The organism is Chitinophaga costaii, from assembly GCF_900094705.1.
GTDB classification, from domain to species: Bacteria; Bacteroidota; Bacteroidia; order Chitinophagales; family Chitinophagaceae; genus Chitinophaga; species Chitinophaga costaii.
On the sequence record NZ_FMAR01000012.1, the window covers coordinates 1 to 115,343 of the forward strand.

The window sequence follows — 115,343 nt, forward strand, 5'->3', positions numbered from 1 at the left end:
TATTAGCTTGTTGCTGTTCCATCGCTTTGATTTTTGGTAAGAAGCTAAAATAATAATCTTACCTAAATTCAGTTTTTAACTTCCCGGAGGGACACATCTATGTAACAATATTTGATAAAACAACGGAACACGAAAGGCTGATTGCTTTGCTTGAGGAATGGGGCTTTCAATATCATGGTATCAAGAAAACTCCAACAGGAGACGAAAAGGTATTTACCAGAGAATTTGACCGAAACGCGACAATAAGTTTAGACCATCCTAAAATAACATACCCCTACCTTTCTAAGGAAAGCGATATTTACATTGTGCCGATTTATCCCAGCTATCACACTGAGTTATTTCCAGATTCAATTTTAAATACTGAATCACCCAAGGAATATATTGAAAATGAACCTCATCGTAACGCATTAAGTAAAGTATATATCTCTCGTTCATCAGAAAGAAACTTAAAAAGCGGCGATATAATTGTATTCTATCGAACTGGTGACACTTACCCCAAAATATATTCCGGTGTAGTTACAACAATTGGTGTTGTAGAATCAATAAATACAGATATAACCGATGAAGAACATTTTGTTGCTTTATGTCGCAAAAGAAGTGTATTCTCTGATGGTTCTCTTAAAGAGCACTGGAACTATAAGCCGAAGAGTAGGCCATTTATCGTTAACTTTCTTTATGTGGCATCTTTTCCTAGAAGGCCAAATTTAAAGTGGTTAAACGAAAATGGTGTAATACCTTCGATTTTGGATATGCCTAGAGGTTTTAGGAAAATAAGCAGGGAAGATTTTTATAACATTACAAAATATGCGTACGGAAAATGAAGGTTCTATTATCGATTAAGCCAGAATATGCTTTCAAAATATTTGACGGTGAGAAAAAATTTGAATTTAGAAAAGCCATTTTCAAGAAAGCAAATATAAAAACGGTTGTTGTATATGCGTCGTCGCCCGTTCAAAGAGTTATAGGTGAATTTGAAATTGATGATATTTTCAGTCTTGAACCTAGAAAATTATGGGAGAAAACTAAGGAATTCTCCGGCATTTCTGAAGAATTTTTCTTTGCGTATTTTGCCGAAAGGAAGGTTGGGTATGCTATAAAGATTAAAAAAACCCGGAAATATAGGACCCCTCTATTATTAAAAGACAGCTTTAATAATGCCGCCCCTCCGCAATCTTACATGTACATTTAGTGCATATACAAAAATGATTGTCGACTATAGGCCCGTTTTTAGGGCGGATAGGCTAAATTACCAATGGTATTGGTGTTATATTTAATGTTTGTATAATTTACCTAGTGCCCTCCCAGTACCCTCCCAAAGTGAGCAAAAGTATTTTAAAGTGGCAAATTTTGATTTCCTGAAAATTCATAACTCAGTGAAAAATAAATTGTTTTAAGGTCTTATATACACAAAATATTGTATGGCATGCAAGTGCTTTATAAAAAATATTTACCCTGGGCAATCATCTCGTCTGCAATACGGCGGCGGGCGGCTTTGGTATTAAATGCATCGGCTTTGGTAAAGCGTTTCAGGCCCAGTAGCATCATACGTTGTGTATCGCCTTCGGCAAAGGCGTTGATGGCATCTTTACCGGCCTTATTAATTTTATCAGCAGCATCATACAGGTAAGTGCGTACTACATCGGCTTGCAGGGCGGTGGCCGCTTCGCCCTGGAGATCCTGTAATTTTTGCAGGCGCAGCAGCGCACTTTCGGCTACATAGGTTTCAATGGCCATGTCGGCTATGTTCATCAGGATTTCCTGCTCGTCCTGCAATTTTTGCATGAGTTGCTGGGCGGCGGCACCGGCTACCAGCAGGATGGCCTTTTTAAAATTGACAATCAGTTTGGTTTCTTTGGCAAACGGGGTATCGTCTTCACTGCCAAAATCTGGGATGCTCACCAGTTCCTTCTGCACGGCAAAGGCAGGGCCCATGAGATCTATTTTCCCTTTCATGGCGCGTTTCAGGGTCATGTCCAGCGTGAGCAAGCGGTTTATTTCATTGGTGCCTTCAAAGATGCGGTTGATGCGGGAATCGCGGTAGGCCTTGGATACCACGTATTCATCGCTGAAACCATTTCCTCCGTGTATCTGTACACCTTCATCCACCACGTAGTCCAGCACTTCGGAGCCATTTACCTTCAGGATGGCGCATTCTACGGCATATTCCTCGGCGGCGCCCAGCAGGGCCTCGGCAAAGGATTTGCCTTCTGCCATCAGTTCTTTTTCCTTCCAATCGATGAGGTGGGCGGTGCGGTACAGGGCAGCCTCGCTGGTCCAGATGCGGATTACCATTTCAGCTAGTTTGTGCTTAATGGCGCCGAAGTTGGCAATGGGTTGTTTAAACTGTTCGCGGGTAACGGCATATTGCACCGTAATGTCCGCCGTTTTACGGGACCCGCCCAGGGCGGCAGCGCAAAGTTTCAGGCGGCCTATGTTCAGGATATTAAAGGCAATGAGGTGGCCTTTTCCAATGTCACCCAGTAAGTTTTCCACGGGCACTTTTACGTCCTGGAAATAGATCTGGCGGGTACTCGAGCCTTTGATGCCCATTTTATGTTCTTCTTCGCCCAGGGTAAATCCGGGGGTACCTTTTTCAAGGATGAAGGCGGTAAACTTATCGCCGTCTATCTTGGCGAACACGGTAAATACATCGGCAAATCCGGAATTGGTAATCCAGGCTTTTTGTCCGTTCAGAATGTAATATTTTCCGTCGTCGCTTAGTTTGGCGGTGGTTTTGGCACTCAGCGCATCCGAGCCGGAACCGGGTTCGGTGAGGGCATACGCGCCTTTCATTTCGCCGGTGGCCAGTTTGGGAATATATTTTTGTTTCTGAGCTTCGGTGCCAAAGTAGAGGATGGGCAGGGAGCCAATGCCGGTGTGGGCGGCCATGGCTACGGAAAAGGAATGTCCAGCCCCCAGTGCTTCATTGATCAGCGTGGCGGTCACGAAATCTTTACCTAAGCCATTGTAAGCTTCCGGGAAGGCGGCACCCAGCAAGCCTTGTGCGCCGGCTTTTTCCAGCAGGGAGGGCATCAGTCCTTCCTCCAGTTTATCGATGCGTTCCAGCAGTGGCGTTACTTCTACGTTAATGAATTGTTCGGCCATTTCCTTGATCATCCGCTGCTCTTCAGAAAATTCTTCGGGGATGAATGTATCGGCGGGAGTAGTGGGTTTTACAAGAAATTCAGCGCCTTTCAGGTGGGACTGTTTATCAACGGTTGCGTCCATAGCGTGGAAATTTTAGTGTACTCCTAATTTACTTAGTTTGGTGCAATTGGCAAAAGTTGTTTAAAATTGCGGGCTTATGCAGCACCAGCACTTTCAGCTTATCTACGGGGTCCATACGTTTCATGGCATCCGCGTGGGCCAAGGGCCTGCGTTGCTGGTATGCCTGCACGGTTTTGGGGAAAGTGCGGAACACTTCTTACCATTGGCCGAAGGCCTGGCCCATCGCTTTACGCTCGTGGCCCTGGATATGCCCCTGCATGGGCGCACCCGGTGGGAAGGGCCGGCTCCTATGACCAAGGAAGATCTGCACCATATCCTGACACTGCTACTACAGCAGGAAGGCCATCAGCGGTGTACGTTGCTGGGGTATAGTATGGGTGGGCGGCTGGCCCTATGTGCTGTGGAGGAGATGGCCGGCATATTAGACGGTCTGGTGCTGCTGGCGGGGGATGGACTATATAAAAACCGCTGGCATGTATTTGTAACGCAGACCTGGCTGGGCAACCGGATATTCCGCTACCAGAGTTATCATCCGGCCTTCTTTTTTAAACTGCTGCTGCTGGCCCGGCGGCTTGGGTGGATTAACGAAAGCATTTACAAATTTGCCTATCATCGGATGGATACGGAGGATAAACGCTTGCAGGTGTACCGGGTATGGACTACTTTGCGCCGCATGATGCCCAACCTGCCGCACGTGGAAGTTCGTATGCAACAATACCAGGTAAAGCTGCTGCAAGTGTTTGGCAAATACGACCGCATTATTCCGCCAGCTTTTGCCCGCCGGTTCCAGCACGCATCCTTCCCGGTAAAAACGATGGTGCTGGAAAAGGGGCATCAATTAATTAACGGATCGCTCGGTTATACGATCGATAATAACTTGTAGACGCTACGCATGTACATATTACTAAGTTTAATGCTGGCCCTGGGCCTGATGTATGGTTTCCTGCTGCTGCGCTACCGCTATGGCTGGATGCGACTGGTGAGCCGGCCCTGCCCGCCGCCGGCAGCCGCCTTTCATACCAGGGTGTCCGTCATTATTCCTGCCCGCAACGAAGCGGAAAATATTCCCCCACTGTTGCAGGCCCTTACCGCCCAGCAATATCCTCCCCACCTGCTGGAAATCATCATCATCGACGATTTTTCTACAGACGATACGGCTGCCCTGGTAAAAGCCTGTGCAGCACCTTATGTGCGCTTGTTGCAGATGTCGGAGCATTTCAGCATAGACCAGCGGCTGAATGCGTATAAAAAGAAAGCCATTGAAATAGCCATTGGTATCTCCACCGGCGACCTCATTATAACCACTGATGCCGATTGTGTAATGGGGCCTGAATGGATCGCTTCTATTGTGCAGTGTTATGAATTTAATAGGCCTAAGTTCATTGCCGCTCCAGTGGCCTTTCACCGGGAGGATACTTTTTTCAAGCAATGGCAGTCGCTGGATTTTATTACCATGCAGGGCATCACCGGGGCCGCCTCCGCCCTGCATTCTGGCAGTATGTGCAACGGGGCTAACCTGGCGTATGAAAAGGCCGTATTTTACGAGGTAGACGGATTTCATGGGATAGATAATATTGCCTCCGGCGACGACATGCTGCTCATGTATAAGATATTTAAAGTGTATCCCAACAGCATTGAATACATTCCACGGGAAGAAGCCATTGTATACACCCTGCCCATCGACAATTGGAAAGGCTTTATGAACCAGCGTATCCGCTGGTCGTCTAAGGCGGATAAGTACGACGACAAAAGCCTGATCCGCGTACTGGTCATTTTTTATTTTTGGAACGTTTGCCTGGTGGTGCTGCCCCTGTGCGCCCTCTTTATGACGGCGCTGTGGTGGTGGTGGGCGGGCCTGTGTGCTTATAAAATACTCCTGGAATTATACTTTCTCTGGCCGGTAACAAAGTTTTTTAAACGCCGCTTCCTGCTCAAAATATTATTGCCCGGACAGCCCCTGCACATCCTGTACGTGATCATGGCTGGCTGGCTGGGTAAGTTTGGTACTTACGAGTGGAAAGGACGGCGGGTGAAATAAACGGTGAAAACCCTTATCTTAAAATCATGATCTCCACGGCTGCCCGCTCACCTGCTTTGCAACGGCTGCTGCGCAATAAAGGTGCGGCGGCGGGCCTGTGCGTGATTGTGCTGGCAGCGTTGCTGAGCATCTTCGCCTACTTCCTGGCCCCCGATCATACCCCCAATGCCAACCGGATGACGCTGGAGATCAATGGCGCCCATCCTGGTTTTACGGTGACCATGCTGGCCATTCCAAAGGTACCCGCCCCGCCCCCAACCGGCTTATGGAAGCGGCTGCTGAATGGTACGGAGGATCCCTACACCTGGGTTCCTATTAAACAATACCAGTACACCAGCGATAGCCTGCTGGTGGAGCGTTATGTAGACGAGACCACCACGGCCCGCGATGCCTATGCCCTGGCCAGCCTTACCCCTGGTAGCCGCCCGGTAGCCAATGCCGGGAAGGGGCCGCTCATCATACGGCGTACATACTGGCTAGGCACCGACCGTTTTGGGCGCGACATCCTGAGCCGCCTGATCGTGGGTACGCGGGTAAGTCTGAGCGTAGGCTGCATAGCCGTGCTGATATCCCTCACCATAGGCGTGTTGCTGGGCGCCCTGGCGGGGTACTTCCGTGGCAAGGTAGATGAAGTGGTGATGTGGGGCATGAACGTGATCTGGGCCATACCTACGTTGCTGTTGGTGTTTGCCATCACCCTGGCGCTGGGTAAAGGTTTCTGGCAGGTATTTATTGCCGTGGGGCTTACCCTGTGGGTGAGCGTGGCCCGCCTCATCCGTGGGCAGGTATTAGTGCTGCGGGAGCTGCCCTTCATAGAAGCCACGCGGGCGCTGGGTTTTGGGCATGCACGTACTATTGGGGTACACATACTGCCCAATATAGCCGGCCCTGTCATGGTGGTAGCCGCTGGCAATTTTGCTACCGCTATCGTGGTAGAGGCGGGTTTGAGTTTCCTGGGCGTAGGCGTACAGCCCCCACAACCTTCCTGGGGACTGATGATCAAAGAAAATTATAATTTTATCATTACCCACAACCCCATGCTGGCCCTGGCACCGGGTTTTGCCATTATGATGCTGGTGCTGGCCTTTAATTTCCTGGGCAATGGACTGCGCGATGCCCTGGATGTGAAATAGTGCGGCGCAGCCTACACTTACCTACCTGCATTTCCTTCTGGTAAATAAAGCGCTGAATGCTTTGTTTGTATTAATAAAATATCTAATTTTATTAGTAAGCAACCTATCGAAAAACCATATCTACCAGTATATAATATTTGTCTCCATGTCCTTTTCATCACTACGCGCAGCGCGTTTCGTTTGTTTCTTTCTCCTGGTGGCAGGCCTGATGGCTTGCAGCAAAAAGCATAAAGGCAATGGTGATGTAAAACCGCAGGAACAGGGCCTGGTGCTGAAGCTGGATGGCGTATCGGAATCTACTCCTACTGCTGCCCCTGGCGAAACCTACCCCTTCTCTGTAGGCGTTACCTCTACCCTGCCCGCAGCAGGCGTAACGGTAACAGTAGTAGTTACCACCGTGAGCGGTACCGACATACCACAACCTCCCATGCCAGCCCAAACTACTGCCCCCATTAGCATTACTTTGGTAAACCTGCCAGACCTCAAAACCTGCAACGTTACCATTACCATCACCTCCGTTTCTAACCCGGAAAATACCGTTACCAAGACATTTCAAATCACCAATAAAGCCTAGTGATCGGATACGCCGCCTTGCAAAGCAACCCAGCAGGTTGCTTTTTTATATACTGTTTTGAAAATTGTGACTTAGGTTTGCATCCATTGAATCTGGATCTATGCGAATGGCAGTTTTAGCGGCAGGACAGTGGACAGACCGTCCTACAGATACCGGCAATGCCGTCCGGGAAATTTTGTTCGGGCTATGTCAGCAGTACCCATCTCACAATTTTTTGTTCATCAGTAAAAAATCGTTCAACCCTGCCGGCCTGCCGGTCAATGCCCAGCCGCTGGTGATTTCGCCGGTACTGAACCATTATTATTGGGAAGAGTGGCAATTGCCCAGGGCATTGAAAAAAGAAAAGGTGGAGCAATTGCTGGTGGTAAATGAGCTGCCGCCCGCCAAGCTGAAAGTTCCGGTGACCCTGTTAGTCACCCATGCCCGCTGGTTATTGGATGCCGATGCGGCCAAAGCTGCCGAGCTATTGCCCAGGGTCCGGCATATCCTCGTTCTGTCTGAAACCCTGCGTAATGCCCTGTTGGCCCTGGCCCCCGCCGCTGCGGCGCAGGTACGCCTGGTGCGCCCCGGCCAGAACGCCCTGTACCGGCCCCTGGAATGGGACGACCGCCAGGCCGTGAAGCAGGAACACGCCGGCGGCACTGAATACTTCCTGGCCACGGGCACCATAGACCCGCGCAACAATTCCTTGCCCTTACTCAAAGCATACTCCATCCTTAAAAAACGGCTGCGCAGCAATGTGAAGCTCATCCTGGCCGGCGAAGTGAGCGCCGCTGGCCAGGAAATTATTGATTCCCTGACTTCCTTCCGTTTTCGCCAGGACGTGATATGGCTGCCGCAGCCCGATGCCGCCACCCTGGCTACTTTAACAGCCGGCGCTTACGGCCTGCTATTCACCAACCGTTTCGACGGCCTGGCCCTGCCAGTCTATAACGCCCTGCACTGCAATGTGCCAGTGATCGCTTACGAAAGCCCGGCAGCCCGCGAAGCTGGCGGCCCTGCCGTGATCTACGCAGACCCTGCCCAGTCAGACGACCTGGCAGAAAAACTGATCCTGCTCTACAAAGATGAAAACCTGCGCGCCCGCCACCTGGCCGTGGTGCCGGATACCGTTCATTTGCCGCCTTGGGATAGCACTGTATTGGAAGTGGGAGCAATGCTGGGGTTGTAAGCCGTAGCGACTATAATTAAAAGTGCAGGAAGAGGTGTTTCCCCCTCACCGCCAAGATGGCCCATGCCCACAGGCCGCCTGGCAAATGCCGGCATGCGTTTATGCCCAATAAGCCCTACCTTTACGACCTTAATTTTAAACGCACATGGCAAAATCTTCTACAATTCAGATTAATGTGGCGCTCGACGAACAGCGTGTGCCGGAGAAAATTGAATGGAGCGCCTCGGACAGCGCCCAGGCAAATAAGAACAAGGCCAAAGCCATGATGATCGCTTTCTGGGATGCCAAGGAAAAAACAGCCCTGCGCATAGACCTCTGGACCAAAGACATGATGGTAGATGAAATGGCCGACTTCTTTTTTCAGACCATGATGACTATGGCAGATACCTACAAACGTGCCACGCCCTATCACGACCAGGCCGAAGACCTGCGCACCTTTGCCCGCGACTTTTTCGAAAAATTCAACGAAAAGCAAAAAGCGGAACAGGCCCAGGAAAAGAAATAACTGCCATCCCTTAATTTAGAAAGGCTACAAAATATATAACGACATGTCATTAGAACTTGATATCAACGGTGCCATAAAAACCGCCATGCTGGCCAGACAAGAGGCCGAACTCCGCGCCCTGCGCGCTATCAAGGCCGCCATACTGCTGGCCAAAACCGCCGAAGGTGCCAGCGCCGAGCTAACCGCTGCCGACGAATTGAAGCTGCTCCAGAAACTGGCTAAGCAGCGCAAAGACTCCCTGGAAATTTTCCGCACCCAAAACCGAGAAGACCTGGCTAAAAAAGAAGAAGAGGAACTGCTTGTAATAGATCGCTACCTGCCCAAACAACTGGACGAAAGCGAAATACGCACCGCCGTTGCCGCCATCATCGCCGAAACCGGTGCCAGCTCGCCAGCAGATATGGGCAAGGTGATGGGCGTGGCCACCAAACAACTGGCTGGAAAAGCAGATGGTAAAATCGTTTCCGGAATAGTAAAGGAATTGTTAGCCAAATAATATAACTTGTCGCACGATTTACATCGGCGGAGACACTGCCTTTGCCTATAACCTGACTGAAACTATGTAACAGGAACGGCCCTACCACCAGGCCATGTTCCATGGCTGTTGATCTTGTTGCTCACTCATACACAAAACCAGCCTACCGCAGCGGGCAATAGAAGGTACTACTCATTACCGGCACGTATCCTTATGACCATTGATATTATTTTTGCGATCATTTTGGTAATTGCCGTTTACAAAGGCTTTTCAAGAGGGCTTATTGTAGCGGTGTTTTCTTTTGTTGCCGTGCTACTAGGTATTGCCGTGGCTTTAAAACTATCTGCCGTAGCGGCTTTGTATGTACAGCAACATTGGAGCATGCAGGCCCGTTGGGTGCCGGTGGCCTGTTATATCGGCCTGTTTATCGGGGTAGTATTACTGGTAAGGCTAGGCGCCACCGCCTTGCAAAAGCTAGTAAAACTGGCCATGCTGGGCTGGGCAGACCGGCTGGGGGGCATCGTCTTATATGTATTGCTTTACACGATCAGTTATAGTGTATTGCTGTGGATCGCTAATCAGTTAAATCTGCTGAGTCCTGCCATGAAAATGCAATCCGTGGTATACCCATGGATAGCCGGCTGGGGCCCCTGGATCATAGATACCCTGGGAAAGCTGATGCCCTTGTTTAAAGACGCTTTTGCCCAACTGGAACATTTTTTTGAACAGGCCGCTCATCACCTGCAGGAACAGCAATTGAGCACTGGCGAAAATGGATAAGCAGGAGTGCAACACCCGGTAATTTTAGACATCGTATTCAATTCAAAGACCATTTGAATTAATAAAAAGAATTATTTTAGCATTAAATTGACTTCAAGATTTGGCAATGGATTACGAAATCAAAACAAAAGGCAAGTTTAATTTCATAGAAGAAGGGGAGGGAGAACCGCTGATATTGCTGCATGGATTGTTCGGAGCGTTAAGCAATTTCAAGGATCTGATAGAACATTTCCGGGTATCCTATAAAGTGGTGGTGCCTTTGTTGCCGTTATTTGATCTGAATATCCTTGATACCACCGTAGGCGGGTTGTCGAAATTCGTTCATAAATTTATCGAGATGCAAGGTTATACCAACGCACACCTGTTGGGTAATTCTCTGGGTGGTCACGTAGCCTTGGTATACCTGCTGAAACATCCGGAAACCTCCATTAAGTCACTTACCCTCACGGGTAGTTCCGGTTTATTTGAGAATGGCATGGGCGAAACTTATCCCAAACGGGGCGATTACGAATACATCCGTAAAAAAACCGAGCTTACTTTCTACGACCCGGCCATGGCCACCAAAGAACTGGTAGACGAGGTGTTTGAGATAGTGGGTAACCGGCTTAAAGTTATCAAGGTAATTGCCCTGGCCAAGTCGGCCATCCGGCATAATCTCGGCGAAGAGCTTAGTACCCTTACCCTGCCCGTATGCCTGATCTGGGGCCAGAACGATACCATTACACCGCCTATGGTGGGGGAAGAATTTCATCGCCTGCTCCCTAATTCAGAATTGCACTTCATTGATAAATGTGGCCATGCTCCTATGATGGAAGTACCTGGAGAGTTTAATAAGGTACTCGAAGATTTTTTACACCGGCTTAAATAGCTTTCTTTTATACAGACCCGTACCTTGGAATGGTGCAGCAACTATCCGTTTATTACACAAACGGTACATCTATATTGCAGGAATGTTCGTTAATTTTAGGAAGAGGGACTGGGGTACATAACGTGGCCCCGTATTTGGAATATCACTTGTTATTATATTAGATATGCTGACCAGGGACCTTATATCAACAGTAGTACCGGTGCTGCATCCAAAGGATACAGGCGCTAGGGCCATGCGATTGATGAATGAATTTCATCTGACGCAATTGCCCCTGGTGGTGGATAATAAATACCAGCAACTGATCGAGGAAGAAGACGTGATGGATTGGGAAGACCCGGACCTGCTGCTGGAAACCATCGAAGACAACAATTTTAAACCTGCCGTAAGTGAAACGGCCCACATTTTTGAGGCCCTTAAACTTTTCGCAGATTTTAAACTCACTTCTTTGCCCGTATTGTCTAAAGAAGGCGATTATATGGGCGTCATTACCCGCGATAGCCTGCTGATGCCCCTGGCCGCTTATAATGCGGTAAAGGAACATGGCGGTATCATTGGCCTGGAAGTAGACCCCCGCGATTACAGCCTTACTGAAATAGCCCGCATTGCCGAGTCTAACGATGTAACGATCCTCAGTGTGAACACCCTTACCATTCCCTCTAATGGTCGCATGGAGGTGATGCTGAAGACCAACCGCCAGGAACTTTCTGCGCTGGTGGCTACCTTCGAGCGGTTTAACTATACCATTCGCTATATCTTCACTGAAGAACAGGAGGAAGACCTGCTTAAGAAAAATTACGACCTGCTCATGAATTATATGAGCATGTAGGTGCATCTTACACGTGTTATTACCCATTCACTCCATTTTCATTTAGTTATTTATACGCCTTCACCGCGGTATAGGTAGGCTTTACCTGGACGAAGCCTCCCTCAGGCTGGGTGCAGTCATGCGTTCCACTTTATTTTTCTTTTGGCGATACGGTGCATTCCTGCTGGCTAAATAAATGTGAATTTGCCGGCAGGGTAGTCTTAGCCTCAATATTTGTCTATATTTGAGCGCCTGCTTACACTGTTTCATGCATGTTTTATTTACGACGTTGCCTTTTCATATTTGGGCTGCTGGCGGGTTTCATAGCCCACGCGCAGACTGCGGGCGTTTCCCCCGCGCCGGTAAAAGATACCGGGTACCTCATTGTGCGCAACATCCTGGTACAGGGTAATAAGAAAACCCGCACCTCCATCCTGCTGCGGGAACTAAGTACCGTGCCAGGCGATACCATTTACCTCAAAGACCTGTCTCAAACGCTGGAAGACCGGCGCAAGCAACTGCTCAATACCTCCCTTTTTCTAAACGTGACTGCCAATATCAAGAACTGGAAGGGCAAGGAAGCAGACCTGGTGTTTGAGGTATGGGAGCGCTGGTATATCATTCCTTTTCCCATCTTTAAACTGGCCGACCGCAATTTTAACCAGTGGTGGGTGGCCGAAGGCCATAGCCTGAACCGGGTGAACCTGGGCCTGCGCGTAACCCATAGCAACCTTACCGGTCGCATGGATCGCCTGGTGGTGGGGGCGCAAATGGGCTATACGCAAAAACTTACTGTGGCTTACACCCTGCCTTACATCGACAAACATTATCATAATGGGTTGGGCATTAACTTTTCGTTGAGCCGTAACCGCGAGATCAATGATAGCACCAGCTTTAATAAACAGCTTTTTTACAAAAGCCGAGATTTCATTCAGCACCAGTATACGGCGGGCCTGGTATACAGCTATCGCAAGGCGATCAATACCCGTCACCAGGTATTCCTGAATTATTATTATGAAGACCTGGCAGACTCCGTAGCCCTGCTACGCCCCAACTACCTGGGTGGGGGACGTAGCAGGGTGCAATACCTGGAGCTCATGTACCTGCTTACCTATATCAATGCTGATAGCTGGAAATACCCGTTGCGCGGCGTACAGTACCAGGCCAGCATTAGCCGCCGTGGCATACCGCCCATAGACGATATAAAAGACTGGCAAGTGAGGGCCAGAGCCGCAAGGTACTGGCAACTGGGTGCCAAAACCTTTGGCGCCCTGGGTGCGCGGGGACAGGCCATGCTGCCGGAAAACCAGCCCTACATTAACCAGAAAGCCCTGGGGTATAACGACGACTTCCTGCGGGGATTGGAATATTTTGTGATAGATGGCACCAGCTTTTTCATGGCACAAAGTACGTTCCGCTACGAGGCCTGGAATTTTAACCTGCACCTGCCGGTGGTGCCGGGCAAGTTTAACCGCATACCCTTTCGCCTGTTCCTCAAAGCCTACGGCGATATGGGCTATGTGTACAACAAGCTACCGGGCAATGGGATGCTGAACAACAAGATGTTATATACCGCCGGCGTAGGATTGGACATTGTATCTTTTTACGATACTTGTTTACGGTTGGAATACAGCATCAACCAGTTAGGTCAAAAAGGGCTATTTTTACACACCAAGATTGATATGTAATCAGCGGGGGCGCGCCGCTGGCGGTATTTACCGTAGCCGGATGCTCCTGCTAAAAGAAGTTCCTCATGCAAATTGCCCTGTACAGCCGTGGATTTATTACTGAAGAAGTAGACAATGTATTACTGCTGCTGGCGGAGCTGGAAAGCCATGGCATTACACCCATCGTGTTTGAACCGTTTTACCAGACGTTAAAGTCCCACCTGCCCTTTGAAAAGGAGCTGGATACCTTTAGCTGTGCCAGCGACCTGGAAGGCAAGATTGAGTTCCTCATAAGCCTGGGCGGCGATGGTACCCTGTTGGATACCCTTTCCTATGTGCGGGATACCAATATTCCCATCCTGGGGATAAACTTTGGCCGGTTGGGATTCCTGGCCAGCATAGGCAAGGATGAAATACCCGCCATGGTACAGGCTTTACTGAACCGTACCTACGAAGTGGATAAACGGAGTTTGCTGCACCTGGATGCCAACATTCCCCTGTTTGGGGATGTGCCCTATGCACTGAACGAATTTACCATCCATAAAAAAGATACTTCGGCCATGGTGAAGATTCATACCTATCTTAATGGCGAATTTCTCAATACTTACTGGGCCGATGGACTGATTGTGAGTACGCCCACCGGCAGCACTGGTTATTCCCTGAGCTGTGGGGGGCCGGTGGTATTTCCCGAAGCGGGTAGTTTTGTGATCACGCCCGTGGCGCCGCATAACTTAAATGTGCGTCCATTGGTAGTACCGGACAATAATATCATTTCCTTTGAGGTGGAAGGCCGTAGCGACCAGTTTATTTGTACCCTGGACAGCCGCATGGAGATCATAGACAGTGCGGTGCAACTGGCTGTGAGGCGGGAAGAATTTACCCTTAGCCTGCTAAGGCTAGAGGATAGCAATTTCCTGCATACCCTGCGCAACAAATTGCTGTGGGGTATTGATGCTCGGAATGCTATTGGTAACCGGTAGTAACCAGGCAGGTAGTGGCCCACAAATGATTGTTTCACACATATGCATTTATTTATACCCTAATACCAAATCTGCATTCCCCGCGTTTTAGTAAATCAAATATGCGTAGATCCAATAATACTCCCCGGCGGTTCCTGATATCTGTGCTACTGTCTGCCACTGTGCTGTGGGGAAGGCCTGTTCATGCACAGCAAGAGCTGTCGTATACAGGAGAACTGGGATTCTCTATCGGGGCGGCCCATTACTTTGGCGACCTGAATCCCGATTTCCACCTGAATGCGCCCAAACCCTCCGTGGGCATCTATTACCGCCGTTATATGAATGATTATATTGGGGTGAGGGCCCAACTGCGCTTTATGCAGCTAGGATATTCCGATGTGAACAACAAACAAAATGAATACGATTACCGGCGTAACCTGAGTTTTAATACCAACATCGAAGAATTTTCGCTCCAGGGTGATTTTAACTTCTTCCGTTTTGAGCCGGGCAGCCTGGCCTACCGCTTTTCTCCGTACCTTACCGGCGGATTGGCGCTTTTTCATTTCGATCCCTACGCCTATCTCGATGGGCGTAAATATTATTTACAACCGCTGCATACGGAAGGCCAGGGTTCTGCCCTATACCCCGATCGTAAGCCTTACGGGCTGATATCGGCTGCTTTCCTGATTGGAGGCGGTTTTAAGTACAATGTATCTAAAAAAGTGAATGTAGGGATGGAATGCCTATACCGCTTTGCCCAGACGGATTATCTCGACGATGTAAGCACCACGTATGCCGCCACTTCGGTGTTCCCTCCCAATAAAGACGGGTCGCCCTCGGTGGCCTACCGCCTGCAGGATCGTTCGTCCGCCCTGGGCAACGCCATTAGTTACCCTGGCCGCCAGCGGGGCAATAGCCGGGATAAGGATCAATACCTTACGCTGGAATTTACCATCAGTATTTTATTTACTTCCTACCATTGCAGGTTCTGAAAACCTGGTCGTTATTTGTCCGCGGTTGATCGGGGTATTTTCCCGGTCCGCCGATTCTAATTGCCCGTCCGTGAAAGCTGCGCTATCATGAAACCCGTTATCAGCGGGCATTTTCCGTTAAAAGTACGTTAAAACAGGGGGCGGGGGTTGGCTAAAAAAGGCATTCAGGTATTTTTGTATCTTTGCACACTTTTAGTAAAATCTTGTATAATACGCTTTATACACACTCATGAGTTTGAAGGAACAATTGGATTTGCAACGGTTACCCCGTCATATAGCCATTATTATGGACGGAAATGGCCGTTGGGCAAAGGAGCGTGGGCAAGATAGGCTTTACGGCCACCACGAGGGGGTGGAAAGTGTGCGCACCATCGTAGAGGGCTGTGCAGAACTGGGGTTGGGTTACCTGACCCTGTACGCTTTTTCTACCGAAAACTGGGACCGCCCTGTATATGAAGTAAATGGTATTATGGAACTGCTGGTGAGTACCATCCGCAAGGAAGTGAGTACCCTCACCAAAAATAATATCCGGCTGCAAGTGATCGGCGACTTGGAAATGTTGCCCCAGCGCTGCATTACGGAACTGAACGAGGCCATAAGCCTCACTGCTCAGAACACTGGACTTACCTTGATCATGGCCTTGAGCTACAGTGCGCGCTGGGAAATCGTAAATGCTGCCAAACGTATGGCCGAGGATGCAAAATCCGGCAAACTAGACCCCGCTACCGTAACGCCAGCTATATGGCAACAATACCTCAGCACCCGGGATTTTCCCGATCCGGAACTTATGATCCGCACCAGCGGGGAATGCCGGATCAGTAATTTCCTCTTATATCAATTGGCCTACGCGGAACTTTATTTCACAAACACCCGTTGGCCCGACTTCCGCAAAGAACATCTTTATCAGGCCATTCTGGATTATCAAACAAGAGAAAGGCGCTTTGGCAAAACCAGTGAACAAATACAGCAGAATGAAGAAATTATTTCGTAGCAGCCACCTTTTGGCTACAGCTTTATGTTGCAGCGTAAGCATAGGTGTGTCTGCACAGCAGAAAGATACCGCGACCACACAGCCGCGTACCGACACCGTTCCTGCTGCCAACAACTTACCTGCTGAAGCTCCCTTTACCTACGCCAGTCCACAAGAATATGAGATCGCAGACATCAGCGTGTCCGGTACACAATACCTGGATAAATCACTGCTCATCTCTATCGCAGGCATTTCCCCCGGCGACAAAGTAGTACTGCCCGGCGATCACTTTGCAAAAACCATCCAGTCGCTGTGGAGTCAGCGCCTGTTTGCCAACGTGGCCATTAACATTACTAAGATCGAAGGCAATAAGATCTGGCTGGAAATAGCCCTCACGGAGCGTCCCCGCCTGTCTGAATTTGTTTTTCACGGCGTGAAAAAAACAGAATCGGACGAGATCACCACTAAGGCTTCCCTTCGTAAAGGCAGTGTGGTAACGGAAAGCCTGAAACAAAATACAGTAGGCGTAGTACGCAAATACTACGCAGAAAAAGGCTACCGCAATATCGGCGTGTCTTTCGAAGAACAGGCAGATCCCCGCCAGACCAACAGTGTAAAACTCATTATCACGATCTCGAAAGGAGAGAAGGTACATATCCAGAACATCAATATCGTGGGAAATGAGGTGCTGAGCGACGCTTCTCTCAGAAAGAAGATGAAAGGCACCAAAGAGCAAACCCACTTTACCTTGCACCCCGATGTGGAACATGTGTATGTAGACTCTTCCGACCTGAAAGATACTTACTGGCAAGACTTTGGCTTCCTGGTACCCTCCCGCACTTTCGAAGAGCTGGATCCTTGGTTCCGTTTTAAATTCTTCAGCTCTTCCAAGTTTAACGACAGTAAGTATGCTGAAGACAAAGACAAGATGCTGGCCCTCTACAACAGTAAAGGCTACCGCGATGCCGCCATTGTGGATGATACTACCTACTTTACCCGCAACGGTAATATGAACGTGGACATCCGCTTCGAAGAAGGCAAGAAATATTACTTCGGTAACATAGCCTGGAAAGGCAATACCCGCTATCCCGATTCCCTGCTGAACGTAATCCTGGGCATCAAGAAAGGCGACGTATACAACATGGAGCTGTTAGAAAAAAGAATTGGTAAACAATTGTCGCCGGAAGGCGGCGCCGATATCAGTTCCCTGTACATGGACAAGGGTTACCTCTTCTTCCATATTGATCCTGTGGAAACAGCCATCCGTAAAGACACCATCGACTTTGAACTGAGAATGGTGGAAGGACCGCAGGCCACCATTAAAGAAGTACGCATAGCGGGGAACGATAAGACCAACGAACACGTAATCCGCCGTGAGCTACGCACCATTCCCGGTGAAAAATTTAGCCGTGCAGATCTGATGCGTTCACAGCGTGAAATTTCCGCCCTGGGCTTCTTCAACCCCGAACACGTAGAAATGAACCCGATCCCCCACCTGGAAGATGGTACCGTGGATATCGATTATAAAGTAGAAGAAAAAGCCAATGACCAGTTAGAACTGTCTGCTGGTTGGGGTGGTTATATAGGTCTTACCGGTACGCTGGGGGTTACTTTCAATAACTTCTCCCTGCGTAATATCTTCAATAAAGATACTTGGGACCCCTTGCCGAGCGGCGATGGCCAGAAACTGTCTGTGCGCGTATCTTCCAATGGTAAAGCGTATCGCTCTTACAACTTCTCCTTCACCGAACCCTGGCTGGGTGGCAAACACCGCAACCAGTTCTCCGTGAACTTCTATAGCAGTTACCAGAACCCGAACGCGTATTCTGCGGCGATCTATGGTAAGGCTATTTCCAACAATGCTTATTTCAAGGTATTGGGTGCTTCCGTTTCTATGGGTAAGTCTTTAAAATGGCCGGATGACTACTTTACCTTTATTTATGCACTGAACTACCAGCAGTATAAGTTGAAGAACTATAATTACTTTAACATCCCTGGTTTCGATAACGGTACGGCCAATAACTTTAGCATCAAGCTTACCCTGGCCCGCAGTTCCGTAAGCCAGCCAATTTTCCCAACTTCCGGTTCCAGCTTTAACCTTACGGCGCAGCTTACACCACCTTACTCCATATTTAACCCGACTAAGGACTACCGGCAGGAATCGCTGAAAGACCAGTTTAGTTTCATCGAATACCAGAAATACCGTTTTAACTTCGACTGGTATGTGCCGTTGAGTAAACCCCGTTCAGACAACAAGACCCTGGTACTGCGCCTGGCCGCTAAATACGGTATCATTAGCCGTTATAATAACCGGACAACATTATCTCCGTTTGGCCGTTTTGAACTGGGTGGAGATGGGTTGAGCAACTTTGCTATCTACGACCGCGACATTATTTCCCAGCGTGGTTACCCGGTATACTACACAAGCGATCCTAAAGTGAATCCGGAAAACGGGCAGCCTACCGGTTATGAAGGCTTCACGGTTTTCAACAAATACATCATGGAGTTACGCTATCCAATAAGCCTTAACCCCAGTTCCACCATCTTTGGGCTGGCCTTCCTGGAAGCGGCTAATGGTTACCGTACCGTAGAGGATTACAACCCCTTCCGCCTGCGTCGTTCTGCGGGGCTGGGTATGCGTTTCTACCTGCCGATGTTTGGATTGCTCGGGTTCGATTATGGTATTGGTTTCGACCGCCTGCAACCAGGTTCCGGCCTGAAGGATGCGGCCAAGTTTACCTTCATGCTGGGCTTCGAACCGGAATAATGACATTGGATTCGACAATAAAATTAATATATTGCAAATCCAATTTCGGGGGCTATCCATTGCCGTGCTGACAAACAACACAATTGGTGGTGGCCGGAATTGGAACATGGCAAACCTGTTAAACCTGATCGTAGCATGAAAAAATTATTATTCACCGCAGCCCTGGTGGTTGTATCCGCCCTGGCGGCAAACGCCCAGCGTTACTGCGTTATAGATACTAAATACATCCTGGAGAATATCCCGGATTATAAAGCTGCCCAAAAACAATTGGACGCTGTGGCAGACCAATGGCAAAAAGAAATCGACGCCAAGTTTGCCGAAGTAGATAAAATGTATAAGTCGTACCAGGCGGAGCAGGTAATGCTGACCGAGGAATTAAAACAAAAACGGCAGGACGACATCGTAGCCCATGAAAAAGAAGCTAAAGCCTTACAGCAAAAGCGTTTTGGCTACCAGGGAGATTTATTTAAAAAACGAGAGGAGTTGGTAAAGCCCATACAAGATAAGATTTACAATGCCGTGCAGAAAATGGCTGCCAGCCACCTGTACGATTTTGTGCTGGACAAATCTGGTGGCGTAACCGTGATCTTCTCCGATCCTAAGTTGGACAAAAGCCAGGATATCCTGACTACACTTGGGGTAAAAGCAGGACAGTAAACCATAAAGTTTTTATCACATAAATATGATTATGAAGAAGTACGTAAGTGTTGCCGTTGTAGCTTTGTCTGGCTTGTTCAGTGCAACTGCCATGGCACAAAGCAAAATCGGCTACATCAATGCCCAGGCGGTAGTGGAAGCTATGCCAGACACCAAAACAGCCCAGGCTTCTCTGCAGTCCTATGCTGAAGACCTGGATAAAGGTGGCAAATCGTTGGTAGATGAATACCAGTCTCAGGCCAAGGCTTTTCAAGACTCTTCCGCCAAATGGAGCGCTAATATGCAGCAAGCCAAGGCAGAACAGGTACAGCAAATCCAGAAGCGTATTGAAGATTACCGCCAGAGCGCAGAACAGAAGATCGATGCCAAGAAATCTGAAGTACTGAAACCCATCTACGACAAGGCCCGCAAGGCCATCGAAGACGTGGCCAAGGAAAAAGGTTATGGTTATGTAATTGACAGTTCTTCCGGTATCCTGCTCTCTATGCCTCCCGGCGACGACCTGATGGCAGCGGTGAAAACGAAATTAGGAATTAAATAGCTTTTGATACCAGGCGTCCTGCTATAACCGGCAGGACGTTTTTATCGTCATGTCGTTTTCGCAGATCCCTTGCCTGAATACCTTTTGCCTGTAAAAAGAACTGTATCTACATTTCAAGCAATTCCCTTAAATACTAACACAATCAAAGACTTTTTTAAACACTGAAAACATCATGAAGAAGTATGCAATGATTGCTGTTGTAGCTGTTGCTGGTCTGACCAGCACCGCTGTAAAAGCACAATCAAAAGTAGGTTACATCAATGCGCAGGCAGTGATAGAAGCAATGCCGGAAGCAAAAAAAGCAACCGATTCGCTGCAATTGTACCAGGAAAGCCTGGAAAAAGACGGCAAATCCCTGGTGGATGAGTATACTGCCAAAACCAAAGACTTTAACGACAAAGCGGCTTCCATGACTGATAACATGAAAGACCTGAAAGCCCGCGAGATACAGGATATTCAGAAACGTATAGAAGACTATCGCCAGAGTGCTGAGCAGAAGATAGATCAGCGCCGTAGCGAACTGTTGAAACCCATCTACGACAAGGCTCGCAAAGCCATCGAAGATGCTTCCAAAGAAAAAGGCTACACCTACGTGATAGATGGTTCTTCAGGCATCCTGCTGGTATCTCCTCCGGGCGATGACCTGATGCCTGCTGTAAAGGTTAAGCTGGGCATTAAATAATAAACTTTTTTGGGATAACAAGCGCCCTGCTGCGTAGCGGGGCGCTTTCCCATTTTCCGGACATGCTGGTCCCGTGCGGCTTTGCCGGCGTGGCTGCCCGGAAAGCAGGCAGGGGCGGGGCCTTCAAAAATTTTATCCGGCCATCCTTTACATTTTAATTTTTTCTCCCTACCTTTGCCTTCCGTTTTAAAACGGGCGATTTGTCCCACGGGGCTTTTTCATCTAGTACAGTACAGGTAAAAACTAAAAAACAAAATGAAACGTACTTTTCAACCGCATAACAGACGCAGAAAGAGCGTTCATGGCTTCAGAAAGAGAATGGAAACTGCTAACGGCCGTAAAGTATTAGCTTCCCGTAGAGCCAAAGGCCGTAAAAAATTGACTGTTTCTGACGAACGTAAACTCAAATAAGAGTTAGCGGATAAATCTATTTGCCATTAAAACTTATTCTTTTACCAGGGAAGAAAGGTTAAAGAGCAAAAAACTCATTGAAACGCTTTTTCGAGAAGGAAAAGCGTTTTCTGTTTTTCCCTACCGCGTCATTTATCTGGTGGGGGGGCTACCCACCCCAGCCTTTCCGGTGCAAGTGGGTTTCACGGCACCCTCCAGGCATTTCCCCCATGCCGTGGACCGCAACCGGATAAAACGCCTGGGCCGGGAGTGCTGGCGCCTGCAAAAAGCCCCGCTATACGCCCATCTCCGCGAACGCCAATTGCAGGTGTCCGTTTTCTTCCTCTACACCGATAAGCAAATCACTGATTACGAAACCCTCTACAAAAAAATGGGACAGGCTATAGCACGCCTGGACAAAGTGCTGCTGGAAGCGTAAGCAGCCCACAGTAAAATGTTAAAATCACCCTTCCAGACATACATCATTCCCCGCTATCCATTAACTTTACTACTCATCATCTACCCTACAAGTAAATGGGCCGCTGGTTAGGATATCCTTTTATTTTTCTCATCAAAATTTACCAGTGGGGCATTTCTCCCCTCCTGGGCAGCAAGTGCCGCTATACGCCCACCTGCTCTGCCTATGGGATCACTGCTATTAAAAAGTACGGCATTTTTAAAGGCGGTTACCTGACCATTAAACGCATATTGTCGTGCCACCCCTGGGGCGGTCATGGCTATGATCCGGTGCCGTAAGCCGGGCCATCTATTTCACCACTCACCTTTAATTTAGTCCTATGCGCAGGTTTCTGCAACGCTCTCAACTTCTGTTTTTCACGGCGGCACTCCTGGTGTTCACCCTGGCAGTATCGTTCAGACGGGAAGATAAATACTTCGAGATTTCTAAGAACCTCGATATTTTCTCCGCCTTTTACCGGGAGCTGAATACGTATTATGTAGATGATCTCTCCGCCCAGCAGCTCATGTACAAAGGTATAAACGCCATGCTGGATGAAACAGATCCCTACACCGACTTCATTCCAGAGGAAAACCTGGATGAATTGAAATTCATGGCCACCGGCAAATACGGCGGTGTAGGCGCTTCTATCAATACCGATAGCAATAAAACTGTCATCAGCGACGTGTACGAAGGTAGCCCCATGTACAAAGCCGGTGTAAAACCAGGCGATATTATCCTCTCCCTGGACGGGCATAACACGCTGGGCTTAAAACAGGATGATGTAAGTAAACTATTGAAAGGCGCTTCGGGCACTACCCTGGCCATGCGCACCAAAAACCCCATTAGCGGGGAGGAGCACGACAGAAAAATTGTGCGCGAAGAGATCAACGTTAAGCCCGTGGCTTTTGCCGGCATGACCCGGGAAGATGTGGGGTATATAAAAATGAGCCAGTTCACCGAAAACGGCGGCAACCAGGTGCAGGACGCTTTTGAAAAACTTAAGGCTGCCCACCCTGGTATGAAAGGCCTTATCTTAGATTTAAGGGGCAACCCCGGCGGTTTGCTGGAAGAAGCCGTGGCAGTATCCAATATCTTCATTGATAAAAACCGCTTGATCGTGCGTACCAAAGGACGGATCAAGAATTGGGACCACGATTATAAAACCGAGCGCCAGGCCATAGACCTTACCTTGCCGCTGGTGGTACTAACCAATCATTCTTCCGCCTCCGCTTCCGAAATCGTGGCCGGCGCTATCCAGGATCTGGATAGGGGCGTGATCATCGGGCAGCGCTCTTTTGGAAAGGGCCTGGTACAAACCACGCGGACATTGCCTTACAACACCAAATTGAAAGTTACGACCGCAAAATATTATACACCCAGTGGCCGCTGTATACAGGCCATCGACTACTCTCACCGCAATGAAGATGGAGAGGCCGATTATGTACCCGACTCGCTGCGCAAAAACTTTACCACCCAGCGTGGCCGCGCCGTGCGTGATGGTGGCGGCATAGAGCCGGATGATAAAGTAGAACCCATATTCTTAAGCCAGGTGGCCGTAACCTTGCTGCGCCGTCAGTATATTTTCGACTATGCTACGATCTACTACTACGCGCACCCCCAGCAGCCGCAGCCCGCCACTTTCTCACTCACAGACGCTGAATTTGATAATTTTGTTCAATTCCTGGACGGCAAGGACTACAGTTATAAAACCCGTAGCGAAGAGGCCCTGGAAACCTTTGCCAGCACGGCCCGCAAAGAAAAATATTTTGATGCCGTAAGCGCAGAATACCAGTCTTTACAGCAAAAAATGAAACATGACAAAAAACAAGACTTACTGAAAAATAAAACAGAGATCAGGCACCTGCTCGAAGAGGAAATCGTGAGCCGCTACTACCTGCAACGCGGCCGTATAGAAAAAGGCCTGGCCTGGGATAACGATGTAAAGGAGGCCGTGGCAGTGCTGCACAATCCAGCACAGTACACCGCGCTGCTGAAAGGCAAGTAATAAATATCCTTTCTGTAAATAGCTCCACTATGAGGCATAGAATCTTTTACTTTACAGCCCTGGCTGTACTAACCGTAACCGTTTTTGCCATGTTTAGAGAGCCTGGTGGGACACGTCCAACACCGGCAAGGGAACAAGCGGCAGACAACCGTCTTACCAGCGGCGAAAAGGCCCAAGGGTGGCAGTTACTTTACAATGGCCATGACTTGCAAGGTTGGCGGCCCTATCAGCATCAACCGGGCGATGCCTGGATCTCAGACAAGGGCAGCATCCATTGCCTGGGAACCCATAACGGGCATCACCGTGTGGACCTGCTGAGTGATAGTGTTTACGAAAATTTTGTATTGGAATTAGACTGGAAAATAGCGCCCCGGGCCAACAGCGGGATTTTATACCTGGTAAATGAAACCCAGGCCGAGCCTTACCAAACCGGCCCGGAATACCAGCTCATAGACGATGCCGGCTACCCGGAGAAGCTGGAAGCCTGGCAGCAAACTGGCGCTAACTATGCCATGGACCCACCGCTTACCCTGGCTGCCCACCCCGCCGGCCAGTGGAACCATACCAGCATTTCTGTACAGCATGGTAAAGTGGAACACTGGCTGAATGGTAAGCTGGTTGCCCAATATGAACTATGGACATCCACTTGGGAACAGCACAAGGCCACCGGCAAATGGAAAGATACACCCAGCTATGGCGCTATTCACAGTGGCCACCTGGATTTTCAAAACCATGGGGATGAAGCCTGGTTTAAGAATGTGAAGCTCAAAAAATTAGGGTAGTTATCATGTGTACTTGTATCGATATACAAAGAGGAAAGGGCAAACCACCGGTTTGCCCTTTCCTCTTTGTATAATGCCTTAGCTTATTTAGCGGCTTCGAAGCGTTTGGTTACTGCTGCCCAGTTTACTACATTCCAGAAAGCGGCCAGGTATTCCGGGCGGCGGTTCTGGTATTTCAGGTAGTAAGCATGTTCCCATACGTCTACGCCCAATATAGGTGTACCTTTTACTTCGGCAACATCCATCAGGGGGTTATCCTGGTTGGGGGTAGAAGTAACTTCCAGTTTGCCATCTTTTACGATCAGCCATGCCCAGCCGGAACCAAAGCGGGTAGCGCCGGCGGCATTGAACTTTTCTTTAAAGGTGTCGAAAGAGCCGAAGGTGCTGGTAATAGCGTCTGCCAGGGCACCGGTAGGCTGGCCGCCAGCATTGGGGCCTATAATCTGCCAGAAAAAGCTGTGGTTCCAGTGACCGCCGCCGTTGTTGCGTACTGCGGGGCTGATCTTGCCGGCGTTAGCCACCAGCTCTTCGATAGATTTATTTTCGTTTTCCGTGCCTGCTATCGCTTTGTTCAGGTTGTCTACATAGGCCTGGTGATGTTTGCCATGATGGATTTCCATGGTGGTTTTATCGATATGGGGCTCCAGTGCGTCTGTAGCATACGGTAAATTCGGAAGTGTAAAAGCCATAACTCTGTTTTTATTATGAATGAATAAAATTACCCGTTATTAAGTGAGGTGCATCAAATTTACTGCCTTATGGAGAAGATGCAAAGAATTGTAAGATAGATTTAACAATTAGAGGCCCCATGGGTAGTTATAAAATGCCCAACTTGCGGGTAATGGATAAAAGGCACAAAAATTGCTCCAATCTGGCCGCTAAAGCGGATTTGAACAATCATTTAATTTGCCGAAAGGCTTGCTCATATTGGTTTTTATTTTATATTTACGTTAAGTGTTACAACGTTTTTATTCGCTAGGGAGGTTTTCGTATAATCTTTACAGTTAGTTTATCTATTGTTTGTGTAAAAAAGTACGTATGCAGAAAGACGCCGATAAGGAGAGGGCTTCTTCCTTTGCAGCATTGCAACAGGAAAATGAAGCGCTAAAGGCAAGGGTTCAATGGCTGGAAAGAGTGGTGGATGAAGTACCTGCAATACTTTATGCTTCCAACAATACAAAGAAAACCGTGTACTGGTGCAACAGTGCGATGAGTGAAGCTACGGGTTACAGCCTCGAGGAGATGACAAGCATGGGCATGGATTTTTTCCGTGAGATAATGCACCCCGAAGATTTTTCCCTGGCTGAAACGGCCCGGCAATCTTTTATTGGGGCTAAGGATGTATTTGGTGGCGTTACCCGCATTAGACGCAAGGGCGCTACCAATTGGTATTGGCTGGTGGGCCTGGCTAAGCCTTTTAATTGGGATGAAGATGGCAACGTAAAAGATGTGATATGCTGTTTCCTGGACCTTACCTTAGCTATGGATACTAATATCCAGCTTAGTGAGGCTATGCGGGAAGTGTTGCGCCGTCAAAATGAAAACCAGCTCAATAAACTTACCCCCCGTGAGAAAGATGTATTTGGCCTAGCCGTACAGGGAAAGAACAACAAAGAAATTGCCGCAGAACTAAACCTGAGCCGGTACACCGTAGAAACACACCGGAAGAATATTCGCCTGAAATTGAAGGTGCGTAACAGCACAGAACTGGTAGCGCTGGCAAAACGTATTGGATTTCAATAGAATTAAATCATTATATTAACCCCCTTTGCCCCTTTAACCCTTTTTAAATTTATTTTAGGTTTTGGCCAAAAATACCCAAGCTTGGGTATTTTCTTGCTTTTATAACTCCACTAATTTAGTGTTCGATTAAAAGATCAAAAATCAATTGCATGCAAAGCCCCCGATTACCATGATAACCGATGATAGCGCTTATGAAATTTTACAAGTGGATAAAACCGCTTCTTCGGAGGAAATACTTGAAAAATACGAACAACTTAAATCAGCCTATAAGAAGGTGCGGGCCGATACAGAAGATCTCCGTACTAAATTGGCCTATCAACTAAAACAAATAGAACTGGATGACGCATACCTATATTTAAAGAAATATCAAAAATTGTAATCATCCTGCTCAAAAGCCTTTTTGTTCTTTGTTATAAACCCCTATTCTCCTCATTCATAGTTTTTATTCCCCAAACATTTTTAGTCAGTGTAGATATGTATGCATGTAGTATTCTACACTTATCCGGCCTCTCTCAATTGTTTGGAACATCCAGTTTTTTATTACCAGCTAAATGGATTAGGATTTTATTACTTTTATAGTGAAATCCTAAATTCCATTTACATTATGCCAGTTTACCTCATCGTTCTGTTAGTTATCGCTGTTTTAGTGATAATGAGTAGTTTTGTTGCCGTTCAGCAAGGAACCATTGCTGTTACGACTGTATTTGGAAAGTACCAGCGGGTATTATCGCCTGGTCTTACTTTCAAGATACCGTTTGTAGAAAAAGTGTATAAACGCATTTCCATCCAGAACCGTTCCGTGGAGCTGGAATTTCAGGCGATTACACTTGACCAGGCCAATGTGTATTTTAAAGCCATGCTGCTGTATTCTGTACTCAACAAAGAAGAAGAAACCATTAAGAACGTGGCCTTCAAATTTGTGGATGAAAGAAGTTTTATGCAGGCCCTGATCCGCACTATTGAAGGGTCTATCCGTGGTTTTGTAGCCACTAAAAGACAGGCGGAAGTACTGAGCCTGCGCCGCGACATCACGGAGCATGTAAAGGAGCAAATAGACCGTGGCTTGGAAGAATGGGGATATCATCTGCAAGACTTGCAGATGAATGATATTACGTTTGATGAAGCGATTATGCGCTCTATGGCGCAGGTAGTGGCGTCGAACAACCTGAAGGCCGCTGCCGAAAATGAAGGCCAGGCCTTGCTGATCACCAAAACCAAATCTGCAGAAGCAGAAGGCAATGCCATCAAAATCGCTGCAGAAGCGGAAAGACAGGCAGCCCAGCTACGTGGTCAGGGTGTGGCCCTCTTCCGCGAAGAGGTGGCAAAAGGTATGAGCGTGGCAGCCAAGGAAATGCAGGCGGCAGATCTTGACACTTCCGTAATACTATTCTCCATGTGGACGGAAGCCATTAAACATTTTTCTGAAAACTCTAAAGGTAATGTGATCTTCCTGGATGGTTCTTCTGAAAGCATGGACCATACTATGAAACAACTCATGGGTATGAACAAGCTCCATGCAGCTAATCAAGGTAAGGCATAACATTATTATAGCATGTAAAGCAGAAAGCCCGGGCTACTACGCCTGGGCTTTCTGCTTTACATGCTACCGTTGCGGCGTTGCAAGAAAAATGTTTTAATGAGTTGCAGGCTTTCCTCCGTACAAGGCCCTGTTTCCAGTTTGGTTTTGGGATGGAAGGGATTGTGACCACCTGTACTGCGGCGATAGCTGTTTTTTTCATCGGCTGCAGCATACACAATGCGGCCTATTTTGCTCCAGTACAGTGCGCCTGCACACATGAGGCAGGGTTCCAGTGTTACGAATAACGTGGCATCCATGAGGTATTTACTACCCAGGTAATTGAACGCGGCGGTAAGCGCAATCATCTCTGCATGGGCAGTACAATCGTTTAGTTTTTCTACCTGGTTGTACCCCCGGCCTATCACCTGGTTATTGGCCACCACCACGGCTCCGATGGGTACTTCTCCATCGTCGAAAGCTTTGCGGGCCTCGCGCATGGCCTGTTGCATAAAAAATTCGTCGGTCATGCAGTATTATTTATGAAGGAGGAGAATAAATTCATCTTCCGTTAAAATGCGAACGGTATTTATTTTTTTTGCTTTTTCCAATTTGCTGCCAGCGTCTTCCCCTACCACCAGGTAATTAAGTTTGCTACTTACATTGCCCAGCAGTTTGCCGCCCTCTGCTTCCACCATGGCTTCTGCATCGGCACGTTTCAGTTTAGCCAGGGTGCCGGTAAATAAAAACGTTTGCCCGTTCAGGTTACCCTCTACCGGCGCGGCGCTTTTGGTATTAACCAGGGAAACGCCCTGCCGTTCCAGCTTTTCCAGCATCTGTACGTTGTCTTCGTTTTGGAAAAACTGCAAGATACTGCCCACTACTTTGGGTCCTATATCTTCCAGGGTAAGTAATTCTGCTTCCGTGCGTCCTTTAAGATCCAGCAGATGTGACACACTGTTGGCCAGTGTTTTGGCAGTGGTTTCGCCCACGTAGCGAATGCCTAATCCGTAGATGAGCCGGTGCAGCGGTTGCGTCTTGGATGTCTCAATAGCTGCCTTCAGATTGGTCAGCGATTTTTTGCCAAATCCTTCCAGCGTGGCTAGCTGTGAAAAGTCTAGTTCATAAATACCCGGAATATCTTTTAGCAGGTGCAGGCTAAAAAATTTGCGTACGTTACTATCGCCCAGGCTGCGGATGTCCATGGCGTCTTTGCTCACAAAGTGGATAATGCGTTCTACCACCTGTGCTTCGCAATTGATATTAATGCAGCGCCATACGCTTTCCCCTTCCGGCTTGAATAGCGGGTCGTGGCATACTGGGCAATGGGTGGGGAATACAATGTCTTTTTCGTTGCCGGTACGAAGATCGGGGAGGGAGGCTACCAGGTAAGGGATCACATCACCCGCTCTTTCTACCAATACCATATCGCCGATCTTCACATCCTTTTCCCGGATCATATCTTCATTATGCAGGGAAATAGAAGCTACTGTTACGCCCCCAATTGCAACCGGGTCTATTTTGGCCACCGGCGTAACGGCGCCGGTACGGCCTACCTGGAATTCTACATGAAGCAGGCGGCTGGTGGCCTGGCGGGCTTTGAACTTATAGGCAATAGCCCAGCGGGGATGGTGGGTGGTCATGCCTAACCGGTCTTGCAGGGCGTAGTCATTTACCTTCACCACCATCCCATCTATTTCATAAGGCAGTTTGTCGCGGTCTTGTTCAAAGGCCAGTACATAATCAATGACGGCCTGTATGCCGGTGAGTACCCGTTTTTCCTTGGCGGGGCTGCGCAGGCCCAGTTGGTTCAGGAGGTCCAGCGTGTTGCTGTGGGTTTGTATTTCCACGGGTTCCGGCAGGCCGGGTTCCATGGTATGATAGCTCATGTGATAGAGGAACACTTCGAGTCCGCGTTTGGCCACTTCGCGGGGATCTACCATGCGGAGCGAGCCGGAGGCGGCATTACGAGGATTGGCCAGTAGGGGCAGGCCTTCGGCTATACGTTGCTCATTAAAGGCCTTGAACGTTTCTTTGTTGATCATGGCCTCGCCCCGCACTTCAATGGTGTGGATACCATACTGCGAAAAAGGTGCGGAGAGTGGCACGGAACGGATCTGTTTAATATTAACCGTAATATCGTCGCCCGCTACGCCATCGCCCCTGGTGGCACCGCGTACCAGCAGATCGTTTTCATAAATCAAGGAAATGCTGGCACCGTCGAACTTGGGTTCCACACAATACTCAATCGCTTCCAGCCCGCTGGCTTCGCGCGCTTTGCGATCCCAGTCCAGCAGGTCGTCTGCGTTATAGGAGTTTTCCAGGCTAAGCATGGGGACCAGGTGCTGAACCGTGGGGAAAGACGCCGTGAGGCCCTGCGCTACGCGCTGGGTGGGTGAGTCGGGGCTTATCTTGTCCGGATGCTCCGATTCCAGTTTTCTAAGCCAAGCATAGAGCTGATCGTATTCATAGTCGCTCAGCACCGGGTCACTTTGAATATAGTAGCGGTAATCGTTATAACGGATCACCCGGCGAAGGCCTTCCAGGGTAACGTCCAGCTCCCCGGTATCCTGCGCGGCCACTTGCACCAGCAGCGACTTGGCGAGAGCAGAGAGTTCGAGTGCGATGTCTTTAGTGTACATATTTGTAAAGGTAAAAAAATGTACCATGTACCGTGTATAATGTACTATGTATAAGCGCTTTGTTTTGTGCAACCTGCGCCAGTGGCTGGGGTAAGGGGCTAGCGGCTATCATTATAGTCAATACATGGATTACAGTTGCAATCGCTATCTTTTCAAATGAAAGCGGGTACATTGTATCTCTTACACGATCTTTTATATCATTTTTTACGTATCTTAAGTTTCATTCCGCGTTATTTAATTCCACGTATATGGTTGCCTACAACCTTTCCGGCCAGCAGGAGCGCCCTCATCAGGATTCCTATTGCAGCCTAACTGTATCTGTCGATTGCGTAATCTTTGGGTCTGAACAAGACCAGTTAAACGTATTACTCATGCCATGCACACTGCCGGGCTGTGAGGGCCGCTGGACCTTGCCGGGCGGGGCCTTACAAATGGAGGAGGAGTTAGATGTAGCTGCCCACCGTGTATTGCAGGAGCATGCGGGAATAGTATTGCCGCATTTGGAACAACTGCAAGCCTTTGGCAGTGTAAAGCGTCATCCAATCGAGCGGGTTATCAGTGTGGCTTATGTAACGCTGGTACACTTGCGGGAAAATAATGTATCGCTACCGGAAGGCAAAGGATTGCGCTGGTTCCCGGTGAAAGCATGCCCGCTCCTGGCTTTTGACCATACAGCTATCCTGGAAGCAGCCCGCACCCGCTTGCAGCATAAATTGCTAGAACAGCCGACAGACCTGCGTTTGTTGCCCCGGCGTTTTTCTTTCCGTGAATTGCAAGACTTGTACGAAGCCGTATTAGACTACAAACTAGACCGGCGCAATTTCCGTAAAAAAGTATTGGCCATGAACTTGCTGGTGGATCTGCATGAGGCAGAACACAATGTATCGCACCGGCCGGCCAAGTTTTATGGAAGGCACACGGAGTAACCTGGTTATAAGTTCCAAAATGCAGCATTAACAGATGGGGCTTCTACCCACAAAAAAAATATTTATGTGATATATTCCTTAACATCAGCTCACCATTTCATGGGAAGGAAGTTGCTTTTCTGAAGACCTTTTGGGTTGGATTCGCTAAAACGGTTTAGTAAACGAAGCGCTGTTAGTAGCAAGGCATGCAGCCACAATCATTGGGTGATCAAATGCTTTGCGCAAGTGGTACAATAAGTGTCAAACCTACGACTAATAAGCATTTGGGAGGATGGGGCCGAAAAATAAAAAGCACTAAAAATTTGTTTTTAACAATTATTTAGGTTAAGATTGTGTAAAATATACGCATCGTATTGTTAAGGAAGTTATATAAAGTGACCATTCGACCTGATAAAAGATATTCCATTCAATTTGATTAAATTTTTTCTCAATCTATAGCTGATTATAATTCCACGTTATGAAATTCCAGATGGGATACTTTTAAGTATGTACTGGTGACCGTTATTTTAGATGATTCCCTTGCGCGGCTCGTGCAAGGGAATTTTTTTGTGCATTGACTCAATGCCAAGCTAAACTATGGCTATCATCTGCGCTGGCACTGGTTTCGGTGCATTTCTTTCCTTACGAATGCTTCGTTGCAATAGCTGCGATACATTGAACTTTTGTACCTTGTGTGGCAGGAACCTCCACGTTATGGTTACCACTTTTAGCTAACTCACCAACAGGCTCATGTCTTATACACCAAAACACCAGGTGCGCCTGGTTACGGCCGCGGCTTTATTCGATGGCCACGATGCCGCCATTAATATTATGCGCCGTATTATGCAAAGCAAGGGCGCCGAAGTTATTCACCTGGGCCATAACCGCGCTGCGGAAGATATTGTAGACTGCGCCATCCAGGAAGACGCGCAGGGCATTGCCGTAACCTCTTACCAAGGAGGCCACGTAGAATTTTTCAAATACATGTACGACCTGCTACAACAAAAAGGTTGCGGCCACATAAAAATTTTCGGCGGTGGCGGCGGCACCATCCTGCCGGACGAAATTGCAGCTTTGCATGCTTATGGCATAACCCGCCTATACTCACCGGATGATGGCCGCCAGATGGGCCTGGATGGCATGATAGAAGACCTGGTGCAACAATGCGATTTTGCCACGGTAGCATCGGTGAACGGCACCGTGAAAACCCTTCCGGGAAAAGAAGCTAAACATATTGCCCAGGCCATTACACTGGCGGAAAATAATCAACTGCTTTCATTGGATAAATACAAAGGAAACAAAACCATTCCCGTGCTAGGCATTACCGGCACTGGTGGGGCGGGCAAGAGTAGTGTAACGGATGAATTGGTGCGCAGGTTTCTTTCCCGTTTTACCAACAAAACTGTTGCCGTAATATCGGTAGACCCATCCAAGAAAAAAACAGGCGGCGCCTTGCTGGGCGACCGCATCCGCATGAACGCCATTCATCACCCCCGTGCCTATATGCGCTCCCTGGCTACACGGGAAAGCGATAAAGCGATCAGCGAGCATATTCAGGAAGCCATCGACATCTGCAAGCTGGCAGCCTTTGATTGCATCATCCTTGAAACATCCGGCATTGGGCAGAGCGATACCGCCATCACCGATTATTGCGATGTGGCCCTGTATGTAATGACACCCGAATATGGTGCGGCTTCCCAATTGGAAAAGATAAACATGCTCGATTATGCCGATGTGATTGCCATTAATAAATTCGACAAAGCCGGCTCCCTCGATGCCCTGCACGACGTGGCTAAACAATACAAACGCAATCACAGTCTATGGACTGCCAAGGAGGAGCAATTGCCCGTGATCGGTACCATAGCCTCCCAATTTAATGACGCGGGGGTGAACCAGCTTTTTGAAAAACTTTTTACGGTGATAACCGAAAAAACAGGTGTACGGTTTGGTGAATTCGCTACTACGGCTGGATCGAAGGCAATTACGCGCTCTCAGATTATTCCGCCGGCAAGGGTACGTTACCTTGCAGAAATTGCGGAAGCGCTGGAACAAGACGCTGCCTGGCTGGAGGAACAATGCGCCCTTGCCACCCAATGGTATCAACTCAGTGGTGTATTGAAATTAACCGAGCATGTAGCGCTGCGCGAGATACAAGCGCAGGTGGAAAAACAACTGCATCCGGATTGCCGGCAACTTATTGTTAATTGGCCCCAACTCGTGGCCCAATACAAAGCAGATCACTACGTATTTAAAGTACGCGACAAGGAAATTAAGCTGCCCCTGTTCGTGGAAAGCCTTTCCGGTACCCGCATCCCGAAGATCAGTCTTCCCGTCTATAAAGATTGGGGCGATCTGCTGCGCTGGCAGTTAAAAGAAAATTTGCCGGGAGAATTTCCATATACTGCCGGCGTGTTTCCACTGAAGCGCGAAGGCGAAGACCCTACCCGCATGTTTGCCGGAGAAGGCGGCCCGGAACGTACCAACAAACGGTTTCATTATGTATCGCTGGACCAGCCGGCCAAGCGCCTGTCTACCGCCTTCGATAGTGTAACGCTGTATGGGGAAGACCCTGCCATCCGTCCGGACATTTATGGGAAAATAGGCAACTCCGGCGTAAGCATTGCCACCGTAGACGATGCCAAGAAACTGTACAGCGGTTTTGATCTCTGTGATCCAAAGACCTCTGTGTCTATGACCATCAACGGGCCGGCACCGGTACTGCTGGCCTTTTTCATGCATGCCGCCATTGACCAGCAATGTGAAAAATACATTCGGGAAAACCACCTCACCGGCCAGGTGCAGGCATTGATAGCGCAGCGTTTTCAAGGGGATTCATTACCCCGCTACAGCGGTGCCCTGCCAACGGGCAATGATGGCCTGGGCCTGGGTTTGCTGGGTATTTCCGGCGATGAAGTGCTGGAGCCGGCGGTATATGCATCCCTCAAAGCCCATGCACTCAGTACCGTGCGGGGTACGGTGCAGGCAGACATTTTAAAGGAAGACCAGGCGCAGAATACCTGCATCTTCTCTACCGAATTTGCCCTGAAGCTGATGGGCGATGTGCAGGAATATTTCATCCGTGAAAAAGTGCGGAACTTTTATTCTGTGAGCATTTCCGGTTACCATATTGCCGAAGCGGGCGCTAACCCGATTACGCAGCTGGCCTTTACACTGTCCAATGGTTTCACCTATGTGGAATATTTCTTGAGCAGGGGCATGCACATTGATGATTTTGCGCCCAACCTTTCTTTTTTCTTCAGCAATGGTATGGATCCTGAATATGCCGTGATAGGCCGCGTGGCGCGCCGCATCTGGGCTAAGGCTATCCGTAATAAATACAAAGGCAACGACCGTTCGCAAAAACTAAAGTACCATATCCAGACCTCCGGTCGTAGTCTGCATGCGCAGGAGATCGACTTCAATGATATCCGCACCACGTTGCAAGCCTTGTACGCGATCTATGACAACTGCAATTCCCTGCACACCAATGCCTACGACGAGGCGATCACCACGCCTACAGAAGAAAGCGTGCGAAGGGCTATGGCCATTCAGCTCATCATCAACCGGGAACTAGGGACTGCCAAAAATGAAAACCCGATACAAGGTGCTTTCTTCATTGAAGAACTGACAGACCTGGTGGAAGAAGCGGTGTTGCTGGAATTTCGCCGCATTACAGAACGGGGTGGTGTGCTGGGTGCTATGGAGCGCATGTACCAGCGCAATAAGATACAGGAAGAAAGCTTGCATTACGAAACGCAGAAACATACCGGTGAATATCCCATTATTGGCGTCAATACTTTCCTCAATAAAAACGGATCGCCCACCATCATTCCGCAAGAGGTAATCCGCTCTACCAGTGAGGAGAAAGATTTTCAAATTCATACGCTGCAAGCCTTCCGTCAGCGACACGCCGCAAAAAGCCAGGACATGCTGCGGCAGTTACAGCAGGTGGCCGTGAACAATGGCAACCTCTTTGAAGCGCTCATGGAAACCGTGAAACATTGTAGTCTTGGAGAGATCACGCATGCGCTCTACGAAGTGGGTGGCCAGTACCGGCGCAATATGTAGGGATTGGATAAGGTATTATGAAAAGGGCTATCCCATATCACTCATGAGATAGCCCCTTTTACTTTAAAGCAGATTCTATACTTATTGTGCATGATCTCCATCGGCATCGGTACTTGTTGCCGGGGTGGAGGGCTTGTTGCCGTTACGTTGTACACGCGGTACTTCGATCACTTTACGTTTGGCCAGGTCATATTTTTGTCCGGCATGTAAGAAGAAGAACGGGCCATTGGCATTGGCATACACTTCCTGGTTGTTGACCACATGCTTGTCGTTGGCACCAATGATGGTATTGTAGTCGTATATGCCTACAAAGGATTCGCCGATCACTTCCAGCGTGTCCCGCTGTACCACCACTGCGGTGGCTTCGTCGAGGCCCAGTCCGATCAGTTTGGGAGATTCCTTGATGAGTTCCACCAGATCAAACTGGCGGTTGCGTCGCAGTAGGTGTTGGTCAATGGCCGAATTTTTAAGGAAGCCAAGTCCCTGCGTGTGATCGCCTATTAATATCTGGGGTCCTTTGGTATCTCCTCTCCAAAGAAAAGAACCTTGAATACTGGCGCCAGCAGAGCTGCCGGCAATTACACCGCCCCGGTCTAACACATCAAAAAATGCTTTATGGGCAAGCGTATTCAGGTAAGCGTCGGCAATACGCCACTGCCTGCCTCCGACAAAATATACGCCTGTAGCGTGTTTCAATGGCTCGATAAATCGCTCGCTGTTTGCCTCGCTCAGTTGCTTGGCATGTAGTAACGTCACGTTGTGGATACCAGTTTGTTTTTTTACTGTTTCTACGTCGCGTTGATCGAAAGCGGCAGAATCGCCTACGGCAGTGGTTATTACCACGATAACGGCTTTATCTTTTCCGCCGGCCAGTTCGGTAAATTTTTCCCAGATGGCTTTATTGTCGCCTACGTTGCCACCGATGATCAGCAAGGAACCTTTTTCGGGACCGTGTTTGGTGGTGGCGGCAGGGTCAATACGGATAGCCGGGTAAACCTTAATGGGGGTCAGTGCCTTTTTCACCTGGGCGGTGTCTTTAGTGCCTGTAGTGGCTTCCTGGGCCCGTGCGCTAGTAAAGGCGGTGAAGAACAGCAGGGATACAATATAATTTTTCATGGATTTGTCGTTTGTGGCTTGATTAAATGAGTGTAGGTTAGTCGTCTGCTGCTGCGGAACCTGCTGCCGCTGCTTTTGCGCTATGCTCCTTACCAATAGCCAGCGGGCGGGTGGTAGCTGTTGGAACAGGCTCAATCACCTGGCGGTTTTTCAGATCATAGCGCTGGCCCTCATGTAGAAAGAAGAAAGGACCGGAGGATGCTGTGAATACTTCCTTATCTTTCACTACATGTTTTACGCCATTGCCAATGATGGTGTTATAGTCATAAATGGCTACATATGATTTACCGATCACTTCCAGCGTATCGCGATGTACCCATATCGCAGTGGCCTGCTCCAGCCCAATGCCGATAAGCTCTGGCGCCTGGCGGATAAAATCGGTGAGATCAAACTGGCGGTTACGGGTCAGCAAATGCTGATCGATCGCGGAGTTTTTTAGGAAGCCTAATCCCTGCGTATGATCACCTATCAGCACTTGCGCCCCTTCGGTGTCGCCGCGCCACAGGAAAGATCCCTGGATGGAGGCGCCTGCCGAGCTTCCGGCAATCACGCCCCCGCGATCCAGTAAATCCAGAAAGGCCTGGTGTGCTTTAGTATTGAGATAAGACTGTGCTGGCCGCCATTGACGGCCGCCATCAAAGAAAACGGCGGTTGCGTGGTTAATAGCGGCTACAAACTGGTCGGAGTTAGCCACCGCAAGATCACCGGTGTGCAGGAGGGTTACATGCTCCACGCCTGTATTTTTCTTGATAGAACGAATGCTGCTCTGGCTAAATTCGGCCGAATCGCCGGTAGCGGTAGTCACTACAACGATATTGGCCTTTTCTTTTCCACCAGCCAGTTCCACAAATTTGGCCCATATAGCAGGCGTAGAACCGCCACCACCGATGATGATCAGCGATCCTTTTTCTGGTCCATGGCGGGTAGTTGATTTTTTGACGGTGACCGGCGATGACTGGGCCCGCGAAATGTGATAGCCGAACATCGCTATCAGGGCATAAAAGACAATTAATTTTTTCATGGCATTTTATTAAAGTTGAATAATATCAAAAGGAGGTTAATAGCCTGGGTTTTGTTTGATATTTGGATTCACGTCTACCTCGTTCTGCGGTATAGGCTGTAATCGCCTAATATCCGTTAGCGATACCTCTGGATAGCCCGGATAGCTGTAAGGCTGCGCAGGGCGATAGATCACCTGGTTAAGCCGGTAAAGATCGAATAGCCGCAGGCCTTCAAAGGCCAGTTCTTTGCGCCGCTCATTCACGATGTCATCCAGCAACTGCTGGCCGGAGGATACATAACCTGTAAAAGAAGGATCGCGTACCGTGGCCAGTTGGTTCAGGTAGTTGCGTGCGCTGGTCTCATCGCCTGTGCGCGCGTAACTTTCTGCCAGCGTGAGCAGCACTTCTGCATAACGGATAATCTTAATCTCATCCTTATCCGGGTTAGAAGCATTGGGATATTTATTGACCAGGAAGGCCGGCTGCCCGTTGCCTTTACGAATGCCGTTTACGATCAGGCCTTTCCGCAAATCAGTGGGCGTGTAGAGGTCATATAGTTCCTTCGTGCACAGCATTTCCCCGTTGCCGGCCTGGGAGAAAAAATCGGCCAGTCCGCTTACCGCACCCGTTGTGTTATTATTAAGCTCAAAAATGGTTTCCACCTTTCCATCTGTGGCGGTAGCACTGGTCCAGAACGATTTAAAGGCGCTGGCGGTTGTGGTAAGGGTATAGCCGCCTTGCGTTACCACCAAGAGCGCCGCTGCCTGGGCATTTGCATAATCGCCCCGGTATAGGAAGGCACGGGCTTCAATGGCCTTCGCCGCATATTTTGAGATGTAATTGGAGTTGGTAGCGTGAATGTTGGCCGCGATGGGGGTGTTGGGAAGGATCAGGAAAGCGCTGTCCAGGTCTGTTATAACCCGGTCGTACACTTCCTTCACGCTGTTGCGCGCGGGCTTGATATAAGGCCCCGTTTCATAAGTAGGTATGGTGATAATGGGTACGCCGTCTGCATCCGGGCTAATGGTGTTTGGCTTTGCAAAATAATTGACGAGCGTAAGATAGGTCAATGCCCTGATAGCATAGGCCTCTCCCTTCAACTGGTCTACCGTGGGGGTCGATGCGATGGGGGCGGCAATGATACGATTGGCCTGCAATATGGTATTGTAGCCTTGCAGCCAAATGCCATTAGCCTCCCCGCTGGTGGCGATAAAAGTATAGTTATTATCGCTGGTTAGTTGCCCGTAATTGGAGCTGCTGATAAATATATTATCCGCCAGCAGGTCGCCGAGGACTGGCACGTTCACTCCAAATAAACTGCTGTTTTTCGATGCCGTGTACATGCCATTCACCGCGTCTGCCAGATCATTCACGGTGTTAATAGCGGTAGAGGCGTTGACAGCAGTGGCCGATTGCTGCCGGAGAAAATCTTTCTTGCATGCTGTTAGTACTATTGCCGGGAGTAGCAAGCTCCAATATATTTTTTTCATGTAAGTCATATTTAAAATCCAACATTGAGACCAACGGTATATGTTTTGAATTGCGGGATGGTTACCGTGCCTGATTCCGGATCGTACGGGAGTTTTTTATCATAGGTCTTGGTCCATAGATTGGTGCCGCGCACGTACACATAAAGTTTGCTGATGGCGGTGGAGTGTTGCAAATAAGGCAGTTTTTTAAGATCATACCCCAGTGTAAAATTCTTTAGCTTAATAAAATCGCCCTTATATAAAAACCGTGAAGAATAAGCTTGGGATTGGTTTTGTCCGCCTGAACCGCCCCCTGCTATATATTTTGGTACATCAGTAACCTGGCCGGGCGTTGTCCAGCGGTTGTTGTAGGTGCGCTGGTATTTGTTAAAGGTGTAATAGTTTCCGTCGTAAAAGCGGGTAGACCATCCGTCAACGATATAGTTGCCGAAATTGTAGTAAAAATCCACGTTCAGGGCAATGCCTTTATAATAGAACGTATTGCTGAAGCCACCGAAATATTTGGGGGTGGCTGATTTATAAGGCACCCTTGCGGCTTTGTTATAATCGTTGATGGTTTTTGTGCGCGTTCCGTCGGTGTACCACAGCGCTTCCCCATTATCCGGATTTACACCCGCGTAAAGCCGCGTGTAATAGGTATAATAATCATACCCCTTCTGGAAATAGTAATTGCCATTTATAACCGAAGTATTGCCGCCAACGTCGGTCACGTGGTTATTATTAAAGGCAATGTTAAAGCTGGCATTCCAGTTAAAGCTTTTTGTTTTTACTGGTATCCCTCTTACGGATAGCTCTACTCCTTTGTTAAGCATAGAGCCGGAGTTGGCGTATGGGATATTAGCAAAGCCGGTGGTCATGGATATGGATACCTGTTGTATCAGCTTATAAATATTATTGTGGTAATAGTCTACATTGAAAATAAGTCGGTCTTCGAACAGGCCTGCATCTACACCGAGATCAAATTTCTTTTGCTGCTCCCATTGCAGGTCTGGATTGCCCACGCCATTGTAATTCTGTCCATTGCCGCCGCCATAATTGGAACCATAACTGGCGAGCGGTTGTGCGGCATAATCGCCTATTCCCTGTGCATTGCCGGTGGTACCAAAAGAGGTGTGGAACTTAGCGGTTGATAATATTGGTTGGTTTTCAAAGAAACGCTCTCCATCAATATTCCAGGCGCCTCCTATAGACCAGAAATTACCATATTGGTTGTCCAGTCCAAATACCGAAGAAGCATCCCGCCGGAAGGTGGCGCTCAGCGAATAACGGTTCTTATAATTGCTGCTGCCTCGGAAGTACACTGAATTAAAGGTGGAACCGGAAGAGCTGCCGGAAGCCAGCGTGGGTGTGGCTGCATTGGCCAGCGCATTCAGGTCGGGCTGGGTCAGCGGAAAACCCGTTCCCGAGGCCCGGAGTTCATAACGAGAATATTTTTGGGCTTCGTAACCAGCGGTAAGATTGAGATAGAAGTCTTGGGCTTTTGAAAAATTAAAGCGGTAGTCTAACTGGTTGCGCAGTAGCCAGTTGAAATACCGGTTATAGGCATTCGAGGCAGATCCATTGGAGCTTTGAGAATTACCCAGTATCGGGTTTTCAAACTGAATTTCCTCCAGCACGTTATAATCAATACTGGCATAGCTGGAAAAGCGGAGCTGGTCCCAAATGTGCCAGTTAACATTCAAATTGCCCAGGGCCCTTGTTTGGGATAGGGTATGCTTATCATAGGCGGCTATCCATAAAGGGTTATAGTGTGCCACGAAGCCGGTATTACTGGAGCTGCTGGAGTTAATGCTGCCATCGTCGTTATATGCTCGCTGGAAAGGGCGCAGGATGGAAGCTGCGAAAACCGGGTTAGCCCAGGAGCCGGTAGTGCCTACCGGCGATAGCTGATTAACGTTCGACACATTTAACCCTGCTGCCACGCTGATGTTTTTGCTGATCCGTTGGTCAACGTTCAGCAGGCCGTTCACCCGTTTCAGGGCCGACCCTATAATCGTGGCCTGCTGGTCGAAGTAACCGAGCGATAGAAAGACCTTTATATTTTCATTGCCTCCCCGCACAGATACATTGTATTGTTGCTGGCGGCCGGTTCTGTGAATAATATCCTGCCAGTTGGTCGTCTTGCCGCTGTTAAAGCCGTAGCTTTCGGCCAGGGCCGCGATCTGATCGGGCGTATAAGTGCCCGCATTACGCAGACCTTCGATAAACAAGGTAGAAAACTGGTCGGCATTCAACGGCTGACCTGCGGCGGGCAGGGGTATGGTGCTGGTATTGCCTGTTTCTGCGTCGAGGTTCACCTGGGCTTTGCCCACCTTTCCCTTTTTGGTAGTGATAATGATCACGCCGTTTGATCCGCGGGAGCCGTAGATCGAAGTGGCGGAAGCATCTTTAAGTACCGTATAGCTTTCAATATCATCTGCATTCAGTCCGGCCAGTGCATTGGAAGAATTGTTAATGCCGGACGTTAGCCGCGACAGGTCGCCGGCGTTTACAATCATACCATCAATTACATACAATGGGTTAGAGCTTAAGGCGGTAGACCCAAGCCCTCTTAAACGTACCTGCACATTGGCACCGGGCTGCCCACTTGTAACAGCCACCCCAAGCCCGGCTACCTGGCCCTGTAAAGCAAGCTGGGGGCTTGATAGCGGCTTGTTCTCCAAAGTGGCTCCTTTTACGATGGCAGCTGAGCCGGTATATGATTTTTTGCTTTGGCTGGAGTAAGTGTCATTTACGACGATCTCCGATAATTCGTTGACATTCTCTGCGAGCCTGACGGTAACAGGGCCGCCATTCACGACCACCTCCTGCTTCTTGTACCCGATATAGCTTACGATCAGGACGTAGGGGAATTTCTGGCCGGTGGCAAATCTGAAATTGCCGGAAGCATCTGTGGATACGGCGTGTGTAGTACTTTTAATAATAACAACGGCGCCGGGAAGTGGGTCTCCTGTACGTTCGTCCACTACCTTCCCTTCCAGCTTGGAATTAATAATGGAAACGGGGGATTGCTGTGCGTATACTAAAGGTCGAATGCACAGCAGGACAGCAAATGCTACCAATAGTTTAAAGGGACGCATGGTCTGCTTACTTGTAAAAACATTCATAATTCAATATTGGTAAGTGAATGATTCATAGGTTCGGGTACCTGCACACGAACCCTGTTGACAGGCGTTCCTATCAACGGTACTACATTGTTTAACAGGAGAGAGGAGACATGACGCGCTAAACGACAGAAGGTGGCATACTGCGCCTATTGAAGCGGGTGCTCCATTTATTCAATTAACGTATAATTTGCTGGTAGCGCAATAAGAATTAAAAGCAACAACACTTGTTATACAACGAAATACAGTATACTTGCTGCCTGCTTTCAGCGGCATTTCTTTGGTTGATAGATGAATGATTCATGGCATCCTTGATGTTAACCGGACACAAACATATAAATTATTACTAAAAGTCTATAGGGTTAGTGGACTATTAATAAAAAGAGTGACTTTGAACAAGTAAAAAACTATTTGAGAGATGGGCCACCAGTAGGGCTCCGCCTCTGTTTTTTAGGTGTTTCCATATTCCGGCAGATTACTATATTTTGTATTTTCACCCCATTATTTAAAAAACGGGTATTGGCCCCATCACTTTCTGCCAGAATGTAACATGCAACCAACCATCATTTATGAACAAAAGATCGGGGAGATTAAAGTAAGGCTAGCCGATGCAGCCACCCGGATGAAATGGCTCTCTTTCATCCGGCTGCTCGCCTTCGCTGCGGCGGTAGCCTGCGTGTACAAGTGTTTTGGGCCAGGCGCCTGGTTGCTGGCGCCTGTAGGCGTGGTGGCGGCGCTTGTAATATTTGCGTATAGCCTTCGCCGTTATCAGCACGCACTACAATATGAAGCCCTGCAAAAAGCCTTGTTGCAACTCAATGAAAAGGAGCTGCACCTGGTTTTGCACCATGAATCGCGTTTCGACGATGGGCAGGCATTCTCCGACGAGCAGCATGCCTTTTCCGGGGATCTTGATCTTTTTGGACCGGCCTCCCTGTACCAGCACCTGAACCGCACGGGCACTTTGTCGGGCAGTGAGCAACTGGCCAGTATGCTAAAAATGCCCTTGCAACAGGCCGCAGCCATTACCGACGTGCAGGATGTTGTAAAAGACCTGGCGCCGAAACTGGATTTCCGGCAGCTGCTGGCGGCGCAGGGCAGCCTCACCGGGGAAAAAGCCGGCGATCACGATCGCCTGAAGGCCTGGCTGGCCATGCCCTTGTACTTTCTGCCCAACAAGGGCCTGAACATACTACGCTTCGTAAGCCTGGTGCTAACCCTAACGGCTATTGCGGTTACCATTGTGTTACACAACTTCTATCCATTGATGGTGATGCTGGGATGTAATACGGTGTTATTGGTGAGCATTGGTAAAAAAGTGATTGTGCAACATCATCAACTGGGCAGCCAGGAAAAAATATTATACCGTTTCGCAGAAATATTATTACTCATCCGGAACGAATCTTTCACCGTGGGCGGCCTGCAAAGCCAGCAGGAGCAAGCCCGGGAGGCTGATGTGGCCTTGCGTAAACTGGCCCGCATCAGCAGTGCGCTGGACCAGCGTAACAATTTGCTGGTACCCTTGTTTTTAGGCACCTTCTTTTTGTATGACCTGCATTGCGCATATGCGCTGGAAAAGTGGAAGGCCCAATATCGCGACCAGGTGCCAGAATGGCTGGCCGTAATTGCCCAGATGGAGGCCTGGAACAGCCTGGCCACCTTTGCATACAACCATCCAACGTATGCTTATCCTGTGTTGAATGAAGCGGAGAAAGGTATTGTGGCTGCGGGACTTTGCCACCCTCTCATAGCGCCGGAAGCCTGTGTAAAGAACGATTGCGTGCTTACCGGAAATACCCAGTTTCTTATCATCACCGGTTCTAACATGAGCGGAAAAAGCACCTTCCTGCGCAGTGTGGGTGCCAACCTGGTGCTGGCCATGTGCGGAGCACCGGTAGGGGCAGACAGCTTCCTATTTGCGCCTATGGAGGTAATGACCTCCATGCGTATTAAAGATTCTATTGCCAAACATACTTCCTACTTTCAGGCCGAGCTGCTGCGGTTGCAGCAAATAGTATTCGCCCTGCAAAAAGGCCAACGCGTGTTTATTATCCTTGATGAAATATTGAAAGGCACCAATTCTGAGGATAAATTATCCGGCTCGCGCAAGCTGGTGGAGCAATTCCTGCAATACAACTGCCTGGGCATGATTGCTACGCACGACCTGGAGTTGGGTCAACTGGAAAGCACCCACCCGCAGCAAGTGAAAAATTATTGCTTTGAAAGCACGATCTCTGATGCGGGTCTGTTTTTCGATTACCGCATCCGTAAAGGAATTGCGCGGAATAAGAACGCTACTTTTTTGATGGAGCAATTGGGCATCATTTAAATAGTAGCCAGTATAATAAAGTAACATAACCGCTCTCACCAGGGCGGTTTTTTTGTTAAAAAATAAACTTGTAGGCACTAAATAAATTAGTACTTTTACTAAAATAATTAGTAATGACCTTGCCGTTTGAAAATGGATCGCCAGAGAACGCCTATTATAAAGGCAGGGGTGCACAACTGAACCCGAAGAACAGGTTTTTAGCAGAAGAGTATGCCCAGGAACATCCCGAGGGTATTGATGAATGGTGGCAGGCCGATGTGCCCACCCAGCTATTGGAGGAACATGCTAAGACCCTGGTCAATAAAGTAGATAGCCCAGACGTGGGCATGTGGTATTCCATGAATCCCTATCAAGGCTGCGAACATGGCTGTATTTATTGTTATGCGCGCAATGCGCACCAGTACTGGGGGCTGAGCGCCGGGCTGGATTTTGAACGCAAGATCATCGTAAAGAAAAATGCGCCGGAATTACTCCGCAAATTTCTCGACAATAAAAACTGGCAGGTGAAACCGCTGAGCCTTTCCGGCAATACCGACTGCTACCAGCCTGTGGAAAGAAAAATGTTTATCACCCGCCAACTGCTGGAGGTGGCGCTGGAATACAAGCAGCCCATTGGCATCATTACCAAAAACTCCCTGGTACTGCGCGATAAGTATTTATTGCAGCAGCTCGCCAAAGATAACCTGGTGGTAGTATATATATCCATTACTACCCTGGACGAAGACCTGCGGCAGAAAATGGAACCGCGTACGGCTACGGCCCTCCAGCGCCTGAAGGTGTTAAAAGAGCTTACGGAGCTGGGTATTCCGGTGGGGGTTATGACAGCCCCTTTAATTCCCGGTATCAATGAACACGAAATGCCTAAACTGCTGGAAGCTGCTGCACATGCAGGTGCCAAATGGGCCGGTTATACCATTGTACGGCTGAACGATGCGGTAAAGATCATCTTCAAGGACTGGTTGTTTAAGAACTTTCCCGACAGGGGGGATAAGGTGTGGCACCTGATCGAAAGCTGCCATGGCGGCACAGTAAACGATAGCGAATTTGGCCGCCGCATGCGTGGAGAGGGCAATGTGGCCGGGATGATCCAACAACAATTTAAGATACATACCAAAAGACTGGGATTGAACATGGAAAAATTTGAGTTCAATACCGAATTATTCCGCCGCCCGCAGGCACAGCTTTCCTTATTTTAGGAAGTAAGGATTTCGGCCTGAATTAAACCCGCATTAAAATTTAGATTCCCAGAAACATGCAATTATTCCTTTTATGGCTTCATAGGCTGGGTAGGTAATGTTCCTGCCTTCTATAACGTATTGATTAAAAATACAAGTCGTAAATGCTTGCAGAAAACCGCAAAAAATCGCAGTCATAAATTTGCAGCTAACCAATGAAATAGGGAAAAAATCTTTAAAAAAACTTTCAGTTCAAATTGAAAATATCGAAAATAGGAGTACATTTGTTTTAGTAAGAAATTCAATGAACACAATACGCAAACACATGATAAATGCACATGCACTTTCCTGTAAAAAGCAGGTCTGTATGGGTTTGCGGGCTGGTGAAACCGGTTGTTAACGAAGGAAAAGTTACAAGCAGTATAAACTAAGGTCCCGCACTAAAAGGTGATGGGACCTTTTGCTTTTTAAGATTTGTAATGAAAATACAAGCAGCACTAAAGCAACAAATGGGCACAAGGTCGTATAATTTAATCCTGGTAAAAAAACAGGTACGAATTATGCAAGGGAAGTCATTTGCCTGTGCGGCAACAATGGGAAGGGTAAGCATACCATAGTAAAGATCATCTTTACCACTGTATCGCTTCCCGGACCAAATAAAGGCCGGGTTTTTTATTGCCCGGAACCAGAAGGGTAGATCCAGTTTTTGGTTGTAGGTACATGTAAAGCCCTTCCAATTAAAATGTAAGTATTAATCCGGCAGAGCGGTTGTAATATAAAAGTTCTTTAAAGTATCCATGGTTTTTAAAGACCCCATCCAGAACAACGAGATGTTAGATTTCCACGGTATATTTTAATATTCATTAACAACAACAGTCGTATTTGTCCTTCATCATGTAATAGCAAGACAATACACCATTTATATATAGCCGAATGCTGTCAAAGCCCTGACAGCAGTGAAGCACAAAACCGATACATCATGAGAAACGTAATTCAGGCAGTCAGAGAGGCATTGCAAACAAATTTTAAAGAGTTAGATCACTGGTTCGACAAGGAAGCCGCGCTGGTTGATTACAAACCGGCAAAGGATCAATGGAGTGTGCGTGAGGTACTGGAACATATCAGTTTAACCAATTACTTTCTCTTGCTTATCATTAACAAGAGTACCCGCCGTGCGCTGGAGCGTAAACGGGCGGGGCAAACCGTAATCATTTCCGCCGATTACGATCATAAGTTCGAGGAGATCGATGCCTTGGGTAAAACCAACGGCGGTTGGATACGTCCGGAGCATATGGAACCTACCGGGCAAAAAAATATGAATGATGTGCGCAACCTGCTTAAACAGCAATATGCGCAATGCATGTATAACCTTTCACTGCTGAAAAATGGGGAAGGTAGATTGGTGTACACACATATGTCTGTAAATAAGCTAGGCAAACTAGATATCTATCAGTATATCTACTTCCTGACCAAGCACATTGAACGGCATATACGCCAGATGAGAAGGCTGGAAAAACAATTAGCTTCTGAACAAGTACTTACCGCAGCTGTGCATTAAGTAGCGGTTTACCCTAATTTTAACAAAAATGCCGGCCATGTGCCGGCATTTTTAATTTACCTCCCGACCCATTTGCCTATTTTATCGACAAATACTCCTTATTAGTCTACAAAAACTATGGAGTATTAGGATAATATTCCTATTATTGCATTGCCATCCACCTGGCTTTACGATTGCTGCCACCGCGATCGTCGTCATCATTTACCTGTTCCTGTAAATTAAATTGTACACTGTGCCGCAACACCTTAATCCGATGGCCTTTGCTATTCCGTTATTCCTCGCGCTGATGGGCGCTGAGTGGTGGTATTCCCGTAAAACCGGCAAACATTATTTTAACTTCCGCAATTCCATTTCCAATCTCAACGTGGGCATTGCGGAAAGATTAATAGATACTTTTACAACCGGCATCTTTTATTTTGTATACCTCTATTTATATAAGCACTTTGCCCTTTTCCATTTTAAGTCCAGCATATTGCAATGGATAGCTCTGCTGATCTGCACAGACTTTATCTGGTATTGGTATCACCGGCTGGCGCATGAAATGAATATTTTCTGGGCGGCTCATGTGGTACATCACCAGAGCGACGATTTTAATTATACGGTATCTGCCCGTATTACTGTGTTCCAAGCCATTATCCGTACCGGTTTTTGGGCGGTATTACCTGTGCTGGGCTTCGCACCGGGTATGATCACCAGCATGCTGCTGGTGCATGGGCTGTATCCATTCTTCATTCATACCCGTACCATCGGCAAATTAGGATTCCTGGAATATTTTCTGGTAACGCCCAGTCACCATCGTGTACACCATGCCAGCGATGAAGATTACCTGGATAAGAATTACGGTGATGTATTTATTATATGGGATAAGCTTTTTGGGACTTTTGTAGCGGAAACGCATGAACCAGTGTATGGCCTTACCAAACCATTGGAAAGCCATAGCTTCCTGTGGCAGCATTTTCATTTTTACCTGGAATTGCTACATGGGGTGCGCCGTACTGAAGGTTTTAAAAACAAAATCAAACTCATATTCGGTAAGCCAGACCTGCTGGACCCCACCATTCGTCCTAAGCTGGAGGAGAAATACCTGTTGCGCAACGATACTGTGCAGGCCACCCGCCGGTTGCATGATTACGTGGTGATACAGATCGCCATAACACTAGCCGGGCTTTTTACCTTTTTGCTGTTGGAATACTACATTCCTGCTTTTGTGCAGGCGCTGATCACACTGTTTATATTGATTACCCTGATCAACTGCGGGGCCATATTGGAGCAGCGACGCTGGGTGTTTTACCTGGAGTATGCGAGGTTCTCCCTGATTTTCATTGCTGCTTACTGCTATTTCCCGTATGCTGCACTGTTGTGGATACCCGCACTGGTATTGCCCATGGCATTGTATTACGATTCCAAACTGAAACAGCAGTATTTGCGACTGGTGTACGGGCGTACGGCGTAAAAATATTTACAGGAATACGAAGGAACAGTGGGGAAGTCTTGAAGGGCTTTCCCATTTGTATTTCTGGGAAGCTGGCTTGGGAAAGCAGGGGTCAGTGCCGGACTAATTGGGTCTTTAGCATACGGCGGGCAAAGTGAATACGGCTTTTGATGGTGCCTAGTGGCTCGGACAGAATGTCGGCGATTTCATAATACTTAAATCCCTCAAAATACAACTGGAACGGTTTTTTGAAAATGACGGGCAATACGTGTACCGCGCCCTGTATGTCCTTTATTCTCATATTGCTTTCCGCACTGTTGCCTATAGCTGTTTGCTGGTAATTAAACAGGAAATCATTGGAGGCGTAATCCATAAACAGCAATTGTTTGGTCTTGCGCCGGTAATTATTGATGAAAATATTCCGCATGATGGTAAACAGCCAGGCCCGGATATTGGTACCTGCCAGGTATTTCTCCTGGTTGGCCAGGGCGCGGTACATCGTTTCCTGAAAAAGATCTTTGGCCTGCTCGGGGTCTTTGGTGAGGGTCACGGCGAAAGGTTTCAGAAAATCAGCATTGCCCAGGAGGAGTACTGTGAAATCAGTCGTAGACATGTTGTTTAACTTTATTCGTTTGTAATTTAAACAAAAATACCTGCTGTATTAAAAAGATACGAAAAAATCTGGGGGTGGCAGCGGTATTGTTGGTTTTATTTTCGGAGAAAGGAGGAATATGGGGGCTGATTGACATGGTAGAGGTTGGTATTTGTGATAATGGAGGGAGGACCTGTTGGGAGAAGAGGTATATTATAGGAATGTTAATTGGGAAGGTTTATCCGCTTTCTGTGCGGATTGTTAAAAACCGGAGATATTTTTGCTAGAAAGGTCCAGATTGCACGAAATATTGCAGATTTAACAGATTGGAATGGGCGCTTTTTGCTTAATTTACCGCCACGTGCAGGGAAAGGAAGCCAACTAAAGCATTAAGTACCAGTCAGTTTAGGCCTGAATAACATTTCTGTGTTATTTTTAATAGCTTTGCGCGTATTTTTTAAATGTTTTGTGGTAAACGCTCACCTACAGAGCGTGGAGCCCTGAAAAGTTCAAGTTCGTTATCCGATAGTCACATGTTGAAAAGACTTTTTTTACTTTCTTTTTTTGCGTTTTTTAGTTTGTGTGCGATTGCACAGGTCCCGTCATCTATTTCGGCCAGCCAGTTACAGCAGACGAATGTGGATAATTTGTCAGATGATCAGATACGGCAGGCCGTACAGCAGATGAAGCAAAGAGGGTTGAGTTTTGGAGACATTGATAGTTATGGACAGCAACAGGGCATCTCACCTGAACAGACCCAAAAATTGAAACAGCGTATCCAACAGTTGAATCTCGATAAGGAATTGGATGGCACCATGGGAAACTCTCCCATTAAAAAGTCTATTTTCAATGAAGATGAGGATGCCGATCGTCAGCTTAGTGACTCTGCAGACTATGTCCGTAAAACGCAACAACAGAACTGGCAGGACAGAATGGAAGAGCGGGAGCGGATCCGACGCATGAAAAAAATATTCGGTTCGGAACTGTTCAATTCCCAAAATCTTACTTTTGAGCCCAACCTGCGTATGCCTACGCCGACCAACTATCGCCTGGCAGCCAATGATGAAATACTGATAGACATTTCGGGTTATTCTGATGATGTACAGAAATTAAAAGTAACCTCGGAGGGTTATATTCGTATTCCGAACTTAGGCCCGGTATATGTAAATGGCCTTACGATGGAAGAGGCGAAGGCTCGTATTATCAAGCAACTCTCCTCTATTTATAGCGGTATCAAAACCGGCCAAACGGTGGTAAATATTTCTCTCGGCGCTATCCGCACCATTCGTGTGTTGCTGATTGGGGAAGTGAACCGTCCCGGTAATTACTCCCTGCCTTCTTTGGCTACTGTGATGAATGCGCTATATGCATCCGGAGGGCCCAGTGAAAATGGCTCATTCCGTAATATTCAGGTGTATCGCAATGGTGCGGTGGCGGCAACTTTTGATCTGTATGCCTTCTTGATGAATGGGGATTTGCGCCAAAGCATTGTGTTGCAGGACCAGGATATTATCAAGGTAAATGCGTACGACATTCATGTAGAATTGCAAGGTGCGGTAAAGCGACCTGCCATCTTTGAAGTAAAGCCAGAAGAAACATTGGCGGACGTACTGCATTTTGCCGGCGGGTTTAATGATATGGCATACAAGGATGTTATAAAGGCATCCCGGATAAATAATCATGAAAAGCAAATTGTGAGTGTAACGCCGCAGGAGGCCGGAACTTTCCATCTGAAAACGGGTGATTTGTTCCTGGTGGATTCTATTGTGAACCGCTACACCAATCGCATTACTATTGCCGGCGCTGTATTTCATCCAGGAGAATATCAACTGGACAGTGCATTGACGCTGGGCGCCCTGATCCGTAAAGCCGATGGTTTAAAGGAGGACGCCAGTTTAACCCGGGGCATCATACGCCGCCTGAAAAGTGATTATATGCCAGCCATGCTGAGTTTCAATGTGGGAGACGTGGTATCCGGCAAAGCAGATATACCGCTGCAGCGTGAGGACAGTGTGGTGATTTATTCCAAGCAGGGCTTGCGGGAAGCCTACCTGGTGCAGATCTCCGGGGAAGTGAATAATGAAGGATATTTCAATTTTGCCGATAGTATGCGCCTGGAAGATCTTATCCTGATGGCCGGTGGCCTGAAAGATGCGGCTTCTGTTCAACATGTGGAAGTGACCCGTCGCATCCGCAAAGAAGGGTACGATCCACAAGATCCTAGTATGGCAATCGTTAAGCAATTTGATCTTAATAAGGAATTATCATCAGCCCAAGGGGATCTAAATTTTGTACTTGAACCATTTGATCAGGTGTACATTCGAAAAGAACCCTCCTACAGTGAACAAGCTACTGTAAATGTAGATGGTGAAGTTGTATATGCAGGCAATTTTACCATCCAAAATCGTAAAGAGCATTTATCAGACCTTGTCGGACGTGCGGGAGGCCTGCGAACAGAAGCTTTCCCCGAAGGAGCGGTGCTTTTGCGCAAGACGTTTACGAATGGAAGTGACAGCGCTTTGCTGGCTAATAAACTGGGCGTGTTTTACAGTAAATTGATGGATAGTTCTACGAATAACAGGGTTCGTGAGAATATTGAGCGTAACTATCAGGTAGTAGACATCAACCTTCAAAAAGTTATGGCTAATCCGCATTCCAAATATGATCTGCTTGTGGAGAACGGCGATATCCTTAAAGTGCCGAAAAAGTTACAAACGGTTCAACTTTTTGGAGAGGTATATTTCCCAAAGAAAGAGCGTTATGATGCCTCCTTATCATTCCGGGAATATATCAGAGGCGCCGGAGGATTTACTTCACAATCCTTACGCCGCAGAAGTTACGTAGTATATGCGAATGGAGAAGTGAAAAACACACGTAAAATATTCTTTTTCAACAGCTATCCGAAATTAAAGCCGGGTGCAGAAATTTATGTGCCGGCAAAAAGTATAAAGCCAGGAGTTAATGCCCAGGAGTTGATTGGTTTCACTACGGGTATAGCTGCATTAGCCGCCATTATTGTTACGTTATTAAAGTAAACCTGCTATCAGGTGAAAAATAAATTTATTTATTCGCAACAAATGGAAGTTGGACAGCATAAAAAGACATTGCATCAAGACGAGGTTTCGGTGAAGGAGTTGGTGCTTAAATTAAGAGACTGGTATCGTTACCTGCTTAGCAAATGGCTTAGTATCCTTATTGTTGTGTTGATTGGGGCCTGCCTCGGATTATTGTATGCCACTTTTAAGAAGGCGGAATATGAAGGGGAACTCACTTTTGTAGTGGAGGAGGGTAAATCGTCTGGCGGGTTGGGCGCTTACGCCGGCATCGCCAGTCAGTTTGGAATTGATATTGGTGGCGGTGGGTCTTCTGGTGTATTTTCCGGAGATAATATTCTTGAATTTCTTAAGTCGAGACTGATAGTGGAAAAAACATTGCTGGAGCCATTGATATCAGGAAAAGATACTTCTTCGCTGGCTGAAATGTATATCGATACCTATGAAATGCGCAAGGCGTGGGTTCATGATCCGAAATTAGTCAACCTACATTTTATCCCAAGAGAGTTGGGCAAGGGAAACACCCGCATACAGGACAGTATTTTAAACGTACTCTTCTCTGCTATTGTGAAAAAGAATCTGGTAGTAACCAAGCCAGATAAAAAATTGAGTTTCATTTCTGTAGCGGTAACCTCTAGGGCTGAAATTTTTTCCAAATGCTTTACAGAAAGGCTAGTACAGGAGGCAATTACTTTTTACGTGGACACCAAGACGAAGCGTTCACAGACCAACGTGAACTTATTGCAGGCAAAGGCAGATTCACTGGAGCAATTGCTCAATAGTAAATCCTATGCCATTGCCCGTTCCAGAGATATGAACATTAATCCTGCCCGTCAGCTGGCTACAGTAGAAACTGAACTGGGTACAAGGGATAAGATGGTCTTGCAGACTATGTACGGCGAGGTGGTGAAAAACCTAGAGTTTAGCCGTATGACCATGGAGCAAGAAACCCCGGTGATCCAGGTCATCGATACACCTATCTTGCCCTTGAACAAGGTGAAATTCGGCAAGCTGAAAGGACTGATCGTGGGTGGTTTCCTGGCAGGTTTCTTTGTTTTGGTAATTCTTATTCTCAGAAAACTATATAAAGAAGCACTCGAATAAGTGTAACAAACCCATTAATTGGGATTAAATATCTTTGAATAATCGCTGTGTCAATATGAATTTATCAGGTAAAAAAGTTTTGGTTACTGGCGCAGATGGCTTTATTGGAAGCCATCTGGTTGAACATTTAATGGCAGAGGGCTGCCGGGTAAAAGCCTTTGTAAATTACAACTCTTTTAACAGTTGGGGATGGTTGGATACTTTTCCCAAGGAAATTCTGTCCAGGCTTGAAATTTTTGCCGGAGATATTCGTGATCCCAATGGCGTAAGGAATGCCATGAAAGGAGCCGAGGTTGTATTTCATCTGGCGGCGCTCATTGCTATTCCTTTCAGTTATCACTCACCCGATTCCTATATTGATACCAACGTCAAAGGCACGCTTAATATAGTACAGGCAGCAAAAGATTTGGCGGTTGAAAGAGTACTGGTTACCTCTACTTCCGAGGTATATGGAACAGCGACTTATATACCGATCGATGAAAAACATCCACGTCAGCCGCAGTCACCTTATTCTGCTTCTAAGATCGGTGCGGACTGTATTGCCGAGTCTTTTTATCGCAGCTTCAATGTGCCCGTTACCATCGTAAGACCCTTCAATACCTATGGCCCCCGGCAGTCTGCCCGAGCTGTAATTCCCACCATCATTACACAATTATTGAATGGGAATGATAGGATTTGCTTGGGGGACATTACCCCTACTCGGGACCTGGTATATGTAAAGGATACCGTAAGAGGATTTTCCTCCATTGCTTGTGCGGATAGTCTCATCGGGCAGGATTGCAATATAGCCACCCAGTCTGAAATCAGTGTGGGAGAATTAGCGGAAAATCTTATACAATTAATAAATCCCGCAGCAAGTGTTGAACAGGATGGAGACCGGTTACGCCCCGGCAAGAGTGAGGTTTTCCGACTATATGGTTCTAACGAGAAAATCAGCCAGCATACGAGCTGGGAGCAGCAATATTCCCTGGGACAGGGGCTGCGTGAAACGATTGAATGGTTTAAGGTGACCGAAAATTTAAAAGCATATAAAGCAGATATCTATAACATTTAGCCGTGTATATGAACCCAGAGCGTATTATAGACTTTATCCGGAAAATGTTCCAGGAAGCTGAAGGTTTTATTCCCCTGCATACGCCTTACTTTGGCGGTAACGAAAAAAAGTACCTGCTGGATACCATTGATTCTACTTTTGTTTCTTCGGTAGGGGCGTATGTTACGCAGTTTGAAAAAATGATGTGCGACATCACAGGAGCCAAATATGCTATTGCGATTGTGAATGGCACGGCTGCTCTTCACCTATCCATGGTGCTGGCTGGCGTGGGTTACGGAGATGAAGTGATTACGCAACCTCTTACATTCGTGGCCACGGCGAATGCAGTGGCCCAGGCGGGAGGTGTCCCTGTATTTGTAGACGTAGATAGAGATACCATGGGACTTTCACCAACCGCACTGGAGGCATTCTTGCAAGCTGAAACGATTATTAATGCCGAAGGGCAATGCATTAATAAAACAACCGGTCGCCACATTGCGGCCTGCGTACCTATGCATACATTCGGTTTCCCAGCGCGGATAGACGAGATCGTGAATATCTGCCACCGATACCACATCACGGTTATCGAAGATGCCGCGGAATCTTTAGGTAGTTATTATAAGGGACGGCATACTGGTACCTTCGGCATGTTAGGTACCTTTAGCTTTAATGGTAATAAAACCGTGACCTGTGGCGGTGGTGGTGCTATCGTGACCAATGACGAAACGGTGGCCCGACATGCCAAACATATTTCTACTACGGCCAAAATTCCACATGCTTATGAGTTCACACATGACGAAGTTGGCTATAATTACCGTATGCCCAATCTGAACGCGGCTTTAGCCTGTGCCCAACTGGAACAGTTGGATGCGTTTGTTGAAAATAAACGGGTACTGGCTAATGCTTACGCGCAATTCTTTGAAGGGTCGGATATACAGTTCGTCGGCGAATTGTCGGATTCAACCGCCAATTATTGGCTAAATACCATCATTCTCCCGGACCACGTGCAGCAGCAGGTGTTTCTGGAAATGAGCAATATGCGGAGGGTGATGACCCGACCTATCTGGAAGTTAATGAATCGTCTGCCTATGTACTGCCACTGTCAGCATGGCCCTATCGGGAATGCTGAATGGTTGGAGGCGCGTGTAGTGAATATTCCCAGCAGTGTTAGACCTAATTTTTTGGAAAAATGATTAGGCAATCCCTTATACTGATCGGCGCCGGGGGGCATTGCAAATCCTGCATTGAGGTGATCGAATCCACCGGCCAATATGAAATTGCAGGTATTTTGGATGTTTCGGATAAAGTGGGGTCACTACTGGCTGGCTATCCGGTGATCGGCACGGACGATGCACTGGAGACCCTGGCAGCAGGTCCACAGTTTCTTATTACAGTCGGTCAGATAAAGAGTGCACTATTACGTCAGCGGCTTTTCACCCGATTGAAGGCTTTGGGTAAACCGCTTGCCACTATAATTGCACCCTCGGCTATTGTGGCAACCCGCGTCACGATTGGAGAAGGTTCCATCGTGATGCACCGGACCGTGATCAATGCGGGTAGTTTTATCGGTGCAAATTGCATTATCAACACAGGCGCCGTCATAGAACATGACAGCATATTAGGGGACCATGTACATCTGTCTACAATGGCGGTGATAAACGGGGATTGTCACGTGGGGGAGGCGGTGTTTGTTGGAAGTGGTGCCGTGGTGGCAAATGGTATCACCATTGCGGCTTCAGCCGTTATTGGGGCTGGTGCAGTGGTGATCAGCGATATTACTGAAGTAGGAACTTACGTGGGTAACCCCTGTCATAAATTGAATATCAAATGAGACATACGATCATTATCGCGGAAGCAGGCGTAAATCATAACGGGAGTCTTGAAAACGCTAAAAAACTAGTGGATGCAGCTGCTGCGGCAGGTGTTGACTATGTAAAGTTTCAGACATTTAACGCAAATAAAATAGCCAGCAAGGCAGCTGCAAAGGCGGCATACCAACAAACGAATACAGGCAATGCAGACAGCCAGGTGGACATGTTGCGCAAGCTGGAGCTTAGTGAACAAGACCATTATGTATTACTGGATTACTGCAAAGAAAAAGGGATCAGATTCCTGTCGACTCCGTTTGACCTGGAAAGTATAGACTTGCTAAAGAAACTAGGGATCACGCTGGGCAAAATCCCTTCTGGCGAATTGACTAATTTGCCATACCTGCGGAAAATGGGACAAAGCTTCCAGGAGATCGTCATGTCCACCGGTATGGCGGATTTGCAGGAAGTGCTGGATGCCATGCAGGTATTGCTAGATGTCGGTGTAAAAAAAGAATGTATAACTATCCTGCATTGTAATACACAATACCCAACCCCGATGCAGGATGTTAATCTGCGCGCTATGGAGGCAATCCGCGAAGCTGCAGGGGTTGCGACCGGTTATTCTGATCATACGTTGGGCATAGAAGTACCCATCGCCGCAGTAGCCATGGGTGCTGTTCTGATAGAGAAACATTTTACCCTTGATAGTAACATGGAGGGGCCGGACCACAGGGCCTCCCTGGAGCCGCGGGATCTGATAGCCATGGTGACCGCTATCCGTAATATTGAGAAAGCGCTAGGTGATGGTGTTAAACAAACGTCTCCTTCTGAAATAGAAAATATGGCTATTGTGCGTAAGAGTATTGTTGCCAGCCGGGTCATTGCAAAAGGGGAGCACTATACAGAAGACAATCTTACTGTAAAACGACCAGGTACCGGTATCAGTGGTATGGAGTGGGATCGGGTGATCGGCCAGGTAGCTCCACGTGATTTCGAAGAAGATGAAATGATCACCTTATGAGCAATAAGAAGATCTGTGTAGTAACCGGTACCCGCGCCGAATATGGCCTGCTGTACTGGCTAATGAAGGTGTTGAAATCCACGTCTGGCTTCACTTTGCAGGTGGTGGCTACTGGTATGCATCTTTCTCCTGAATTTGGTCTCACTTATCGTCAAATAGAGGCAGATGGTTTTGTGATAGATAAAAAGGTAGAAATGCTGCTCTCGTCGGATACCACTATTGGCATCAATAAAAGTTTGGGGTTGGGGGTTATTGGAATGAGTGAAGCATTTGTAGCTCTTGAGCCTGATCTAGTAATACTTTTGGGTGATCGGTTCGAAATTTTTGCTGCCGCTACAGCTGCCATGATAAGCCGCATACCTATTGCCCACTGTCATGGAGGCGAGGCTACTGAAGGGGTAATTGACGAGTCTATCCGCCACTCCATTACCAAAATGTCCCACCTGCATTTTACTTCCAATGAGGTATACAGAAAGAGAGTTATCCAACTGGGAGAAAGTCCAGATAGGGTATTTAATGTAGGAGCACTTGGCATAGAGAATATCAATAGGCTTAAGTTGCTTGATCAAGAACAATTTGAGCATAGCATTGGTTTTGTGCTGGGGCAAAAGAACGTGCTTGTAACTTTCCATCCTGTAACACTGGAGGTGTCATCCGCCGAGTCACAATTTAACGCATTGCTGATGGCATTGGATGCGCTACAGGGAGTAAAGATGATTTTTACAAAAGCGAATGCGGATACTGACGGAAGAATAATTAACCAGCTTATAGACGACTATGTTTCCAGGAACAGAGAGAAGGCAATTGCATTCACATCGCTTGGACAGTTAAGATATTTGTCGGCATTACAATATATGGATGTTATAATTGGAAATTCGTCAAGTGGGATACTGGAAGTGCCTTCATTTAAGAAACCAACTGTAAACATCGGTGATCGTCAGCTGGGAAGAATTAAGGCAATGAGTGTAATAGATTGTGAACCGGACGTAGTTTCTATCAGTAGCGCAATTCGACAAGCTTTTGATACTGGTTTTCGGCAAAGCCTGCAGAATATGGAAAGCCCTTATGGGAAGGGTAATCCATCAGAGCAAATTGTGGAAATCATTCAAAATACTCCATTAAATATATTATTAAAGAAGCGTTTTTATGATTTATAATTTATGAAAGCCTTTTACGGGCAGAGTTCAGCGCGGATTTTGATCTGCCACTGGAATGGTTTTAAGCTGAATTTGGATTGGTGCATATCTTTAAGCAAATAATGATGACATCAGTACCATAACTGGTTTGATAGCATCATGCTAACATAGGATGAATGATAAATCACATAGTTTTTTTCACATACTTGCCGTTGTCTGAAAAGATTGAAACGGACTTCTACCTTCAAGCGTTGCTAAATAATGGCTATAGGGTCACTTACGCCGATATTAGCAACATATCTGGTAAAACGATCAGGCATACTATTGAACGACCTTATATTCTTGAAGTGCTCACTTGGGATGCATTCGATAATTTATTAAAAGATAGCGAGCGGGAGGATACGATCGTGCTGACGAATGTGACATATAATCATGAATCGTATGCATTGTTTCGTTTCATTAGCCGGTATAAAGTTAAACTAGGATTTTTTGCCAGAGGCATGTTGCCGGTACCCTCCCTAATGGAAAACCCACTGAGAAGGTTTTTGGTCAATCCGATGGCCTATCTTAGTGTTTATAAGGCCATACGTTTTCTGAAAAATAAAATGGCTGTACGTGCTAAGATGCTTGGTAAAATAAGGCCTTACGATGTGTTGTTCGTGGCGGGAAAGAACGGAGTTATGACTACAGGAATGGGTTGGCAGGCCGATCTGCGTCACGCGAAGATGGTTCACATTAACTATTTCGATTTCGATCAATACCATGCAATGCAAAATCAGGACCAGCAATTGATATCGGGTAAGTATGCAGTGTTCATCGATCAGTATTTGCCCCATCATCCTGACGTGAAATTGTTTAACCTTGGGGAGGTTCCATCAGAAAGATATTTTCAGAAACTAAATGCCTTCCTTGACAAGGTGGAGGCTACATACGGGTTGAAAGTAGTGATTGCAGCGCATCCCAAATCGGATTATGCTAGCAATCCTTTTAATGGTCGGAGGTTAGTTAAAAACGAAACTGCCTTGTTGATCCGGTACGCTGAACTGGTGCTCACGCATGTTAGCAGTGCAATATCTTTTTGCGCTTTATACTATAAGCCGGTATTCATGTTGTATAATGAAACGATTAGTACTGTCTTTAGTCAGTACCAGGTGAGGTTCATGTGCGATAGCATAGGAGGATACTTTTACGATATGGATCACGAAACTCCTTTGGTCCCAGCAGGGGAGTTGGTGATCGATAAGAAAAAATATGACCGTTACAAATACGATTATCTCACATCGCGTGAGAGTGAGCAGCAGCAGACGGTAGCTTTATTTTTAAATGCTTTAAAAACATTGTGAGCCATTAGCTATGCAACGATCATATACGAAAAACTATTTCAAGATATATTTTTGGCAGTTACTCTCTATACTGTTGAATCTTTTGTCGTTGATGGTCGTGATCCCACAGCTATCCTCTCATCCGGGTATCTACGGAATATACGCTATATGTGTTTCTTCTGTCATTTTCCTGTCTTATGCCGACCTTGGTTTTATGAATGCAGGGTTTAAATTTGCCAGCGAATTTTTTGCAAGAGGAAAGCAGGCCGAGGAGCGGCAGATTATTGGTCTTGTATCATTCATCCTATTAATATTTGTAGGACTTTTCATGATAACGACACTAGTGCTCTCAGTGCACCCGTCCTGGCTTATTAAGGGGCTTAATGATCAGGGTTATGTAAGAATTGCTCGTCAATTGCTTGTAATCCTGGCATTATTCGCTCCCATGGTGGTGTTACAAAGAGCCCTAGCCATTATCTTTGGCATACGGTTACAGGATTTCATTTATCAGCGGGTGCAGATGGTTGTTAATCTTTGCAAAATTGTTTCCGTGTTTTTTTTCTACCGCTCAGGGCACAGTAATATCGTAGGGTATTTTTTATTCGGACAATGCCTCACAGCGGTGGGGCTGCTTACTGGATTCGGCATAGCCGGCAGGCGTTATGGAATAGGATTGAAATGTTTTGCGCGTTCTATTCGATTTTCACGGCCTTTGTTCGATGAGATAAAGCCCTTGGCCCTTAGTACGCTGTTTATCACCATTTCCTGGATATTATATTACGAACTGGATATCTTTTCTATTGCCCGCCTTTCTGGCGCACAAGCAGTGGCATTTTATTCGATAGGGCTTACTTGTCAGTCGTTTTTTCGAACCATTTTGGGTATGCTATTTAATCCTTTTGCCGCACGTTTCAACCACTTTATAGCAATGCACGATACGGAAGGGCTAAAGCGATTTTATCAATCGGTGATATGCTTGATGCTACCGGTGGTTGTGTTCCCGATTTTATCCATTGTTTGTCTAAGCAAACCTTTAGTATATTCCTGGGTAGGTAGTGGATTTCATGAAAGCGTAAGACTGGTGCAGGTGCTTGCAATGTGTAATATTTGGGGTTTCATTTCTTACCCGGCGGGTATGTTGCTGATAGCTCGAAAAGAGATCCGTAAGCTGTATGTTCTGGCAATCGTTCAGCCCGTTATTTTCTGGCTTGGTGTAGCGGTGTTTTTTTCTCATTTTGGTTATGAGGTATTTGCCTGGTTCCAACTTTTCGCCTTCCTGATTAGCGCTTTGGTATATGGGTGGTACTCCAAACAATTTTTGCAAATCGACACATGGAAATTTTTCAAAACTTTTATCCTACCAGGTTTTTTGCCGGCCGTCTTGCTCATATTGGGGCTGTGGAGTCTGGTGGGTTATCTACCAGAGGAAAAGAATAAGATAAATCTGATTTTAGTGGTAGCCATCGGCGGAGTGCTTTCTATGTTAGCAGTAGGAATTTATTATCTTACGACGCCAACGTTCCGGAAGTATATGTACACTGTTCTTCAAAACCTTCGTACAGGGCGAGCGGCCGGCTAAGGTTTATAGGGTTGGTTTAGCGATGATTTTCTAGATTTATCAAGGCCTCGGTAGTAGTGGCAGCTACTTTTAACAACTAATTATTTTTATTATAGTCGAATGTCAAAAGTCCTCATCTATAGTGATTGCTTTGTATTTAGCGGTAGCGAGAATGTGATTGAGAACATGCTCAAAGCAACATCTATAAAGGATCATCACGATTTAAGTTTTTATTACGCAAAGAATGCGATATACGCGGAAGGTGTATCCCGGAAGTTAACTGGTATACCAGGTATTCGTCCGCTACGCATCTTTTCCGCTTATAACCAATGGGGTAATCAGGCTCAGGTGCGGAAAAAATCTGGCCTGCCTGGTGCCCGATATTTGTGGGTGCGGTATCTGCTAAGCTATGGATTTCAATTATTAGGTTTGCATGACTGTTTTAATATCTGGCAACAATATTATGCTTTTAAAAAAGCAGGACCAGATATTTTATATATTAATAATGGTGGTTATCCGGGGGCAAGAAGTTGCCGTGTAGCCGTGGTGGCTGCTCATTTGGCAGGTATTTCACATATTATCCTCAATGTAAATAACTTGGCATTTCCTTCCAAAGGCTGGTTAGACAGGTGCCTGGATAAATTTATAGGCCAGTACGTAACGGTTTTTGTTACTGCGTCACAAGCTGCAGGTAAGCAATTGATGAAACTTCGGGGGTTTGATGTAGCCAAATGGAAATCTATTCCCAACACTCTCAATGCCCAAACAGAGCAACAGATAACATTACTAAAGGGTCGGCTGCGCCAGGAATTTCAAGTGCCTGCAGGGGTGCCCGTAATAGGTGGAGTCGGCCTGCTCACTGCCCGTAAAGGATTTTCGGTATTAATAAACGCTATACATTTACTGAAAACACAATATCCTGACTTGGTTTTGCCCGCCGTTTTTATTTTTGGGGAAGGTGAGGACAGGCGCGTGCTGGAAGAATTGATCCGCTTCTGCGAATTGGAAAAGAACATTTTCCTACCGGGATTTCGGAATGATATCCTGGATTATATAAAGGACATGGACCTGTTTGTTTGCCCTTCCATAGCCAACGAAGACTTTCCCTACGTGGTGCTAGAGGCTATGTGCATGAGCAAACCGGTATTGGGTACCCGCATAGCTGGTATTCCAGAACAAATACGTGATGGCTATAATGGTTTTATAGTACCTCCTTCGGATGCATCAGCTCTTTGTTCGGCGTTGGTAAAATTGTTGCGGGATGAACCTGAAAGGTTGAGAATGGCACAAAGAAGTCGAGAGATTTACTTTAACCGTTTTAATAATACACATGTTATGCGTGCGTATGATCAATTATTCACGGTGGTCAGCACCGATCATACCTTTTAAAAGTGCTTATCTTTCATGCAAGCGAAATTTTCTGTTATCATACCCACTTACAACCGTGCCGGGCAATTGAAAACCTGCCTGGAATCATTGGAGGCTCAAACTTTTCGTGATTTTGAGATACTGGTTTGTGATGATGGATCTTTAGATGATTCCGCTGCTGTAGTGGAGGCTTTCAAAGCTACGACCACCCTGCCGGTTCAATATTTTTTCAATGAAAACTGGGGAGGGCCTGCTTACCCGCGCAATGTAGGTATTGCACATTCCCAGGCTCCCTGGCTTTGTTTTCTGGACTCTGATGATTATTGGTACCCTGAAAAGCTGGCCGAATGTAATGCGTTCACCCAACAATATGATTTTATTTGCCACGAAGTGGATATCATTGGGAGACGACCTCCCCGTAATAGAATTAGAACGTTCGCCTTTGGGACCAAGGTATTCTATAACCTAATGACTAGGGGTAATAGTATTATAACCAGCAGTGTGTGCGTTAAAAAAGAGATCATACTGTCTCTTGGCGGTTTTTCGGAGGACAAGATGATGATTGCGGTGGAGGATTTTGATCTGTGGCTACGTATAGCCCGTGCAGCGTACCAGTTTAAAGTAATTCACCGATCGTTGGGAGCTTACTGGGAAGGAGGAGGTAATATCAGCACGGCCAGTGACAAGCAACTGAAAAGGTTGGAAAATATTTATAATCGCTACCTACCTTACCTGGCGGATACGCCGCGGGCGTTACATCGGGCCACGGCAGTGCTACGCTATCTGCAAGGCTGGATGTACCTCCGATTGGGTGATCGAAAGGCAGCATGGACAGCTTTTCGTGTGGCTGTCCGTTGGGGCGTAACGGATATTAAATTAAAAGGGCTTTACCAAATGATGAAGGCCATTTTAACCTAAAAAGGCACGAAACATGCTCGAAACGATCATTTTATTTTTGATATCAGTATTCATTTTTATTTATCAGCCCTTTGTAGGGGCGCTACTGATACCAACACCCGTGCGTATTGGTATCATGGTGTTACTCTTGGCCTTTTTTATCACGCTTTCCATCCGGAAGCGCAGTATTTTAATTTTCTTGGTAGCTATGGTACCGCTGACGCTATTGTTCGCAGGCAACTGGTACTTGAATTCGCCGGCTTCGCTGCCCGATATTGCTTATGTGATTGCTTTTATCATATTAGCAGTATGTCTTTTAAAGTGCATGGAGCGTATGCCTCAACTAGGCTTTGCGCTAAGTCGATACATGTTGGTATTGGTGCTGCTAATTTCTGTGTGGGCTATTATGTGTTTTGCTGCATTTAACCTGTCGCTGGTCCCTTTCCGACCAGTAAACCTCGGAGGCTTTGCCTATTATGATTATTACTATAATCCATTGCTGGGGTATATAGATCCCCGGCAGTACGAATCGGGTATAGTGGGCCGCGTTGCCGGGTTTATGTTTGAGCCAAGTTTTATGGGCTGGTTCCTTACCACCAACTTTTTCCTGCTGGACAATTATTTTCGAAAAAGGGGTGCTTCCTTCATTATCGCAAAATTCGTCGTATTCGGAGGGGTGGCCAGTACTGTATCCATTGGAGCTCTGGCGGTATTGATACTGATTTCGGGACTTAATCTGGGCTTTATCCTGATGAAAAAAATGGGCTTCAGGGCACGTGTGATCAATATCGTTACCTGGATATTCATCATAGGTCTGCCGCTGGCTTACTTATTGGTGCCTAAAGATGACATAGGGGACAAGATGGGAAAATCTTCGCTGGGCGACCGAGAAGGTCGTATGCAATCCACCTTGCTTATATTGGCTACATCTGGCATCAAGGATATTGTACTGGGGCACTCTCCCGGCTACATAGAAAAAATGGGTTTTGAAAAGGGGGAGTCCAATCAATACATGAAGCTCACCGCTGAAGAAGGCGCAGTTCTGCTTTTTCTGGTGTTTGGCTTTATCGTATATTGTTCCCGTACGAATCGGAATTACTTGCTTTCTAACCTTATATTCCTTAACAGTGTGGTTATTATCTGGACGCCACTGTTTGTCGTAAACCTTGTTGTTTGCAAATGGATGGAAATAAGAAGACGGCAACTGGAACAAAATATCATTGAGGAGGATATTGTATGAGGATAGCCATGTTATTGCCCTCGCTGGCCAATAAGGGGCCCATTATTATGGCCCGCAATTTAGTGAATGAGATCGTAAAAAGTAATAAGGCGACCATTGAAGTATTTTATTTTGATGACATTCAGGAAATAGTTTTTGATTGCCCGGTACATCGAATTGTATCGCTGAAGGAAATAAATATTATGCGTTTCGATATTCTGCATACGCACCTGTTGCGCCCGGATATAAAAGCTGCATTGTACCGCCGGAAAATGCGTGGCATAAAGCTGTTGTCTACAGTACATAGTTATATGAAAGAAGACTTGCGCAACAGCTACGGCCCGGTGATGGCGCACCTCGCAAGGGTGATCTGGTGTTGTATGTTAAGTCGTTTTGATAAGGTAGTATGTCTATCTCAACATATGCAACAATATTATAGCCCACTTGTAAAAAAAGAACTTCTCACATACGCGTACAATGGCCGGCGCATTGACGGAGATACAGCGGCTATGGCGGTCGATACAGCTGACCTGACAGCTATTAATGCATTGAAGGAAAGATATAAAGTTGCCGGAGGAATCGGGAACGTGACCCGAATTAAAGGGTTTGAACAACTGGTGAAGATGTTGACAGTGAATTCCTCATTTGCTTTAGTCATTATTGGTGAAGGGATAGAACGTAAACCGCTTGAGGCATTGGCCGCTAGTCTTGGTGTTGCGGATAGATGCCTGTTTTTGGGGTATCGTGCCAACGCGGCTGCTTATTACCCACTATTCGATGTATATGCTATGACTTCTTACTCAGAGGGCATGCCATTGGTACTGTTGGAGGCGGCTAGTTATGGAATGCCAGTTGTCTGTTCCAACATTGGTATTTTTAAAGAGTTATTTGCATCGGACGAAGTGGTATTTTACCCACTCTATGATATTAAAGGGCTAAGTGATAGTATGGATAAGGCCATCCGAGAACGGCAGCAGTTGTCGGGAAAGGTGAAACGAAAATTTTTAGAAAATTATACTGCCGTTGCCATGTGCAACCGATATCTGGCGCTATACAAATCGTTGTTAAACAAAACATGCAGTGCCAAAAAAATTAATGATTAATGGACTTTGATATCACGGCTTCGATCGTTTTATATAAAACAGACCGGGAAATTGTTAATAAGGCAATTAGCAGTTTCTTAGATACAGGGATGTCTGTGAAATTGTATCTGGTAGATAATTCTCCATCCAATGAACTGAGAAGTTTATCTACTGATTCCCGAGTGGAATATATTTTTAATAACGGTAATATTGGTTTTGGTGCAGCCCATAACATTGCTATTTATCGGGCACTGCGGGAAGCACCTTATCATCTGGTGCTGAATCCAGACGTAACTTTCGATGGAAACATCCTGGAACGGATTTTTGCATTCATGAAGCAGCATCCGGAAGTGGGACAGCTTTTACCCAGGGTTTTGTACAACGATGGCAGTCCCCAACTCCTTTGTAAATTATTGCCATCTCCGTACGACCTGTTTGGACGCCGCTTTTTCAAAAATGCCCGTTGGGCTATCCGTCGTAATGAGCGCTATGAACTGGCTGACTTTGACTATCGACATAATCTTAACGTGCCCAACCTTTCGGGCTGTTTTATGTTTTTAAGGACGGAGGTATTAATTACCGTAGGCGTTTTTGATACCCGGTTTTTTATGTACCTGGAGGATGTGGATCTTACTCGTCGTATACATAAAGTAGCGCAAACCCTTTTTTACCCGGCCGTACATATCTACCATGGTTTTGAAAAGGGCTCTTACACAAATCCCCAGTTACTTAAATATCACATTAGATCAGCATTAAACTATTTCAATAAATGGGGATGGCTTATAGACGGTGAACGCGACGATTTTAACCGGCGTGTTATGAATAGTATACAGGCACTCAACAACCGTAAGCAAGATGTATCCGACTCTGGTAATTAAAAAATGGTTAAAACGCGAACCTTGGCTTAATTATGGTGTATAAATGAAACAGTGGGGCACTTCAATTCCTATTTCCATTTAATAAACTTAATCTCTATGTTACCAAAATTGGGAAATCAAATCAGGATGCTTGGCTTTTGGGCCGTAGGGCTTCTCTCCGTATCTAATGCCCAGGCGCAATGGAAACAAGACCGGTTTATAATTGGGACATTCTATGACCCTCGTATGCCCGGACCAGAAGACGCTCCGAATATGGCGGATACGACGATATATACCAAAAAAATTGCCCTTGTAAAGGCGGCTTATTTTAATCTGATGACTGGTATGGATCATACCTACAATCCACGTTTCGTTGATTATAAACTTCGCGTCATGAGCAGTCTGGGACTGAAAACATTGTTGATGAACGAGGTGTCCTGGGCAAAGGGAAATAATAGCTATAGCAATGCCAAGGCCAATCAATGGTTAAGTACCACAACCACAATGTCAGCGCCAAAGAAACGTGCTTTTGAAGGCTATTTCGTCTATGACGAGCCCTCGGTATCGAGACAAGATGATATCAAAAACTGGATAAATTATATTAAGAGCTCCGATCCCAATAAACTGGCTTACGTGAACTTGCTGAATGTGAACAGCTTTCCTTCTTGCAGTTCATATGAAAGTTATCTGGACGATTATCTTTCTGCTCGTGACTTCAAGCTGGATGTGGCATCGTTCGATTTCTATCCATTTGTGAATAATGGCCAGCTAAGACCCAATTATTTTTATAACCTTCGGATATTACAGGACAAAGCCAAAGGTCGCCCCGTATGGTGTTATGTACTTACGACCAAACATGCTACTTATGATGAGATTAATGAATATAAGATGAATTTTATGATATTTGCTCCGCTGGCGTACGGCGTAAAGGGAATTCTTTATTTTACTTACGCGACAATTCCCGGGGCTACCTGGGGCGAAGCGTTGGTTGACCTCAACGATAAGCCTACAAAGAAATATTACCAGGTACAAAAGGTCAATCGCTTCCTTAGCAAAGTATGGGGGCCTATTGCCATGTCATCTGCTAATTTGGGCGTTTTCCATGTATCTAAACAACCATTCACCAGTCAGGATATCGATGACAGCCAGATACTAGATAAGAAAACACTATTAATAAGTGATATCAGTAACGAGAATATGATGGCAGGCATTTTTAAATCTCAGAATAATGCCGGGGAATACAATCTGATGATCGTAAACAAGCTTGATAATATGGTGAGTAAGGTGAAGATAACCTTAAAGGGAAATTTCCAAAACAAAGTAAGCGCTTCAGTACCATACTCCACTTATAAATCTGGCAATAAAGCTTTCAATCAAGTTACTACCACCTATAATAGTAGCAGTAAAACGACCAGTGTGATACTTGATTTTGATGCTGGAGAAGGAAGAATATTGAAAGTGCGGGGACCAAAATGACCTCCTAACTTTCACCACCGGTGTAAGTTAGGATTTGATTTGGCTATAAATCCAATTAATGTCGAGTCTGGTGATACTGATAACGGATTGCTGGGTTCCTCTGGACACACGACCATCAGAATGAGCAAGGAATACATACTTACCCATGTAATGAATGCTGGTGTATGCATACCATCCATCCGGATTACTTTCAAGCGTGATAATACTTGGCCAGGAATTGCCTTCATCTGTGGAAATAGCAATATTATAGGGTGTCCGGCGATCTTTAATCGTATAGTTGGTACCGTCGTTATTATTCCAGGCAAGCAGCAAATCACCGGTAGTAGGAATACGGGAGATCGAAGCCGGTGCCACGGGAGATTTAATAGGACTTGGTTGTATAGGGCTCCATGTTTGTCCCTGATCGGTTGATCGTGAATAATATTGTACGTTCTGGTCGGTACGGATAAACATTAAGACGTCACCGTTTTTCATAGGTATTACGCCTGGTTCTTGCGTAGTAATTCCGTTGGGGTTAGGGGCGGCATTACCGCATTTCCAGGTAACACCGTCATCATCAGAATAATATGCTAACAATACTCCCCGGAAAGACCACGGGGGGCCATTTAGTAAATAATGTTGAGACACAGGCAAAATCAGCCTACCGTTGGCCAATTGCACCACCCGATTGTTATTTATAGTAAAATAGCCGCGTTTGTCAGTGATTACTGCCTTAGGCTTGCTCCACGTTGAAGCTTCATCGGTCGAAATTTGTATCATGGGAATGCAGTCTTGCATTGATTTTTTACGCAAGTATAGCAGCGCGATATTCCCATTTTGTAAACGCAAAACCGATACACACATAATGCTTGGCGCACCATCGTCTGGCGTGGCCACCAATTCATCTTTTACTGTCCACGTTTTGCCACTGTCGGAAGAAAAACGGCTAGCCAGATATGCAGGGCCATCGTCTTCGGTGGATGTACCAGTAAAATGCGTGTAAACAAACAATAATCCCCCATTTTTTAAAGTGACGAAATCGCCGTCATTGTTACGTGGATTGTTATAGCCGGGATTTAGCGTCAGGACGGTCTGCTTTCCCGAGTCTTCCTGCCGGGTTTCCTTTTTGCAAGATGACAATGTTGAGGTAATAAATACCACGGCAACAAGGCTGGCCCTAAGTAATAACATATTAAAATTAAACTGTATGAGCATTTTAAGGAATCTAACAGAGCGTTAAAGACATCGGAATTTATACTTCTAAATTAGGTCATTGGTAAGGAAAAGGATGATAATCTTTATTATTTAGTTCATACTAAGCTTACCTGCTCCCGCGCCAACTGGATTCTTACTCGGCCAAAAGGTAAGAATATAAATGAATTTCGCGGACTTCCCGTGAACATTTACGTAATTATTTATCCGAATATAGTGGTAAGCCAAGGAAATTGCATGTGAAAACCTAACACATATAAAATATTTTTCTATATCTTCTCAGGGTGGGTGAATAAGCATTTCAGTGGATAAATTCTTAACAGCTATATTTGACGAGCAAATCAGGGGCAGCAGCCCCGTCCATATTTTTGGCTAAAATGCTTTTAATGAAGAAAACTGCCCTCATCACCGGTATCACCGGGCAAGATGGTGCCTACCTTACAGAACTCCTCCTGAAAAAGGGGTATGAGGTTCATGGCATTAAACGAAGAAGTTCTCTCTTCAACACCGACCGCATCGACCATCTTTACCAGGACCCACATGAAGCGCAGGTTAAGCTTACCCTGCACTATGGAGACTTAACGGATGCTACTAATTTAATCCGTATTATACAGCAAGTGCAGCCAGATGAGATCTACAATCTCGGCGCCATGAGCCATGTACAGGTAAGCTTTGAAACACCTGAGTACACCGCCAATGCAGACGGTTTAGGCATGCTACGTATCTTGGAAGCCGTGCGCCTGTTGGGGCTCACCCAAAAAACGAGGGTGTACCAGGCTTCCACATCAGAATTATATGGTTTGGTGCAGGAAGTGCCGCAAAAAGAAACAACTCCTTTTTATCCCCGTTCTCCATATGCGGTGGCCAAATTATATGCTTATTGGATTACGGTGAACTATCGAGAGGCATATGGCATGTATGCCTGTAATGGCATCCTCTTCAATCACGAAAGTCCCCTGCGTGGCGAAACCTTTGTGACACGTAAAATTACCCGTGCTGTAGCCAAAATGCATTTGGGTATGCTGGATAAGTTATTCATGGGGAATTTGGATGCCAAACGTGACTGGGGCCACGCGAAGGATTATGTAGAGGCCATGTGGCGTATTCTGCAACAAGATGCGCCGGAGGACTATGTGATTGCGACTGGTATTACGACTACCGTACGGGAATTTATCCGCATGGCGTTTGCCGAAGTTGGAGTGATCATTGAATTCGAAGGCGAAGGAGTGCAGGAGAAAGGTGTCGTAAAAAATGTCGGTGAAAAGTCCGCATTAAAGCCTGGTCAGGAAGTGGTTTGCATTGATCCCCGCTACTTCCGTCCCACTGAGGTGGAATTGCTGATTGGCGATCCTACCAAAGCTCAAAGCAAATTAGGATGGAAGCCCCAATACGATCTACCTGCTCTGGTAAAAGAAATGGTAGCTGCCGATTTGGAATTATTCCAGCGCGAGAAGTTGCTGAAAGATGCCGGCTACAAAGTACTCAACCAATTTGAATAAAACATGCAACAGGCAGACAAGATATACGTGGCGGGCCACCGTGGAATGGTAGGTTCCGCCATCGTGAGAAGATTGCAGCAGGATGGGTATGAAAACATTATTTATCGTACCTCTTCAGAGTTAGATCTGCGTCAACAAGCGGCTGTTGCAGCATTTTTTGAAACGGAAAGGCCGGAATATGTCTTTCTTGCCGCTGCCAAAGTAGGCGGCATCGTGGCTAATAATACTTACCGCGCTGAATTTTTATACGAAAACCTCATGATCCAGAATAATGTGATTCATGCGGCACACATTAACGGAGTAAAGAAGCTGATGTTCCTCGGCTCTTCTTGCATATATCCTAAACTGGCGGCTCAGCCGCTTAAAGAAGAATATTTGTTAACTGGTCTGCTGGAACCTACCAACGAACCTTACGCCATTGCCAAAATAGCTGGTATTAAAATGGCAGACGCCTACCGGGCGCAATACGGTGCTAACTTTATCTCCGTAATGCCTACCAATTTGTATGGCACGAATGATAACTACGACTTGCAAAATTCACACGTTTTGCCTGCTCTAATAAGGAAATTTCATACAGCCAAAGTAACCGGCGCCCCCGAAGTAGTGATTTGGGGTACCGGTACGCCTCTCCGTGAATTCATGCACGCAGACGATATGGCCGATGCCTGTGTATTCTTGATGCAGCGTTACAATGAACCCGGCCCCATTAATATTGGCATAGGACATGATATTAGTATTGCCGCGCTGGCAAAGCTGGTGCAAAAAATCACGGGTTATAAAGGCCGCTTGGTTTTTGATACTTCCAAACCGGATGGTACACCCCGCAAATTGATGGATGTAAGTAAGCTCCACGCACTGGGCTGGAAGCCCAGTATAGAGTTGGAACCCGGTATCCGTGCCGTATACGAAAGTATAAAAGACCAGCTCACTCTATAGCATTCAAAAAAAATTGTAGCAGCGTGGCCTTACTTTTTAAATATAAAATAATGGCCATTGTAATGATAAAGTGCTGAAAATGCTATCTTTATCGCCGAATATCTCCAACGCAAACCGCTACGACCCATGCAAATGAAGAATGTTGTGACTGTACTGCTAACCATGTGTTGTTGCATGGCTATGGGCAGTCGTATATATGCACAAAACCCCGGCGATCAGTATTCCTTAGGTTTCTATCATGCCACCGGCGATTCCTCAGGTTTCCATTCTTCCCTGCGTGATTATAACGTTCGTCCCGCCTGGAACCTGCCTCCATTGGGCGATTCCACGAAGAAGCGCAGTTGGTGGCACCGTAAATTATTCAGCGAACACCTCCTGGAATACAACCAACCCGACTATGATTTTTACGCAGACTTCCTACCGGATTTTCAATTAGGGCACAGTTCGGTGAATAGTAATACATGGCTTAATACCCGTGGCGTAATAGTAGGGGGCAGGTTGGGTAAAAACTTTCACTTTTATTCTGAATTTTATGAAAACCAGGGAAAATTTCCAGGGTATATTGATGCTTTTGGCCGATCCACTGGAGTTGTACCTGGCCAGGGAGAATGGAAACCCTACTCCGGAAACAAGGCGTTTGACTTTGCTTATGTTTCTGCGTTGCTAGATTACAAACCTGCTAAATTCCTTGACCTGCAGTTGGGATATGGTAAAAACTTTATAGGAGATGGTTACCGTTCTATGTTGTTAAGCGATGTAGCGTTTAACTATCCGTATTTTAAAATAGTGGCTACAGTGGGAAAGATACAGTACACCACCATGTGGGCCCAGTTCATCGATCGTGATTATCCCAAAGCTTCCTACGAAAATGGTTATCGTAAAAAATGGGGGGTGTTCAATTACCTGGATTGGAACGTGAGTAAAAAACTCTCCATCGGTTTATTTGAAACCATTATCTGGCAGGACTCCGATTCTTCCGGCAAGCGCGGTTTCGATATGAGTTACCTGAATCCCATTATGTTTCTGCGGCCAGTCGAATTTTCTGTAGGCTCACCAGACAATGCTTTAATTGGGCTTAACCTAAAATATGCTACCGGTAAAAACTCCAGCCTGTATGGCCAGTTTATACTCGATGAATTCAAATTTAAGGAAGTTACTGCCGGCAATGGTTGGTGGGGCAATAAATTTGGTGGCCAGTTGGGTTTCCGGGCCAATGACGCCTTTAAGGTAAAAGACCTGAACGGGCTTACAGAAATAAATTTTGCACGGCCCTTTACTTTTTCCCAGCGTACTACGCTGAATAACTATAGCCACTACGGACAGCCACTCACCGACCCTCTGGGGGCTAATTTTGTTGAATGGGTAAACGTGGCCGATTATCGCTACCGCCGCTGGTTTGTGCGCGGTGAGATCATGCTGGCCCATTACGGCCTGGATAGCACTGGTACTAACTTCGGCCACGATATTAATAAATCGTATGAGACCCGCACCCTGGAATATGGCAACCATATTGGCCAGGGAGTAGCCACTAACCTGCTCTATGTGCAAGGCACCTTTTCTTACCTGCTCAATCCTAAAAATAATTTGCGCATTGAGCTGGGAGTGGCGGGCAGAAAGGAAAGCAATGACGTGATGGATAAAAAGGAGCTAATCTTTAGCATTGGCTTGCGTGCCTCCTTCCGGCAATTATATTACGATTTTTAAAAGTAATAATTACCCAAAAAAGCCTCCTGCCACACAGGAGGCTTACCATTGTGTACCCGTATAAATTCAAAAGATTGTGGCATAGCTTAATAAAGTTGTCCGTTGCACACTTTACACCTCCCAACGGTACAGTGGGCACTGTACAAGAATATAGGGGGCGGTTATTTATCTATCCAACCCGCTTTTGCCAGTGGAAAAAATTAAGCACTTTTTAACCCCACCAGCAAAACGTAACTTTGCCCCATGCATTATGTTACGGTAGAAGGGCTCACCAAATCCTACGGCGCTGCGCCATTATTCGAAAATATCAGCTTTCACATTGAAGAAGGCGACAAAATAGCCCTGGTGGCCCTGAACGGCACCGGCAAAAGCACCCTGCTGCGCATACTCTGCGGTAAGGAAGTGCCCGACTCCGGAAAATCCTGGATACACAAAGATGTAACAGTGGTAATGCTGGAACAACAGGCCGATTTTAACCCTAACAAGTCGGTGCTGGAGAATATCTTCAATTATAGCCACCCAATTTTGCAGGCCATTAAAAATTATGAGCTGCTCACCGACGACAACCAGGAACCCGACCTGGACAAATTAACAGACGCCATAGCCCGCATGGACGAACTCAACGCCTGGCACTTCGACTCAAAGGTGAAGCAGATCCTCGGCAAACTCAATATTCACCAACTGGACCAGCCTGTGGGCAGCCTTTCGGGGGGGCAGCAGAAAAGGGTAGCCCTGGCCAAAGTGCTGATCGACATTGGTTTTGAGCATACCCATACCCTGCTCATCATGGATGAACCTACCAACCACCTGGACGTGAGTATGATTGAGTGGCTGGAAAATTACCTGGATCAAGAGCGGGTAACCTTACTGTTAGTAACCCATGACCGCTATTTCCTGGATAGTGTGTGCAACGAGATCATGGAAATAGACCGGCAGCAGCTCTTCATTTACAAAGGCAACTACGAAAACTACCTGGAAAAAAAGGCCGCCCGGGAAGAAATGGATAAGAGCAGCACGGAGAAAGCGCGTAACCAATACCGCAAGGAACTGGAATGGATGCGCAAACAGCCCAAGGCCCGTACCACCAAAAGCAAGTCCCGCATCGACGCTTTTTACGACGTAGAAAAGCGCGCCAGTCAGCGCCTGGAGCAGCAACAACTGGAGCTGAATGTGAAGATGACCCGGCTGGGTGGTAAAATCCTGGAATTAAAAAAAGTCTATAAATCTTTCGGGGATCTCCACATTCTGAAGGGGTTTGACTATACCTTCAAAAAAGGTGAACGGATAGGAGTAGTGGGTAAAAATGGGGTGGGTAAATCTACCTTCCTGAACATGCTCATGGGCCTGGAACCTGCGGATTCCGGTAAGATCAATGTGGGAGAAACCGTAGTTTTCGGCAACTACAGCCAGCAAGGCCTGATCGTGAAAGAAGACATGCGGGTGATTGAATTTGTGAAAAATATTGCAGAACACTTTCCGCTGGCCGATGGTACCAAGGTAAGCGCCGCCCAATTCCTGCAATTATTCTTATTTACACCAGAAAAACAATACACTTTTATATCCAAGCTCAGTGGTGGAGAAAAGCGCCGCCTGTTTCTGCTTTCCCTGCTATTCCGCAACCCCAACTTCCTGATCCTTGATGAGCCTACCAACGATTTGGATCTGCCTACCCTGAGTATCCTGGAAGACTTTCTGTTGAATTACCAGGGATGCATTCTCATCGTAAGCCACGACCGTTATTTCATGGATAAGCTGGTGGATCACCTGTTTGTTTTCGAGGGGGATGGCGTAGTACGAGATTTTCCCGGTAACTATACCCAGTACCGCGAATGGGAAAAGGACCAGGATAAGATAAAAGAAATGCCCGCACCCGTAGCCGCGGCAGCACCCACTGCTACCGCCGCGCCGGTGGCAGCGCCTCTTGCCCCGCAGAAAAAAATGTCGTTTAAAGAAAAACGGGAATTGGAATTGCTGGAAAAAGACATTGCTGACCTGGAAGCAGAAAAGAAAGGGATCGATGCTAAAATGAGCGCCGGCGACCTTCCTTATGAACAATTAGAGCCGCTTACCCGTCGCATAGGGGAGGTTATTCAGTTATTGGATGAAAAAAGCATGCGCTGGTTGGAACTGAGCGAGTAAATTACCTTGCATAAAAAAATGGTTCAGGATCAAAAAAAGTGAATCGCTTACGCATTTCAAATTTTTTGATCCTGAACCCTTGCTTTTGCAATTCATAGAACTGCTATAATCCTTGATTTAAGAAGAATTAGTCTTTTTTATCGTGAATCTGAGATTTTTTCAGATACACTCTTTTGCCTTTATCGTTTACGATAAATTTGCGATCATCTTTAGTAATGTATACCGTTTCACCATTAGGACCTTCTTTGCCCTTATATACTTTTTGCGTGATGGTGGCGGCACCCTTTACCGCGATTTCTGCGGTTTTGTTACCTACTTTTTTAGCGGTGCTGTCTACACCCTGTGCATGTGCGCCTACGGTAGCGAAAATGCCCATGCCAGCGGCTAAGAAAAAGGTTTTCCAGTTTTTTAAAGTGCTCATATGTTGTTGTTTTTTAGACATATTATTTAATTCAAGAATGGTGCCATGAAAAAATGTAGGAAAATGCCCCACATAATTAATTGACCGACAAAGACAACGGACTAACTGTTTATGCCTCCCTTACCTACCAAATGAGTACTTTACCTCGCACCCTTCCGGACACTTGTGGAACTGCAGTCCCAAGTATTCAAAGAATTGAAGAATTTCGTCTACACTGGCAAAGAATTATCTTCAATAGGAGTGTAAGCAAAAAGGCCTGTCAATCCCAAGATTGACAGGCCTTTTTGAAGTGGTGGTTCCGGCAGGGATCGAACCTGCATCAAAGGCTTCGGAAACCCTTATACTATCCATTGTACTACAGAACCGGTAGTGGAGGGCAAAAATACTGTTTCTTAAAGAGATAAACAAACCACTTTTAGTGTGGCGCAACGCCTGCATTGATCAGGTTTACGTTGCTTTTAAAGATGCCTACAGCGATGGCCAGCAGGATAACGCCAAAGAATTTACGGAGCACCATTAGTCCTGCCTTGCCCAGTATACGCTCTATAAAACTCAAAGAGCTTAACACTACAAATATGATAATAAGATTGATGATGATGCCTACGAAAATATTGTTGGGATGGATGGTGGCCTTCAGCGACATGATAGTAGTGAGGGTGCCACTGCCTGCGATCAGTGGAAATGCTATAGGGATAAGGCTTCCCGTCTTGGCATCGCTATCGGCTTTGAAAAATTCAAAACCCAGGATCATTTCCATGGCAATCACGAAAATCACGATAGAACCCGCTACGGCAAAGGAATGCTCATCTACGCTCAGTAGCTTCAGGAAAGGCTCGCCTACTAACAGGAATAATATCATCAGGAAACCAGATGCCGCTGTAGCCTTTACAGAATCTATATGACCCATTTTTTCGCGCAGCGACAGCAGTACCGGCAACGATCCCATGATGTCAATCATGGCAAACAATGTGATGGACACTGTAATGATTTGCCTGGAGTCGAATGCTATCATGATATTGGGTTTTTGCAAATATAAGATTTCCATCATCACTTATTCATCGATGCCGGCCACGCGGAAGGTATGTCCGTCGTAGTCCAGCCGGGCCATGCGGCCCCATTCTACACGGGTATCGAACGATTTTTCCAGGGGAGTGTTCATCACATAGGCCAATATACTGCGGATTACGCCACCATGTGTTACAATGGCGCTGTCCTGTCCGGCAGCAACTATTTCCAGCAGGCTTTCTATGGAGCGTGTGTACAGGTCTTTATAACTTTCTCCATTGGGAACGCGGGTATGTACGTAGTCTGTCATCCATTCCTGTAAAGCGTTTTCGCCCAAATTGTCCCAGCGCTGCATTTCCCAGTCGCCAAAATTAAGTTCCTTTAATCGATGGTCCAGCGCAATGGTTGCCGATGGGAACAGGAACTGGGCAAGGCGGTGGCAGCGTTGTAACGGGCTTGCATATACGCTAAGCGGCGCAGTGGGCAGCAAGGGCAGCAGGCGGCTGGCTTCCGTTTCAAAAGTAGGAGCCAGGTCCAGGTCTGTAAACCCATAACAGGTACCCCGGGGAATGGAAGGAGTGGTATGGCGGATTAAGTAGATGCGCATGGTACAAAAACGCAAAGATACGAAGGGATAACGGCTATACGCCGGTGAAATTTGTGTAGGTGGTTTGCTCAGATAGTGGCTGGCCACAGCACACAGCAGAGCAGGTATATTGCAATTTCGGAAGCCTGTTGCACAGCGCCCAGGCAATCGCCCGTGTAACCGCCTATCCATTTACGCATGAGCCTCACTAAGTAACCTCTTACCAGCACCAGGGCTACCAGCCATCCACCGCAAAGTGCGCCCACCCTTGTCCAGCTAAATGGCGTCCACCAGTATAGCGACAGCAGGGGCAATATGGCGAAAAGGCCTGCCAGCAACAAGTCGCTGCTGTCAATGCCTTTAGACACGGGTTTGGCTTTGGCGTCTTCATTTTCCCGCGCGTAGTTATCGGTATAGATCACCGTTACGGCTACAAAGCGGCTCAGCGGGTGTGCTATACACAATGCCAGCATGGCATGGGGAAGGCCCAGGCTGTACAGGCAGAAAAATTTCAGGAGCATAACCAGCAGCAGTCCCACCATGCCGTAAGTGCCGATGCGACTGTCTTTCATGATGTCCAGTATCTTTTCTTTCGTCCACCCACCGCCAAAACCGTCGCAGCAATCGGCAAAGCCATCTTCATGAAATGCGCCGGTAAGCCATACAGAGAACGCCATACTAAGCAGCAGGGCCACCGGGTAAGGCAATGCCCATGAAAACAGGTACAGCGCCAGCACGCATGCCCCTCCTATAATCCAGCCGATAAGGGGTAAATATTTTGTAGCGAGATTGAGTGTCTCCGCAGCATGATTAATCCTTTCAGGCACGCGGATGCGTGTGTAAAACATTACGGCGGTGAGCAATAGCTGCCATTGTTTTTTCATAGTTGTCTATACGGGAATACCCGTCTTTCCTAAGCCTGCGTAGAACGGTCCGACACGCCTGCCTGCGTGAAGGTAGCCATGTGGTTTAAAAAACCAATGGCGGATTGTAGCAAGGGCATGGCCAGCGCAGCGCCGGTACCTTCACCCAGTCGCAGGTCCAGCAGGAGCAGGGGCTGTGCACCCAGGTAGTCCAGCATGGCGCGATGCCCTTTTTCATGCGAGCCGTGGGCAAAGACGCAATAATCCAACACCGCAGGCTGCGCCTTGAAGGCTACCAATAAAGCGGCCGTAACGATAAACCCATCTATCACCACTATCATACGGAGGGCGGCTGCCTGTAGAATGGCACCGCAGATCATGGCTATTTCAAAACCGCCGTAGGTAGCCAGTATGTCCAATGCATCGGTGGGTACACCATGTTTATCTAGCGCCTGTTGTAAGGTTTTTTTCTTTAACTCCAACTGTGCTGCATGGCTGCCGGTACCAGCACCTACACAGTCTTCCAGCGGGATGCCGGTAATGCAGTGCATGATCAGGGCCGCGGAAGCAGAGTTGCCAATGCCCATTTCCCCAAAACCAATCACGTTACAGCCAGCAGCTTGTTTTTCGCGTACCAGTGCGGCACCGGCTTCCAGGGCTTCATTACAGGCGCTTTCCGTCATGGCCTTGCCCAATAGATAGTTCTGAGTACCCCTGGCTACTTTTCGGTCTACCAGGTCGGCGTGTGGAGCAAAGTCGTGGTTTACCCCTGCATCTACCACGCAAAGCCCGAGGTTGTGCACCGCACAAAAGATATTAATAGCAGCCCCCCCGTTTAAAAAATTATACACCATCTGGGCGGTAACGGCTTGTGGGTAAGGGTTTACAAGCCCTAGTTCCGCCACGCCATGATCGCCAGCAAATACGATGATGCCCGGTTTGTGCATCATAGGGTGCAGGCTTTGCTGGATAAGTCCTGCTTGCAGGGCCAGCGCTTCCAGGCGTCCCAGAGAGCCGGGTGGTTTTGTTTTCTGATCTATTTTCTGCTGAAGCTCCGCCTGTAAAGATTTGTCCAGGGCGGGAATGCGTAAGGTAGATAACATACGGGATCATTTATTTAATGGTCATAGGCAAGCCGGAAACCATGAGTATCACTTTATCCGCCAGGCGGGCTATAAACTGGTTAGTCCAGCCCTGAAGATCGGTGAACTTACGTCCTGCTTCGCTTTCTGCGTGTATGCCCATGCCAATTTCATTGGTTACAAAAATAAAGTGTCCTTGCATCTTTTGCATGTTTAATATTTCTGTCTGGATGGCTTGCAGGGCGAGAGTGGTGTCGTACTGGTGTTTTACAAAAAGGTTGGTAAGCCACAGGGTTATGCAATCTATCACTACCACCTTGCCTTGAATGGGTAAAGTACTTACCCGTTCCTGCTCTTCGAAGGTGGTCCATTCCGGGCCGCGCTCCTGCTGGTGATGGCGTACCCGTTGTTCAAAATCCTGGTCCCAGATGCGCGCCGTGGCCACGTATATGGGATGTGTGGAGAGCTGTAGGGCCAGTTCCTGTGCATGGCGGCTCTTCCCGGATCGGGCCCCACCAGTAATAAGATAAAGCATAGCGAAAAATACGAAAAAAAGCTGCCAGCAGGAAAATATAGCTGGCAGCTTTACACCATGACAACGTTCGAAAACGGATATATATTTAATCAGCAGTAAGCTAGGATGCTACCAGCGTTTCATCCAGGGCCTGGCATTTGGCCTGCAACTGGGCTGGTAGCTGGAATAGCGTAGGGTGGAAAAGAGCCGCCAGCAATGTGATCCCTTCTACCAGCGTACTAGCACTGGGTTGGGTAAACAAGTCGTAATCGGCCAGGAAAACGGCCTTATTTTTTACGGCTTGTAGCTGTTGCCAGCCCTCGCGGTTGCGTAGCAGGTGCAGCTCTTCCCGGGAGCGTTTTACCGTAAAGCCGCAGGGGGCAATCACCAATACTTCCGGATCGTAGCGCACTATTTTTTCCCATGGCGTGACGATAGCATCGCCAGCGGGATTGGAAAGCATATCTACCCCGCCGGCCTGCGCCACCTGGAAGGGAATCCAATGCCCGCAATTGTATATGGGGGCCATCCATTCCAGGAGCATTACCCGTTTAAGGGGCGCACGGTGGGTACGCAACGTATCCAGGATAATATCCGTGCGCCGGGTAAGACCAGCCAGGTAGCGGTAAGCGGCTTCTTCCCGGGCCAAGGCCGTAGCAATAGTGATGGCGCATTGGAATACATCCTCCAGATTATTGGGCGTGAGGGCCACCAGCAGGGGTTGTTTGGCCAGGTTATGTACCGCCTGTTGTGTGCAGGCCGTATCGATCTGGCATACTTCGCAAACATCCTGTGTGAAGATTACGTCTGGCGCCAATTGTGCCAGCAACGGCTCATCCACGTAATACAAACTTTTGCCCTGGGCCTTCGATGCGGAGAAGATACGGTCTATCTCCTGGCTGGAATAATCATGTCCTTCCAGCACGCAGCGCACCACCTTGGGATGTTGTGCCAGGGCAGGTGCGGGACATTCAAATGTAACGCCATGCAGGAGGTCTTGCAAACCCATGTCGTAGATCATCTGCGTAGCAGCAGGAAGAAAAGATACGGCGATCATACACAACCCTTGAAGGTAAAAAACGACCGGCTACAAATCGTATGTAGCCAGCCATTACATCGCTTAGCGCAGGAAAGCTATTTTGCTGGCAAAGGATGCATAATCCGGCAGTTCGAAGCTGAACTTAGTTTTGCCATTGGCATCGAAGCAGGTCACTTTGGCCGAAGAGGAAGTGAAGCTTAAGGCATCGATTACATATACATCACCAGTGGCTTCGTCGGTAGTAATACCGTAGTAAAAATGAATGGCCGTGCCGTCGGTAATAAAGTTGCGGTTAATAACTTTAGCATGCTCTACATCGTACGTGATGATGTTTTGTTTAGAATCATCTAAGTAAGTGGTTTTGTAGAGATAGGCCTTGTTATAATAAATAGCCATGTTGTCTGCCTGCACAGTGGTATCGTTGCTTTGCAACTGATCGTTCTGCAGGTTGATGGTGGACAGGGAAGACGGGATGGTTGCATAATCGCCTGCACATACAACATACAAGTGATGGTATTGGTCTGCCAATACCGGTCCGGGATTAGACCCTACTGTAATAGTTTTCAGCTCCTGCAACGTACCCAGGTCCAGAATAGATAAAATGGTCTGGCCGGTATTGGGGTATACACCCGGTACGCTGATGTAAGCTTTGTTGTTTGTAATGGCAATTCCCTCGCAGCCTACACGGGTATCCGCATATTGGATGATAGCGTTAGAGGCAGTATCTATGACCAGTAGTTTACCAACGTAGGTGGTTACGTAAGCCTTTCCATTGGCAAAGGCAATGCGGCGGGGCTGGTAGCCGTCAGGAAAGCTGGCGTCTTTCAGGTCAATATGTTTGATGGATTTTACAGTATGAGCATCCAGGATTTCTATGGAGTTAGAATTATTCACAACAATGTACATCTTGCTACCATAAATTCCCAGATCGTTTGCCACATCTCCCAGATCGCGGTTGTTCGCGGTCTTGAAAATATTGGTATTTACTTGTTGGGTCTTCACATTATAAAACGAAAGATTCGCATTATTGCTGTTAAATGATCCTTCCGTAAGGATATAGAGCCCAGTGGCAGAATCGGCCTTCGGCGGCTGTACAGTTACATCATTTTTCTTACAGGCATATAGTAAGGTGGTTATGGCCACCGCCAGCAGGTATATTTTTTTGTTCATGTATGGGTGTTTTTTAAGTAAATTTTTTTGTTAATAGTTCCATTGAATGCCAAGCTGGTAGCTTCTTCCCGGCATGGGAAAATTGCGGATAATAGCATAGCGTTTATTGGTAAAATTGTCCAGCGCAGCCATCACCTTCCAGTGTTCCAGAAAGTGGTAAGCCGCGTTGAGATCGTGTACGGCAAATCCTTCCATATAATTAGAGGGTGTATTATCGCCGAGCGCGTAGCGGTAGCCTGCATAGAGCAGGTTATAGTTGAACGTAAAGCCTTTCTTTTCCACCCCGGCCATCAGCCCGCCGGTATTGCGTGGGGTGTAGGGCAATTGATCTTTGTACTGCGGCGTACCAGGTTGGGTAACATCGAGCACCTGCTGATAGGTATAATTGGCAGCGGCGGAAAATACCCATCCCTGCCAGGGTTGCAGCGATAGTTGGGCATTTACATCCACCCCGGTAATGTGTACCTGGCCGAAATTCAGCACACTGTAGGCATAAGCATTTTTGCCGGGCAGGGTTATAATTTTGTTTTTCACCTCATTGTAATAACCATCTGCGCTCAGGCTCAGCAGGGATAATACCTGGGAGAAGCTGCGTTGCCAGGTAGCACCCAGGTTATATTGGGTGGCATATTCTGGCTTCAGGGTAGGATTGCCAAAAGTGCTGTAATACAGTTCGTCGAATGTGGGGGCGCGGAATATTTGCTTGTAAAAAGCCCGCAGCCGCAAATCGTTTCCACTGAAGGGTTTCCAGCTAAGGCTTAGCGCCGGCGTGAGCAAATTATGGTGCTGCGCCGTGCTGCCCGTTTGTACGGATTCATTGAGAATATTGCTTAGTATATTACCCTGTACTTCTAGCGCCTGACTGCGATAGCGGGCGGTAAATGCATTGAGAAAGGTAAAACGCTCGGGAAAGGCATAGGCCTTCACGTTGGCATTCAGCTTATCGTATAGGCCATCACTGGCATAGGCCAGGATAAAATGCTTGCCCAGGCTACGTTCCAGCACAGCAGAGAAATAGCCCTCATAACTGTTGTAGTGGTTGTCTTGCAGGCCGGCTCCATTGCCCAGCCCCGGATCTAAATAACGGGTATGTGTATACGAAAACTTACCATTTAGTTTCAGTTGCCAGTTTTCGCGGAATGGTTTGTAATAGGTGCTTTGCACAAACGCCTGCCGGTTCCACAAATGATCGCGGCTGGGCGGGCTGTATAAAATATCGGCACCCGGTAGTTGTTGGGAATCGTCGTAGTAGTAAACCTTTACCTGCAAGGTAGACGCGTTGCTCCAGGCGAAACGATTGTCTTGTTCCAGCCGCAGGCTGCGCAGACCAGCATTTTCACGGCGCTGCTTTTCGGTGGCAATACCATTGTCGGTAATGAAGGGATAGTTGCCCTTGGTGCTGCGGTAGTCTGCATTGAAGGAAGCCGTATAACGCTTCGATGCTTTATAATGAACGGTGAGGGCAGGATTAATATACCCAAAGGAGCCGCTCTTTATGCGTGTCTGGACCTGCAAAGGCTGCCGCCCGTCTGGCGCCAGGGAAGCGGTGGTGAGTACCAGTGCAGCCCCATAGCTATAGTTACGGGCCGGTGAAAGCAGGTCTGTGGGTTGGGCATTGTATAAGGCCATCTGGGCGAGGTTATCTGCTGAGTATTTCCCTAAATCGATCTGCCCACTTTGTATATCACTGATGGCCATTCCATCATAAATTACCCCGGTATGATTGGCGCCCAGGCTGCGAACAGACACGGTTTTGAGTCCACCCAGGCCACCGTAATCCCGTACTATTACACCGGAAAAATGCTTAGCGGCGTCTGCTACCGAAAGACTGTTCAGTTGTGTTAACTGTTGCTTATCCAAAAGCTGCACGGGCATGGTAGCGCGCAAGGAGGTATCGGCCAGGCGGCTGGTTACTTCCACGCCCTGCAGGTGCCGGCTGCTATCACGGAACACTTGCTGCCCTTTGGCCCGCCCGCATAGAAGCAGTCCCGCACTGCAAAGGGCAATGCGGCACATATGATAATGATAACGGTAAGGCGGGCGATAATACATAAACGCTCTAAAATCCGGTACAGGAATCTGCCTGTACCGGATCATGATTTACAATAACCGCCTGGGGAAGCAATGCAGATAAAAAACCGGAAAGCCAGGAAACCCGGCCGGCTGGTAGATGTTCTGCGCTTTTTACCCGAAAGCGGTGGAAACGGAATAACATACCGGCAGGTCTTCTGGCTTACCGCTATGTGTTGGTCGCCTTCCCGTTCATAAAACAGTGGCGTAAGGACCAACACAATTGCACACGCAGGTGCGGCGGATCACAGCTACGGGAATAGCTCCGGCTTAGTACCGGATTCCCTTTTAATGTTCCGGGGCCGAAAGCCTCGGAACAACCGGGTATGAGAAATGGGTGGATGAAAAAATCGGCCGCCGGGTTGCGGCAGCCGATTACTGAATTTATAGGCTTTGCTTAGCCAACACCGGGAAGCGGCGCTGCATCAGCTCAAATGTTCCAAAGAAGAAGGCGCCGTAGATAAGGTTACCGTACAGCAGGTTCAGCTCAAAAGGTATGGCCATTACCAGGCAGTGAATGAAACCGCCAAAGGTCTGTGCATACGGCTGGCTGGTACCCGGGATGGTGCCAAACTTCCAGGGGCCAATATCGGAAATGATCCAGTGGATAAACGCGGCCGCAACAGCCGCCAGCACCACGTTAGATACAGTTACTTTCTTAATAATTAACTGTCCCATAAGCACCATGCCGGCAAAGGCGAGGTAGGTAAAATACCAGCCATCGTACAGCATGCCCGTGATCATGGATGAATAGTTGGGATAGAAGAAACTATTGATCAGCACGTCACTCAGCAACAGGGTGAGCAAAGGAAACAGGTATGATTTCCATTTCTGCGCAAAGTAAGCGCCGCCAAAAAGTCCCATAGCGCCGATGGGCGAGAAATTGCTCAGCGGTGTAAGATGGCCTGCACCAGCCTTGGCAAATGCTATGCGCAATACGCCTGCTGCCAGAATAAACAGCAGCAGTACACCTACCCGGGGATTAAATTGCTTAATAGACATAATTTTTCAGAGAAAATTGTAGTAAAATAAGACTCCTGCAAACGTACAATAATTTGGACAGACGGCAAAAAGCCCTCACCGGCCCCCCCCAGCGCCGCATAAAAAAAGAGGCTGCCTCGTAAAAAGCAACCTCTTTTTATGCGGTAAGAAGCATCAGCCTGGCATCCGGGAAATATATTTATCGATCTCCTTAATCTGGGCTACAAGTTCCTTAGTGGCAGGCTTTTCGGCCTTTGCCCGGCGGAAAAAATCTTTTGCCACCTTAAACTCGCGGCGGTTCATGGCGATAGTAGTAAGCTGGAGGAGAGCAGCGGCGCGATTTTCCTTGTCTGGCAAACCCAGGCGAAGGGCTTTACGCAGGTTGGTGTCTGCCGTTTTAATGTCGTTTTTCTGGAGGGCAATGGCGCCCAACTGGAAATATTGCATGCCTTCCTGGTCTTTCAGGGGGCTGCCAGACTTAATGCTTTGGCGAATAGCGGTTTCGGCCTTATCCAGATCCTGGTTGGTCATTGCCAGGTTGCTCTGCATAAAATAATAGGCGGAGCGGATAGGCTTATATAATAAATTGGGAAATTTAATACTATTCATGATGCGCATGGCACCTTCCATATCGCCAGCTTCCACGGCGTCTTGCACCAGGCGCATGGGTCCTAGCATAAAATGCGTTACCAGGCAAATTACGGCCAGGAAGAGAATGATAGTAGCTTCCCACCAGCCGATGGTAATGCCCATCACGATACCGCCAATCAGTAAAATAATGCCCAAAGGCAGGCGATAGCGCACAAATAAGTTCAATGCTTTCATGTTCGTTTACATCAAGAGGCGCAAATATAACGCAAAATAGAAGACTTGAAGACCGGAAGAATGGATTGCAAGAAGAATTGGCCGGTATGTCCTAAATTATTTGTACATACAGGCAAAGAGAAATAGGACGGGGATAGGGAAATAATGCGATCGGGGCTAATAAAACCAGGTGTAATCATTCGGTTAATAGAAAGAGGGGTACTCATGTCCAGCTACCACGGTAGGGTAATGCATGATCTTCCAGGTTGTTCCGCACAATCTGGAGGATGGCCATTTCAACATCGTGGTAGCGGGTTTGCCTTTGCTCCTTTTTGAAGTAAGCCACTTTATCCTCGTCGGGCTTTTCCTGGGGGAAGGTGGAAAAAAGCGCCTTCAACGTGGCTACCTGCTGATGGTAATCGTCGTTTTCAATAATATAAAAAGTGTGCTTCCAATCGATCTGGTTGTCAGGTACTTTAATCTGGATAGCGGTGGCCAGGTCGTACAGGAAAGGTACTGTAGCCCAACGTTTATTCCGCAATTCGTATATCCAGGCAGATACCAGGCGTTGATCCACCTTCTTTATATTGGCCAGCGCCTTCACCGGTATCTGAAATACTTGCTCGAAAACATCCTGTACATCAATCAAAACGACTTGATCGCGTTGCTCCGCAATAATAATATTATGCATACACAAACATTAAAAATAAGGGGAAAGGGGGTGACCATTTTCACCATGCGGTATGGAGTTATTAACGTATAATAAGTGCGTTTGGTTGTAATGGTTGCCAACTATTTAAGCTGCCGGACACAGGGCCCATAAAAGCCCCAGACCGGTAAGTATGCCAATGATCCCGCCACTGCAAATTTCCCGCAGGGTGTGCCGGCCCAGCAATAATCTGGAAATTCCTACCAATACCGCAAATACAAGCATAGCCACGCCCAGGGGGTAACTATAAAACATTACCGTAAACGAGAGGAAAAAGGCCATGGCGCTGTGCAGGGAAGCTTTGATAAAAAAATTCACCCCAAAACATATTGCCATCATTCCCAATGCAAACCCTACGCCCAAGGTAAGGGGCCAGGGCTGGTGCGTTAATAGCAGGATGGCGGTGGCCAATACAAAAGCCCCGATCAGGAAAAAATAAAAAGAGGTGCGTTGCTGGCGAACCGATATGTCGAAATTGCTGTACACCCCACTGCGGGTCTTACGGTAAATAAAGAGCGTAACCGGCAGTGTAATTACGCCAATAATAATACCGGCAGCAATGATGGCCTGTCGTATGCCGTAAGCCCGGAAAGAAAGGAACAAGGCTACGAGAGAGCCAAGCAGGAGCGGATGGCCGATAACGGAAACAAAGCGGGCAAGGCGCGCAAGTGCAGGCGGCAGGGTTTTCATAGGTATCAAAATTAGGATAATCTAAATAATCAATTTATCTCATTTATAAAATCACATAGTGTCGCATAAAAAAAGGCGGTGAGAACACCGCCTTCAAAATTTTAACCATATCCTATGAAAAACCTATAACAAAGATAGGCGGAGCTGCCAAGCTACAAAGAAGGATTTCGCCAATGCTGGTTTTGACTTGGTCAGTGTAAGCATTTGGGGGGTGATAACAAACGGTTAACAAATGGATGGAGGGCTATCAACCTGCTGTAGTTGTAGCTGCCCATGGCAGTGGATTGGCGCAAAAAAGCCGCTGCCCATGAGGGTAGCGGCCTTTTTTGCAAAGTTTTTTATGTAGATTATTTTACAATAACCTGCACGTCGATGTTATTGCGGGTTGCCTTAGAGTAGGGGCATACCTGGTGAGCTTTATGGGCCAGGTCTTCCGCTACTGCCTTATCTACACCGGGAATTTCCACGGTAAGAACTACAGACAAACCAAAACCACCATCGGTGTCTTTGCCAATGCTTACTTCTGCCGTGGTATTGTTGATGCCTACGCCGCTGATCTTTTCATTGCGTATCACCATCGACAGGGCGCTGTCGAAGCAGGCAGCATATCCTGCGGCAAAAAACAATTCGGGATTAGGATAATTACCAGCAGGGCCGCCTAATTCTTTCGGCATCCTAACGTCTACATCCAGAATTCCGTTGGGGGTGGTTACATGGCCATTACGTCCGCCGGTTACCGTGGCTTTCGCCGTATACAACTTTTCCATTTGATAAATTTTTTATGATGAAGTAAATGTGAGTCTAAGTGAGTCTAATAAGTAGGTTCCAGGCTATGTAGCAATGTAGATAGCTGGCCCCGGAGGGCATTAATTTGGTCCAGGGATAAATTCATTTTATCCTGCAATGCCCCGGTTACCGTGGGTGCCTGTTCCTGCAGGGCCTTGCCTGCAGCGGTAAGGTGTACCAGCACCACGCGCTCGTCGGTGGTGTCCCGCTGGCGATGCAGCAACTGTTTTTCTTCCAGGCGCTTCAGCAGTGGGGTAAGGGTACCACTGTCCAGGTAAAGGCGTGCACCCAAATCTTTTACGCTGCGGCCATCCTGCTCCCACAGCAGCACCATTACCAGGTATTGCGGGTAGGTGATACCCAACGCATCCAACGCCGGGCGGTACACGCAGGTGAATTGCCGGGAAAGTGCGTATATGGTAAAACACAAATGATCCTCGAGTGTTAAATTTTGCATTGTACACAATTTGATTGTGTAAAATTAGTTTGTTTCATTGTACTGGCCAAATAAATTTTGAAATCGCGGCAAGAAGTTGTTGGAGAAAAATGTTGCAGCGTTATGGAATACCGGGTCATTTACCATCTTTCAGTAAATACATCTGGCTTCAACACGGCCTTTCATCCATTAAAAATCTTGTTGTTATGAAAAGATCCATGCAATTACAGGTTGATGCACCCTGCTCCCAGGAATGGGAAGGCATGCAGTCTGCCATGGGAGGCCGTTTCTGCGGGAGCTGCCAGAAAACGGTGATCGATTTTACACAAATGAGCGATGCCGACATGCTTGCTACCATTACCCGTTTGGCCGGCGGTTGCTGTGGACGCTTTGCGGCACAACAGTTAGAACGCCCGCTGGTGTTACATCCTGCACACCGCGTACCCTTCCGCATGCCTACGCTCCCAGCGGCGGTAGTGCTGGCTTCCTGGTTGCTGCTTTCCCTGCCAGACAGCCTGCATGCGCAGCAGCAAAAGCCCGTGGCCACGCAGCAGGTGAGTTGCCCGCCGGGCGTCGAACAAATGATAGTAGGGGAAGTGGTGCCTTACACAGTGATTTCAGGATGTGTAAAGAATGGGTCCAGGCCCATTGCCAATGCGACCGTGTTGCTGGGCAATACTACCAGGCAAACAAAAACAGATGCGAATGGATGCTTTAAATTGGAAATGGCTGCACTGCTGCCTGATAAGGCCTACCTGCTGGTAAAAGCAGCACCATATGCTAATAAAAAAGTAGTGATGGATGCCCAACACCCGGATAAATTCCTGGATATACAATTGCAGGACCTCCGCCCCATGGTGATGGGCAAGATGACTATCAAGACTACTACCAAAACCGTACGGTAAATGGCGTCCGTGCCGCATAAGGCCCATCCCCGCATGATGGGTATGGCTGCTATTACTACTTTAAATAACAACATATGCAAGCAGTATTGCACATTGTCAGGCCCTGTACGGCTAGTAACTATACCTGCTATATGTTGTTGGGCGGCATTACATTAGGACTACCTATCTCAAAAACGCGTCCCGCCCGCTAAAAAACGTGGCAGGAAGAAATAAGGAAACGGTATTGTCCACAGATTGCGGAAGCTAATTTAATGATCCTGCCATTATAACGGCCCACCAGCCATGCTTATAGAAAAAGCCAGGATGGATCAAATTTTGTAACGGGATAATCAATACATTCGTTTACCGCTAAAAATTCAGACCATGGCATTACCTAAGTTTATGATTGCAGATGATCCGATCACCGATCCGGATAATGAATATATCTTCCATACAGAACCGCCACGCTTTTTCGCAAAACGGGTAGAAGTAGAAGAAGACGAGGAACGTGCCTACATCGATATCGTGGAAGAACTCGATAACGTGGATGAATTTTTCAAAAACGATCCGGCCAAAAAGGAAGAATTGCTGGAGGAGCTAGAAGACTGGTACTATAGCTACCTGGAATGGCTGGAAGAAGATGATGATGAGGAGGAAGATGATTAAATTCAGTATCCCATAAAAAAAGCGGGTGTTTCACGAACGAAACACCCGCTTTTTTTATGCCTTACACTAATTTACAATCACTAATACATCACGCCACACCCAGGCTTCTGCTACGTTAGCCAGGTGAATAGTTTAAGGCCGTGCCGCCCGCAGCAGTTTGCTGCGGATACGGCTGAGCGACACAGGTGTAATGCCCAGGTAGGAAGCAATATAATGCTGTGACACAAGGCGCACCATTTCCGGATGTTTCGCTAGCAGGTACTGATAACGCTCGGTGGGTGTATCACGGATGAAGGAAGTAAATAATTGCAGGTAGTGCAGTTTCGATCAAAGAATACTTTCATCATTTGCTGCAGATATACGGCATTATGGTGTTGCTTTCGATAGATGAATACATTTTCCTTTTCAAAGAAAAATGGGCAGGTGAGCTAACAGCCCTGGCTATTGAACCACACGCGTGCAGCCTTTGATCAATAGGAATGCTTTCTGGGATATTTGCCTTCTCTGAGCATAACTACGCGACGGCAATTCCAGCTGGTGGAACATGGGAACATAACGCTCCTGCGTAGCAGTGCCCAGTCCGAAATTATGCTGAAGAGCGGATGGTAACATACAAAACGATTGAAGGAGTTAAAATAAGGAATTTGGAAAGTAGTAGAGGATGCTTATTTTAGCGTTCAAATGAATTAAATGACGTCGGTAAGCCTTATCCCTATTATGCCCATCTTATTAATCATCCTGCTAGTAAGTACTTTGGTATATCGTTGGTTGGGGGTAGCTCCGCCCCAGGGATGTGGCTGTTGACGTTATTAGAGGTTATCTGGCTGTTTTTGTATTACTGCACCACTCATCTTTATGGCCTCTTTACTTGCTTACTATTAAATTGTCTGTACCTCCTTCCTTATTATATAGCCATTTTGGACCAAGCAGTGTGTCACTATCCTTTATGATTACTTCTTTCCTTTTTTTTCAAATTGATGGCGGCTAGGAGTAAACCTATTGGTTGGTTGAAGATATATGTATCGCGCATAATGCGTATCTTTCCTTTATATCTTTCTACAGTTTTCGCTTTACTGGTCGTAGTATTTACTATTTCGCGATGGACTTTACAGGAGCCATTACCAGTTGTATTGAACGAATGCAAGGGATGGTTTTTTTTCGGAACCGAATATTAACGAGGTGGCCGGTCCCGATATAATTGTGGCAGCTGTTGTATGGAGTCTGGGATTTGAGTGGCTTTTTTATTTTTCACTGCCTTTCTTTGCCGTTCTGTTATTTAGGATCAAAACATCGATTGTTGTACTGATCCTTTCCGGTATTATTTTAATAGGATTTTTAGCAATTGTTTTTATCTTTTCTACAGGAGGTGCTTTCCGGAAATTTGCCATGTTTTTTGGCGGTATCATCGCTGCATATGCAAACCGTAACGAACGTCTGCGGGAAATTGTTTCCAGTAACTAGGCATCCGTGCTGGTAATTTTGTTACTCACAATAGTGGTTACGTTGTTCGAGAATATATATACTCCTGTTCCATATGTTTGTATGATGATAGTATTTGCTTGCTTTGCTTGTGGAAATACGTTGTTTGGAATATTGTCACATCTTGCTTCTCGGCAGTTAGGGCAAAATTCTTATAGCATTTATCTTTTGCATGGGTTGGTGCTTTCCGTTACATTCCGTTTTGTACTGGGTTTCCCGTTTTCAATTGGGTTATCTGCCTGGGGTACTGGATAGTAATTACCGCTTGAAGTGTGGTATTGGTAACACTTAGCTCAATTACTTACAGATTTATTGAATTGCCTGGAATGAATGCTGTAGTCGGTATGGGACGCAGGGTAAAGAATGCATTTTCACGTTAATAATAACTAGGTAGGTGATGTTAGAATTCTTTAAATATACAGTATGTTGAAATATTTAGGCGATGCTATCTTGAATAGATTGCAAAGGGTAACTTCCTCCGGAAAGCTTATTCCGGAATAGATTGACTACGCTTCGTGGCAATTTTTTCTGTTTTTCTATACCATGTAAACGGCATCATCAACACAAAGTATACGGGGGTTTATAACAGTGCTATCAGTGACCATGAGTTCTGGAAGAATTATATTAGCCATGGAAGTTACGGTGTACAGCTTTTTTTTGTGATAAGTGGCTTTATATTGGGATTGCCTTTTGCAAAACATTACCTCACTGGAGGTAAACGTCCCGAGCTCAAAACATATTTTCTGAGAAGAGTGACCAGGCTGGAGCCTCCTTATATACTGGTAATGATATTGTTGTTTACGTATATTGTATTTGTTCAGCATAAATATGCATTTGGCGTATTATTGCCAGATTTATTACATTCTTTAACCTACACATTTAACTTTTTTCATCCGCGTTTGGTGTTACCAACTGTAAATCCCGTAGCATGGAGCCTTGAAATAGAGGTGCAGTTTTACATACTGGCCACATTGCTGGCTGCCGCATTTTTTAAATCTACCAGTACTGTCACGCGGAGGACCAAAATTATACAGAGTGCAGTACTTTTCATCCTGTTAAAAAGCTTTTATCAACCTCCATTCCGTTTATTATATGACCAGGTACAATATTTTCTGATAGGATTTTTATTAGCGGATCTTTATCTCGTTCCGATGAATTTACATATAAATCCACGATTGGCGGCTCTTTTGGGAGGTATAATGTTGTTTGCAATATGGTTATATGCGCCTTCCGGGTCCAAGAACTGGTTTCAGGTGTTTATTTGGGGGCTGGCATTGCCGTTTATGATCTTTATTCTGTATTACGTGACGTTGTTTACCCCATTCTGGAAGGCAGTTTTTAGTAAGCGGATATTGGTTACCATTGGAGGTATGTGTTATACGATTTACTTAATTCACTGCTCTATTATCTTCATTGTATTAAATTCTATAATGAGATATCGATTCAGTAAGTGGTATGCTTTTAATTGGGTGGCGCTGGCGTGGATTGTGATGTTTGTAACCCTCTTGATCAGTATATTCTTTTTCTTATTGGTAGAGAAACCATTTATGGAAAAAATATGGTACAAGAAACTATTGTTTCAAAAAAGAAAACACTTAAAATAAATGCTTGAGTGGATATTTATATAATTTAAGATGTCGTTGTAACTTCATTACCTTCGGAGTTAAGCATGAGAGCGATACCTGAGAACAGATTCTATTTGGCAACATTTATGTGTTATTTTATATAGATTTGTAACTTATGGGCAGGGTTTCTGCTATATAAACGTGATTCTAACCTCACATATATTCAAAAAAATGAATCCTATTTAAGCGTTTGGGAAGTATTATAGATTCAGTTTTTGTTTTTAAGTGTTTGGATGACGGCCTTGATGGAATGGTGGAAGCCCTAAGTTGTTGTGTTATGCAGCTCTTTTTTATTATTTAAATACTTTGACCAAGCATAATGGAATTTAGTAAGCATTTAATTAATCAAACGGAAAGTGTTACAGAAGCGCTGAAGAAGTTAAATACATTGGGTATTGATGCAATATTGTTTGTAATTGATGCCGATGAAAGGCTTTTGGGTGCCATGACAGATGGAGACATCCGGCGGGGATTTATCAAAGGACTTACCTTAAATGATCCTATAACATTTTTTATTCAACCCAATCCGGTATATATACGTTTAGGAGATTATACTATTTCCGAGATTGAAGGTTATCGAAGACGGAATCTGAAAGTTATCCCTATTCTTGATGAAGCGCATAAAATTGTTGATATTCTTAATCTTCGCGTAAGAGAAACCATGTTGCCGCTCGACGCGGTCATAATGGCAGGGGGGAAAGGAGAAAGGTTAATGCCACTTACAAAAGATTGCCCGAAGCCATTGTTGAAGGTGGGCGGCAAACCTATTATTGAACACAATATTGATAGGTTGGTTAATTTTGGTATCGACCGAATTATTATTAGTGTCCGGTATTTGGGTGATCAAATTAAAAAATATTTTAATGATGGATCTTTAAAAGGAGTGCATATTGAGTATGTGGAGGAAAATATACCATTAGGGACATTCGGGTCACTTAGCTTAATACCCTCTTTTAATACGGAGCATATACTTTTAATGAATTCGGATCTTTTAACCAATATTGATTTCGCGGACTTTTATAAATCTTTTATTGAAGCGGATGCAGACTTAATGGTGGCTAGTATCCCTTATCAGGTAAGAATTCCCTATGCAGTACTTGAAATTGATAATGGAAATGTTCGCTCATTTCACGAAAAGCCAACTTATAGTTACTATTCAAATGGTGGTATATATCTTTTTAAAAAGGAATTGCTTGAATTATTACAAGTGAATACTTTTTTTAATGCAACGGATTTCATGGAGTTGTTGATTTCAGGGAAGCGGAAGGTTGTGCATTATCCCATTCTGGGATATTGGCTGGATATTGGCCGGCATGAAGATTTTGAAAAGGCGCAGAACGATGTAAGGCATATAAAATTTTAAGATGTATATACTCATAACTATATGTGCTCGAGGAGGATCTAAAGGTATTCCAGGAAAAAATATCCGTGTTTTAGCAGGTAAAAAATTGATTGGATATACGATAGAAACTGCGCAGAGTTTTGCTGCAGGAAAGGATTGTGTAATAGCGCTTTCTTCCGATGCGAATGAAATAATAGAAGCAGCCGCGGAATACGGATTGCATACCGATTATAAAAGACCTGTTGATCTTGCAACGGACTCCATAGGTAAAATTCCAGTGATTTTGGATGTACTCAGGTACGAAGAGGCCAGTCGAGGAAAAAAGTTTGACTATATTATTGATATGGACGTAACATCTCCATTCAGAACCCATGTTGATGTGAGCGTGGCTTTCAGAATGCTTGAATCTGATCCTGAAGCAATTAATATTTTTTCAGTAAGTCCGGCCAAGCGTAATCCATATTTCAATATGGTGGAGCAAAATGAAGATGGTTATTTTGGACTTGCGAAAAAGGGTGACTTTGTTACCAGGCAATCTGCTCCAAGGGTATACGACATGAATGCCTCTTTTTATATATACAAAAGAGCCTTCTTCGATGGACCGTGTACAACTGCGATAACAGACAAGTCTTTGGTATATGAAATACCCCACACTTGTTTTGACCTGGATGAACCTGTGGATTTTGACTTTATGGAGTATTTATTGCTTAATGGGAAACTCAGTTTCATGCTATGAATGTGTTAATATTTGGCTTGGGATCTATCGGTCAAAAACATATCCGGGTGCTGCTAGAGATTGGTGGCGGAGGTACGAATATTTATGCACTTCGAAGTGGGCTGTCCGATAAAATAGTGCCTGGTGTAACCAATATAACTTCAATGGAAGAAGCTGGTGTTATGTTCGATTTTATTATTGTTGCCAACCCCACATCTACCCATTACTATACATTAGAAAAGTTACTTGGATATCAGATACCTGTCTTTATTGAAAAGCCGTTGTTTCATGCTTTACAACCTGGACACACACTTGTTGAAGAATTTGTAAAACGAGGGATTAAGACCTATATCGCCTGCAATCTTCGATTTCATCCATGCATAATTTTTTTAAAAAATATGCTGGCCTCTGGTGATCATCGTATCAATGAAGTAAATGTTTACGCGGGCTCTTATCTTCCCGAGTGGAGACCAGGAGTTAATTTTAGGGAAGTATATAGCGCTAATGCTGAAATGGGAGGGGGAGTACATCTTGATCTCATTCATGAACTTGATTACATTGTCTGGTTATTGGGGAAACCGTTATCTGCAAAAGCAACTTTTACTAGAAAGTCTTCTCTGAATCTGAATGCTGTTGATTATGCCAACTATTTGCTGGAATATGAGGGGTATACAGTTAATGTAGTTCTTAATTACTATAGGCGGAAAGCGAAACGGACCTTTGAAATTGTTTTCGAGGATAAAACGATCATTGCGGATATTCAGGGGCAGAAGGTATGGGATGATGATAACCTAGTGTTTTCTGCTAACGTGGATGCTCTTTATACTTATAGAGAACAGATGAAATACTTTTTATCCTGTTTGAAGGATGATAGCAGTCTGATGAATGACATTCAGTCAGCTTTCGATGTTTTAAAAATTTGTTTGAATAATGAATAACATAAAACAAAAGGTTATTGTCGTTACAGGCGGCATGGGACTATTGGGAAGTGAGTTTATCACTTATTTGCGTAACCACGAAGCGTTGGTTATTGCTGTAGACAAGGTCGGGGAAACCGATATAAATACACATTATATTAACGCTGATATCACCGATGTAGATAGCATTAAAAGTGCCATAAAACTGATTGTCGATAAATTCGGAAGGATAGATGGCTGGGTGAATAATGCATATCCGAGAACAGCGGATTGGGGCAAACAGGAATTTAGTGAAGAATCGATGGAGTCATTTGAAAAGAATGTGACCTGGCATCTTGTAGGATATGTTAAGTGTTGTCAGCAGGTCCTTAATCAAATGAAAAAGCAAAGGAATGGCAGCCTGATAAATGTGGCCTCCATTTATGGGATCGTAGGCCCCGATTTTTCCATATACGAAGGGACTACTATTGTTAACCCTTCTGCTTATGCTGCTATAAAAGGAGGGCTAATTAATTTTACCAGGTACCTAGCTGCTTATTATGGTTCGCATGGAGTAAGGGTGAATTGTATTTCTCCTGGTGGTATTTTTGATCATCAACCATTTCAATTTGTCCGCCAATATGAGGCCAAGGTGCCATTGAGAAGACTGGGTACCCCACAGGATATTGCGCCCTCCGTAGCCTTCCTTCTAAGTGAAGCTGCCAATTACATTACTGGGCATAACTTGGTGATAGATGGAGGCTGGACTGCTATTTAATAGTGGCGGCTGCCGGAACGTGATTTTCGCATTATTGGAGAAGTATCCATTGCTTATGGGTTGTAAGAAGGCCGGGCATGGCCGCCAATATGCATACTGTTACACTGCATACAACTACTTGTTCCAGGTCTATATAAAGTTGGCGGCTGATGCTCTGGTAGCCACTACTTACAAATTTTTTGAACAGTGCATTGGTAACCAGGTTGCGTAGTGCTTCTAACAGTTCCACCCGCAGCATGCGCTTAATAAAGATCACTTCTGCGGTATCGAAGCGGCATGTAAGGGCTAGTTTGCTGAAATAAGGGTGTTGGTCTGCAGGATGTATTCATTGCGATAAACATGCAACAAAGCGTAAATCTCCTTTATCAGTTTTTGCTTATCCGCGACCGCCGTAAGGCTGAGATGTATCTTGTTTACATCCTATACGGTAAGCTCTTTCTCTTTTGCATAGGCGTATAAAAGGTGTCCCGTGCCTTTCCGCATCTAGTATCGGAAACGCATTTGTACAATGATCGATGAGCTATAATTAGGTTAGTTCATCTTATTAAGAGCACAACAGGATGAAATATTGTCTCATACGCATATTTTGTTTTTTGATACATTTACAATGCTAACAATCAGGATCAAACCTATAAAAAAGAATTATGAATAGCTACAAGCGCCTCTACTCTTTGGATTACTTACGGGGACTTTCCGCTTTTGGCATAATGATATATCACTTGTCTACTTGGGAACTCGACCTTCATAACCCGCTTTCGCCGTTAGGGATATTTGGAGTGTATGGCGTATCAATATTTTACGTGCTGAGTGGTTTAACATTGTTTCATGTATATTTTGAAAAAATGATACCATCTGTTAATGATTTAAAGGGATTTTACCTAAAACGATTCTTTCGTATATATCCGTTACTATGGCTAGTGATCATATTAACGCTATTATTGAATGGCACTATGCCAACATGGAGGGGGTTACTACTTAATTTTACAGGGGCATTTGGGCTAATCAGGTGGACGGGCTATTATGCCACCGGAACATGGTCTATTGGAAATGAACTTGTTTTTTACCTGTTTTTTCCAGTTTTTATTTTTCTTTCAAAGAAAAGTCGAATCGGGCTTTACTTATTTGCAGCGTTTTTGTTAGGGTGCTTTTTATATTTCCCTTTTTTTAGATTGAAACCCGAGATTCTGGTGGGGCAGGAGTGGATTGACTACGTGAATCCGCTCAATCAAGTGTTTTTATTTTTGGGGGGGTATCTAATAGGGTATTGGTCTTATAAAATACAGTTATCCAATAAAGGTGCTTTATCCGTTTTACTTGTTGCATCTTTAATATTTGCTTTTTATTCACCCAACGGCATAAATGTTGCTGCGGGCCTAAATCGTATCGTATTTTCAATATGCTGTTTTCTTATTTGTTTTGCACTTTACAAAAGCACCTATCGTTTTCCCGGTATTATTGACAAATCATTGATGCTGCTGGGAGAATGTAGCTATACTGTTTATCTGCTGCATCCTATCGTTTATCTTATGCTTAAGAAAAGTATATTTTCCATGGAGAATACCGTATTACAACTGTCTCCAGGATGGAAGATGACTATGACTATAGTAATGACGCTCGTAATATCCTATTTTGTTTATCATTATTTCGAACGGTACTTCATGAAGCTGGCCAACTCCTTTTCTTATAAAGTAGAGAAAGCCCCAGACAAAGTGGTAATATCAGCAGAGGCGTAGATTGTTTATGGTAAGGCGGTGAATTTATAAGCACCGAACAGCGGAACTCTTTGCTGACGGGGCAAGGTTTGATGACGGGTTTGGTAGGTTGATAATTAACTAAGTAGCAATTAGCTGTCGTACTATTTTAGCAGGAGTTCCCGCGATTACCACATTCCCGTCTTCGAAGCTTTTATTCACTACTGCATTAGCCCCCATTTTTACATTGTTTCCTATTTCTATAGTGTTGAATATTTTTACACCAGGACCTATGAAACAATTGTCCCCTATCTTTGCCGCTGTGCGGTCGCTACTACCGCCAATGTTTACGCAGGAGTGTATAGTACAATTTTTTCCGATTTTTGCATGCCTGCTTGCTACAATACTGCCGTAATGGACTATGCATAACCCCTCTTCGAATATATTGATGGGAATGCTAAAGCCTAAACTCACACTTGCCCTTTGAAATTGTTTTCGCAGGTGATAGATATATGGTTTCCAAATAGGGTGTTTTTTGCAATTAGTCTAATATTCCAATTTACGCATAAGCTTCTGAAACTTCCAGCAGGGATCTGTAAGCAGTGTCATAATGTTATCGGAAAGCACGGGATATTTAGTATAGGCTCCCAATGCTTTTTGATCTTCTTTAAGATAATGTAAATAGTCCTTTTTGTTGGTAATATTGTGTTTTTATCTTAAATGGAAAGATGTATGATTACTTTCTAAATAAGTGAAGGTGAAAAGGTACTAAATATCATTTTGGTAATAAAAAAAGTCAGCAATTTTGCTGACTTTTTTTATTCCGTAGCCCGGACAAGGATCGAACTTGTATCTAGAGTTTAGGAAACTCCTATTCTATCCATTGAACTACCGGGCCCAAATATCCTCCCAAAACCGGAAGGCCCGCAAAAATACAGGTTTTCACGGAAAAAAGGTTATGACTGGCTATAAATCTGTGCTATCTCGTTTTTATACTTCTCCAAAATCACCTTCCGTTTCAGCTTCATGGTGGGCGTCATTTCACCGCTGTCGGTGGTCCATTCCTGGGCCAGCAGCCGAAACTTTTTTATCTGCTCAATGTGACTGAAAAACTGGTTGTAGCGGTCCACCGTTTGCTGATAGAGGGCATGCACTTCCGGCAGCAGAATGGCCTGCTCATTACCAGGGTAGGGGAGGCCTTTTTTCTGGAACCAGTCGCGCAGGTTGTGAAAAGATGGTACAATGAGCGCTCCGGTAAATTTACGGTCTTCCCCTACCACCATCAATTGCTCGATATAAACAGACTCCCGGAATTTATTCTCAATTGGCTGGGGCGCTACGAACTTGCCGCCGGAGGTTTTGAACAGTTCTTTTTTGCGATCAGTGATCTTTAAAAATTTATCGTTCACCAGCACGCCGATATCACCGGTATGGAACCAGCCGCCCTCGGTTATGGCGGTGGCGGTAAGGTCAGGTCGTTTATAGTAACCTTTGGTAATACCGGGGCCTTTGCAAAGGATCTCACCGTCGTCGGCAATCTTCACCTCAACACTGCTGATCACCGGGCCTACGGTACCGAACATGCGGTCTTCCACGGGATAACGGTTTACGCTGATCACCGGCGATGTTTCTGTAAGTCCATATCCTTCCAGGATAGGAATACCGCCTGCAGTGAATATCTTCAGCAGGCGTACCTGGCAGGCGGCGGCACCGGTTACCACGGCTTGTATGCGCCCGCCCAGGGCTTCCCTCCATTTGCTGAAAATAATTTTGTTGGCTAATGCCAGTTGTAGTTTGTACCAGGTGCCCAGGGGTTTATTAATATCGTACTCTTTGCCCAGGTTCACCGCCCAGAAAAATAGCGCGCGTTTTATACCCTTTAGCTCCAGGCCTTTGGCCATGATCTTTTCATACACTTTTTCCAGCAGGCGGGGTACCGTTGTAAAAATAGTGGGTTTCACTTCCCGCAGGTTATCGGCAATGGTGTCCATACTTTCTGCATAGTAAATGGGAACGCCAGCCCGCATAAACAGGTAAGACACCATGCGCTCAAAGATGTGATTAAGCGGCAGAAAGCTCAGGGAGCGGGCCTGCGCTGTAATGGGCAGGTAAGGCTGGCAGGCCTCAATATTACTCATTACATTATGATGGGTCAGCATCACGCCCTTGGGGGTGCCGGTAGTGCCGGAGGTATAAATGATAGACATCAGGTGATCTGGTAAAATACGGGCCTTGATGGCTGCTATTTTGCCGGCGTCTTCGTCGCGGGCCATGTCAGCAACCTCGCTCCAGTGGCGTACACCGTCTAATTTATCGAAAGAAAAAATATGTTGAAGGCTGGGTATCCTTGTGCGGATGGCGGCTATTTTATCATAAATAGCCTGGTCGCTCACGAAAACAATCTTTACTGCCGCATCGGTGAGCATGAATTCAATTTCCTGTTCCGAAATGGTAGGATAAAGGGGGGTTACCACGGCACCTGTTTGCTGGATGGCCAGGTCGGTAATGAGCCACTCGGGCCGGTTTTGCGAAATGATGCTGATTTTGTCCTGGCCTTCTGGGGTTAAATTGCCGGCGCTGATGCCCAATTGTAACAGGCCCGAACTTAATTTATCCGTCAATGCCTTCACGGCTTGTGTGCTATGTTTTACCCAGGTTCCATTTACTTTGGCTGCCAGCATATCTTCTTTGGGAGAATGTTCGAGCTGGAAATCAATTACGTCAAATAATCTTTCGGGTCGATGCATATGCTGATTGTTAGGTGAAATGCACGCAGCATGAACCTCTTTTAAAGAAGGGAAAATTTTATCATAACGCGTGTATTATAAATTTAATTAAATTATCTTATCCAGCAAGTACTGTGGATAAAAGGGGGGCCGGAAAGTCCTATCCCGCCCGCTTTTAACAAAGCATGTACGTGTACATCCCGTACGCAAAAGGCTGCAAACCATCACCGCAAATGCGGCGGGGCTTGCAGCCTTTATGCATAGAAGGGCACCCGCTTAGCGGTTGGCCACAATGTGTAAGGAAATATTTACGGTAGCGTTAATCAGTTTGTCCTGCATAGATTTATCAATGCGATAGTTCATGCCCCACAGGGAACGGTCTATATTAAAATTTGCATCGGTAATCACATGTTTTGCAGTGAAGTCTATCTTCACCGGAAAGCTGATGTTCTTCGTGATCTGGCGAATGGTAAGGTTGCCTTGCACCATATGGGTGGCGTCTTTCATGATCAGGCCATCGCCGTTGCCGGGGTGGCAGCGGGCAATGCCGGTGATGTCAAATATGGCTTCCGGAAATTTGTCTACCTCCAGAAACTGGGTGCCTTTCAGCTCACTTTCCAGTTTGTTCTTCATGGCGGTATCGCTCAGCAGGTCTATGTTTTCCAGCGACTTCATATTAATCACGAAGTGGCCGCCGCTCACGGTATCTTTCGAGAGGTATACCGTACCGCTGGAGAGCTTAAAACGCCCATGGTGCTTGCCTGTGGGCTTGGTGCCAATCCATTCTATTTCGCTATGGGCGGTGTCCAAGGAAAGGTGTTCACCTTCCATGGGCACCACTGCCTGGGCAGTAGTTACGGACGCAGCATCCGCCTTGGGCGCCTCCTGGCAAGCGCTCATGAGTAAACCAAATAATAGGGCCATTAATAAGTATCGTATATGCATCGTCGTTAGTTTTTGCCAATTTAACTGTAATCTGGAGTTATGCCCGCCACAGGAACGGGCGTGTAAAACGGAAATTATATGCAAAATTAGGGCTAATTAATCATTTCCCTATAACCTACCCATACAAAACGCAGGGTAATAAATTCCGGGTTGGTAAAACTGGCATTGCCCGCCGGATTGCCCCCAGTTACATGAAAATCGGAGAAGGCCGCGTGCTGGTTACCCAGATAGGACCGGTGAAATTCAGCGACAACGGTACAAATACAATGTTTTTGTGATACCCCACTTTACCCGCCGGTGTATGTACGCCGGATCCGGGAATGAAAAAGTTCTGCGGGGTCGTACACATCTGGCCAGCGTAGAGGCATACGGAAAAGGACCAGGTTTTTTAATACAGCATCCAGGTCGTTTACAGCGTCGGGGATGACAGAGTCTACAGCAGCTTTTTCAGTAAATACAGTCTTTTCTCCCAGCCCTTCCACGTAGCGTCCAAATGCACTGCCGCCGTTATAGTCGATCAGCTTTACGTTTGCCGCCATGTTTTTGCGGCAATAGCGGCCCTTTGCACCAAGGTGTCTGTTGTAAAAAGTGGATAGCTCCCCCCGTTTCCAGGGTGTAGGGCGATGTTTCCCCGCCATCCCAGCCGGTTTCGCCGGTCTGAAGCAATGCTTTGAAAGGTTGGTGGAGAGCAGCATTAAAAGCAGCCTCACCCTGTGAAGGGGCAGCCTCGCTGTATGCTTTCGGATGTTCGGGGTACTGGGCGTGGAAGCCACGCGCCTGCATTGCCTTCACGGCAGCATTCAGCATGTGCATGTTTTGGTGGATCATTCCGTGGAAGTTGTATTTTTCTAAGGTAAGAAAAAGGCTGCGCAATAATTACTGCGCAGCCTTTGCCATATTTTACCTTTTGGTACCAGCTTCCATCATTTCCCATAATACTCATCCGGTCGCAGTTTCAGGGGATGATCGCGCTGAAACTGGATGTAAGCATCGTAGGAGGGTTTGTGCAGGTTAGCCCATGAGCGGAAAGCGGCCTGGTTAGAGGGGGGGCCAAATATCCACTGATTGTATGCCTCGAAAAGCCCTTCCTTCAGCAATTGTTGCTGGTAGTCGAAAAGAGCGTAGGGGAATTTTACGCTGTAAAACGCATACCAGTCTAGCAGAAAGCGGGTGCGTAACATAATAAGCGACTCCGGATCTATGCCGGTAGTAACCACCATGGCCTGTTTAGACAAAATCTTTTTATAGGCGGTCAGGAAGTCTTCTTCGCCACTGCGGCTGCGTTTACTTTTTTTGCCGCTGTTGTCGTCATTCACGGCTTCAAAAAGACGGGCATCGGAGAAGAGCTTTTTGTAAGACTCCAGGAGCAGTTCGCGGATTTCCACGGTGCGGTCGGTATAACTTTCCAGGTTCAGGAAAATTTCACCATAAATGATAGCCCATACCGGTTCTTTGCCAATGTAATAATACGCGCGGGCAGCGTTGTAATAATTACCGGGATAATTTGGATCTACCCGGATGCCGGTGATCCAGCTCTTAATGGCGGCATCGTTCATCAGGAGCTTCAGTTGCAGTTGGCCGTTTTCATTGTGCAGTTCCCCGCTACTGGGAAAGCGGCGCAGGCCCCGGTCGTAAATCTTCTGGGCGCTTTTAACATCATCGCGGCTCTGGGCAATATTGCCGGCTATCTGGAACAGTTGAACATCGGCGTCCTTCTTATCCATCAGTGGGTCTATAATGCTGCGGGCCTTGGACATGTCGCCCTTGAGGTAGTAGGCAAATCCCAGTTCTTTTTTAAACTGTAAGTTATCCGGCTCCTGCTGTAAGGCCTGGTTTAGCACCAGGATGGCGTTGTTATAATCGCCTCCTACCAGGAAGCTGTGTGCGGTATTAAATAATTCGCTGGCGTCCTGGCTTTGGGCCATCACGGCGTGCGTGAGCAGGAGCAAGCCCCCGGCCATCAGTCTTTTCCATAAAGAAAACCGCATAGTCATTCCTTTTCGCTGTCGTTTGCTGTCAAAAATAAGGTATTTCTGTTCCGCGCCCATCTACCAATAATAATACCAAACGAACGGGAGGGTGGAAACGGCGGCTGGGAGGGCCGCCGCAAGCCTACATTTCTTTAGGCGATCAGGTGGGTGATCAGCCCATCGCGCAGTTTGGGTTCAAACCAGGTGCTTTTGGGGGGCATCACGTTGCCACTATCGGCAATGTCAAACAGCTGCTGGATGGTAACGGGGTACAGGGCAAAGGCTACCTGCATTTCTCCGCTATCTACTCTTTTTACCAACTCACCCAGCCCCCGGATGCCACCTACAAAATCAATCCTTTTGTCGGTTCGCTGATCTTTAATGCCCAGTTGTTTGTCCAGTATATTGTTAGACAGGATCGTTACATCCAGCACTCCGATGGGGTCTGTGGTGTAGGTGCCTTCCCGGGCTATAAGATGATACCACCTGCCGCCCAGGTACATGCCAAATTCATGCAGGGCATTGGGTTTTTTAGGCGTATGACCTACTTCAAATACATCGAAGTCGTACTCCAGCTTCGACAAAAAATCTGCCGGGGCCAGGCCGTTCAAGTCTTTCACCACGCGGTTATAATCCAGGATGGCCAGTTGGCTGGCCGGGAAAATGGTGGTCAGGAAATAATTCACGGCGCCGGCCGGTTGCAGGTTACCCAGGCTACTGTATTCCTTTTGCACCAGTGCGGCAGAGGCCGCACGGTGATGCCCATCGGCAATGTAGGTGCAGGGCACTTTTTCCTGGAACAACTGGGTTATGCTGTTCACCACATCGGTTTCGTTTACTACCCATACGGTGTGCTGTATATTATCGTCGGCGGTAAACTCATACACGGGAGGGTGTTGCTCCATCCAGTGGTCGATGAGGGCATTTACCTCCGGCACATCGTTATAGGCCAGGAACACATTGCCCGTTTGCGCCTTGGTGGTTTTGATATGGTTAATGCGATCCAGCTCTTTATCCGGACGGGTAAATTCGTGTTTCTTGATAATGCCAGCGTTATAGTCCGATATGGCGGAAGCCGCCACCAGTCCTACCTGCGAACGGCCATCCATCACCAGTTTATAAATGTAGTAACAGGGCACGTTGTCCTGGAAGAGTGTACCTTCCTGAATCATATGGTGCAGGTTTTCGGCGGCTTTATCATACACCTGCTGACTGTGGGTGTCGATATGGTCGGGTAAATCGATCTCTGATTTGGAAACGTGGTAAAAAGAATACGGGTTGCCGTGGGCGGCTTCCTTTGCTTCTAAAGCGCTCAGCACATCGTAAGGCTTCGCAGCCACGCGGGAAGCCAGATCTGGTAAGGGCCGCAGCCCCTTGAACGGTTGAATAATCGCCATGATAGGTGTGTAAAAGACTGGTGAACCGTAAAAATAGGAAATCGTGCGTAGCTTTTCCCGGCTATTCTGTTCACAATCAAACAAATGCTGTATCAAAACCGGACAAGCTGCTGCCAGTGCTTACCTGTATCTCCTTGATAATGATGGATTCCGGTATTTGGTACATTTTTGCGGCAATACTATAAATTTCCTTTGCATGATAAAAAGTTACCTGAAAATTGCCTGGCGTAATACCTGGTATCATAAGGGCTATAGCGCCATTAATATTTTTGGCCTGGGACTGGGCATGGCAGTGGCGCTCCTCATTGGGCTGTGGGCGGTATACCAGTTTCAATACGACCGTTTTTTTCCGGGCTACCGGGAAGCGGCGCAGGTAATGATCCATATAAAGCAACTAGACTTAGACCGCACGCAGCCTTCTGTATCGCTGCCGGTAAAGGAGGCACTGACCGGTATGCCCGGCATCCGCTACGTAGCGGAAAGCGGTTGGTTGGAATACCGTAGCCTGATAGCTGAAAATAAAAAATTATACCTGGGCGGCATAGGTGCCGGGGCAGATTACCTGCGCATTTTAGACTATCCCCTGCTGGACGGCGACCCGGCTACCTGCCTCCGGGAGCCTTACAGCATTGTACTCACCGCCGCTACTGCCCGCAGTCTTTTTGGGCAGGAAAACCCGATGGGCAAGCTGGTGAAGATAGACAATGATAACAGTGTAAAAGTAACCGGCATACTGAAAGATATACCTTCCACGGCCACGGTTAGTTTTGCCTACCTGCTGCCATTTGCCTTTCTGGAAAAAACCCGTAACTGGATAGCAAATTCCCGCAACCAGTGGGGCAACAACTCCTTCCAAATGTGGGTAAGGCTGGCGCCCCATACGGATCTTGCTTCCCTGAACCATAGGATTGCGGGGCTTTATAAGCGCTCGCAGGATGTAAATATGCAGCACTTTATTACCTTCCTCTATCCCGCTAGCCGCTGGCATTTGTACACGGAATACCAGGAAGATCAAAATGGGAGTGGCCTCATCGCGTATGTGCGCATGTTTTGCCTTATCGGAGCCATGGTGCTGCTGATTGCCTGCATAAATTTTGTGAACCTGGCCACAGCCCGGTCAGACCGGCGGGCCAGGGAGGTGGGGGTGCGTAAAGTAGTAGGCTCCAGCCGCAGTGAGATTATTGTGCAATTTTTACTGGAATCCTACCTGCTTACCTGTATAGCCTTTGTTTTTGCCCTCTTACTGGCAATCATAGCGCTACCGTATTTTAACCGCCTAACGGCTTGCGACATACGGATACCTTTCAGCGACCTCCGTTTCTGGCTCGTTATGGGTGGCTATCTCCTGCTTACCGGGCTGCTGGCGGGGGCCAGGCCTGCATTTTACTTATCTTCTTTCCTGCCGGTGCGGGTGCTGAAAGGCACCTTGCAGGCCAGCCATACCATGGTATTGCCCCGTAAGGCGCTGGTAGTTCTGCAGTTTGTTTGTTCTGTTACCTTGGTCATTGCCGCATCTGTCATCTACCAGCAAATAAGGTATGCGCAGCTCCGGCCTAAAGGATATAATACCAACCGGCTGGTGAGTACGGCCATGAGTGAAGACCTGAACCGCAACTATGCCGCCCTGCGCAATGATATCATGCAATCCGGCGTAGTAGAAAGTGTTTCGCTTACCAGCTCCGGGGCTACCTGGGTAGATAGCCACACCATGCTGGATGGCTGGGAGGGCAAGCAAACCCCCAACCAGTTAGGTACCGGTATTATGGAAATCGATAAAAATTATTTTGCCACCACCGGCATGCAAATGCTGGAAGGGCGTAATTTCTTCCAGGAAAATGCCCAGGCCGATAGTAGCGTGATTATTGTAAACGAAGCGGCCGTGCGGGCCATGCATCTTAAAGACCCTGTAGGTAAGCTGGTAAAATATTACGAAGGAGGTGCCCATGGCCCGGAATTAAAACAAGTAGCTATTATCGGGGTGGTAAAAGATGCTATTATGGAATCGCCTTACACGCCGGTAAGCCCTGCCATATATGTTCATGGGCGGCGGGGTAATTACCTGCTATACCGCTTGTCCAACAAGGTAGCACCGGTGGCTGCCATTGGTAAGTTGACAGCTATATTCGAGCGCTATAATCCGGCTTACCCGTATGAGTATAACTTTGTAGACGCAGACTATGCAGCCAAGTTTGCGCTGGAAAAGCTGGTGGGTACGCTGGCGGCCATTTTTGCAGGACTTACCATCCTGATCTCCTGCCTGGGCCTTTTTGCCCTGGCTACTTACATGGCAGCGCAGCGCACACGGGAAATCGGCATCCGCAAGGTGCTGGGGGCTACGATATGGCAGCTATGGATGTTATTGTCTAAAGACTTTGTATGGCTGGTAGGAATAAGTTGCTTACTGGCTGCGCCGGTGGCGTGGATGTTTTTACAGCACTGGCTGGAGCAATATAATTATCGTATACACCTGGGTGCTGGCATATTCCTGGCGGCATCGGCGGTGGCCCTGTTCATCACGGTTTGTACCATCAGCTACCAGGCTATCCGGGCGGCGATGGCCAATCCGGTGAAGAGCTTGCGCACAGAATAAAAACATGGCGTATTGTTACCGCTCTTCGGCATGAAAGGAAACTTGGATCAACTTGTTACACATAGGGGGGGGGTAAAAGACTTCCTGCCTACAATGAAAAGGCACCAGGATATCCCGGTGCCTTTCTTAAAACATAGTGGTTATTCAAAAAACGTTTAAGCTTTTTTCATGCTAAAATACTTCATCGCCTCTACCATTACTTCCACACTATCCAGCGGCAGGGCATTGTAAATAGAAGCGCGGAAGCCTCCCACACTGCGGTGGCCTTTAATGCCTACGATATCTTCTTTCTTGGTGAATTTCAGGAATTCCTCTTCCAGTTCCGGCTTGTCCATGATAAAGCAAACGTTCATTTTGCTGCGGTCTTCTTTTACCACGGTGCCACGGAATAGAGGATTCTCGTCTATCTCTCCATAAAGCAGCGCTGCCTTCCGATCATTGATCTTTTCGATGGCTGCTACGCCGCCCTGTGCTTTCAGCCAGCGGAGGGTGAGCATGGAAATGTAAACCGCGAATACGGGGGGTGTATTAAACATAGACGCATTGTCGATATGTACGCGGTAGTCCAGCATAGATGGGATATTGCGCGTTACCTTACCCAGTATGCTTTTGCGCACAGCCACCACGGTAGCGCCAGCAGCACCCATGTTCTTTTGTACGCCGCCATAAATGAGGGCAAATTTATTGAAGTCCATGCTGCGGCTCAGGATATCTGAACTCATATCAGCCACCAGGGGCACATCAGTTTCAGGGATGTGGTGCCATTGGGTGCCGTAAATGGTATTGTTTGTAGTAATGTGCAAATACTTGGCCTGGGGAGGAACCGTAAAATCTTTGGGAATAAAATTGTAGTTACGGTCTTTGGAACTGCTTACCACATCTACATAGCCAAACAATTTTGCTTCCTTGATCGCTTTGGATGACCATACACCCGTGTCGGTATAAGCGGCTGTTTCCCCGCTTTCTAGCAGGTTCATAGGGATGGTCAGGAATTGCGTACTGGCGCCACCATGCAGGAAGAGCACTTCAAAGTCGTCTTCCAGTTGCATGAGTTCCCTTACCAGGCTGCGAGCTTCTTCGATCACGGCCACGAAGGGTGGCGTACGGTGTCCTATCTCCAGGATGGACATGCCGGAGCCTTCAAAATCAATAAGCGCTTTGCTGGCCTTGTATAATACCTCGTTGGGTAATATAGACGGGCCTGCGTTAAAGTTATGCACCTTCATGTTGCGGTCAAGGTTAAATGCTTCGTTATTTTGTTCCACGTTGTCTGGTTTTTCAGAGGAAATAGAAAAAATACGCCGGGCTTACGTAATCCGGCAGTTTGCTATGGTATAAGGAATGGCTAAAGTGTGACAGTAAAACAAAGATAGATTATTCTTTGAAAAAGCGGTTCAACACATATTTGATATTGTTAATGTGTTGGCAAAATGAAAGCGATGCTATTGCTATCATTAATAATTGAAAATTTATTTACAATTGTTAGTTGTTGTCCGGTAGCTATGAAAGCATTTGTAGCAGCATGTTTTGGCCCCGTATAAAATGAATAAACTTTAGTGTTAATGCGCTAAACCCATGGTGGCCTTAGGGATATTATACCCTTAATCCTCGTAAATCCGGCTGTCCCGCATTTACCCAGGCCGTATACCAGATACTGGCCACACCTGCCATGGAGGCCCGCATGCGGCGTGCCACCATGCCACTCAGTAGTTGATGAAACTGTTTCGTATAGGCGTAAGCGTAATCACGCGTAAGTTTGCCTTTGCGAAAACCAAATGCATACCGCTCTGCTTCCGGATATTGCTGTCGCAGGAGTTGTTCTGCCGAAAGTACCGAGTCGGCGGCCTGTCCGCTGGAAATCACAGCCTCCCAAATGAATTGCCGGGGTGAGGTAAGGTATTGTGCAGTGCCTATCCAGTAACTGAATTCCGTATCCGCAAACAGTTCCGGTATGCGGGATTCCCACAAGGCATGAATGCCTTCCTGCCCGCTCAATTGTCCGTTGTGATTTGTACTGGCATGCAGGGGTACGTGGGCATCGCCCATGTAGTGGCCAATGTCTGCCGAGAGTTTTAAAATACGCCGCCCGTCGCGGGCTATAAAAGCGTTGGTGAGTGCATACATCATCTGCTCCAGGTGCCAAGGCAGAACACCGTACTGATTCAGTGTATCCAGCGTATAACAAGCAATGGCTTCTTTCCAGGCACGCGGCAGGTTGCTGTAAGGCGGCTGACCGTAATGATCAATATCAATGAAATGGCGGGGCGCCTCTCCGGCCATTGCATAACGGCGCTGGTCTGGATCGGTGGCGTGCCGGGTTATGTAATCAATATGGGGTTTGTAAAATACCAGCATCTGTGGTGGCAGGGCAAATACCGCCATGCGGTTGATGCGCTGGTGCGCGAAGAATCCCCAGGCCAGGGATGATGCCGGCATCAATAGCATTAACAGCGTTGTTAACAAATAGCGGGGGAGTAACATACCATTCAAATTAAATATTTTCTCTTTGTCTGACTGGTTATAAACAACCATTAACGCGTTATTAACTACCTGGTAGAGGGTGCTTGCCGAATTTATCGTTTATGTGAAGCCATGCTTCCTTGCACCGTGAGCCTGCTCATCGTTTACCCATCGCCTGGGAAATACCTGGGTTAAAGCGCACGCAAGACAGTTGGTTCCCACTGTTTGGCAGGATCTGTATATTTTATGTCATTGCAGCCAGCCGCCATACCCGCTAACTTTATACCGAAATACAAATAGAAAAAATATGAAAGTTGCCATCAATGGTTTCGGCAGGATAGGCCGCATGACCTTCCGCGCCCTGCAAGACAAAAATATAGACATCGTAGCCGTGAACGACCTGACCGATACGCCTACCCTCGCCCACCTGCTCACCTACGATAGCGCCCATGGCCGCTTCCCTGGTACCATTGTGGCTGGCGAAAACAGCCTGATGGTAAATGGGAAAGAAACCTGCTTCCTCAGCGAGAAAGACCCTTCCAAACTGCCCTGGAAAGAACTGGACGTAGATGTAGTGATCGAATCCACCGGCCGTTTTACCGACCGGAGCAAGGCGCAAGCGCATATCGATGCCGGGGCTAAAAAAGTACTGATCACCGCACCTGCTAGTGGCGGGGTTAAGACCATTGTGCATGGGGTTAATAATGAACTGATTGGGGGCGACAATATTTACAGTACGGCCTCCTGCACCACGGGCAGCATTGCACCGGTGTTATTTATCCTGGATAAAGAATATGGTATAGAAAGCGGTTTTATGAGTACCGTACACGCCTTTACCGCCGATCAGCATTTACAGGACGCACCCCACCGAGATCTGCGCCGGGCGCGCGCTGCCACGCATTCCATTATTCCTACCAGCACCGGCGCTGCCAAGGCCATTGGCGAGGTATTGCCCAACCTTAAAGGAAAAATGGATGGTTATTCTTACAGGGTGCCGGTCATAGATGGCTCTATCGTAGACCTCACGGTAAATCTTACCCAGGAAGTGTCTATAGCAACACTTAACGCTCTCTTTAAAAAGTATGCAGATGGCCCACTGAAAGGTATCCTGGAATACACGGAGGCACCCTTCGTATCTTCGGACATATTGGGCAATACCCATTCTTCTATTGTAGATGGCACCCTCACCCGCAGCATTCAGAAAACCGTGAAGGTGGTGGCCTGGTACGATAACGAAGTGGGTATATCCAACCGTATTTCAGAGTTGGTAGGCCTGTTGTAATTTTGACCATATGCATACTGAAAAGTCCTCCGTAAAGAAGAAGACCATTGTACTGCTGGCCATGCCCAACACTCGTCTGCTGGACATTGCAGGGCCCAGCGACGTATTTGCAACGGCCGCTAACATACAGCATCCGGATCAGGAGGTTTACGAGCTGCTGCTGGCTTCCGCCACCGGCCACCTGCAAGTGATGACCGCCTCAGGCATTGCCGTAACTTGTCACATCAACCTGATGGATATAGATTTTCCTATAGACACCCTGCTGATTGGCGGTTTTTCTTTAGCAGCGGTGCACCAGTTAAGTGCCGGCTTTTTTGAATGGCTGGAGGCGCATTATCCATCCATCCGGCGCATGGGTTCTGTATGTTCGGGCGCCTTTGCGCTGGCCAGGGCGGGGCTCCTCAATAACCGGCATGCTACCACACACTGGCAGTCTTGTGAACGGCTGGCGCTGGATTTTCCGCAGGTAAAGGTAGACAGCTCGCCATTTTTTGTAAAAGATGGTAATATTTATACTTCCGGTGGGGTTACCTCCGGGATGGACCTGGCCATAGCGCTGGTGGAGGAAGACTTGGGCCGCGAGGTGGCCCTGCAGGTGGCACGCCGGCTGGTATTGCATTTAAAACGGCCCGGTGGCCAGGTGCAATTTAGCAGCCTGCTTCCTTCGTACGACCTGGAAAGCCCGCTGGTAGCGCGTATTCACCCCTGGCTGATCAAAAATGTTCAGCAAGATATTAAAGTAGAAGACATGGCCGCACAGGCCAGTATGAGTCCGCGTAATTTTGCGCGGGTGTTCGGGAAAGAAAAACACATGACGCCCGCCAAATACTTGGAAAAATTGAGGGTGGAGGTGGCCAGGCAATACCTGGAACATACCGACCTGAGTATGGAACAGATCGCAGAAAGATGTGGCCTGGGGGGCCAGGTATCTATGCGCCGCACCTTTTTACGGCATTTACGCATTTCCCCCAGCTATTACCGGACGGCTTTCAGAACAGCCCTCCCGGAAGAAGTGGCATAACCCCCGGTGGCAGGCGTTGCTCCCGGCCATGCAGGATATATTTATCCGGGTGTATTGGTCCCGGCAGGAGCGGCTACAGGATCTTCCGGCACCATAATATGCGCGTGTACACTGCCGGTAACTCCCCCGGATACTACAAATTTCATGGCTTCCGCAGCCGTTATATTTTCCAGGATCCTCACCTTATGTTTTGGTACCAGGTACACCTTTCCCGCTATGGCATAAGATTGAGGGCAGTACACTGCCATATGATCTGTAAGCCCAAAGTGCGCCATATCCTGTTGGGTAATAAAGCCTATTTCCCATACATCCTCGCCATAAATACGGGCCAGTACGGGGTGGTCAAACTTTTTCTTCTCTCCCACAAAGGCGTCAAAAACATCCTTAATAGAACTGTAAATATATTTTACGAAGGGGATATGTTCCAGCGCATGGTCGAAGATGTCGAAGAGCCGGCCCAGGATGAAGGAGGAACTGAGGTAACCTACCAATACGATAATAAACAATACCAGTACAAACCCTACGCCTTTATAACGCAGAAAGTAAAGTGGCGTATGTTCCGACAGCAGATTTAAGGGTAGGAGGTTGTCGATAGTCTGAAACCCCCAATAAATCGCAAAGGCGGTAATGCCCACCGGTGCAAGGATGAGCAGGCCCTGGAAGAAGTAGCGGAGCAGGCGCGACGTAAAAGTATTGAAGTTGAACTTTGCCATAAGAAATGAGTATCCCAGTGTTAAAATAGCGTGTTGCAGGCCCGTAAATAAGTAGATATTAGCATAACGGTGAGCTCCAAAAGTACCTGCAGAAATAGTTGTGGAGTAAATCGTGTATCCACAACCCTTCAAAAATAAGGTTTTCACCTGCCGTTGCCTCCGCCTTCCCGGAAAATAATGCCGAAACTTTTGAAAAGTATTCCTGCTTATTTATATGTTCTTTAAAATGTTATGTTAGGACAAGCGGGTAAATGAAGGCATACTGCCCGGCCGCTTCCAGTGAGGTGTTATACCGGGATCAAGACATAAATAAGTCTGAAAGCAGGATGAAAGCAGGCAAAAACAGCTCATCTTGGTGAAAAAGTGTCTTTTTTTAATAGATTTATGGATTTTAAGGTCATTTACCAAACTTTAACAAAAGAACATTGTTATATTTGAAAAGGCTTTCCTATTTTTGAATCCTTATTGAAAGATTGAGATATAACATTTGGCATACTTAGCCTGCACCAACTAATTAAAATTAGTAATAGGAAAACCGAAAAGCGGTCTGTACTGCACACTTTGAGAAATAGATGTAATGTCCCAAAAACAACCAGTAAATTAAGCTATCCACGGGGTAGGCCGTACACAATGTGTAGATTACCATTGAAATCCTACAAAGACATCGGTAAATTTTGAGAGGTAAACCAGTATTATTTCATTCCTAATTATAACAAGAAAAGCCGTAATCTGGCCAAATTAATGAATGGCCCATGAACCGGTAGGCGGTTATGGCCTGGGATTTGTGCCGATTTAGAGGATGCAATCGCAGTAAAAGTGACTATTTAATTTCCACCTGGTAAGCCCGGAACCGTTCAATAGCGCAAGATCAGAAAGAAAGTAACGATGACGTACCAAGCATCTTTATCCTATGCAGTAAGCCAGGATCAGCAAGATTCACTTAATATATTCAGAGAGCAATTTCATTTTCCTCAACATAACGGGAAAGACGCTATTTACCTTTGTGGCAATTCACTCGGGCTTCAACCTAAGGCATTGAAAGCTGCCATACAGCAGGAATTAGATGATTGGCAAACGCATGCAGTGGAAGGATATTGGAGGGCAGAAAATCCCTGGTTGTATTACCAGCAGTTTTGCCGTAATCCTATGGCCCCGCTGATAGGTGCGCAGGAGCAGGAAGTATCTATCATGAATACCCTGACCACGAATCTGCATTTGCTCATGCTGAGTTTTTACCGGCCAGCCGGTCAGCGATATAAAATTATTATGGAGGCGGGCGCTTTTCCCAGCGATCAATACGCCGTAGAGACACAGGTTAAATTATACGGATATGATCCGGCAGACGCTATCATAGAAGTGGCGCCCCGTCCGGGAGAACATTTAATCCGTTTAGAAGATATATTACAGACTATAAGTGAACAAAGTGATAGCTTAGCCTTATTATTATTTGGCGGCATTAATTATTACACCGGGCAGCTTTT

The 115,343-nt window shown here is 46.7% G+C and carries 102 protein-coding genes, 2 tRNA genes and 1 riboswitch (1 of these 105 running past the window's edge); of the genes, 66 read left to right on the forward strand and 38 right to left on the reverse strand.

Annotation, left to right across the window (positions count from 1 at the left end; all coding sequences use genetic code 11):
- Positions 1–146: 146 nt before the first annotated feature.
- Both GA0116948_RS15310 and GA0116948_RS15315 read left to right on the forward strand, forming a co-directional pair.
- On the forward strand, positions 147–821 hold the full coding sequence (locus tag GA0116948_RS15310) for a hypothetical protein (RefSeq protein ID WP_089713802.1): 675 nt from the start codon (positions 147–149) through the stop codon (positions 819–821).
- Positions 818–1,189, forward strand: a complete 372-nt coding sequence (locus GA0116948_RS15315; RefSeq protein ID WP_089713803.1) for an ASCH domain-containing protein — start codon at positions 818–820, stop codon at positions 1,187–1,189. The genes GA0116948_RS15310 and GA0116948_RS15315 overlap by 4 nt, the downstream gene beginning before the upstream one ends.
- Positions 1,190–1,434: 245 nt before the next feature.
- Here GA0116948_RS15315 and GA0116948_RS15320 read toward each other — a convergent pair whose 3' ends face one another.
- On the reverse strand, positions 1,435–3,228 hold the full coding sequence (locus GA0116948_RS15320) for an acyl-CoA dehydrogenase family protein (protein ID WP_089713805.1): 1,794 nt from the start codon (positions 3,226–3,228) through the stop codon (positions 1,435–1,437).
- A gap of 76 nt (positions 3,229–3,304) precedes the next feature.
- On the opposite strand from GA0116948_RS15320, the gene GA0116948_RS15325 reads away from it, so the two are divergent.
- The 23 genes from GA0116948_RS15325 (at position 3,305) to GA0116948_RS15435 (ending at position 24,449) form a co-directional block, all read left to right on the forward strand.
- Complete coding sequence (locus GA0116948_RS15325; RefSeq protein ID WP_089713807.1) at positions 3,305–4,111, forward strand: alpha/beta hydrolase; 807 nt, start codon at positions 3,305–3,307, stop codon at positions 4,109–4,111.
- A 9-nt stretch (positions 4,112–4,120) separates the two neighbouring features.
- Positions 4,121–5,266 (forward strand): glycosyltransferase, encoded by a 1,146-nt coding sequence (locus GA0116948_RS15330; protein WP_089713809.1) that lies wholly within the window; start codon positions 4,121–4,123, stop codon positions 5,264–5,266.
- Positions 5,267–5,292: 26 nt separating this feature from the next.
- On the forward strand, positions 5,293–6,399 hold the full coding sequence (locus GA0116948_RS15335) for an ABC transporter permease (RefSeq protein ID WP_089713811.1): 1,107 nt from the start codon (positions 5,293–5,295) through the stop codon (positions 6,397–6,399).
- Positions 6,400–6,544: 145 nt separating this feature from the next.
- Positions 6,545–6,973, forward strand: coding sequence for a hypothetical protein (locus tag GA0116948_RS15340; protein WP_089713812.1), 429 nt, complete (start codon positions 6,545–6,547; stop codon positions 6,971–6,973).
- Between the two features lie 106 nt (positions 6,974–7,079).
- Positions 7,080–8,144: a glycosyltransferase gene (locus GA0116948_RS15345; protein WP_165798508.1), complete on the forward strand. Its 1,065-nt coding sequence runs from the start codon at positions 7,080–7,082 to the stop codon at positions 8,142–8,144.
- A gap of 145 nt (positions 8,145–8,289) precedes the next feature.
- On the forward strand, positions 8,290–8,649 hold the full coding sequence (gene gldC, locus GA0116948_RS15350) for a gliding motility protein GldC (protein WP_089713816.1): 360 nt from the start codon (positions 8,290–8,292) through the stop codon (positions 8,647–8,649).
- Between the two features lie 43 nt (positions 8,650–8,692).
- Positions 8,693–9,145 (forward strand): GatB/YqeY domain-containing protein, encoded by a 453-nt coding sequence (locus tag GA0116948_RS15355; protein ID WP_089713818.1) that lies wholly within the window; start codon positions 8,693–8,695, stop codon positions 9,143–9,145.
- Between the two features lie 192 nt (positions 9,146–9,337).
- Positions 9,338–9,904 carry a CvpA family protein gene (locus GA0116948_RS15360; protein ID WP_089713820.1) on the forward strand — a complete coding sequence of 189 codons (567 nt, stop codon included), beginning with the start codon at positions 9,338–9,340 and terminating at the stop codon, positions 9,902–9,904.
- Positions 9,905–10,010: 106 nt separating this feature from the next.
- Positions 10,011–10,772, forward strand: coding sequence for an alpha/beta fold hydrolase (locus tag GA0116948_RS15365; RefSeq protein WP_089713822.1), 762 nt, complete (start codon positions 10,011–10,013; stop codon positions 10,770–10,772).
- 163 nt (positions 10,773–10,935) lie between these two features.
- Positions 10,936–11,598 (forward strand): CBS domain-containing protein, encoded by a 663-nt coding sequence (locus GA0116948_RS15370; protein ID WP_089713824.1) that lies wholly within the window; start codon positions 10,936–10,938, stop codon positions 11,596–11,598.
- Positions 11,599–11,849: 251 nt separating this feature from the next.
- The gene (locus GA0116948_RS15375) at positions 11,850–13,265 is read left to right on the forward strand and encodes a POTRA domain-containing protein (RefSeq protein ID WP_089713826.1); all 1,416 of its coding nucleotides are present in this window, start codon (positions 11,850–11,852) and stop codon (positions 13,263–13,265) included.
- 65 nt (positions 13,266–13,330) lie between these two features.
- Positions 13,331–14,224, forward strand: coding sequence for an NAD kinase (locus tag GA0116948_RS15380; protein WP_089713827.1), 894 nt, complete (start codon positions 13,331–13,333; stop codon positions 14,222–14,224).
- A gap of 101 nt (positions 14,225–14,325) precedes the next feature.
- Positions 14,326–15,195, forward strand: coding sequence for a type IX secretion system protein PorG (gene porG, locus GA0116948_RS15385; protein WP_089713829.1), 870 nt, complete (start codon positions 14,326–14,328; stop codon positions 15,193–15,195).
- A gap of 229 nt (positions 15,196–15,424) precedes the next feature.
- A complete protein-coding gene (locus GA0116948_RS15390; RefSeq protein ID WP_089713831.1) occupies positions 15,425–16,186 on the forward strand; it encodes an isoprenyl transferase in 762 nt (253 codons plus the stop codon).
- Positions 16,167–18,932, forward strand: a complete 2,766-nt coding sequence (locus tag GA0116948_RS15395) for a BamA/OMP85 family outer membrane protein (RefSeq protein WP_089713833.1) — start codon at positions 16,167–16,169, stop codon at positions 18,930–18,932. Before GA0116948_RS15390 ends, GA0116948_RS15395 begins: the two co-directional genes overlap by 20 nt.
- Before the next feature lie 135 nt (positions 18,933–19,067).
- Positions 19,068–19,589 carry an OmpH family outer membrane protein gene (locus GA0116948_RS15400; RefSeq protein WP_089713835.1) on the forward strand — a complete coding sequence of 174 codons (522 nt, stop codon included), beginning with the start codon at positions 19,068–19,070 and terminating at the stop codon, positions 19,587–19,589.
- Between the two features lie 31 nt (positions 19,590–19,620).
- Positions 19,621–20,130, forward strand: a complete 510-nt coding sequence (locus GA0116948_RS15405) for an OmpH family outer membrane protein (protein ID WP_165798507.1) — start codon at positions 19,621–19,623, stop codon at positions 20,128–20,130.
- A 172-nt stretch (positions 20,131–20,302) separates the two neighbouring features.
- Positions 20,303–20,812, forward strand: a complete 510-nt coding sequence (locus tag GA0116948_RS15410; protein WP_089713839.1) for an OmpH family outer membrane protein — start codon at positions 20,303–20,305, stop codon at positions 20,810–20,812.
- 255 nt (positions 20,813–21,067) lie between these two features.
- Positions 21,068–21,223, forward strand: a complete 156-nt coding sequence (rpmH, locus tag GA0116948_RS15415; RefSeq protein ID WP_012788729.1) for a 50S ribosomal protein L34 — start codon at positions 21,068–21,070, stop codon at positions 21,221–21,223.
- Positions 21,224–21,248: 25 nt separating this feature from the next.
- On the forward strand, positions 21,249–21,641 hold the full coding sequence (locus GA0116948_RS15420) for a ribonuclease P protein component (protein ID WP_262487167.1): 393 nt from the start codon (positions 21,249–21,251) through the stop codon (positions 21,639–21,641).
- Between the two features lie 95 nt (positions 21,642–21,736).
- Positions 21,737–21,958, forward strand: a complete 222-nt coding sequence (gene yidD / locus GA0116948_RS15425; protein ID WP_089713842.1) for a membrane protein insertion efficiency factor YidD — start codon at positions 21,737–21,739, stop codon at positions 21,956–21,958.
- Positions 21,959–21,999: 41 nt separating this feature from the next.
- Positions 22,000–23,667, forward strand: a complete 1,668-nt coding sequence (locus GA0116948_RS15430; protein ID WP_089713844.1) for a S41 family peptidase — start codon at positions 22,000–22,002, stop codon at positions 23,665–23,667.
- A 29-nt stretch (positions 23,668–23,696) separates the two neighbouring features.
- Positions 23,697–24,449 carry a 3-keto-disaccharide hydrolase gene (locus tag GA0116948_RS15435; protein ID WP_089713845.1) on the forward strand — a complete coding sequence of 251 codons (753 nt, stop codon included), beginning with the start codon at positions 23,697–23,699 and terminating at the stop codon, positions 24,447–24,449.
- A gap of 83 nt (positions 24,450–24,532) precedes the next feature.
- Here the strand turns inward: GA0116948_RS15435 and GA0116948_RS15440 are convergent, their stop codons facing one another.
- Positions 24,533–25,138 carry a superoxide dismutase gene (locus tag GA0116948_RS15440; RefSeq protein ID WP_089713847.1) on the reverse strand — a complete coding sequence of 202 codons (606 nt, stop codon included), beginning with the start codon at positions 25,136–25,138 and terminating at the stop codon, positions 24,533–24,535.
- Between the two features lie 349 nt (positions 25,139–25,487).
- On the opposite strand from GA0116948_RS15440, the gene GA0116948_RS15445 reads away from it, so the two are divergent.
- The 3 genes from GA0116948_RS15445 to GA0116948_RS15455 all read left to right on the forward strand — a co-directional run bounded on the left by GA0116948_RS15445 (position 25,488) and on the right by GA0116948_RS15455 (position 27,732).
- The gene (locus GA0116948_RS15445) at positions 25,488–26,192 is read left to right on the forward strand and encodes a LuxR C-terminal-related transcriptional regulator (RefSeq protein WP_089713849.1); all 705 of its coding nucleotides are present in this window, start codon (positions 25,488–25,490) and stop codon (positions 26,190–26,192) included.
- A gap of 169 nt (positions 26,193–26,361) precedes the next feature.
- Positions 26,362–26,571, forward strand: a complete 210-nt coding sequence (locus GA0116948_RS15450; RefSeq protein WP_089713851.1) for a hypothetical protein — start codon at positions 26,362–26,364, stop codon at positions 26,569–26,571.
- A 273-nt stretch (positions 26,572–26,844) separates the two neighbouring features.
- Positions 26,845–27,732 carry an SPFH domain-containing protein gene (locus GA0116948_RS15455; RefSeq protein ID WP_240619230.1) on the forward strand — a complete coding sequence of 296 codons (888 nt, stop codon included), beginning with the start codon at positions 26,845–26,847 and terminating at the stop codon, positions 27,730–27,732.
- A gap of 56 nt (positions 27,733–27,788) precedes the next feature.
- Here GA0116948_RS15455 and GA0116948_RS15460 read toward each other — a convergent pair whose 3' ends face one another.
- Both GA0116948_RS15460 and ligA read right to left on the reverse strand, forming a co-directional pair.
- Entirely contained in the window at positions 27,789–28,238 is a 450-nt protein-coding gene (locus GA0116948_RS15460; protein ID WP_089713853.1) for a nucleoside deaminase, read from the reverse strand.
- 6 nt (positions 28,239–28,244) lie between these two features.
- Positions 28,245–30,350: an NAD-dependent DNA ligase LigA gene (gene ligA, locus GA0116948_RS15465; protein WP_089714021.1), complete on the reverse strand. Its 2,106-nt coding sequence runs from the start codon at positions 30,348–30,350 to the stop codon at positions 28,245–28,247.
- 248 nt (positions 30,351–30,598) lie between these two features.
- Between ligA and GA0116948_RS15470 the strand changes: the two genes are divergently transcribed.
- The gene (locus GA0116948_RS15470; RefSeq protein WP_089713855.1) at positions 30,599–31,276 is read left to right on the forward strand and encodes an NUDIX hydrolase; all 678 of its coding nucleotides are present in this window, start codon (positions 30,599–30,601) and stop codon (positions 31,274–31,276) included.
- Between the two features lie 729 nt (positions 31,277–32,005).
- Positions 32,006–35,323 (forward strand): methylmalonyl-CoA mutase family protein, encoded by a 3,318-nt coding sequence (locus tag GA0116948_RS15475; RefSeq protein ID WP_089713857.1) that lies wholly within the window; start codon positions 32,006–32,008, stop codon positions 35,321–35,323.
- A gap of 81 nt (positions 35,324–35,404) precedes the next feature.
- On the opposite strand, the gene GA0116948_RS15480 is transcribed toward GA0116948_RS15475, so the two are convergent.
- The 4 genes from GA0116948_RS15480 to GA0116948_RS15495 are packed head-to-tail and all read right to left on the reverse strand — an operon-like array spanning position 35,405 to position 42,037.
- Positions 35,405–36,439 (reverse strand): cyanophycinase, encoded by a 1,035-nt coding sequence (locus GA0116948_RS15480; protein WP_089713858.1) that lies wholly within the window; start codon positions 36,437–36,439, stop codon positions 35,405–35,407.
- Between the two features lie 37 nt (positions 36,440–36,476).
- Positions 36,477–37,460 (reverse strand): cyanophycinase, encoded by a 984-nt coding sequence (locus GA0116948_RS15485; protein ID WP_089713860.1) that lies wholly within the window; start codon positions 37,458–37,460, stop codon positions 36,477–36,479.
- Between the two features lie 36 nt (positions 37,461–37,496).
- The gene (locus GA0116948_RS15490) at positions 37,497–38,930 is read right to left on the reverse strand and encodes a RagB/SusD family nutrient uptake outer membrane protein (RefSeq protein ID WP_165798506.1); all 1,434 of its coding nucleotides are present in this window, start codon (positions 38,928–38,930) and stop codon (positions 37,497–37,499) included.
- 11 nt (positions 38,931–38,941) lie between these two features.
- Positions 38,942–42,037, reverse strand: coding sequence for a SusC/RagA family TonB-linked outer membrane protein (locus GA0116948_RS15495; RefSeq protein ID WP_089713864.1), 3,096 nt, complete (start codon positions 42,035–42,037; stop codon positions 38,942–38,944).
- A gap of 547 nt (positions 42,038–42,584) precedes the next feature.
- On the opposite strand from GA0116948_RS15495, the gene GA0116948_RS15500 reads away from it, so the two are divergent.
- From GA0116948_RS15500 to GA0116948_RS15515, 4 genes are all read left to right on the forward strand, one after another.
- Positions 42,585–44,363: a MutS-related protein gene (locus GA0116948_RS15500; protein WP_089713865.1), complete on the forward strand. Its 1,779-nt coding sequence runs from the start codon at positions 42,585–42,587 to the stop codon at positions 44,361–44,363.
- A 113-nt stretch (positions 44,364–44,476) separates the two neighbouring features.
- Positions 44,477–45,559, forward strand: a complete 1,083-nt coding sequence (locus GA0116948_RS15505; protein WP_089713867.1) for a PA0069 family radical SAM protein — start codon at positions 44,477–44,479, stop codon at positions 45,557–45,559.
- 958 nt (positions 45,560–46,517) lie between these two features.
- Entirely contained in the window at positions 46,518–47,096 is a 579-nt protein-coding gene (locus GA0116948_RS15510; protein ID WP_089713869.1) for a DinB family protein, read from the forward strand.
- A gap of 232 nt (positions 47,097–47,328) precedes the next feature.
- On the forward strand, positions 47,329–48,549 hold the full coding sequence (locus tag GA0116948_RS15515; protein ID WP_240619229.1) for a sterol desaturase family protein: 1,221 nt from the start codon (positions 47,329–47,331) through the stop codon (positions 48,547–48,549).
- Between the two features lie 91 nt (positions 48,550–48,640).
- On the opposite strand, the gene GA0116948_RS15520 is transcribed toward GA0116948_RS15515, so the two are convergent.
- Positions 48,641–49,141 carry an RNA polymerase sigma factor gene (locus GA0116948_RS15520; RefSeq protein ID WP_089713873.1) on the reverse strand — a complete coding sequence of 167 codons (501 nt, stop codon included), beginning with the start codon at positions 49,139–49,141 and terminating at the stop codon, positions 48,641–48,643.
- 512 nt (positions 49,142–49,653) lie between these two features.
- On the opposite strand from GA0116948_RS15520, the gene GA0116948_RS15525 reads away from it, so the two are divergent.
- The 15 genes from GA0116948_RS15525 (at position 49,654) to GA0116948_RS15595 (ending at position 68,057) form a co-directional block, all read left to right on the forward strand.
- Positions 49,654–52,155 carry an SLBB domain-containing protein gene (locus GA0116948_RS15525; RefSeq protein WP_165798505.1) on the forward strand — a complete coding sequence of 834 codons (2,502 nt, stop codon included), beginning with the start codon at positions 49,654–49,656 and terminating at the stop codon, positions 52,153–52,155.
- Positions 52,156–52,167: 12 nt separating this feature from the next.
- Positions 52,168–53,277, forward strand: a complete 1,110-nt coding sequence (locus tag GA0116948_RS15530) for a lipopolysaccharide biosynthesis protein (RefSeq protein WP_123891838.1) — start codon at positions 52,168–52,170, stop codon at positions 53,275–53,277.
- 55 nt (positions 53,278–53,332) lie between these two features.
- On the forward strand, positions 53,333–54,331 hold the full coding sequence (locus GA0116948_RS15535; protein ID WP_089713879.1) for an NAD-dependent 4,6-dehydratase LegB: 999 nt from the start codon (positions 53,333–53,335) through the stop codon (positions 54,329–54,331).
- A gap of 8 nt (positions 54,332–54,339) precedes the next feature.
- Entirely contained in the window at positions 54,340–55,503 is a 1,164-nt protein-coding gene (locus GA0116948_RS15540) for a LegC family aminotransferase (protein WP_089713880.1), read from the forward strand.
- Positions 55,500–56,141 (forward strand): acetyltransferase, encoded by a 642-nt coding sequence (locus GA0116948_RS15545; RefSeq protein WP_205686157.1) that lies wholly within the window; start codon positions 55,500–55,502, stop codon positions 56,139–56,141. The genes GA0116948_RS15540 and GA0116948_RS15545 overlap by 4 nt, the downstream gene beginning before the upstream one ends.
- Positions 56,138–57,142, forward strand: coding sequence for an N-acetylneuraminate synthase (gene neuB / locus GA0116948_RS15550; protein ID WP_089713882.1), 1,005 nt, complete (start codon positions 56,138–56,140; stop codon positions 57,140–57,142). Before GA0116948_RS15545 ends, neuB begins: the two co-directional genes overlap by 4 nt.
- Positions 57,139–58,299: a UDP-N-acetylglucosamine 2-epimerase gene (gene neuC / locus GA0116948_RS15555; protein ID WP_089713884.1), complete on the forward strand. Its 1,161-nt coding sequence runs from the start codon at positions 57,139–57,141 to the stop codon at positions 58,297–58,299. Before neuB ends, neuC begins: the two co-directional genes overlap by 4 nt.
- A gap of 155 nt (positions 58,300–58,454) precedes the next feature.
- Positions 58,455–59,621, forward strand: a complete 1,167-nt coding sequence (locus GA0116948_RS15560) for a hypothetical protein (RefSeq protein ID WP_089713885.1) — start codon at positions 58,455–58,457, stop codon at positions 59,619–59,621.
- Positions 59,622–59,631: 10 nt separating this feature from the next.
- Complete coding sequence (locus GA0116948_RS15565) at positions 59,632–61,179, forward strand: lipopolysaccharide biosynthesis protein (RefSeq protein ID WP_089713887.1); 1,548 nt, start codon at positions 59,632–59,634, stop codon at positions 61,177–61,179.
- 99 nt (positions 61,180–61,278) lie between these two features.
- Positions 61,279–62,547, forward strand: coding sequence for a glycosyltransferase family 4 protein (locus GA0116948_RS15570; RefSeq protein WP_089713889.1), 1,269 nt, complete (start codon positions 61,279–61,281; stop codon positions 62,545–62,547).
- A 15-nt stretch (positions 62,548–62,562) separates the two neighbouring features.
- Positions 62,563–63,444 carry a glycosyltransferase family 2 protein gene (locus GA0116948_RS15575; protein WP_089713891.1) on the forward strand — a complete coding sequence of 294 codons (882 nt, stop codon included), beginning with the start codon at positions 62,563–62,565 and terminating at the stop codon, positions 63,442–63,444.
- A 13-nt stretch (positions 63,445–63,457) separates the two neighbouring features.
- Positions 63,458–64,663, forward strand: a complete 1,206-nt coding sequence (locus GA0116948_RS15580; protein ID WP_089713893.1) for an LTA synthase family protein — start codon at positions 63,458–63,460, stop codon at positions 64,661–64,663.
- Positions 64,660–65,745, forward strand: coding sequence for a glycosyltransferase family 4 protein (locus tag GA0116948_RS15585; RefSeq protein ID WP_089713895.1), 1,086 nt, complete (start codon positions 64,660–64,662; stop codon positions 65,743–65,745). The genes GA0116948_RS15580 and GA0116948_RS15585 overlap by 4 nt, the downstream gene beginning before the upstream one ends.
- Positions 65,745–66,602, forward strand: coding sequence for a glycosyltransferase (locus GA0116948_RS15590; protein WP_089713897.1), 858 nt, complete (start codon positions 65,745–65,747; stop codon positions 66,600–66,602). The genes GA0116948_RS15585 and GA0116948_RS15590 overlap by 1 nt, the downstream gene beginning before the upstream one ends.
- A 96-nt stretch (positions 66,603–66,698) precedes the next feature.
- Entirely contained in the window at positions 66,699–68,057 is a 1,359-nt protein-coding gene (locus GA0116948_RS15595; protein ID WP_089713899.1) for a hypothetical protein, read from the forward strand.
- A 27-nt stretch (positions 68,058–68,084) separates the two neighbouring features.
- Here the strand turns inward: GA0116948_RS15595 and GA0116948_RS15600 are convergent, their stop codons facing one another.
- On the reverse strand, positions 68,085–69,251 hold the full coding sequence (locus tag GA0116948_RS15600) for a sialidase family protein (protein WP_089713901.1): 1,167 nt from the start codon (positions 69,249–69,251) through the stop codon (positions 68,085–68,087).
- 383 nt (positions 69,252–69,634) lie between these two features.
- Between GA0116948_RS15600 and gmd the strand changes: the two genes are divergently transcribed.
- From gmd to GA0116948_RS15620, 4 genes are all read left to right on the forward strand, one after another.
- Positions 69,635–70,747 (forward strand): GDP-mannose 4,6-dehydratase, encoded by a 1,113-nt coding sequence (gene gmd / locus GA0116948_RS15605; RefSeq protein ID WP_089713903.1) that lies wholly within the window; start codon positions 69,635–69,637, stop codon positions 70,745–70,747.
- A 3-nt stretch (positions 70,748–70,750) separates the two neighbouring features.
- Positions 70,751–71,683, forward strand: coding sequence for a GDP-L-fucose synthase (fcl, locus tag GA0116948_RS15610; RefSeq protein ID WP_089713905.1), 933 nt, complete (start codon positions 70,751–70,753; stop codon positions 71,681–71,683).
- Between the two features lie 126 nt (positions 71,684–71,809).
- Positions 71,810–73,387, forward strand: coding sequence for a hypothetical protein (locus GA0116948_RS15615; RefSeq protein WP_089713906.1), 1,578 nt, complete (start codon positions 71,810–71,812; stop codon positions 73,385–73,387).
- A 243-nt stretch (positions 73,388–73,630) separates the two neighbouring features.
- A complete protein-coding gene (locus tag GA0116948_RS15620) occupies positions 73,631–75,526 on the forward strand; it encodes an ABC-F family ATP-binding cassette domain-containing protein (protein ID WP_089713908.1) in 1,896 nt (631 codons plus the stop codon).
- Positions 75,527–75,653: 127 nt separating this feature from the next.
- Here GA0116948_RS15620 and GA0116948_RS15625 read toward each other — a convergent pair whose 3' ends face one another.
- From GA0116948_RS15625 to GA0116948_RS15700, 16 genes are all read right to left on the reverse strand, one after another.
- On the reverse strand, positions 75,654–75,947 hold the full coding sequence (locus tag GA0116948_RS15625) for a hypothetical protein (RefSeq protein ID WP_123891837.1): 294 nt from the start codon (positions 75,945–75,947) through the stop codon (positions 75,654–75,656).
- A gap of 290 nt (positions 75,948–76,237) precedes the next feature.
- Positions 76,238–76,312, reverse strand: a tRNA-Arg gene (locus GA0116948_RS15630).
- 50 nt (positions 76,313–76,362) lie between these two features.
- Positions 76,363–76,959 (reverse strand): MarC family protein, encoded by a 597-nt coding sequence (locus GA0116948_RS15635; RefSeq protein WP_089714025.1) that lies wholly within the window; start codon positions 76,957–76,959, stop codon positions 76,363–76,365.
- 39 nt (positions 76,960–76,998) lie between these two features.
- Positions 76,999–77,559, reverse strand: coding sequence for an alpha-ribazole phosphatase (gene cobC / locus GA0116948_RS15640; protein ID WP_165798504.1), 561 nt, complete (start codon positions 77,557–77,559; stop codon positions 76,999–77,001).
- Between the two features lie 68 nt (positions 77,560–77,627).
- Positions 77,628–78,422, reverse strand: a complete 795-nt coding sequence (locus tag GA0116948_RS15645; RefSeq protein WP_089713913.1) for an adenosylcobinamide-GDP ribazoletransferase — start codon at positions 78,420–78,422, stop codon at positions 77,628–77,630.
- Between the two features lie 29 nt (positions 78,423–78,451).
- A complete protein-coding gene (gene cobT, locus GA0116948_RS15650) occupies positions 78,452–79,504 on the reverse strand; it encodes a nicotinate-nucleotide--dimethylbenzimidazole phosphoribosyltransferase (RefSeq protein WP_089713915.1) in 1,053 nt (350 codons plus the stop codon).
- 10 nt (positions 79,505–79,514) lie between these two features.
- Positions 79,515–80,018 (reverse strand): bifunctional adenosylcobinamide kinase/adenosylcobinamide-phosphate guanylyltransferase, encoded by a 504-nt coding sequence (cobU, locus tag GA0116948_RS15655; protein WP_089713917.1) that lies wholly within the window; start codon positions 80,016–80,018, stop codon positions 79,515–79,517.
- Positions 80,019–80,118: 100 nt separating this feature from the next.
- Positions 80,119–81,054, reverse strand: coding sequence for an ABC transporter substrate-binding protein (locus GA0116948_RS15660; protein ID WP_170876085.1), 936 nt, complete (start codon positions 81,052–81,054; stop codon positions 80,119–80,121).
- A gap of 63 nt (positions 81,055–81,117) precedes the next feature.
- Complete coding sequence (locus GA0116948_RS15665; protein ID WP_089713921.1) at positions 81,118–82,206, reverse strand: YncE family protein; 1,089 nt, start codon at positions 82,204–82,206, stop codon at positions 81,118–81,120.
- A gap of 30 nt (positions 82,207–82,236) precedes the next feature.
- Entirely contained in the window at positions 82,237–84,258 is a 2,022-nt protein-coding gene (locus tag GA0116948_RS15670; RefSeq protein WP_170876086.1) for a TonB-dependent receptor, read from the reverse strand.
- A 150-nt stretch (positions 84,259–84,408) separates the two neighbouring features.
- Positions 84,409–84,616: riboswitch (cobalamin riboswitch) on the reverse strand.
- A 44-nt stretch (positions 84,617–84,660) separates the two neighbouring features.
- A complete protein-coding gene (locus GA0116948_RS15675; RefSeq protein ID WP_089713925.1) occupies positions 84,661–85,278 on the reverse strand; it encodes a DUF6580 family putative transport protein in 618 nt (205 codons plus the stop codon).
- Between the two features lie 153 nt (positions 85,279–85,431).
- Positions 85,432–86,082 (reverse strand): tetratricopeptide repeat protein, encoded by a 651-nt coding sequence (locus GA0116948_RS15680; RefSeq protein ID WP_089713927.1) that lies wholly within the window; start codon positions 86,080–86,082, stop codon positions 85,432–85,434.
- A gap of 202 nt (positions 86,083–86,284) precedes the next feature.
- Positions 86,285–86,752 carry a hypothetical protein gene (locus GA0116948_RS15685; RefSeq protein ID WP_089713928.1) on the reverse strand — a complete coding sequence of 156 codons (468 nt, stop codon included), beginning with the start codon at positions 86,750–86,752 and terminating at the stop codon, positions 86,285–86,287.
- A 105-nt stretch (positions 86,753–86,857) separates the two neighbouring features.
- Complete coding sequence (locus tag GA0116948_RS15690) at positions 86,858–87,460, reverse strand: phosphatase PAP2 family protein (protein WP_089713930.1); 603 nt, start codon at positions 87,458–87,460, stop codon at positions 86,858–86,860.
- Between the two features lie 347 nt (positions 87,461–87,807).
- Positions 87,808–88,227: an organic hydroperoxide resistance protein gene (locus GA0116948_RS15695; protein ID WP_089713932.1), complete on the reverse strand. Its 420-nt coding sequence runs from the start codon at positions 88,225–88,227 to the stop codon at positions 87,808–87,810.
- 44 nt (positions 88,228–88,271) lie between these two features.
- Positions 88,272–88,703 (reverse strand): MarR family winged helix-turn-helix transcriptional regulator, encoded by a 432-nt coding sequence (locus GA0116948_RS15700; protein ID WP_089713934.1) that lies wholly within the window; start codon positions 88,701–88,703, stop codon positions 88,272–88,274.
- Positions 88,704–88,888: 185 nt separating this feature from the next.
- Here GA0116948_RS15700 and GA0116948_RS15705 point away from each other — a divergent pair, with 185 nt between their 5' ends.
- From GA0116948_RS15705 to GA0116948_RS15740, 8 genes are all read left to right on the forward strand, one after another.
- Positions 88,889–89,587 carry a peptidase associated/transthyretin-like domain-containing protein gene (locus tag GA0116948_RS15705; protein ID WP_089713936.1) on the forward strand — a complete coding sequence of 233 codons (699 nt, stop codon included), beginning with the start codon at positions 88,889–88,891 and terminating at the stop codon, positions 89,585–89,587.
- A 363-nt stretch (positions 89,588–89,950) separates the two neighbouring features.
- Positions 89,951–90,232 (forward strand): hypothetical protein, encoded by a 282-nt coding sequence (locus GA0116948_RS15710; RefSeq protein ID WP_089713938.1) that lies wholly within the window; start codon positions 89,951–89,953, stop codon positions 90,230–90,232.
- 1,179 nt (positions 90,233–91,411) lie between these two features.
- Positions 91,412–91,693, forward strand: a complete 282-nt coding sequence (locus tag GA0116948_RS15715; protein ID WP_089713940.1) for a hypothetical protein — start codon at positions 91,412–91,414, stop codon at positions 91,691–91,693.
- 533 nt (positions 91,694–92,226) lie between these two features.
- Positions 92,227–93,315: an acyltransferase family protein gene (locus tag GA0116948_RS15720; RefSeq protein WP_089713942.1), complete on the forward strand. Its 1,089-nt coding sequence runs from the start codon at positions 92,227–92,229 to the stop codon at positions 93,313–93,315.
- 340 nt (positions 93,316–93,655) lie between these two features.
- A complete protein-coding gene (locus GA0116948_RS15725; protein ID WP_089713943.1) occupies positions 93,656–94,699 on the forward strand; it encodes a nucleotidyltransferase family protein in 1,044 nt (347 codons plus the stop codon).
- Between the two features lies 1 nt (position 94,700).
- Positions 94,701–95,414, forward strand: coding sequence for an acylneuraminate cytidylyltransferase family protein (locus tag GA0116948_RS15730; RefSeq protein ID WP_089713945.1), 714 nt, complete (start codon positions 94,701–94,703; stop codon positions 95,412–95,414).
- Positions 95,411–96,331 carry a Gfo/Idh/MocA family protein gene (locus GA0116948_RS15735; RefSeq protein ID WP_089713947.1) on the forward strand — a complete coding sequence of 307 codons (921 nt, stop codon included), beginning with the start codon at positions 95,411–95,413 and terminating at the stop codon, positions 96,329–96,331. Before GA0116948_RS15730 ends, GA0116948_RS15735 begins: the two co-directional genes overlap by 4 nt.
- Positions 96,324–97,067: an SDR family oxidoreductase gene (locus GA0116948_RS15740; protein ID WP_089713949.1), complete on the forward strand. Its 744-nt coding sequence runs from the start codon at positions 96,324–96,326 to the stop codon at positions 97,065–97,067. Before GA0116948_RS15735 ends, GA0116948_RS15740 begins: the two co-directional genes overlap by 8 nt.
- Before the next feature lie 31 nt (positions 97,068–97,098).
- Here GA0116948_RS15740 and GA0116948_RS15745 read toward each other — a convergent pair whose 3' ends face one another.
- On the reverse strand, positions 97,099–97,323 hold the full coding sequence (locus GA0116948_RS15745) for a polysaccharide deacetylase family protein (RefSeq protein WP_123891835.1): 225 nt from the start codon (positions 97,321–97,323) through the stop codon (positions 97,099–97,101).
- 388 nt (positions 97,324–97,711) lie between these two features.
- Here GA0116948_RS15745 and GA0116948_RS15750 point away from each other — a divergent pair, with 388 nt between their 5' ends.
- Entirely contained in the window at positions 97,712–98,800 is a 1,089-nt protein-coding gene (locus tag GA0116948_RS15750; RefSeq protein ID WP_089713953.1) for an acyltransferase family protein, read from the forward strand.
- Between the two features lie 99 nt (positions 98,801–98,899).
- Here the strand turns inward: GA0116948_RS15750 and GA0116948_RS21815 are convergent, their stop codons facing one another.
- The 8 genes from GA0116948_RS21815 to GA0116948_RS15785 all read right to left on the reverse strand — a co-directional run bounded on the left by GA0116948_RS21815 (position 98,900) and on the right by GA0116948_RS15785 (position 105,796).
- Positions 98,900–99,232, reverse strand: a complete 333-nt coding sequence (locus tag GA0116948_RS21815) for a serine O-acetyltransferase (protein ID WP_240619227.1) — start codon at positions 99,230–99,232, stop codon at positions 98,900–98,902.
- 352 nt (positions 99,233–99,584) lie between these two features.
- Positions 99,585–99,656 (reverse strand) — tRNA-Arg (locus GA0116948_RS15760).
- A 58-nt stretch (positions 99,657–99,714) separates the two neighbouring features.
- On the reverse strand, positions 99,715–101,505 hold the full coding sequence (locus tag GA0116948_RS15765; protein WP_089713956.1) for an AMP-dependent synthetase/ligase: 1,791 nt from the start codon (positions 101,503–101,505) through the stop codon (positions 99,715–99,717).
- Between the two features lie 255 nt (positions 101,506–101,760).
- Positions 101,761–102,429: a YceI family protein gene (locus GA0116948_RS15770; protein ID WP_089713958.1), complete on the reverse strand. Its 669-nt coding sequence runs from the start codon at positions 102,427–102,429 to the stop codon at positions 101,761–101,763.
- 287 nt (positions 102,430–102,716) lie between these two features.
- Entirely contained in the window at positions 102,717–102,968 is a 252-nt protein-coding gene (locus GA0116948_RS21510) for a hypothetical protein (RefSeq protein WP_205686155.1), read from the reverse strand.
- Positions 102,937–103,257, reverse strand: a complete 321-nt coding sequence (locus GA0116948_RS21515; protein WP_205686154.1) for a hypothetical protein — start codon at positions 103,255–103,257, stop codon at positions 102,937–102,939. Before GA0116948_RS21515 ends, GA0116948_RS21510 begins: the two co-directional genes overlap by 32 nt.
- A 95-nt stretch (positions 103,258–103,352) precedes the next feature.
- Positions 103,353–104,417, reverse strand: coding sequence for a tetratricopeptide repeat protein (locus GA0116948_RS15780; RefSeq protein WP_165798502.1), 1,065 nt, complete (start codon positions 104,415–104,417; stop codon positions 103,353–103,355).
- A gap of 134 nt (positions 104,418–104,551) precedes the next feature.
- Entirely contained in the window at positions 104,552–105,796 is a 1,245-nt protein-coding gene (locus GA0116948_RS15785) for a DUF1015 domain-containing protein (RefSeq protein WP_089713962.1), read from the reverse strand.
- Positions 105,797–105,992: 196 nt separating this feature from the next.
- Here GA0116948_RS15785 and GA0116948_RS15790 point away from each other — a divergent pair, with 196 nt between their 5' ends.
- Positions 105,993–108,386: an ABC transporter permease gene (locus GA0116948_RS15790; RefSeq protein ID WP_089713964.1), complete on the forward strand. Its 2,394-nt coding sequence runs from the start codon at positions 105,993–105,995 to the stop codon at positions 108,384–108,386.
- A gap of 155 nt (positions 108,387–108,541) precedes the next feature.
- Here GA0116948_RS15790 and serC read toward each other — a convergent pair whose 3' ends face one another.
- Together serC and GA0116948_RS15800 are read right to left on the reverse strand one after the other, a co-directional pair.
- Positions 108,542–109,651 carry a 3-phosphoserine/phosphohydroxythreonine transaminase gene (serC, locus tag GA0116948_RS15795; protein ID WP_240619226.1) on the reverse strand — a complete coding sequence of 370 codons (1,110 nt, stop codon included), beginning with the start codon at positions 109,649–109,651 and terminating at the stop codon, positions 108,542–108,544.
- Positions 109,652–109,979: 328 nt separating this feature from the next.
- Positions 109,980–110,918, reverse strand: a complete 939-nt coding sequence (locus GA0116948_RS15800; protein ID WP_123891834.1) for a zinc dependent phospholipase C family protein — start codon at positions 110,916–110,918, stop codon at positions 109,980–109,982.
- A 235-nt stretch (positions 110,919–111,153) separates the two neighbouring features.
- On the opposite strand from GA0116948_RS15800, the gene gap reads away from it, so the two are divergent.
- Positions 111,154–112,128, forward strand: coding sequence for a type I glyceraldehyde-3-phosphate dehydrogenase (gap, locus tag GA0116948_RS15805; protein WP_089713968.1), 975 nt, complete (start codon positions 111,154–111,156; stop codon positions 112,126–112,128).
- A gap of 10 nt (positions 112,129–112,138) precedes the next feature.
- Entirely contained in the window at positions 112,139–113,149 is a 1,011-nt protein-coding gene (locus GA0116948_RS15810) for a GlxA family transcriptional regulator (RefSeq protein WP_089713970.1), read from the forward strand.
- 41 nt (positions 113,150–113,190) lie between these two features.
- On the opposite strand, the gene GA0116948_RS15815 is transcribed toward GA0116948_RS15810, so the two are convergent.
- Positions 113,191–113,862 carry a DUF502 domain-containing protein gene (locus GA0116948_RS15815; protein ID WP_089713972.1) on the reverse strand — a complete coding sequence of 224 codons (672 nt, stop codon included), beginning with the start codon at positions 113,860–113,862 and terminating at the stop codon, positions 113,191–113,193.
- A gap of 885 nt (positions 113,863–114,747) precedes the next feature.
- On the opposite strand from GA0116948_RS15815, the gene kynU reads away from it, so the two are divergent.
- Positions 114,748–115,343: the start of a kynureninase gene (gene kynU / locus GA0116948_RS15820; RefSeq protein WP_089713974.1), read on the forward strand. The gene runs 670 nt beyond the window's last position; 596 of the gene's 1,266 nt are visible here — the first part of the coding sequence; its start codon is at positions 114,748–114,750; the stop codon falls past the right edge of the window.

What these genes read in the sequence shown, in the direction of transcription:
- GA0116948_RS21510 (WP_205686155.1), bottom strand. Translation starts at nt 102,968, where the DNA reads ATGGCGGCAAACGTAAAGCTGATCGACTATAACGGCGGCAGTGCATTT.
- GA0116948_RS15575 (WP_089713891.1), top strand. Translation starts at nt 62,563, where the DNA reads ATGCAAGCGAAATTTTCTGTTATCATACCCACTTACAACCGTGCCGGG.
- GA0116948_RS15355 (WP_089713818.1), top strand. Translation starts at nt 8,693, where the DNA reads ATGTCATTAGAACTTGATATCAACGGTGCCATAAAAACCGCCATGCTG.
- GA0116948_RS15450 (WP_089713851.1), top strand. Translation starts at nt 26,362, where the DNA reads ATGATAACCGATGATAGCGCTTATGAAATTTTACAAGTGGATAAAACC.
- GA0116948_RS15565 (WP_089713887.1), top strand. Translation starts at nt 59,632, where the DNA reads ATGCAACGATCATATACGAAAAACTATTTCAAGATATATTTTTGGCAG.
- GA0116948_RS15370 (WP_089713824.1), top strand. Translation starts at nt 10,936, where the DNA reads ATGCTGACCAGGGACCTTATATCAACAGTAGTACCGGTGCTGCATCCA.
- GA0116948_RS15800 (WP_123891834.1), bottom strand. Translation starts at nt 110,918, where the DNA reads ATGGTTGTTTATAACCAGTCAGACAAAGAGAAAATATTTAATTTGAAT.
- GA0116948_RS15395 (WP_089713833.1), top strand. Translation starts at nt 16,167, where the DNA reads ATGAAGAAATTATTTCGTAGCAGCCACCTTTTGGCTACAGCTTTATGT.
- GA0116948_RS15325 (WP_089713807.1), top strand. Translation starts at nt 3,305, where the DNA reads ATGCAGCACCAGCACTTTCAGCTTATCTACGGGGTCCATACGTTTCAT.
- GA0116948_RS15410 (WP_089713839.1), top strand. Translation starts at nt 20,303, where the DNA reads ATGAAGAAGTATGCAATGATTGCTGTTGTAGCTGTTGCTGGTCTGACC.
- GA0116948_RS15405 (WP_165798507.1), top strand. Translation starts at nt 19,621, where the DNA reads ATGAAGAAGTACGTAAGTGTTGCCGTTGTAGCTTTGTCTGGCTTGTTC.
- gldC (WP_089713816.1), top strand. Translation starts at nt 8,290, where the DNA reads ATGGCAAAATCTTCTACAATTCAGATTAATGTGGCGCTCGACGAACAG.
- GA0116948_RS15625 (WP_123891837.1), bottom strand. Translation starts at nt 75,947, where the DNA reads ATGAGCACTTTAAAAAACTGGAAAACCTTTTTCTTAGCCGCTGGCATG.
- GA0116948_RS15700 (WP_089713934.1), bottom strand. Translation starts at nt 88,703, where the DNA reads ATGCAAAATTTAACACTCGAGGATCATTTGTGTTTTACCATATACGCA.
- GA0116948_RS15615 (WP_089713906.1), top strand. Translation starts at nt 71,810, where the DNA reads ATGCAAATGAAGAATGTTGTGACTGTACTGCTAACCATGTGTTGTTGC.
- GA0116948_RS15345 (WP_165798508.1), top strand. Translation starts at nt 7,080, where the DNA reads ATGGCAGTTTTAGCGGCAGGACAGTGGACAGACCGTCCTACAGATACC.
- GA0116948_RS15790 (WP_089713964.1), top strand. Translation starts at nt 105,993, where the DNA reads ATGATAAAAAGTTACCTGAAAATTGCCTGGCGTAATACCTGGTATCAT.
- GA0116948_RS15525 (WP_165798505.1), top strand. Translation starts at nt 49,654, where the DNA reads ATGTTGAAAAGACTTTTTTTACTTTCTTTTTTTGCGTTTTTTAGTTTG.
- GA0116948_RS15360 (WP_089713820.1), top strand. Translation starts at nt 9,338, where the DNA reads ATGACCATTGATATTATTTTTGCGATCATTTTGGTAATTGCCGTTTAC.
- GA0116948_RS15785 (WP_089713962.1), bottom strand. Translation starts at nt 105,796, where the DNA reads ATGGCGATTATTCAACCGTTCAAGGGGCTGCGGCCCTTACCAGATCTG.
- GA0116948_RS21515 (WP_205686154.1), bottom strand. Translation starts at nt 103,257, where the DNA reads ATGATCCACCAAAACATGCACATGCTGAATGCTGCCGTGAAGGCAATG.
- GA0116948_RS15810 (WP_089713970.1), top strand. Translation starts at nt 112,139, where the DNA reads ATGCATACTGAAAAGTCCTCCGTAAAGAAGAAGACCATTGTACTGCTG.
- GA0116948_RS15660 (WP_170876085.1), bottom strand. Translation starts at nt 81,054, where the DNA reads ATGATCGCCGTATCTTTTCTTCCTGCTGCTACGCAGATGATCTACGAC.
- GA0116948_RS15520 (WP_089713873.1), bottom strand. Translation starts at nt 49,141, where the DNA reads ATGTCTACGACTGATTTCACAGTACTCCTCCTGGGCAATGCTGATTTT.
- GA0116948_RS15750 (WP_089713953.1), top strand. Translation starts at nt 97,712, where the DNA reads ATGAATAGCTACAAGCGCCTCTACTCTTTGGATTACTTACGGGGACTT.
- GA0116948_RS15400 (WP_089713835.1), top strand. Translation starts at nt 19,068, where the DNA reads ATGAAAAAATTATTATTCACCGCAGCCCTGGTGGTTGTATCCGCCCTG.
- GA0116948_RS15490 (WP_165798506.1), bottom strand. Translation starts at nt 38,930, where the DNA reads ATGAAAAAAATATATTGGAGCTTGCTACTCCCGGCAATAGTACTAACA.
- GA0116948_RS15815 (WP_089713972.1), bottom strand. Translation starts at nt 113,862, where the DNA reads ATGGCAAAGTTCAACTTCAATACTTTTACGTCGCGCCTGCTCCGCTAC.
- GA0116948_RS15365 (WP_089713822.1), top strand. Translation starts at nt 10,011, where the DNA reads ATGGATTACGAAATCAAAACAAAAGGCAAGTTTAATTTCATAGAAGAA.
- GA0116948_RS15570 (WP_089713889.1), top strand. Translation starts at nt 61,279, where the DNA reads ATGTCAAAAGTCCTCATCTATAGTGATTGCTTTGTATTTAGCGGTAGC.
- GA0116948_RS15780 (WP_165798502.1), bottom strand. Translation starts at nt 104,417, where the DNA reads ATGCGGTTTTCTTTATGGAAAAGACTGATGGCCGGGGGCTTGCTCCTG.
- cobU (WP_089713917.1), bottom strand. Translation starts at nt 80,018, where the DNA reads ATGCTTTATCTTATTACTGGTGGGGCCCGATCCGGGAAGAGCCGCCAT.
- GA0116948_RS15590 (WP_089713897.1), top strand. Translation starts at nt 65,745, where the DNA reads ATGGACTTTGATATCACGGCTTCGATCGTTTTATATAAAACAGACCGG.
- GA0116948_RS15770 (WP_089713958.1), bottom strand. Translation starts at nt 102,429, where the DNA reads ATGCATATACGATACTTATTAATGGCCCTATTATTTGGTTTACTCATG.
- GA0116948_RS15695 (WP_089713932.1), bottom strand. Translation starts at nt 88,227, where the DNA reads ATGGAAAAGTTGTATACGGCGAAAGCCACGGTAACCGGCGGACGTAAT.
- GA0116948_RS15315 (WP_089713803.1), top strand. Translation starts at nt 818, where the DNA reads ATGAAGGTTCTATTATCGATTAAGCCAGAATATGCTTTCAAAATATTT.
- rpmH (WP_012788729.1), top strand. Translation starts at nt 21,068, where the DNA reads ATGAAACGTACTTTTCAACCGCATAACAGACGCAGAAAGAGCGTTCAT.
- GA0116948_RS15480 (WP_089713858.1), bottom strand. Translation starts at nt 36,439, where the DNA reads ATGAAAAATTATATTGTATCCCTGCTGTTCTTCACCGCCTTTACTAGC.
- GA0116948_RS15430 (WP_089713844.1), top strand. Translation starts at nt 22,000, where the DNA reads ATGCGCAGGTTTCTGCAACGCTCTCAACTTCTGTTTTTCACGGCGGCA.
- GA0116948_RS15320 (WP_089713805.1), bottom strand. Translation starts at nt 3,228, where the DNA reads ATGGACGCAACCGTTGATAAACAGTCCCACCTGAAAGGCGCTGAATTT.
- GA0116948_RS15470 (WP_089713855.1), top strand. Translation starts at nt 30,599, where the DNA reads ATGGTTGCCTACAACCTTTCCGGCCAGCAGGAGCGCCCTCATCAGGAT.
- GA0116948_RS15680 (WP_089713927.1), bottom strand. Translation starts at nt 86,082, where the DNA reads ATGAAAGCATTGAACTTATTTGTGCGCTATCGCCTGCCTTTGGGCATT.
- GA0116948_RS15460 (WP_089713853.1), bottom strand. Translation starts at nt 28,238, where the DNA reads ATGACCGACGAATTTTTTATGCAACAGGCCATGCGCGAGGCCCGCAAA.
- cobT (WP_089713915.1), bottom strand. Translation starts at nt 79,504, where the DNA reads ATGTTATCTACCTTACGCATTCCCGCCCTGGACAAATCTTTACAGGCG.
- GA0116948_RS15725 (WP_089713943.1), top strand. Translation starts at nt 93,656, where the DNA reads ATGGAATTTAGTAAGCATTTAATTAATCAAACGGAAAGTGTTACAGAA.
- GA0116948_RS15380 (WP_089713827.1), top strand. Translation starts at nt 13,331, where the DNA reads ATGCAAATTGCCCTGTACAGCCGTGGATTTATTACTGAAGAAGTAGAC.
- GA0116948_RS15435 (WP_089713845.1), top strand. Translation starts at nt 23,697, where the DNA reads ATGAGGCATAGAATCTTTTACTTTACAGCCCTGGCTGTACTAACCGTA.
- GA0116948_RS15330 (WP_089713809.1), top strand. Translation starts at nt 4,121, where the DNA reads ATGTACATATTACTAAGTTTAATGCTGGCCCTGGGCCTGATGTATGGT.
- GA0116948_RS15620 (WP_089713908.1), top strand. Translation starts at nt 73,631, where the DNA reads ATGCATTATGTTACGGTAGAAGGGCTCACCAAATCCTACGGCGCTGCG.
- GA0116948_RS15475 (WP_089713857.1), top strand. Translation starts at nt 32,006, where the DNA reads ATGTCTTATACACCAAAACACCAGGTGCGCCTGGTTACGGCCGCGGCT.
- GA0116948_RS15635 (WP_089714025.1), bottom strand. Translation starts at nt 76,959, where the DNA reads ATGATAGCATTCGACTCCAGGCAAATCATTACAGTGTCCATCACATTG.
- GA0116948_RS15705 (WP_089713936.1), top strand. Translation starts at nt 88,889, where the DNA reads ATGAAAAGATCCATGCAATTACAGGTTGATGCACCCTGCTCCCAGGAA.
- GA0116948_RS15595 (WP_089713899.1), top strand. Translation starts at nt 66,699, where the DNA reads ATGTTACCAAAATTGGGAAATCAAATCAGGATGCTTGGCTTTTGGGCC.
- GA0116948_RS15440 (WP_089713847.1), bottom strand. Translation starts at nt 25,138, where the DNA reads ATGGCTTTTACACTTCCGAATTTACCGTATGCTACAGACGCACTGGAG.
- GA0116948_RS15560 (WP_089713885.1), top strand. Translation starts at nt 58,455, where the DNA reads ATGATAAATCACATAGTTTTTTTCACATACTTGCCGTTGTCTGAAAAG.
- GA0116948_RS15735 (WP_089713947.1), top strand. Translation starts at nt 95,411, where the DNA reads ATGAATGTGTTAATATTTGGCTTGGGATCTATCGGTCAAAAACATATC.
- cobC (WP_165798504.1), bottom strand. Translation starts at nt 77,559, where the DNA reads ATGCGCATCTACTTAATCCGCCATACCACTCCTTCCATTCCCCGGGGT.
- neuC (WP_089713884.1), top strand. Translation starts at nt 57,139, where the DNA reads ATGAGCAATAAGAAGATCTGTGTAGTAACCGGTACCCGCGCCGAATAT.
- GA0116948_RS15500 (WP_089713865.1), top strand. Translation starts at nt 42,585, where the DNA reads ATGCAACCAACCATCATTTATGAACAAAAGATCGGGGAGATTAAAGTA.
- GA0116948_RS15545 (WP_205686157.1), top strand. Translation starts at nt 55,500, where the DNA reads ATGATTAGGCAATCCCTTATACTGATCGGCGCCGGGGGGCATTGCAAA.
- yidD (WP_089713842.1), top strand. Translation starts at nt 21,737, where the DNA reads ATGGGCCGCTGGTTAGGATATCCTTTTATTTTTCTCATCAAAATTTAC.
- GA0116948_RS15375 (WP_089713826.1), top strand. Translation starts at nt 11,850, where the DNA reads ATGTTTTATTTACGACGTTGCCTTTTCATATTTGGGCTGCTGGCGGGT.
- GA0116948_RS15765 (WP_089713956.1), bottom strand. Translation starts at nt 101,505, where the DNA reads ATGCATCGACCCGAAAGATTATTTGACGTAATTGATTTCCAGCTCGAA.
- GA0116948_RS15535 (WP_089713879.1), top strand. Translation starts at nt 53,333, where the DNA reads ATGAATTTATCAGGTAAAAAAGTTTTGGTTACTGGCGCAGATGGCTTT.
- GA0116948_RS15580 (WP_089713893.1), top strand. Translation starts at nt 63,458, where the DNA reads ATGCTCGAAACGATCATTTTATTTTTGATATCAGTATTCATTTTTATT.
- GA0116948_RS15665 (WP_089713921.1), bottom strand. Translation starts at nt 82,206, where the DNA reads ATGAACAAAAAAATATACCTGCTGGCGGTGGCCATAACCACCTTACTA.
- gap (WP_089713968.1), top strand. Translation starts at nt 111,154, where the DNA reads ATGAAAGTTGCCATCAATGGTTTCGGCAGGATAGGCCGCATGACCTTC.
- GA0116948_RS15445 (WP_089713849.1), top strand. Translation starts at nt 25,488, where the DNA reads ATGCAGAAAGACGCCGATAAGGAGAGGGCTTCTTCCTTTGCAGCATTG.
- porG (WP_089713829.1), top strand. Translation starts at nt 14,326, where the DNA reads ATGCGTAGATCCAATAATACTCCCCGGCGGTTCCTGATATCTGTGCTA.
- GA0116948_RS15600 (WP_089713901.1), bottom strand. Translation starts at nt 69,251, where the DNA reads ATGCTCATACAGTTTAATTTTAATATGTTATTACTTAGGGCCAGCCTT.
- neuB (WP_089713882.1), top strand. Translation starts at nt 56,138, where the DNA reads ATGAGACATACGATCATTATCGCGGAAGCAGGCGTAAATCATAACGGG.
- GA0116948_RS15485 (WP_089713860.1), bottom strand. Translation starts at nt 37,460, where the DNA reads ATGAAAAAATTAATTGTCTTTTATGCCCTGATAGCGATGTTCGGCTAT.
- GA0116948_RS15730 (WP_089713945.1), top strand. Translation starts at nt 94,701, where the DNA reads ATGTATATACTCATAACTATATGTGCTCGAGGAGGATCTAAAGGTATT.
- GA0116948_RS15585 (WP_089713895.1), top strand. Translation starts at nt 64,660, where the DNA reads ATGAGGATAGCCATGTTATTGCCCTCGCTGGCCAATAAGGGGCCCATT.
- GA0116948_RS15455 (WP_240619230.1), top strand. Translation starts at nt 26,845, where the DNA reads ATGAGTAGTTTTGTTGCCGTTCAGCAAGGAACCATTGCTGTTACGACT.
- GA0116948_RS15495 (WP_089713864.1), bottom strand. Translation starts at nt 42,037, where the DNA reads ATGAATGTTTTTACAAGTAAGCAGACCATGCGTCCCTTTAAACTATTG.
- GA0116948_RS15510 (WP_089713869.1), top strand. Translation starts at nt 46,518, where the DNA reads ATGAGAAACGTAATTCAGGCAGTCAGAGAGGCATTGCAAACAAATTTT.
- ligA (WP_089714021.1), bottom strand. Translation starts at nt 30,350, where the DNA reads ATGTACACTAAAGACATCGCACTCGAACTCTCTGCTCTCGCCAAGTCG.
- GA0116948_RS15685 (WP_089713928.1), bottom strand. Translation starts at nt 86,752, where the DNA reads ATGCATAATATTATTATTGCGGAGCAACGCGATCAAGTCGTTTTGATT.
- GA0116948_RS15740 (WP_089713949.1), top strand. Translation starts at nt 96,324, where the DNA reads ATGAATAACATAAAACAAAAGGTTATTGTCGTTACAGGCGGCATGGGA.
- GA0116948_RS15645 (WP_089713913.1), bottom strand. Translation starts at nt 78,422, where the DNA reads ATGAAAAAACAATGGCAGCTATTGCTCACCGCCGTAATGTTTTACACA.
- GA0116948_RS15670 (WP_170876086.1), bottom strand. Translation starts at nt 84,258, where the DNA reads ATGTATTATCGCCCGCCTTACCGTTATCATTATCATATGTGCCGCATT.
- GA0116948_RS15340 (WP_089713812.1), top strand. Translation starts at nt 6,545, where the DNA reads ATGTCCTTTTCATCACTACGCGCAGCGCGTTTCGTTTGTTTCTTTCTC.
- GA0116948_RS15335 (WP_089713811.1), top strand. Translation starts at nt 5,293, where the DNA reads ATGATCTCCACGGCTGCCCGCTCACCTGCTTTGCAACGGCTGCTGCGC.
- GA0116948_RS15505 (WP_089713867.1), top strand. Translation starts at nt 44,477, where the DNA reads ATGACCTTGCCGTTTGAAAATGGATCGCCAGAGAACGCCTATTATAAA.
- GA0116948_RS15390 (WP_089713831.1), top strand. Translation starts at nt 15,425, where the DNA reads ATGAGTTTGAAGGAACAATTGGATTTGCAACGGTTACCCCGTCATATA.
- GA0116948_RS15540 (WP_089713880.1), top strand. Translation starts at nt 54,340, where the DNA reads ATGAACCCAGAGCGTATTATAGACTTTATCCGGAAAATGTTCCAGGAA.
- GA0116948_RS15710 (WP_089713938.1), top strand. Translation starts at nt 89,951, where the DNA reads ATGGCATTACCTAAGTTTATGATTGCAGATGATCCGATCACCGATCCG.
- GA0116948_RS15690 (WP_089713930.1), bottom strand. Translation starts at nt 87,460, where the DNA reads ATGAAAACCCTGCCGCCTGCACTTGCGCGCCTTGCCCGCTTTGTTTCC.
- gmd (WP_089713903.1), top strand. Translation starts at nt 69,635, where the DNA reads ATGAAGAAAACTGCCCTCATCACCGGTATCACCGGGCAAGATGGTGCC.
- GA0116948_RS15675 (WP_089713925.1), bottom strand. Translation starts at nt 85,278, where the DNA reads ATGTCTATTAAGCAATTTAATCCCCGGGTAGGTGTACTGCTGCTGTTT.
- fcl (WP_089713905.1), top strand. Translation starts at nt 70,751, where the DNA reads ATGCAACAGGCAGACAAGATATACGTGGCGGGCCACCGTGGAATGGTA.